Here is a 115,343-nt window from a genome sequence, read left to right as displayed (position 1 = left end):
ACAATTGTTCGTCATAAAATACATCTGTAAAAGCATCATCTCCGTATTCAAAAATATAATCATCAGCAAAGTTTAAAGAGGCTCTAATTGATAGTTTAGAACTTTCATAGGCCAACGATCCGTTAAACATGTTTTTAACAGCACCAGCCAAAGGTAACCCATCTTCTCTGTCAGCAATACCATCTGTTTTAGAGTCTGTATAGGTATAGTTACCATACACTGTTAAGTTTCTTAAGAAACCGGGTAAGAAGTTTAACTTACGTTGTAAAGCCACTTCAAAACCATAAATTTCAGCAGTACCTCCGTTAAAAGGTCGTGTAACATCATAGGTTTCTGTAACCCCCCCAACGGTAATTGGTTCTTCAGTAACTGAATTGTAAATAAATTTATCTAAATCTTTGTAAAAAACTCCGGCAGATATAATTCCGACATTGCTAAAATAGTGTTCAAACATTAAATCAAAGTTCATCGCTTCAGTAGGATCTAAATTAGGGTTTCCATACTCAGCTTCAATATCATCACTATTAATGTTTCTATAAGGTACTAAATCGTAATAGTTAGGTCTAGCAATTGTATTTGTCCAAGCAGCTCTAACAATAGTATTTTTATCAATATTGTATTTTGCTTGTAAATTAGGTAACCAGTTGGTATAGTTTCGAGTTCCTGATGTTTTAGTTACATCACTTAAATCATCAGCTGTTTCAACATCAATAGCAAAACCATTATAATCTATTGTTGTTTTTTCAACTCTTACCCCAGCAATAAAAGAAAAGTTGTTACCTAAGTTTTGTTGTAACATTCCGTATGCTGCATAAATGTTTTCATTAGCATCGTAGTTTTCAGGAACAAACTCATCAAGCACAAGTTCACCACCTGTTAGGTTTAAATTTCCTAAAAATTCTTTTGAAACGAAAAGCCCTGATTTATAATCGTTACCTGCTAAATAACCATTAATAGTATAGTCATTAGTAGTGGTAGTGTTCATGGTTGGAAATTGATCTTCTAAATCATACTCATAAAAGCTATTGTCTCTTACTTTTTCTTTGTACTTGTACTTAAAACCAAATTTTAAAGAGTTTTTGTAAGCTCCTGTAGCATTGATAGGAGCCAAAACATCAAAATTAGAACTGATTTTACGTTCTTGTGTAAATCCTTGTTGTTGGGTTACTTCTTTGTAATCAAAAGTTGAAGGATCATTAAAGTCATTGTTTGTTGGTCGTAATACAGGGAAGTTTGTTCGCGAGAAGTCTTGCATAACTTCAATGTCATCATTCTCAAAACTAATATAACGTTCGTCTGGACGTTCTTCTTTGGCTTTGGCAGTTCCTGTTTTCCAGTTTAGTTTAATGTTTCCGAAAATAATGTGTTCTCCACCTACAGATATATTATAAGTGCTTTGGCGCTCTAAACGTGTGTTGTCATTCGTATCATTGTTGATACCTCCTTTAGTTTGACGACGTACTTCAGCTTTTGATAATCCTGTAGCATCTGGTTCGTCTATTTTTCTAAAACGCACTCTATAACGGTTTTCATAGTCGTTTCTCTGATTGTACATTGACTTAAAGAAAAGCGTATTGTTGTTGTCAGGTGTCCAGTCTAAGTTGGCGGAAACACTCATTCTATTTCTTTTTACATCGTAACGTCTAATATCGTGTTCACCAATGTATGTTTTGTTATTTTCTTTTTCCCATTCAAACTCAACATTATCTGAACCATAATCGTTAGAGTTATATGAAGCATTGATTACATAGCCTAGTTTGTCTTTAAAAGCTCTGTTAGCAACTAATGCAGAAACATTATAGTTAGGCGTATTTCTTACAGGATTTTGTCCGTAAGAACCAGCAACAAAAGCTCTAAAAGTAGTAGGAGCAGAGCGTGTAACTAAATTAACAGAGCCACCAATAGCGTCTCCTTCCATATCAGGAGTTACTGCTTTGTTAACCTCAATGGTTTGAATCATGTCTGAAGGAATTAAGTCCATTTGAACTCTACGGTTATCTCCTTCAGCAGATGGAATTCTGTCACCGTTTAAGGTTACAGAGTTTAATTGAGGGGCTAACCCACGGATAACAATATCTCTAGCTTCTCCTTGGTCGTTTTGCATAGAAATACCAGGAACACGTTTTAAAGCATCACCAATATTGGCATCAGGAAACTTTCCTACTTGATCAGCAGAAATAATATTAGTTATATTCTCTTTGTTTTTTTGTTGATTTAAGGCTTTAGCTTGCCCTTTTCCAATACTTCCTTTAATAACAACTTCGTCTAATCTATCTATTTTAGGTGTTAGAGAAAAGTTTTTAGATTTAATGTTGTTTGTTAGCGTAATGGTTTCTGTTAAGGTTTGATAACCTAAGAATGATATTTGAACCTCGTAATTTCCTACAGGAATGTTTAAAAGTTCGTAGTTTCCATTAAAGTCGGTAGAAAATCCAACTTGTAAAGAAGGAATGCTAATCGTAGCTCCAGGTAAAGGTTGATTAGTTTCGTCTAAAACCCTCCCTTTTAAACCAGATTTGCTTTGTGAGTATCCTAAAACACTTACCAAGCATAAGGTAATTAAAATTAATTTTTTCATTTTGAAATCTTTAGTGAATTATCCACGGCGAAATTATTTATGATAACTAGCAACCAGATTTCAATTTTGTTAGTAAAAAATTATTAAAACTTATACATAAGGTTGATTATATGTTAATTAGTTGAGGTTTTTATAATGTTTAAGTATTCTTTATTTAATACAAAAGTTACTTTATAAAAACATTTGATATTTAACTTTAGAAGTTTTCAAACAAAAAAGCCTCCAAATTAATTTGGAGGCTTTTGTTATAATATGTAGTCTAACGTTTTTTAGAATTGGTAACGGATACCTAAACCAAAGTCAGAGTTAAATCCATCGTATGTGTCGCCGAAGCCAATTTCTGGTCTATAATCTAAAGATAAGATTAAAGGGATATCAAAGTTATATTCAATACCAACAACACCAGCAGCAAAGATAAAAGTATCAGAACCTGCATTATCGATGTTCCAGTGACCTAAACCTCCACCAGCACCTGCATACCAGTTAAAGCGGTTTTCTAATTGCCATACCCATTGGTATAAAGCAGTAGCCTTAAATCCATCATAATTTTTACCATTTCTTAAACCTAAGTCAATTTCTAAACGGTTGTTGTCACTTAACCTGCGTTGGTAAGAAATTTCACCACCAAAACCATCATTGTCTCCTAAACGAAGACCAATAGCGTTGTCAGAAATTTCTTGGGCATTTGCTGTAAAAAACGAAAGGGTTAAAAATCCGATAAATAAAAAGATTTTTTTCATAATTTTTAATTTAATGTTATGTATTGCTAAGATAGTTATTTTATTTAATTAGTAATCTTTTTCCTTTTGAATGGCTAGTAAACTCAGGGGCATACATACTTTGAATAGTTGTGATTCCGTTACTAAAGTTACCTGCATTATTTACACGTACATCATACTCAAATACATATACTCCTTTAGGTAAACGATCGAAAAAGAAATTTGTTGCAGCATCTTTTGTACTTTCATAATACCCTAAACCATCTTGCCATTTGTATTGTGATAATACGTTAATAGGTTCAACTCCACTTGCTCTCATGTCTTTCATGTGCACAAATTCTATATCTCTATCAGAGCGAAGTTCAATTCTAACAGTCATTAAATCTCCTACATTTAATTGCGTATTTTCTGTAATTTCTTGAAGTTGTTTACCTGTATTAGTATTTACTTTTTTAAATAGTTTTTTATTTAATTGTAAAGGAGTTTTAGCAGAAGTAATTTTATCTAGGTCTTCAAAATACTGCCAATACAATCCACCCCAAGCAATACCTTTTCCTTTTTTAGAAATACTAACGGTACTCATATTAGGAGTGATTTCAGAACCATTCCAAGAGGTTTTAAAATAACCGGTACCCGCCTCAACTTTTGTGTCTTCTAATTTAGAAGGATTGATTGTTTTCTCTCCAACTTTTACATCCACCATATCAGTTACCGAAATCCAATCACTACCTCGTAATAATAATGCATATACAGCTTCAGTAGTTGCTTTGGTAGTTTTCCAACGATTGGTTTGCTTATTTTTTAGTAACCATATTTTTAGGTTATCAATAGTCTCAGTATCATTTTCAATTTCTGAAAAGGCTTCAATTAACAATGATTGGGTTTCAATAGGGGCTTGGTGCCAGTACCAACTCGGTTGGTTTTCTTTCCAATACATTCCTACTTTATCAGAAGTAATACTGTTCTCTCTTAAAGATTTTAAAATTTTATTAGTAATTGATGTATTACCATTTCTAAACTGTATTAGGGCAATTTGTCCTTTTCCGTATAAACTAAACTCTTTCCAGTAAGTTGCTGTTTGATTTTTATAATATTCAAAAGCGGTTTTTGTCGTATCGTTAATTTCAATATTGGTATAAAAAGAACGCATGTATAAATATTGAATAATGAAATAGTTTAGATGGTTTTTCTTTAAGTACTCGGTATATTTTTTTTGACCTTTTTCAGCTTTAATGCGTTCAGCATTTTCTAATAACTTCTTGTAGGTATGTTCAATTTCAGCATCTAAAAAGTGGATAGCGTCCACAAGCATTTTCTGTAAAGAATTATCTTTATTATCAATACCTAATTTTTGTAAATGTCCAAAACCAGTAGCAATATGATTCGTTATATAAACATTAGGTTTATCATTCCCTTTAAACCAAGTGAATCCTCCATTGCTTAACTGCATTTGCAGTAGTTTATTAATAGCGTTTTGTTGTTCGTTTTTCATTTTGTTTAAATCAAATAACAAAGCAATACGCTTCTTTTGTTCTGTCTCTGATTGAGCATCACGTAACCAAGGAGTTTCCTGTATAATTAACGATTTTAACTCTTGATTCTTTTCTAAGTTACTCAATAAAGCATCTGAAGATTTCCAAGTATTGAACACCTCTTGTATTCTTGGATTTGAATTTGCAATATGACTAGCGAGTGTGTTCGCATAATAACGAGCAAAGGTTTGTTCACTACACTCGTACGGATATTCCATTAAATAGGGTAAAGCCTGTACAGCATACCATGCAGGGTTTGAGGTAACTTCTAACGTTAATTTATGGTGACTTAGCGTAGTCGAAGTTTGATTTTTAAGCTTATCTAATGTGAATGTTTTGGTTTGATTTGAACGAACCCACATAGGTAGCGTTTCTGTAACTAACATTCTGTTTGATAAAACAGGCAATACATTTTGTTCTCCATCAGAAAAATCTCCTGCCTTGGCAATTACTTTATATTGAATTGCTTGATAAGTATCAGGAATTGATAAGTTCCAAAATACATTCGTGTTTCCGTTAGAATCAACACTGAAAGACTGATTTTTAGAAGAATTGTTTAACAGGTTGATTTCTTTTCCGGTAATAGCATCGGTTAATATAAGTTGTGCTGTACCTTCTAAGTTTTTATCAGAAATATTAGCAATTTTAGAGCTGAATATAATTTGATCTCCCTCTCTTAAGAATCTAGGAGCATTAGGCATTACCATTAACTCTTTTTGAGTAACAGTAGTTAATGTCTTGGTAGCAGATTGCAATTCTTTTGTATGTGCTAGTAGCTGCAATTTCCATCGTGTTAAAGCTTCTGGAGTGGTGAAGCTAAACGTGATATTCCCTTCTTTATCGGTTTGTAAATGAGGATAGAAAAAGGCAGTTTCTTGAAGGTTTTTACGAATTTGAACTCCATTTAAAGAAACTTTTTCTTGTTTAGATTCTTTTTTAGGAGGTGGACTATAAGAAGCATCTTTAGAAGAAAAAGGAACACTACTATCTTCCATTTCAGCTTCCTCCATAATAGCTTCTGGTTTCGAAATTTCATTTTTTAACCTCCTAGAAGCCCCTCTTAAAAGAATATCTTTATTCCTTCCGAAGTAAAACCCAAACCAATTCAATTGGTCATATCGTTGAATTTTAAAAGATGATGGATAAGTATTGTTAAAAACTCTGAAACGTTCATTACCAAAACTTTGATATGCATTAGCGTTACCGCTATAAGAGTAATATGTAGAAGTAGAGATAGGTGAAAACTCCCAGTTATGAGGTTTAAATTCATCTAAAGAAGCATCGTACATACTTGCAAGCATCTCTGCTGCTACTTTGTTGTTTTTATCGTTTTTAATGGTAAAACTCCACGTTTCTTGAGTTCCAGGTTGTAATTTATCTCTAAACGTATTGGTTTCTATAGTAATGTTATCTTGTTCATTTGGAACAGAAATAGGAATTATTCCACTTACAAAACTATTGTAATTCACAAAGTAATATTTGATAACAAACCCGCCAACATCTTGTCTAGTAACAGGAACTTCAATTGTTTTGATTTTGTTATTTAAATGAATAAGCTCTGTGTTTACGATGGTATGATTCTTTTCTATTTGAACTATAACCGTAACATCTTTTGAAGCAGAACCAATTTGTAACTCAGCAATGTCATTTGGTTTGTAAGTCGTTTTATTTGTGTTATACGTGAACAACTGATTGTCGGTTACACTTTTTTCTTTGTTATCAATTATTGTAAAGAGAACTTTGTCTGTAACATCTTGTCCAAACTTATCTTTAGAACTTAATACGGTTATGTATTTACCAGAAGCCCATTTTTTATAGTTATTAAGTGTAATTTCTTTAGATTCTTCTGTATTGAAATTTTGCTCAAATACTAATTTTTCTTTTTTCCAATTTTGAGGGTTTTGTTCTTCCGAAGTGTAAGCTTCATGAGGAAATAAGTTTCTAAACTCACTTTCTGAAATATCTTGATAATCTGGAGTATCCCAAGGTCTTTTACGTAACGGATTTTTAGGAGCTTGTAATTTGTATATTTTAATGCTTCCTTTAGCAGGTGCAAATTCCCCGTTTAAATTTTTACTTGATATTTCAATTGTTGTTTCCTTGTCCGATTTATGTATTGTAGAAGGAATTTGTAAAGTAGCAAGTAATGCATGATACCCAACTTTTACAATAGAGGTTGCTGAGCGAGTTTCTCCATTAACATCAGTTACATCTGCAGTAACTTCATATTCAAAAACAGGTAAGTTTTCTTTGTTCACACTTTCATCGGGTAAAGCTTTGAAAGTAATTGAAAAGTTACCTTGTGCATCAGTTGTTAATTCACCGTGTGTAATTTCTTGTGCTTCTGAAGTAAACTGAGGTTTACGCCAGTACCACCAAACAGGATATTGTACTTTACGATGCACACGATATACTACTTTAGCATCTGTGATAGTTGAACCAGCAAAAGCTTTTGCAAATCCGTTTACTGTAATGCTGTCATGTAACTTATAAGTTTTTGTTACAGGTTTAAATTCTGTTTTAAACTTAGGACGTTTATATTCTTCAACTGAAATATGAGTGATATAATCTTCTCTCTCAAAATCAAAATCTATAGTCTTATAAAACCTGCTTTCTTGTTTTTCACTTTTATCAATAGAAAACCAATATTCACCAGTTAACCCTGTATTTGGTAGTATAATTTCACCAGAAGCTGACCCATATTCGTTTAGCTTTAGGTCTAGTATTTTTACTGCTTCACCGTTAACATTATTTAATGTTACTTGTACAAACTCATTGGTGAAAGGCGTTGATTTGTCTTCTGTTTCTTGAATGAAAATAGTTTTGAAGTATACAGTTTGTCCTGGTCGATAAATGCTTCTATCAGTAAAAATAAAAGGCTTAATATTTATATGATTATCATTTGTAGTTGGAGAGGCTTGTTTTTGATGTTTATTCAGGTAATAGTTACCAAAAACTGCTGAATCGTTTTTGTGAGTTACAGTAACATACACATTACCATAACTAGCATCACTTTTAAAAGAAGCAAATCCGTTTTTATCAGTTGTTATTTTTTTGTGAATCGATTTTCCATACCTATGTTGCTTGTTTTGTAATAATAATTCAGCGTCTTTAACAGGCTTTCCAGTATTTCTATCAACAACTTGGTAGGTTTTTACACCATCATTATTGTTTTCAACCAAAACTAAATTGGTTGCTTCTAAATGAGCAGTAGCATATAAGTCTTCAGAGTTAAAAGTATCATTCTGGTGTGCTATGATTAAATAGTTTCCTTGAGTTAATTCGGGAACTACAACCTCAGTTGTATGTGATAAATAATCTTTTTCATTTCGTAAGTTACTATTCCATGAAGTAGCTTTTGTAAGCTTTTTTATAAAGTTAAAGCGTTCTTCTTCTTTGTGAATTTTTTGAAGCTCTTCTAATTGTTTATGATCAATTTTATAAGCAGAGAAGTACAGCTTGTCAATATTATTGTAAGTAACTAGTAACCTAGAGTGAGATAGGATTGGTACAAATTTTTCAGAAAGAATACTGAGTGATGTAGCTGTGATTTGTTGTTGTAAAGCTTCACATTTTTCAGCAGCTAAACTCTTAGAAAATTGTTTAATAACCTTTTTACAGATAGCAAGTGCTTCTTTGTTTTTAAAACGAAAGTCTTCGTTTTTTTTAGTTTTATAAGATCCAGCTTGCTGATTATAAATTCTAGCTATTTCATAACTATATAATCCAGAAACTTCATTGTTCTTGTAATTATTAACTGATGTTTTTAGTGTTTGTAACAATAACTCTTGTTTGTTATTTAAAGTTATATGCTGCTTAACAAACTGTAATCGTTGAATGTCAGCATCCACAAGGGCATTAAGATTCTTGTTTTTTAAATGAAAGTTAATGAGTTTTTGATAGATTTTTAAGGCATTAAACTGCAATGATAAATCATCTTTTGTAGTGAGGTTTAATGCAGAAAACTTATTAGCTTCACTTAAGTATAAAGTGTTATCAATTTTAAATTGATAAGTAGGTTTTGTAATATTAGTTTCTGTGGTTTTATAAAACTCTAAGGCATTGTGCGCTAAAAAATCAAATAGAGTAGGGCGGTATTTTTTAGAGTCTTTTTCCGCTTGAATAATATCTTTAAAAGTATAAATGTCTGTTTTTTGTAATGCAGATTCATTCTCTAAAGAATTTTGATAGTGACAATGAATTTCTGCAAACAGCGTATTTAAGTCCCATGTTCTAAAATCATTTCCATCTACTTTTTCTTGTGTTTGGGGACGATTGTAAAATTTCCATTTATTTTGATTAAAATATTGCCAGTATAAGTTAGCCAATACATTTTCTAGCACATTTTTTGTCGGAAAATTATGTTGATTAATTTGTTTTTTAAACTCATCAATAATTTTTAATTGTGCATTTTCTTCTAAAGTTAGAGCGTATTTACTTTTATAAAACAACGATTTTATAATTTGAGGAGCATTGTTGCTTTTTTCAGCCTTATCGTAAATAGTGTTTACTATTTTTAAAGCAGATTTAGGTAGGTTTTCAGCTTCAAACTTGTGCACCTTTTCCCAAAGGTTGGTATAGTTTTCTTGGGCGTGTGCTAAGGTTGAAAATAAAATCATTAGTAAAATAGGGATTATTCTTTTCATTTATCTATATTTTTTGATGCTAATCGTAAATTTATATGAACAAAAACACTTAAAAATAGCAGTTTTTTACAAGTTGAAGTTTGTAAAGATACTATTTGAGTGAGTGAACATAGCTATTTAAAGAGTTTCGATTTAAAGATACTTAAAATTCTCGCTTGGTTTTGTATTTTTGATGCCTATATCACAGATAACAACACTATGAAAATTCACTTTATAGCTATCGGAGGTAGCGCAATGCATAACCTAGCAATCGCATTACAACAAAAAGGATACCAAATAACAGGTAGTGATGATACGATTCATGATCCTTCAAAAACTCGTTTAGCAAATAAAGGTTTATTACCGAATGAGTTTGGTTGGTTTCCAGAAAAAATAACTACCGATTTAGATGCAGTAATTTTAGGAATGCATGCAAAAAAGGATAACCCAGAGTTGTTAAAGGCGCAAGAACTTGGAGTGAAAATTTATTCATATCCAGAGTTTTTATATGAGCAATCTAAAGATAAAACTCGTGTGGTTATAGGTGGTTCTCATGGAAAAACAACAATTACTTCTATGGTTTTACATGTGTTGAATTATCATGATAAAGAAGTGGATTACATGGTAGGAGCTCAGCTAGATGGTTTTGATACAATGGTACATTTAACCGAAGAAAATGAATTTATTGTTTTGGAAGGTGATGAGTATTTAAGTTCTCCTATAGATATGCGACCGAAGTTTCATTTGTACAAACCGAACATTGCATTGTTAAGTGGAATTGCTTGGGATCATATTAATGTATTCCCAACTTTTGAAAACTATGTTGAACAGTTTTCAATTTTTACAGATTCTTTGACGAATGGAGGAATTATGGTGTATAATGAGGAAGATGCCATTTTAAAGGAGGTTATTGAAAATTCTAATCACCCGATAAAAAAGTATCCTTATAAAACCCCAGATTATTTTATTGATAACGGAATTACCTATTTGGAAACGGAAGAAGGAGATTTACCATTGGAAATTTTTGGAGAACATAACTTACAAAACTTGGCAGGAGCGAAGTGGATATGTCAGCACATGGGAATTGATGAAGATGAGTTTTACGAAGCGATAGCAAGTTTTAAAGGTGCAAGTAAACGTTTAGAAAAGATTGCTGAAAATTCATCAACAGTTGTGTTTAAAGATTTTGCACATTCACCATCTAAAGTAGCAGCTACGACAGCAGCGGTTAAAGATCAATATTCGAATAGAACTTTGTTAGCATGTTTAGAGCTTCATACTTATTCAAGCCTAAACGCTGAGTTTTTATCAGAGTACAAAGGAGCTCTAGATAAGGCTGATAAAGCAGTAGTGTTTTATTCTCCCCACGCAGTAAAAATTAAACAGCTGGAAGAAGTTTCTGAAGAACAAATAGCGAAGGCTTTTGAACGAGATGATTTGATTATATATACGAATCCGGAAGAATTTAAAGAATTCCTATTTAGTAAAAACCTTGAAAATGCTGCTTTGTTGTTGATGAGCTCAGGTAATTATGGAGGTTTAGACTTTGATGAGGTTAAAGGTCTGGTGTAAAGCCTAATTTCCTTTTTAACCAGCTAATATCAGTTATTTTAGAAAAGACAAACTTAAAGTATGATTTTTTAAATAAGGCTTTACATAAAATATGAAGCCTTGTTGATGTTTTTAAGTAGTATTTTAATACCAGTTTCTTTATTTTGTAATATCGATTTGGAGACAAACTCTGTAAACAACCAGATACATATTGTTGACTTTTTTTATCAGAAGTATATTGAAGGTTTTTAGGCTTTGACAGAAGTTTACTATATAATTCTAAACCAGCATTTAATTGTTTAGATAGGTTATTATCATATATTTTGGTTTGTACTTTTAACTTATTTCCTAGTAAAAAAACGTCATAGGCACCTCGAAGATTAATGTTCTTTAAAAAGTAATTGTAGTCATTTACTAGTTTAGAAAAAACGGTTAATTTGATTTGGTTTTTGAGAGACAGTACAGTGACATCATTTACATTCAATAGAGAATCTTTGATACTATTGTAATTAAAAAATGTTGTCTTGTCTTTTCTTAATATATCTTTATGAATTTCTACAGCGGCAGTCTTATTTGGATGTGTAATTCTAGGTAGATGTCTATGATCCTCAAAAAGCTCAGAAATTTTATTGGTATACCCGTTAGTTTGTAGAAGCTTATAGGTCGTTTGGATATGTTTTTTCTCTACTAAAAAATCAATATCTCCCACCATACGTTCAGCAATATCTTCATATAAACCTTCAAGCAAATTACCAGTTCCTTTTAAAAAAATAGGAGTGATGTTATTTGAGAGCAAAATCTGGTTGATTTCTTTAGCTTCAGTTATAATATGTTTATTTCGCTCTCTGTTTAGGTCAGTAATGTGTTGCATGTACTCTACTAAAACAGTTGGTAAATAGTGTAAGAAGTCAGCTCGTTTTAAATTACAATATAATGCTGGGAAAACATAGTGGGTTGTACTTACTTTAACTACAGCGTCCCAGTCAACCAATCCTGATTTAATTTTTTCTCCAACTAACTTATAATTATGCTTATCGTGGGTGATTGTTAAACATTTTCCAATAAATAACAAGGTGTCTTTATAATTCATTAGCAAATACTTTTTTTACAGTTTCAATCATTTTTTCATTATCAGAATAGGTTAATTGATAGCAAGGTAATTTTTCAAACCAATCTAAAAAAAGTTTAGCATTCTGAGGAATTGGAGATAACCACGAATCTGGAACTAATTGTTCAAAAGCTGTAATGTTCGAAATTTTGTTAAAAATCAAATCACTATCTTTTTTATATTTAATAAAAATTAAAGCTTTACAAGGAAGTTTTAGTGAGTAATCGTGATTGTTTGTAGGTAGGTAGCGAACAATTTTATTTAATTTTTTAAAATGAAATTGAGCAGATGTTTTTAATTCAGGGTAGATTGGAAGTAGTGTTTCTAAACTGTTTTTTTTGATAGATATAGCAGAAGGAAAACTATGTACATTTAAAGAGTTGTCAACAGGCACAAAATCATCAGCTAAACAAGTGAATCCACTGGCTTGTAATAATGCCAATGACGTGCTTTTTCCATTTCCAGAGTCTCCTAAAAATAAAATAGAATTGTTGTGATTGCTAACTGCTGAAGCATGAAAAACACCTATCCATTCATCTTCTTTTTTTTTATGGATTTTTTGCACTAGTTCCATTGAAAATTTCCCTTGAAAGTAATGCACTTCTTTTAAGCTCCAAGTACCAATAAGGGCATCGTCAACAGAAAAAGAAATAGATTTGGTGTCATTGTATACCTCAAAATGATGATCTGTTTGAGCTATTTTGTCAATTTCTAAATGAGCAAATTTTGGATGTATTAAGAAAGCTTCGGTATCAGAAGCATAACTTACTTTAAATAGCAAACTATTTACACTGTAGTATTTTATAACCTCAAAAGTTTTAGGCCTAGTTACTGGTGGTAACTTTTTATTGTTTTTTTCTTCTGAAGAAATAAGTAAAGTCTCGATATCTGCAACAAGGTCAATTGCTTGTTGAGAAGGAATGTTGACTTGCTTAGTTATTTGAGAAACAATTTCTTTTTTGCTGATTTTTTTGTCTAGAAGAGACAACGTTTCTGCAATTAGAGGTTCTACAACAAGATATTCATTATTATCTTGAAACCAAACAACCTGTTTATTTTCGAGTTTCTTTGTGGTCATATACTTGTCAAAATACAAAAACCCCGAAAACTCTTCGGGGTTCTTTTGAATGAAAATGTTTTTTAAAACCCATCTCCTGGTCTCTCAGGGCTTGCAGCTTGCGCTTTTTGCGGATTTAAGATCATATAAGTCCCTAAAGCAGTTAAGGCGGCATACTTACCATAACTTCCTATTTTTTTTAGGGCTTCTTTACGAGTAATATCTTTAGAATTTTGATTTGTATTTTTTATGTTTTTTTTCATGATTATCAGACTTTAATAGTTCGATTATTTCAAAATTATTTTTTTAGAAATTTCTCCTAAATCAGAGTTTAACTTAACAATGTATATTCCAGTAGATATTTTAGGAAGAGTTATATTACTAACTCCATTAGAGGTAATGTTTTTATTTAAAACCTCTTTACCTAAAACAGAATAAACTGATACATTGGCTTTAGCTTGAAGTCCTACAATTGTAATTTCGTTGTTAGAAGAGTTGTAAATACTAACGTTGTCTAAAGAAGGAATTATAGTAGGAGCTTCTAGGTTCTTAGAACTAGTATGTAAATAGAACTGTCCAATACTGTTTGAATCTTTGTTAAGAGTAATAGTGTAGTTTTCTTCAGATAAATTAGTAAAAACATTATTTATTCTATCTTCTAAATATACTTTAATACTTGTTGGTATATTTTTAGTATTGATTGAAAAAGTTACCTCTTCACCACTCAATGCTCTTAAACCAACAGGAACTACCATATTTTCATAATCATTATCAGGTAACGTTTGAATAGCTAATTTTTTCCCTTGATTATTAGTGAGTAGTTCTGTAAAAATAGCTAAGCCAGAAGTGTCTTCTCCAAACATTTTTGAATCATAACTTCTATCATATCCCGTAGTTTTTCCTGAAACATAAAAGACTTGTGTAGACCTCTTGATATCGTTATTGTTAACAAATAATTCAATTAAAGGAATAGGTTCCTGCCTCATGAATGTATCTGAATTTTGATGACTTTGGTTTGAAAAAGCAAAGATAATATTGTTGCTTGCTGCAGCTTCTACAAAGAATCCTTGACCAGGAGCAATTTCAATTGGATTAACTGCATTTCGGGTAGTATATTGTGTACCGTTCCATAACCAAATGGTTTCACTAGTAAGTATAGATGAGTTTGCAGCTGTAAAACTAGCAGAATTAATGTATGATGTATACGGATTCCCTACAAGGTTGTAGTTAGTTCTACTACCTGTAGAAATAGCTTTAGCAATATTAGAAGTATTAGCTGTTCCACTGATTGAAACTTCTCCGGGAGTAGCTAACTTAATAGAAACACCTGTTCCATTAGTTACTGTTCCTGTATTGCCACTTTGAACATATAACCATGCAGGCCCAGTAATATTGCTATAAGGAGCAAGTCCTAAATTACCACCAGTTCCAGAAGCCAAGGTATGGTTAGCAATAATATCTTCTAAAGTTTCACCAGCAACAGGAGGTGATACTAAGTACCAGTTTGTAGTTGGTAAATTTCTTTTATAAGTTATAGTACCAGTAACAGTACTTTGTGGTATAAAAGAGGCTCCATTATTAATTGTTAAAGAGTTAAAAGTAACAGCTGATGAAGCCGTTGGGTAGTTTGTTAATCCAGAAGGAATAACAATATCTGCGCTTGTAGACGGAACACTATTAAGATCCCAGTTTGAAGCTGTATGCCAATCATTATTGGTAGCTCCAGTCCAAGTAAAGTTTTGTGAACCTACTAAAACAGCAGTAGTAGAACCAACGCTATTTAATGTGAGGTTAGCATCGTTAGTAGCAGTGTCTTTTAACGTACCACCATTTAGGGCTAATGTACCAACTACGATACCATCAGTATCTAAGTCTCCTGATTGCACTGTATATCTAAAAACTAAGGCACTCGTGCCGCTTCCACTTAAATAAACTGCTTGACGTGTAGTAGTCCCAATGGTTATAGCTATTTGTGGAGTTCCACCGGTAGTATTTACGTTTGTATTTTCATTAAAATTAACAGTAAAATCTAAATTTTGACCAGTAGTATAAGTAGCATCAGAAGGAACAGAAACATTGGAAACTGAAGGAGAATTCGCATCGATAGCGTCTGCATTTTGACTAATAGCAGTAGTAAAAGCAGAAGAGTTATTACCAGCAGCGTCTGTTAAAATAAAATTTACAGGAATATCGTCTCCAGCAGCTCTATCAGTATTTCCTTCTACTACGGTATAAGTAGCGGTATAGTTTCCGCCACCGTTATCGGTAAGTCCAGATACAGTTGTTCCGTTAATAAGTCCAGTGTTTAAAAGGAGTCCGGCTTCATTAGCAGTAATAGTAACGGTAATAGCATCACCTACTTTGGTAGCATTGTTAGGTATTGAAACATTAGTGATTGAAGGAGAATTCGCATCGATAGCGTCTGCATTTTGACTAATAGCAGTAGTAAAAGCAGAAGAGTTATTACCAGCAGCGTCTGTTAAAATAAAATTTACAGGAATATCGTCTCCAGCAGCTCTATCAGTATTTCCTTCTACTACGGTATAAGTAGCGGTATAGTTTCCGCCACCGTTATCGGTAAGTCCAGATACTGTTGTTCCGTTAATAAGTCCAGTGTTTAAAAGGAGTCCAGCTTCATTAGCAGTAATAGTTACGGTAATAGCATCACCTACTTTGGCAGCATTGTTAGGTATTGAAACACTGGATATGGTAGGGGCAACAGCATCTACTAAAACAGCTGAAGTATTTGCTATATTATTTAGAGTAGTGTTAGCATCATTATTAACAGCATCTTTTAGTGTACCACCATTAGCAGTTAGAGTTGTAACAGCTATTCCGTCTGTGTCCAAATCACCAGTTTGTACTGTGTATTTAAAAAGTAAAGTACTTGTTCCACTACCACTAACATAGACAGCTTGACGAGTGTCACTACCTATAGAGATAGCTATTTGAGGTGTACCACCAGTAGTATTTACAGTTATATTTTCATTATAAAAAACAAAAAAGTTTAAATCTTGCCCAGCAATATAAGTTCCACCTGAAGGGGTTGCTACACTTGTTACAGTTGGGGCAGCTGCATCTACTAAAACAGATGAAGTATCTGCTATGTTATTTAGGGTAGTGTTAGCATCATTATTGGCAGCATCTTTTAGTGTACCACCATTAGCAGTTAGAGTTGTGACAGCTATTCCATCTGTGTCCAAATCACCAGTCTGTATTGTGTATCTAAAAAATAAAGTATTTGTTCCACTACCACTAACATAGGCAGCTTGACGAGTATCACTACCTATAGAGATAGCTATTTGAGGTATACCACCAGTAGTATTTACAGTTATATTTTCACTATAAAAAACAAAAAAGTTTAAATCTTGTCCAGCAACATAAGTTCCACCTGAAGGGGTCGCTACACTTGTTACGGTTGGAGCAACAGCATCTACTAAAACTCCCGTAGTAGATCCAATGTTGTTTAAAGTTAGATTTGCATCTTTTCCTCCAGAATCTTTTAAAGTACTACCATTAGTAGCTAAAGAACCAACAGCAATACCGTCAGTATCTAGATCGCCTGAAAGAACCGTATGTCTAAAAACTAAAGCATTTGTTCCACTACCGCTAATGTAGGTTGCTTGGCGTATGGTAGCTCCAATGGTAATAGCTATTTGAGGTATACCACCAGTAGTATTTACAGTTACTTCCTCGTCAAAGCTTATGGTAAAATCTAAATTTTGTCCTGTTACGTAAGTAGCATTGGTAGGTACACTCACACTTGAAACAGCAGGTGCAACGGCGCTTGAAATTACAGTTGTTGTGTTGTCCGTATCATCAACAGTACCATCATTAACAACTACTGTAAAAGTGGTGGTTTCTGTTGTTGATGTTCTATTGTCTGTTGGGTTAAACGATAAAGCTCTTAGTTTTGTTTGTAAGTCTGCGGGAGTAGTACTTGCAATTGTATAAGGACCAGTACCAGAAAGTCCCGTACCTGTTAATATTCCTTTTGCATTATTATCTAATGTGATGGTTGCTGATAAGTTATCTCCATCAGTATCTGTGGTTGTAATACTAGAAAAAGGAGAAATTGTACTATTATCATTCACACTTTGACCAGCGGTTGTTCCTCCAATTACTGGAGCTGTGTTTGAAACAGCAGATGTAACTATCATTTCATCTATAGAGAATCCTCCAAAAATCTCAGTAGCAGGTGTGATAACTATTTCATCAATATCTGAAAAGGAACCAGTTGTTGGGGAGGTGAGGTCTATACTAATAGCTGAATTATGAGTAGGGGCTACTAAGACAAGTGTACCTACTGTTGCACCATCTTTTTTTCCAGTGAATGTAAAGTTAAGAGTACTGGCACCTACAGCTTGCTGGTAAGCAAATTGCATAGATGTTATACCAATTTCTCCTCCACTATCTGTTGATAGCGCTCCAGAACCAACAGAGGCAGTACCATTCCCAGCCCATGCTAATACTGCATCAGAGGCTCCGCCAATAGCATCAGTACCCACTCCGTTTCCACTTGTAGCAAAAGCAAGAATGATATTCCCACTAGATGAAGCACCTGAAGTACTAGACATATCAAAATTATTCAAAAGAGAATTAACAGATTGATCTGCACTAGGATTTGTACCAGTTGCTAAAACCACAGTTGATGAACCAAATTCCATAGTACTAGGGGTCTGAGCGTTCAATTGCTTATTAGAAAAAATAAGCACAGAATAAACAAGTATATTCAATAAGAGTTTGAAGTAATAATGTTTCATTTTTATTTAGTATATGATTGGTTAAATAATTAAAGCTATTTTATAGATAAAACTCTAATGATTTTCACTAGAGTTTTATTTTATCAAATGAATTATAGCAAATAAGTTAATTTCTAGAAGGAAAAACACCTACCAAAGCAATAATATAATTAATAGCTAAATAAGGTTGTATATTAGTATGTGGTAGGTTTCCACCTGTATTAAGTATATTCAAACCAGCATTAGCACTAATAGTTTGTCCATTAACAGTATTGCTAGCTGGTCCATAAGCATTTACAGGTGTGGCACTAATACCAGATCCAAAACTTGCTCCAGCAGGAACATCTCCTGCCTGAGGAGTACTACGAATACCAGCATCAGTACTTAATTGAATATGTTGGTCAGCAGCTGTATTGTTTTGAGTTGCATGATTATGACTTGGCATTTGAGTAATGTTTAAGGTAACCGTTTCTACCCCTCCTCTTTGACCTAATCTATAATCACTTAAGCCAGGTCCATTTCTAGGTCCTATTGGTGCTCTACCTCTTAAATCAGGTAAAGCAAAAGTAGTTCTTCCGTCACCACCGTAAGTGGTGCCTAAAATTGAAAATAAAGCTGTGTTTTGAGAGATTGCCAATAATTGACCATCGCAAAACGCCCAACCTCTTGGAGCAAAATTTCCTCCAAACATGACGATTTCTCCGATAAATGGTTCCATAAATAAAAAGTTTAGTAGTTAATGTTTAGAACAACAATTTAGTAAAAAAAACAATATGCTTTGTGTAACTTATTAATTATTTGTTGGTTACAGTTTTTGTTACAAGTGTGTAAAATTGCTAAATGTTGAATATTTGTTTTCTATAACCAAATTTAAAAACAAACTGAACTAAACTTCAATTCTATTGTTTAAGCGTACTCGATTAATATGCAAACGTATATTTTTAAGGTATATACGTTTAAGCAGAAGTGTTATTTATTGGTAAGTGTATTGTCTAAGTTAGTTTTTTCTCCAGAAAAATGGAGTTAATAAAATTAACACAGTAAATAGCTCCAGACGGCCAATTAACATTAGAAAAGAGCAAAACCATTTAGCACCTGCTGATAAATGATTAAAACTGTCTACAGGACTAACACTACCTATTGCAGGTCCGATATTACCTAATGAAGAAGCGCATGCTCCTAAAGCAGACTTTATATCTAAACCTAAAAGGGCTAGAACAACAGTACCGATTATGAAAATCAACATGTAGAGTACAAAAAATGAAAGTATGTTGAATATAATTGTTTGATTAACTGCTTTGCCATCATAGCGAACAGGTATTATGGCATTTGGGTGTAATGATTTTTTAAATTCAAGAAAGCTATTCTTCAACATAATAATGTGACGAACAATTTTCACTCCTCCAGATGTTGACCCTGCAGATCCTCCTAAGAAAAATAAAGAGAAAAATATTGCGGTAACAAAAAAGCTCCACATTGTAAAATCGGCAGTAACAAAACCAGTTGTAGTTACTACAGATATAACAGAGAATAAAGAATGTCTTATAGCACTTTCTACTTTCCCCCATACCCTAGGGTGTTCTATACTAGTTTGTAGATTAGGATCTTGAAAAAAGATAATCATTAAAGTTACAATGGTAGCTATTCCAAGAATACCAAAAAAGTAGTATTTAAATTCTTCACTTTGTATAACTTTTCTAACTTTTCCTTTTAAGGCAAAATAGGTGAGTACAAAATTAGTACCAGCAATAAACATGAAAAAGATGATAATGTACTGAATTAATGGAGCACCATTCCAATGAGCTACACTAGCATTTTTAGTAGAAAAACCACCAGTACTTACGGTTGCCATAGCGTGATTAATAGCATCAAACCAAGTCATTCCAGCTGCTTTTAATAATATAAACTCAATAGCAGTTAGTAATACATAAATTAGCCATAAACGTTTTGCTGTATCAGTAATTCTTGGATGTAATTTATCAGCAGAAGGTCCAGGAGCTTCTGCCATAAAAAGTTGCATACCTCCAATACCTAATAAAGGTAGAATAGCAATAGTAAGTACAATAATTCCCATGCCTCCAATCCAGTGTGTACAACTTCGCCAAAATAAAATACCCTTAGGCATAGATTCTATATCGGTTAAAATAGATGAACCTGTGGTTGAGTAACCAGAAATTGTTTCAAAAAAAGCATTAGTTACGTTCGGTATACTTTCTGTGAGTAAGTAAGGAAGCATTCCTGTGAACGATAAGGTAAGCCATCCTAAAGTAACGATAAGGTATCCTTCTTTTTTATGAATGTTTTTATTATCGGGTTTATTGAAAAAAAACAATAAAGAGCCAATGGCTATAGTAATAATTCCTGCGTTTAAAATCCCTAATTTAGCGGATTCATCATAGTAAAAACTTAGAGGAAGAGCAAGCCACATAAACAATCCATTAAGGATTGCTGTAACTCCTAAAAAACGATAGACTAATTTAAGATTAAGGCTCTCCATTACTTGAATAGGTCTTCTACAATATTTATGGCCTCGGGTAAACAAAAAACAATGGCTTTATCACCGCTTTGCATTTGAAAATCACCAAAAGACATTAATGCTTCTCCATTTCTAATTACACCTCCAATAATGGCTTCTCTAGGAAAGCGTAATTCTCTAATTATTTTTTGAGTTACTTTAGCACCTGGATGTACTTCAAATTCAAAAACTTCAGCATCAACATTATGCAGATTAGCTAAGGCTACAATTTCTCCTTTTCTAATATGACGGAAAATATTACTTGCAGCAATTAATTTTTTATTAATTAACGTATCAATACCAATAGTTTGAGAAATGTTAATATAATCCATATTCTCCACTAAAGCTACTGTTTTCTTAACACCTTTAGATTTAGCTACTAAACAAGACATGATGTTGGTTTCAGAGTCTCCAGTAACAGCCACAAAAGCATCCATTTCTCTAATACTTTCTTCTTCTAATAATTCTAAATCTCTACCATCACCGTAAATAACTAATGTATTACGTAAATCTTCTGCAAGTTGTAAGGCTTTGTCTTTATCTTTTTCAATTAGCTTTACTTTAAAGTTATCTTTGCAGAGTTTTCTCGCTGTTTTTCTTCCAACACGGCTTCCTCCCAAGATCATCACATTTTTAATATCTATGTATTCTTTTCCTATGATGGGGTATAGTTTATCAATACTATATTTTGGTACAGAGAAATATACTTGGTCGTTTATTTTATACTCAGTATCACCACGAGGAATAATTGTTTGAGAAGTCCCTTCACGTTTTATAGCAATGGTAATGAAGTCTACTAAACAAAATTTCTCTTTAGTTTCTTTAACAGTAAGGTCTAAAATAGGAGATTTATATCCAAGTGTTGTTCCCATGATATTAAAAACTCCATTTTCAAAGGCTACAGTATCATTAAACGAAGACTGATTTAGTAGAGATTTAATTTCTTCCGCAGCTAATTCTTCTGGAGAAATCATAAAATCTACACCATAATCTTTAAAATTAATACAAGGGTTGTTTAAAAATTCAGGATTACTAATTCGAGCAATTGTTTTTTTAACACCTAATGCTTTACCTATTACAGAAATCGTAAAGTTTGTATTAGGACTTTCAGTAACTGCTAATAATAAATCGGCAGAGCTTACACCTATTTCTTTCAATAATTTTATAGAGGTAGCGTCTCCTTTTTTGGTGATAACATCTAAATGATTGTTTAGATATTCTAATTTTTCACCATCAAAATCGACTACATATGTGTCTTGTGCTTCGTAAGAAAGGAGTTTAGCCAAATGAAAACCAACGTCTCCAGCCCCGGCTATAATAATCTTCATATTAAAAATTAAAAAAGATAGAGTGCAAAGATACTGTGCTTCTTTTGGTTGTGCAAAAAATGAATTATATTTATAAATCTATAAGAAAAAGTAATTAAATAATTATAGCTAAGTGATAGAATTAATACATTGAGCTATGAAAAAAAGAAAAACATATGGAAAAGATTTCTATTAAATCGTGGGCATTAGATGATAGGCCAAGGGAAAAGTTAATGTCTAAAGGAAAAACAGTATTGTCAGATGCCGAATTAGTTGCTATTTTGATTGGTTCTGGAAATAGAGATGAAAGCGCGGTTGCTTTAGCAAAAAGAATATTGTTATCAGTAAACAATGACTTAAATGCTTTAGCAAAACTATCCGTAGAAGAGTTAATGAAATTTAAAGGAATAGGGGAGGCGAAAGCAATATCTGTGGTAACAGCTTTAGAGTTTGGGAAAAGAAGACAATTTGAAGAAAGAGCAGGTGTACCTAAAATAAAAAGCTCTACTGATGTAGCAAAAATTATGCAACCGCTTATAGGTGATTTACAATATGAAGAGTTTTGGGTATTATATCTTAATAATTCAAATAAAGTATTAGCAAAACACCAATTAAGTAAAGGAGGGTTTACAGCTACTTTAGTAGATGTAAGATTGCTGTACAAAAGAGCCTTAGAACTTTCAGCGGTTGGAATAATTGTTTGTCATAATCATCCTTCAGAAAAATTATCACCAAGTAAATCAGATATTGAGATTACTAAAAAGATTAAACAAGCAGGTGTTACTTTAGATATTAAATTACTAGATCACTTAATAGTTACCGAAAAAGCTTATTTTAGCTTTGCAGATGAAGGAATTTTATAGTCGTTTTACGATTACTAGTTACTATTTATGATACTTATTTATACCCATAAAGTTACTCCTAGAGTACGTTATATTTTTAAACATATATTTACTCGTATTTTACAAGTTCAGATTGATTTTACAGGTAAAGTAGAGGAGTTTGTAGCTTACAATGGACCTAAGTTTTCATATACAAATGTATCTTTGGGAAAAGAATTTTTTGTTCAAAGTAATGAGTTGTTATTTCAACAAGGTATAAAGGATGTAGAAATAATTATTCAAAAATGGGATGAAGTTCCTTGTTTCTTTCCAACAGTTGAAGCTTCTGAAATTCCGTTTGACATTTTTGCTGCTAGCTTCTTCTTAATTTCGAGGTATGAAGAGTATCTACCACATATAAAAGACAAACATGGGCGGTTTACAGCAAGTGAAAGTATAGCTTATCAAAATGGATTTTTAGAAAAACCTTTAGTTGATGTTTGGGCATATAAGTTTTTAGAGACATTGAAGCAAAAATTTCCTGACTTTGAACACACAACAAGGAAATTTGAATATCTTTCTACTATAGATGTCGATAATGCTTATGCATATAAGTATAAAAGTTTTATAAGAACTCTTGGTGGTTTTTTAAAAGATGCTTCTCAGTTTAAGGTTTTTACCATTTGGGATCGATTTGCTGTACTTTTTAATATTAAAAAAGATCCTTTTGATACTTTTCAAAAAATTATAGAGTTGAAGAAAACTTATGGTGTGAAAACTATTTTTTTCTTTCTCATAGGTGATTACACAACATTTGATACTAATGTATCTTCTTCAAAAAGAAAGTTTAAATTACTAATAAAAGATATGGTTGATTATGCTCGTGTAGGATTACATCCGTCATATTACACGATGAATAATCCTGTAATGTTAAAAAAAGAAAAAGAACGACTAGAAGCAATAACAAACATGCCTATTAAGCGTTCACGACAACATTACTTAAGAGTATCTTTACCAGAAACGTATCAACAGTTAATAGATTTAGAAATAGAAGAGGATTACTCAATGGGATATGCAACTCATGTAGGATTTCGTGCAAGTACTTGTACACCGTTTTATTTTTATGATTTAGATTTTGAAATTCAAACACCTTTAAAAATATTTCCTTTCGCACTAATGGATGCAACGTTAAATGATTACATGAAGTTGACACCAAAACAGTCTTTAGGGAAAATTAGAGATTTAAAAAATGAAGTAAAAGCTGTAAATGGTACTTTTATTACAGTGTTTCATAATGAAAGTTTGAGCAACTATTTAAGATGGAGAGGCTGGAGTAGATTATACAATTCAATGCTTAAAATAGTCGGAAATGTTTAGAGAAGAAGTAGAAATAAAACATTTATTTTTTGATTTAGATCATACATTGTGGGATTTTGATAGAAATTCTAAGCTTACATTTCAAAGAATTTTTGAAGAGCAACAAATTACCATTCCAATAGATGAATTTTTAGAAGCTTATATTCCAGTAAATTTAAAATATTGGAGGTTGTACAGGGAAGATAAGATAGAAAAAACATCATTAAGGTATTATAGATTAAAAGAAACGTTTGATAGTTTAAAGTATATAGCCTCTGATAATTTAATCAATTTAATATCGGAAGACTATATCCGTTATTTACCAAATTTCAACTATTTGTTTGACGATGCTATTGAGGTTTTACAATATTTAGAAAATAAGTACCACTTACATATTATTACAAATGGATTTGAAGAAGTGCAGAATTTAAAACTAGAAAAATCAGGAATTCATAAGTTTTTCAAACATATAATCACATCTGAATGTGTAGGAGTTAAAAAACCAAACCCTAAAGTTTTTGAATTTGCTTTAGGTAAAGCAGGAGCAAAAGCACATCAATCGGTTATGATTGGAGATAGTTATGAAGCAGATATAATGGGAGCAATAAGCTCAGGAATGAAAGCTATTCATTTTTCTCAAGAGGATAAAAAAAATGAAGTACAACGGATAACTACCTTGATGGAGTTAAAAAAATATTTATAGGTTTAAACGAAACAATTATATAGAACAAAAACAATAAAAGATGAAAAAAATATTTTTAATAGCGTTATTTATAACATCAGCAAGTTTTGCACAAAAATCTATTAATAACTATAAATATGTTGTAGTACCTACTAAGTTTGATTTTGTAAAAGGCAAAGACAAATATCAAACAAGCTCATTAACAAAATTTCTATTTAATAAGCACGGTTTTACTGCTTTTTTAGAAGGTGAAAAGTTGCCTGAAGAGGCTGCAAACAATAGGTGTTTAGTTTTAACAGGAGATGTTAGGGATGATTCAAGTTTGTTAACAACAAAAAGTATTGTAGAGTTAAGGGATTGTTATAACAAGGTTGTGTTTACTTCACAAGCAGGAAGAAGTAAAGAAAAAGATTATAAAAAAGCTTATCATGAAGCTATTCGTAATGCTTTCAAATCAGTACAAACATTAAAATATAAGTATACACCATCAAAAGAAGTAACTGTTGTAAAAGAAGGAGTAGTTACTCCTGTAGTTTCAGCTGTTGAGGTAGTAAAAAATAAAACTGAGAAAGCTAATGAAGAGAACACAACAAAGAATGTATTATACGCACAATCAATAAATAACGGATTCCAACTAGTAAACACAAAACCTGAAGTTGTTTTCCAAGCATTAAAAACCAGTGTAAAAAATGTTTTTGTAATTAAAGATAAAAATGGAATTTTATACAAAAACGGAGATTCTTGGTTTGCTGAGTATTATGATAATAATATGAAGGTAATTGAGAAATATCAAATAAAATTTTAGTAAAAAATAAAGAGAGCTTACTTAGCTCTCTTTTTAATAATTATACTTTTCTTTCCAACGTTGTTTAAGCAATTCTCTAAATTGATTTTCACGAGCATTGTTACCTGGTTCATACAATTTTGTGTTTTTTATCTCATCGGGTAAAAATTCTTGATTGACAAAATTACCCGCATAGTTATGAGAGTATTGATACTCCTTGCCATAATTCAAGTCTTTCATTAGTTTGGTAGGAGCATTTCTTAAATGTAAAGGAACAGATAAATCTCCAGTAGTTTTTACTAAGTTTTGCGCTTCACCAATAGCCATATAGGAAGCATTACTTTTGGCAGAATTAGCTAAATATACTGCGCATTGACTTAGAATGATTCTAGATTCTGGATAACCAATTACAGAAACAGCTTGAAATGTATTGTTTGCTAAAATTAAAGCCGTAGGGTTTGCGTTGCCAATATCTTCAGAAGCGGCAATGAGCATTCTTCGCGCGATAAATTTTACATCTTCACCACCTTCAATCATACGAGCTAACCAATACACAGTTGCATTGGGATCACTTCCTCTGATAGATTTTATAAAAGCAGAAACAATATCGTAATGTTGTTCACCTGTTTTATCATAACGAACCGTATTTTTTTGAATTTTTGATAAAACAAGTTCATTAGTAACCTCTATTTCATCATCAGCGGTAACTAATAATTCAAAAATATTTAAGAGTTTACGTGCATCACCTCCAGAAACTTGCAGTAGTGCGTCTGTTTCTTTCAAATTAATTTTTTTTTGAGAAATGATTTCATCTTTCTCCATAGCTCTATGTAAGAGAGCAATTAAATCATTTTTATCAAAAGAGTTTAAAATATAGACTTGACAGCGAGAGAGTAGGGCAGGTATAACCTCAAAGCTTGGGTTTTCTGTTGTAGCACCAACCAAAGTGACCCAACCTTTTTCTACAGCACCTAATAAAGAATCTTGTTGTGATTTACTAAAACGGTGAATTTCATCAATAAATAAAATAGGATTTTTCTGAGTGAATAAACCGCCACTTTTTTTAGCTTTTTCTATAACTTCACGGACATCTTTTACACCTGAGCTAATAGCACTTAAGGTATAAAATGGACGTCCAGATTCGTTGGCGATAATATTAGCTAAAGTTGTTTTACCAATTCCTGGAGGTCCCCATAATATTAGAGAAGGAATAATTCCCTGTTTAATATGATTAGTTAAAATACCATTTTCACCCACCAAATGTTGTTGACTAATATAGTCACCCAAATTCTGTGGACGTATTCTTTCTGCCAAAGGTTGATTCATAATGTAAAAATAGCAAAGATTTATGACAGAACTTCAGAAATAGTACTTTGGATTTATTTTTGTTATTTTCATCACTATGAATACTGATGAGCAACTAAAATTTTCTAGAACTGTTTTTACCATTCCTCTCCTTTTTGTTTTTACAATATGGTTTGTTTATTGGTTGGAAATTAAATTTGGATGGAATTTTAATAAATTTGGAGTATTCCCGAGAAGTTTTAGTGGTTTAAAAGGGGTTTTGTGCTCTCCTTTTATTCATAGCGATACAAATCACCTTTTTAATAATTCGGTTCCTTTATTCGTGCTTTCTGCATGTCTTTTTTACTTTTATAAAGAAGTAGCTGTTAAAGTTTTGATATATGGAGGTATTGTAACTGGGTTGTTAACTTGGATAATTGCTCGTGAATCTTATCATATTGGAGCGAGTGGAGTAGTATATTTACTTTTTAGCTTTGTGCTTTTTAGCGGAATAATTAAGAAGAACTATCGGTTAGTAGCAGTTTCTTTTATTACTATTTTTTTATATGGAAGTATGGTCTGGTATGTGTTGCCAATAAAAGAAGGAATGTCTTGGGAAGGACATTTATCTGGATTGGTAACTGGGTTTGTTCTTTCTCTACTGTATAGAAAAAGAGGAATAGTAAAAGAAAAGTTTGAGTTTTCTAAAACGGAATTTGATGATATGTTTGATGAAGATGGAAATTATGCTCCGCCTGTTTTTGAAGAAGAAATGGAGTTAGAGGAGTTAGAAGAGATAAAATACCGATATATTTATAAAGAAGAAGAATAAAAAATCCTGCATTATGCAGGATTTTAAATTTTATAAACGTTGTCTTACAGCTTCGTATAAAAATGCACCACAAGCAACTGAAACATTTAAAGATTCAATTTCTCCTAGAAGTGGCAACTTAGCCTTGTAGTCTACCATCTTTAAGACTGAGTTACTTACTCCTTTGTGCTCAGAACCCATTATGATAGCTATTGGCTGATTAAAATCAACATCATAAACCGAATCTTCTGTTTTTTCAGTTGCAGCAGTTAATTTAATGTCAGCAGCTTTTAGTTGAAAAATAGCGTCTTTAATATGATCTACTTTACAAATAGGTACTTTAAAAGCAGCACCCGCAGAAGTTTTGATAGTCTCAGCATTAACAGGTGCACTACCACTTTTCTGAATGATAATTCCGTTTACACCAGTACACTCAGCAGTTCTAATGATAGCTCCAAAATTTCTTACGTCTGATACTTGGTCAAGTAATAGAAATAAAGGAATATTGTTTGATTCTAATGTTTCTTCAATTAAGCTTTCTAAATCATGAAAATCAATAGGAGAAATTTTAGCAACAGCACCTTGATGGTTGTTGTGTTTTGATAAGCGGTCTAGCTTCTCAGTAGGAACTACACTGGTTGAAATTTTATTTTTTTTCAAGAGCTTATCTAATTGAAAAAATAGCTCTCCTCGTAAACCTTTTTGAAGATATACTTTGTTAATTGAAGCACCACTTTCTATAGCTTCAATAATGGCTCTAATACCAAAAATGTTTGTGTTTTGTTCCATGCAGCAAATGTAGTTGATTTTATGGTATAAAAAAACCACCTCGAAAAAGAGGTGGCTTTAGTTTTATTCAAAAGCTAATTATTGATTAGGGTTAGGTTGCATATTCGGGTTCGCATCTAACTCAACCTGTGGTATAGGTAAAACAAATGAATCTTTATTAGATGAATAAGGTAAAGAACATTGAACAGAACAATCAGTAGTTCTATTTATATCTTTTCCGTTTCTAATTAAATCAAATAACCTATGCCCTTCAAAAGCTAGTTCCTTTTGACGCTCTAATAAAATATTATCTAAGTTAATAGCTCCATAAGTGTTAGCATTTCTAGCATTAGCTACAGCATTTAAATCTATTAAAGCTTGAGCAGGATTAGTAGTCATTGTAGCTTCAGCTCTGATTAAATACATTTCAGGTAATCTAATAATAGGATAGTTATCATCATTAGGAGAAGTTGCACCTCCTAAGGTAAATTTTGTAATGATTTGTGTATCTATTTCACCACCAGTACGATCACCTTTTAAGTACCAATCACTTTTCCTAGTATCATTATCGTCATATAAATTAAATAATGACTCTCTAGCTAAACCATCACCATAACCTCTCTGGTCGATAAAGTATGCGAAAGAGTTAACTCCTTCATTATCAATATCAGTGTTTCTGATTTCTAAAAGAATATCATTCTTCCAGTTTGAAGATAGACTTCCCTTGGTAGAAATAACTTTAGAAGCATAATCGGCTGCATTTACCTTATCCCCAGAGTATAAGTAAACTTTAGCTAATAAAGCTTGAACAGCAGTTTTAGTAAATCTACCACTATTATTACTGTCATCTAAGATGCTTTCAGCTTCAATTAAGTCATTTATAACTTGTTGATAAACTTGCTCTACAGAACTTCTTGATGGTAACTCCGTAGGGTCTGTATTAGTCTTAAGTGCTATACCTAAATCACTAGATTCAGGATATTGCAAAGCGAAGAAATTAACTAAGTTAAAATGTGATAAAGCTCTAACAGCATAAGCTTCACCCTTTGCATTACGACCAGCTGTTGTTAAATCAGTGATGTTAGCAGCGATAATTTCATTAGCAGCATTGATTGACTCATAAGCTTCCTTCCATAATTCTCTTCCCCACTGAGTTCTTGAATTGAAAGTGTAATTTTGCATTTCTGAATATCGACCTGCATTATTAGAACTGATAAACATTTCATCTGACATAACTGCAGGTAAAACAAACATACTTCTACCGTAATAATCTTCATCTTGCATCAGATCATACATACCTCTAGCAGCTGTAACTAAATCAGATGAGCTTGAAAGAGCAACATTATTAGATAAGTTTTGTTGAGGTTCAATATCTAAAATATCCGAACATGATGGCATTAGAGTAATAGCTCCTAATGATAATGCCATTATGATTTTATATGATTTTATTTTCTTCATAATTAAATAGATTAAAAAGTTAAATTAACTCCTAAAGAATAGGTCTTTAAATTAGCTTGTCTTAAGTCTGACTGACCCGTAATACCAACTTCTGGGTCAAAGTTTAACTTGTCATCAAAAGTATAAGTTAGTAAGTTTGTTCCTGTTAAGTATAACCTCAATCCAGAAATACCAGCTTTACTTAAATATTCTTCAGGTACTGAATAACCAAATTGAATATTTCTTAACCTAATGTGGTCTCCGTCATATAAGAATCTCGTAGAACTACTTGTTGCATCTCTACCATTACCCCAAACAGGTTTTGGAGTGTCTGTTATATCTCCTGGTTGTTGCCAATAATCTAAAACGTTTGAGTTTTTATTAAAAGATAAAAATTCACCAGCATTATAAGTATAAAAAGCCCACCCGTCATATACTTGGTAGTTACCAGAATAATTCAACTGGAATGATAAATCAAAATTATTATATTTAAAAGTATTAGTCATAGATGCAATTATTTCAGGAACAGATTGGCCTTGAATAGCTCTTTCAGCTTCATTATAATCAGAAGTAACAGCTCCATCTTTACCATTTATATACCATTGTGGTTCACCATTATCAGGATTAACACCAGCCCATTTTCTGATATACCATGATCTTGCGTGTTCACCAACCCTTCTTATTTGTGTTCCATTTAAAATATCTTTACCTTCATCTAACTTAGTGATCTCGTTTTTGTTAGTACTGAAGTTAAAGTTAGTATCCCAAGAAAAATTGTCAGTTTGAATATTACTAGTGTTAAGGTTTACTTCAATACCACTATTTTCCATTTCTCCTATATTTTCAGTAATGACTGTAAAACCAGAAGTTGTAGATAAAGGTTTGTCTAATAATAAATCAGAAGTTGTTCTTTTGTAGTATTCAAGAGTACCTGTTATTCTACTGTTGAACATTCCGAAGTCTAAACCAACATTGAAAGGTTTGTTTAACTCCCATCTTAAGTCTGGATTAGCAACTTGGTTAGGGAAACTTGTTCCTTGACCATTGTAGTCTCCAAAACCATATAAGCCTAGACCATCAAAGTTACCAATACCTGCAGAATTACCATTAACACCATAACTTGTTCTAAGTTTCAATGAGTTTATGAAGTTATCTCCAAAAAATGCCTCATCAGAAATAGACCAAGCGAAACCAGCTGCCCAAAAATTACCATATCTGTTATTAGAACCAAACTTTGAAGAACCATCTCTTCTAAAACTAAAATCAAAGAAATATTTATTTTTAAAATTATAATCAATTCTAGAAAACACAGAAAGGAAAGAGTTTCTTGTACCAAAAGAACTTGCCTCAGTTGGTTTAGATGTCAATTGTAAGTTCGTTAGCTTATCAGTAGCATAGTTTTCACCTGATGCGTTAATTTGATACCTGTCATCTTGCTGAATTTCATAACCCAACTTAAGTTTAAAGTTATTATCATCATTTATATCAAATGAGTAATTTAATTGGTTAATCCAGTTGTAATTATATCTTCTAGTGTAATAGGCACTAGCTGAACCGTTTACGTTTCTACCTGCCCCAAAATCAGGATTATAGTACTGTTCTTCTTCAAGAGCTATATATTCAGCTCCAAAAGATGAATTAAACTCTAAATTATCTATAATTTCATATGTAATATCTGTCTTTCCAAATACTTTAGTAGTTTTTAAAGTAGTAAAATTTCTTTCAAATAAAGCTACAGGGTTATATGTTGAAAAAAACGATAAATTATATGTGCCATCTTCATTATAAACAGGATAGTTAGGAAGTAAAAAATATGAAGCTAACTCAGGGTTCGCAAAAGATCCTCCATCGTCTGGACCATTTAACTTAGAATGTGAAGCATTAATATTAAATCTGATGCTTAGTTTATCAGTAGCCTTATGTTTTAGGTTTAAAGCAGTTGAAACTCTAGTCAAATCAGAAGTCTTTATTAGACCTTCTTGTTCAAAGTAGCCTAAAGAACTATAAAAAGTTGTTTTTTCATTACCTCCATTAGCAGAAAAATTAATTTTTTGACTAGTGGTTTTGTCTCTATGAGTTTCCTTATACCAGTTGGTGTCAGTCACTCCGTCCCATGCCCATGGTAAACCAGTGTTATATATTCCTTCACCAGATCCAGCTCCAAAAGCATTGTCTAATGCAGCAATAGTATATTGTTTTAATTGAGCAGAAGTCATTGCATTATCATCATACAATGTTTCATCTCCAATTCCATATTCTGAACTAACAGTAAATTTTGTTTTTCCTGCCTTTCCAGCTTTTGTCGTTATAAGTATAACACCATTAGCAGCTCTTGATCCATATAAAGAAGCAGAAGAGGCGTCTTTCAATACACTAATAGATTCGATATCGTTAGTGTTAATACTAGAAAGGATGTTAGATGTAGTTTGTAATCTAGACAAATCACCAGTTAAAATTGGAACACCGTCAACTACATATAAAGGAGCTGAACTAGCATTAATAGATCCAATACCTCTAATACGTACGTTTGTAGCTGCACCTGGTTGACCACTTGTAGCTGAAACTTGAATACCAGGAGCAGATCCTTGTAAAGCTTGATCTAAAGAGGCAACATTTGTTTTTTCTAGAACTTCAGACTTTACTGTAGTAACAGAACCCGTGATAGATTTTTTGCTCTGGGTACCATAAGCTACAACAACAACTTCATCTAATACATTATCCCCTTCTAAAACAACCGAAATTTGATTAGAAGTTCCAATAGTTCTCTCAGCAGATTTCATACCAACAAAACTAAAAACTAAAACGTCTCCTGTTTTTGCTTGGATAGAATAGTTTCCATCAAAATCTGTTTCCGTACCTTGAGTGGTACCTTTTTTTAAGATAGTAACCCCCGGTAATGGACCAGATTCATCTGAAACAGTACCAGAAATTGTTCTTTCTTGTGCAAAGGATATTTGCACAATTAACGCTAGGAGTAGCGTTAAAATTCCATTAAACTTTGTTCTCATTATGTAATTATTTGAATTAATTAAGCGCTAAAATCATAAATATATCTTAAATAAACAATTTTTTAACACAAAAGAAGTTTATTTTTAGACTAGACATAGGTATTACTTGCGTTAATTAAAGAAGTGTTACTAAAAAATGTTTATAAAATATTTAACATTAGAAAAGCTAAAGAATGACCAATAGTAAGTCGTCTGTTGTTGTAAGGTCTTGTAATTTAAGATTTTATAAGGTTGATAAGATCTTCTTCTTTGTCAGTTTTTAGGTTTTTATGTTTCTTTTTATCATATTTTTTATTAAGTAATTTTAGTATTTTCTTTTTAGATTTTGGTAATTCAATAAGTTCACCATCTTTCAGTATAAATTTTTTAGATTTTTTTTCAACTTTATTAACATACAGTCCTAAGCTTGATGAAGAAGGAATACTTTTTTTCTTTAGATTATACAGTTCTATAAGTTTGAAAGTATTGCTGAATTTATAGATTAATCGATAGTAATTATTTTCATGGTTTAATATCGAAGGCACAAATTTCATTTTATTAATAAAGACAGAAGATACTTGATCTTTTTTTAAAAAGAAGGTTGTGTTGTCTATAATATATTCAAACCTTTTGTCATATATGTTGTAGTTACAAGTATTGAAAACGTAGTCTTTATTGTCTTTGGTAACTACTCGACATTTTTTCCAATCTTTACTGAGGTAATATTGGCCAGTTGCATTTTTGTAATAGTCGGTGCTATTTTTGTCTGAAACCTTTGCCATGGCAAAATATTCCATGTTATTATTAAAAACACCATTTTTAAAATTTAGGTTTCTTGGGTTAGTGCCAGCAGATGTGTTCCAATTTTTTGTTTGAGAAAACAAAGAGAATTGAGATATTATTAAAACTAGAATAGCAATTACTTTTTTCATACATGATTATTTAATAGTTAAGTTTTTTGTTTTTGTGAGTTAATCAGTCTTTTCATTTAAAATGAAATAAAACTGTTTTGGTTAGTTTAGTATGGCAGGTCTTTTATAAGAGCATTTAGGTTCAGGATAAAACAGGGATTAATTACAAAGTCAATTTTTAAAAACTAAAGATAAAAAAAAAGCTGTTAGTGTGCAAACTAACAGCTTAATTTTTAGTGGGTTATTTTTTTTAGTTTAAATCCCAGAATAACTTTGTTGTTTTGAAATTACCACCAATAGCGGCTCCAGCGGCAGCGTTGTTTTCGTTGTTAAGCTGTGCTTGAACTACAGGGTAGGTAAATCTTGTAGGAATGTCGCTAAGGCTCATTCCTGTAGGAGCATTTAAAGTTGGAGCATCAAATATTCTCCAAGTTGTCCATCCTTCAAAACCGTTGTTATACATTGCAATCCATTTTTGAGTAGCAATTTTTTGTTTCCAGTCTCCGGCAGCTGTTGGATAAGCTACACTTGCCTGAGCTAAATATGTTGTAGCATCAGTTGCTGAACCTTGCCACTCTAAGATAGATTGTGTAATTCCTTCATTGTAGTAACCTTCAGTAGTATTAGAAACTGTATACCCTCTGGCTGCAGCTTCTGCTAATAAAAAGTTTACTTCAGCAGCAGTTATGATGTTACCTGGTAAGTCTGGAGTTTTCATTAAGTCAGAAATAGCTGAACCTCCAGTTGGAGAGTTAGCACTACCGTAAGTACCACCCACATAAACACCACCTAATTGCTCGAAATAAGATCCTAATCTAGGGTCGTTTAATGGGTTCATTGCGTCAACAAGAGTGTTTGCAGCAATATAATCAGTACGTCCACTTTGTACTAAGTCTACCCATAGTGGGTTAGTGTTAGGGGCAGCTTCTAAGTACTTAATACCAAAGTTATCAGCATTAGCTAAGATAAGGCTTGCAGACGCAGCTTCTTCAGCTTTTTGCTGTGATAATGTAGGATTGCTATCAGCTAAACGCATTGCTAATCTTAACTTTAAAGATACAGCTGCTTTTAGCCATTTAGACATGTCTCCTTGGTAAATAGGGTCTTGTGTAGCTTCAAATCCATTACCAGTATTTATGTTGCTTATTACATTGTCAAGTCTAGTTAATAAGTCGGTATAAATAGTAGCGGCATCATCGTATACAGGTGTTGGGTTGTTTGTGTCTAAAGCTTCGGTATAAGGCACGTTACCAAATGTATCAACCAATACAGAGTATGCGTACACTTGAATAAAATCAATTTGAGCAAGTTTTGCTGGTAAATGTTGTGAAGCTACTGGATCGCCTTCAGCTTCTTTTGCAGCTAGTTCTTTAGCACCTTTTAAATCTTGTAAAACATCTCTGTACATAGTATTCCAAATGCTTCCTCCAATATCCCTTGTTACTTGGTTGTATTGACTTTCATCCGGGTATGTTGTTTGAGCAAAGTATTGAGCGTACAGTCTAAAAACATTATTATTTACACTCGTTGAGTTCATTAAGTCAAACATGTTTCTAGTACCATTGGTAAATAAACCGCTAGCAGGAACTGTTGTAGGGTTTTTTGTATCTATATTTAAGCCTTCATCTACCTCACATGAAGTAAAAACAAGGAATAAACTGATAGCTGATATTATATATTTTTTCATTCTATTTTATTTTAAAATTCAAAGTTTAAGTTTAAACCTATTGTTCTTAAAGTAGGGAAAGAACCAGATAAATAACCTTGAGCATTACCTGCACCTAAACCTGATTCTGGATCAGCAAAAGGAACGTTTTTATGAATAATCCATAAGTTTCTACCGATTAAAGATAGGTTCGCATTGCTTATAGCTCCATTAAATAAATTATCTACAGGTAGTTTATAGGTAAGAGCTAATTCACGTAACTTTACATAAGAAGCATCATAAATAGTTAAAGCAGCAGGGTTTCTGTCGGCATTACCCCAGTAGTATGCTCCTCCATAAAAATCTGCTCTTGCTCTAGTTGTGTTTGGTGTACCGTCTTCATAAACGCCTTCGTTTAGAATACCACCTCCAGCTGAAACAGGATCTCTTTTAGGGTTCCCTAACTCGTTTAAGCCTGCAGTGTAGTAAGGTAAACCAGTACCTTGTCCATAGTGAGTGTCTAGAGAGTAAACATCACCACCTTTTTGAATATCAATCAAGAAGTTTAAAGACAAATCTTTGTAGGTAAACGTGTTCGTGATACCTCCAGTCCAATCTGGGTTGATGTTACCAATAACTTGGTCTGCTACAGCTTTGTAATACCCATTAGAATCTACAATCTTCTGACCGTTGTCGTGGTATTTAAATCCTGTACCTCTAATTGTTCCGTATGGTTGACCAATAGTAGCATTGATAGAAATACCTCCTTGGAACGAGTTTAATACTAAGTTTGTTTGATCTCCGTATAGTTCAATAACCGAGTTATCATTTTTAGCCCAGTTTACACCGATATCCCATTTAAAGTTATCAGTAGAAACAGGGGTTGCTTTTAGTCCAAGCTCAAATCCTTTGTTTTGCATAGTACCAGCGTTAACCCATCTTTGAGAGAAACCTGTTGCTGTTGTTGTAGATACAGGCATTAACTGATCTTCAGTTCTTTTTCTATACCATGTGAAGTCAAATCCTAATCTACTGTTGAAAAGTCTTGTTTCTAAACCAAACTCTATTTCATTAGTTCTTTCAGGAACTAAGTCAGCGTTTTGTTTTGTTCCTGGGAAAGAGAATAAAGCTGAGCTACCAAAGTTATTTAAAACTGTGTATGTGTCAAAAATATTATTAGCAGGTAAATCGTTACCAACTTCTGCATAACCTCCTCTAATCTTACCAAAGCTAAGCCAAGTAGCATCTTTTAAAAATTCAGAAAAGATGAAACTAGAACTTACTGCGAAATAGTTGTATCCATTGTTTTTAGCAGGTAAAGCAGAAGATATATCATAACGATCTGTAAAGTCTAAGAAAAGCATGTCTTTGTAGCCTAAGTTAGCTTGTACATAATAACCGTTTACGGCCTTTTTAGATAAAGTTTCAACAGGTTTTGGATTTGGATTAGCAGAGTTGCTTAAAGAATATAATCCAGGAATAGTTAAACCACCAGCAGTTGATTGGTGTAAGTAGTCATAGCTATCTCTTCTTATGTTCATACCTAGTACACCCGTTAATGTAAGGTCTTCAGTTAAATCTTTATTAAAGTTAAGCATGAAATCGTAGTTGTATTCAGAAAAACGTATGTCGATTCTGTCATATCCAGAAGCTTCATCATCTCCTAAAATACCAAATGGAGTTGCTACCGAGCCATTAGCTCTTCTTTCTTCTCTTAATTCAGAATAAGTATCTACAGATGCTTTTACTGTTGCATCTAACCAATCAGTTATAGAGTAGGTAGCGTTAACGTTTCCTACGAAACGGTTTCTTCTGTCTGTTTGGAAGTTTTTATAACGTGTCCAATATGGGTTGTCCCAATAGTGTGGTTGTAATGCAGACCCACCAGAAACACCGCTAGTAGGTAAACCAGCTTCACTGTTCCAAGAGTAATTTTTACCAGTTTGATTAAAGATGTCTCTTTGTTCATCTATGTCAACATTAACTTGCCACCATTGTCTAAATTGAGACATTAAGTTGTCGCTATAACCAGTAGAGTTTCTTCCTCTTGTTCTTTGCGCAATAAAGGTAGCATTAGAACCAACATTGAATTTATCTGATATTTTTAATGTACCATTAACATTAAAAGTGTTTTTGTTGATTTTTGAATTAGGCAACATACCTGTTGCATCGTAATTAGTATATCCTAATCTATACGTACTTCTTTCATTACCTCCTGTAAAAGAAACAGAATTATTGTATTGAAAAGCAGTTTCAAAAAATTCAGCAGGAGTTGCTTTACCAGCTACATAAGGAGTTGCTTTTTGGTAATTTCTGTGTTCAGGAACAAAAGCATCCCATTGATACACTAGTCTACCGTCTAATGGAGCGCCATAAGAAGCATCGTCATATGTTGGAACAACTAAATCAGCTACCCCATCACCGTTGGCATCAATGTCTTCAAAGTATCCAGTACTTCCGTAGTACGGTCCGTAACCAGCACCATATTCATCTTGGTACTCTAAGAAGGTACTCTTGTCTATAGTTCCTATTGTTGTACTTGAACTAATAGAGATTTTAGACCTCCCTTGTTTTCCTTTTTTAGTTGTAATGATTACTACACCGTTAGCACCACGTGAACCATAAATAGCAGATGCAGCAGCACCTTTTAAAATGTTGATAGATTCAACGTCGTCAGGGTTGATATCTGAAGCTGCGTTACCATAGTCATAACCTTTACTACCTCCAGCTTGTCTTGCAGAGTTATTAATTCTGTTAGACATTGGAATACCATCAATAACAAATAAAGGTTGGTTGTTGCCAGTGAATGAGCTTACACCACGAATTAAGAAGTTGGCAGATCCACCAAAGTTATTGTTTGCTTTAATTTGAACACCGCTTACTTTACCACTTAAAGAGTTAACAACGTTGTTAAGCTTAACAGTAGATACTTCTTTACCACCTACTTCTTGTGATGCGTAACCAAGTGATTTTTTTTCTCTTTTTATACCTAAAGAGGTTACTACAACTTCATCTAGAACATTGTCACTGGTCATAGAAATGTTGAAAGAGTTAGAGGTTCCAACTGTTTTTTCAACAGTTTTCATTCCTACGAAACTAAAAACCAGAATATCTCCAGTTTTTGCTTTGATAGAAAATTTCCCATCAAAGTCTGTTTCTACTCCAGAGGTAGTTCCTTTTATTAATACATTAACTCCAGGTAGAGGACCTGTTCCGTCAGAAACAGTACCTGAAATCATTTTTTCTTGCGCAAAGGATACTTGCACAATTAACGCTAAGAGTAGCGTTAATATTCCATTAAACTTTGTTTTCATTATGTAATTATTTGAATTAATTGAGCCAAAAATCATAAATAAAACTTAAAAAAACAAGGTATTTGTTAAATAATTCTAAAAACAAGTGGTTGTTTTGGTGTAAAGCCTGATTTTTTTGTTTGTTTTTTGGTGAATGTTTATGTTTTTAACGTATTAACTGTGTTTTTGTTTTGGGGTAATGATGTTGGATGTGGTTTGAGGTTGGTGCTTTTGATGAGTTTTTTTGAGGTTTGTTAAAAATAACTCCTTGATATTTGAATAAATAGAAAATTATCGTACATTTGCACACTCTTAAAATTAGAGTAATTTAAGTACAAATTAAAAACAAGTAATAATTTAGTATGCCAACTATTCAACAATTAGTTCGTAAAGGAAGAGCCAAAATAACTAAGAAGAGTAAATCGGCTGCTTTACAAGCATGTCCACAAAGACGTGGAGTTTGTACGCGTGTGTATACCACTACACCTAAGAAACCTAACTCAGCGATGCGTAAGGTTGCAAGGGTGCGTTTAACAAATGGTAATGAAATCAACGCGTATATTCCAGGTGAGGGGCACAACTTGCAAGAGCACTCGATAGTATTAGTTAGAGGTGGAAGGGTAAAAGATTTACCAGGTGTTAAATATCACGTGGTACGTGGAGCATTAGATACTGCAGGAGTTGAGGGTAGAACCCAACGTAGATCTAAGTACGGTGCAAAACGCCCAAAAGACAAAAAGTAAAAATTAATTAGTAACTTTTTTAATGTAAAGACATGAGGAAAAGAAGAGCTAAAAAAAGAGTTTTGTTACCGGATCCAAGATTCAACGATCAATTAGTTACACGTTTTGTGAATAACTTAATGTGGGACGGTAAAAAATCTGTAGCGTTCAAAGTGTTTTACGATGCAATGGATATCGTAAACGAAAAGAAAACTGACGAAGAAAAGTCGGCTTTAGAAGTGTGGAAAGATGGTTTATCTAACGTGATGCCTCACGTAGAAGTTCGTTCTCGCCGTGTTGGTGGTGCAACTTTCCAAATTCCAATGCAAATTCGTCCAGACCGTAAGGTTTCTATGGCGATTAAATGGATGATTTCTTATGCGCGTAAGCGTAATGAAAAAACAATGGCACAACGTTTAGCTGCTGAGATTTTAGCTGCTGCTAAAGAAGAAGGAGCTGCTGTTAAGAAAAGAGTTGACACTCATAAGATGGCTGAAGCAAACAAAGCATTCTCACACTTTAGATTTTAATAAGAAATGGCAAGAGATTTAAAATATACAAGAAATATCGGTATTGCTGCTCATATTGATGCTGGTAAAACAACAACAACTGAGCGTATCCTTTTCTATACAGGGGTGTCTCACAAAATTGGAGAGGTTCACGATGGTGCTTCTACAATGGACTGGATGGAGCAAGAAGCTGAAAGAGGTATTACAATTACTTCTGCAGCAACTACTTGTACATGGCAATTCCCAACAGAAAATGGAAAACCAACTGCTGATGCTAAAGGATACCATTTTAATATTATTGATACTCCAGGTCACGTTGACTTTACCGTAGAGGTAAACCGCTCATTACGTGTATTAGATGGGTTAGTGTTCTTATTCTCTGCAGTAGACGGAGTTGAGCCACAATCTGAAACTAACTGGCGTTTAGCTGATAACTATAAAGTACCTCGTATCGGTTTCGTTAACAAAATGGACCGTCAAGGAGCGAACTTCTTAGCAGTTTGTCAGCAAGTAAAAGACATGTTAAAGTCTAATGCAGTGCCAATCGTATTAAACATTGGTGATGAAGCAGATTTTAAAGGAATTGTTGATTTAGTTAAAAACCGTGCTATTGTATGGCATGATGATAACTACGGATCAACTTTCGATGTTGTAGAAATTCCAGAAGAATTAAAAGAAGAAGCTCGTGAGTTACGTGGTAAGTTAATCGAAGAGGTTGCTGCTTATGACGAAAACTTATTAGAGAAGTACATGGAAGATGAAGATTCAATTACAGAAGAAGAAGTGCACGCTGCATTAAGAGCTGCTGTAATGGATATGTCTATCATTCCAATGGTATGTGGTTCTTCATTCAAAAATAAAGGTGTTCAGTTTTTATTAGATGCTGTATGTCGTTATTTACCTTCTCCAGTAGATAGAGATAATATCGTAGGAACTAATCCTGATACTGGTGAGGAGGAAACACGTAAGCCAGATGCAAAAGCACCATTTTCAGCTTTAGCATTTAAAATTGCTACAGATCCTTTCGTAGGACGTTTAGCATTCTTCCGTGCTTATTCTGGTCGTTTAGATGCAGGTTCTTATGTGTTGAACAACCGTTCAGGTAAAAAAGAACGTATTTCACGTATTTACCAAATGCACTCTAACAAGCAAAATGCTATCGACTTTATTGAAGCTGGAGATATTGGAGCTGCTGTAGGATTTAAAGATATTAAAACAGGAGATACCTTATCTGATGAAAAGAATCCAATTGTTTTAGAATCAATGGATTTTCCAGATCCAGTAATCGGTATTGCTGTTGAACCAAAAACTAAGGCTGACGTTGATAAGTTAGGTATGGCTTTAGGTAAATTAGCAGAGGAAGATCCAACATTTACTGTAAAAACAGATGATGCTTCAGGTCAAACTGTAATTTCAGGAATGGGTGAGTTACACTTAGATATTATTGTTGACCGTTTAAAGCGTGAGTTTAAGGTTGAAGTAAATCAAGGACAACCACAAGTAGAGTACAAAGAAGCTTTAACAGCTACTGCAGATCACAGAGAGGTTTATAAGAAACAATCTGGTGGACGTGGTAAGTTTGCTGATATTGTATTTACTATGGAGCCTGCTGATGAAGGTGTTACAGGATTACAATTTGAGTCTATTATTAAAGGTGGTAACGTTCCTAAGGAATTTGTGCCTTCTGTAGAGAAAGGATTCAAAGAGGCAATGAAGAATGGTCCTTTAGCTGGTTACGAAATGGATTCGATGAAGATTACTTTAAAGGATGGGTCTTTCCACCCTGTAGATTCTGATCAATTATCATTCGAATTAGCTGCTAAGTTAGGTTATAAAGCTGCTGCAAAAGCTGCAAGAGCTGTAATCATGGAGCCAATGATGAAATTAGAAGTGTTAACACCAGAGGAGAACATGGGAGATATCGTTGGGGACTTAAACAGAAGAAGAGGACAAGTAAACGATATGAGCGATCGTGCTGGATCTAAAGTAGTAAAAGCAATCGTTCCTTTATCAGAAATGTTTGGATATGTTACTTCTTTAAGAACATTATCTTCAGGTAGAGCAACTTCTACTATGGAATTCTCTCACTATGCAGAAACTCCAAGTAACATTTCAGAAGAAGTAATCGCAAACGCTAAAGGTTAATTAAGATGAGTCAAAAAATTAGAATAAAGTTAAAATCTTACGATTATAATTTAGTAGACAAGTCTGCTGAGAAAATCGTAAAGACAGTAAAGAGTACTGGTGCTGTAGTAAACGGACCAATTCCTTTACCAACAAATAAAAAGATTTTTACAGTTTTACGTTCACCACACGTAAACAAAAAATCAAGAGAGCAATTTCAATTATCTGCTTACAAAAGATTATTAGATATTTATAGTTCTTCTTCAAAAACTATTGATGCGCTAATGAAACTTGAGTTACCAAGTGGAGTTGAAGTTGAGATCAAAGTATAAGTAAATCAATAACTTTCGGTTTAATTTTGTTAAGCCGAAAGTTTTTTATACTTTTGCACACCGAAATTTTAGTTTTCGGAGTGTGGAAATTTCTGAAAAGTATTCAGAAATGACATGTCCTGAGGGTTTCGCGAAGGAAAAACGGTAAAACAAATTCAAAGGGTGAAGATGTTTTTCGCTCTTTTTTTTGAGAAATTCGAAGGAAAACAAGAAACATTTGTTTCAAAAAATTATTTTATTAATAGACGCGCTGGATAAATTAAAATCTATCGTCTGAAAATTAACAAATATGTCTGGGTTAATAGGAAGAAAAGTAGGAATGACCAGCTTATTCGATGAAAACGGGAAAAATATTCCTTGTACTGTAATCGAAGCAGGTCCTTGCGTTGTTACCCAAGTCAGAACCGAAGAGGTTGACGGCTATAACGCGTTACAACTTGGTTTCGATGACAAAAAAGCAAAAAGCTCTAACAAGGCTTTAGATGGTCACTTTAAAAAAGCTGGTACATCTGCTAAAAGAAAGGTCGTTGAGTTCCAAGGATTCGAAGGTGAGTACAAATTAGGTGACTCAATTACTGTTGAATACTTTGCTGAAGGGGAATTCGTTGATGTATCAGGAGTTTCTAAAGGTAAAGGTTTTCAAGGTGTTGTTAAACGTCATGGTTTTGGCGGGGTTGGACAAGCAACTCACGGTCAACATAACCGTTTAAGAGCTCCAGGTTCAATTGGTGCAGCATCATACCCTGCAAGAGTATTCAAAGGAATGCGTATGGCAGGTCGTATGGGTGGAGACAAAGTAAAAGTTCAAAATTTAAGAGTTTTAAAAGTGGTTGCAGATAAGAATCTTATCGTTGTAAAAGGAGCAATTCCTGGTCACAAAAACTCTTATGTAACTATCGAGAAATAATGAAAGTAGCAGTATTAGATATTACAGGAAAAGATACTGGTAGAAAAGTTGAACTTTCTAACGAAGTATTCGGAATTGAGCCAAATGATCATGCGATTTATTTAGATGTAAAGCAGTATTTGGCTAATCAAAGACAAGGTACTCATAAATCGAAAGAAAGAGCTGAGATTGCTGGTAGTACAAGAAAGATAAAAAAACAAAAAGGAACTGGTACAGCTCGTGCGGGTAGTATCAAGTCTGGTGTTTTTAGAGGTGGTGGACGTATGTTTGGTCCAAGACCTAGAAACTATTCTTTTAAGTTAAATAAAAACTTAAAGCGTTTAGCACGTAAGTCAGCTTTAAGTATTCAAGCAAAAGAAAACAATTTAGTGGTTGTTGAAGACTTCAATTTTGAAGCTCCAAAAACTAAAGAGTTTATCAATGTATTAAAAGCTTTAGAATTAGACGCTAAAAAGTCTTTATTCGTATTAGGTGAAGAAAGTAAGAATGTTTACTTATCATCTCGTAACTTAAAAGGTTCTAAAGTAGTAGATGCTTCAGGTATTAACACGTATAGCGTTTTAAATGCTAATAAAGTGGTTATTTCAGAAAGCTCTCTAGAAGGAATTGAGTCTAATTTAAGTAAATAGGGAACAAGATGAGTATTTTAATAAAACCTATTATTACAGAAAAAGCTACAAATGATAGCGAGTTAAACAACCGTTATACATTTGTTGTAAATAAAAAAGCTAACAAATTAGAAATCAAAGGAGCTGTAGAAGCTGCTTATGGTGTAGCGATTGAGTCTGTAAAAACAATGAATTATCCAGCACAAAGAAAAACTAAATACACTAAAAAAGGTTTAGTTACTGGATTAACAGGTGGATACAAAAAGGCAATCGTTCAGTTAGCTGAAGGAGAAACTATTGATTTTTATAACAATCTTTAAGAAAAGACAGAATGTCAGTTAGAAAATTAAAACCAATAACACCAGGTCAGCGTTTTAGAGTTGTAAATGGGTTCGACACCATTACTACTGATAAGCCGGAGAAATCTTTATTAGCTCCGAAAAAACGATCTGGAGGTCGAAACAACCAGGGTAGAATGACTACACGTAACATCGGTGGAGGTCATAAACAAAAATACCGTATTATCGATTTTAAAAGAGATAAGCAAGGTATTCCTGCAACAGTAAAAACTATCGAGTACGATCCAAACCGTACTGCATTTATTGCATTAGTTAGTTATGCTGATGGTGAAAAACGTTATGTGATTGCACAAAACGGATTAAAAGTAGGTCAAACAATCATTTCAGGAAAGGAAGTAGCTCCAGAAGTAGGGAACGCTATGTATTTAAGTGAAATTCCTTTAGGAACTACAATTTCTTGTATTGAGTTACACCCAGGTCAAGGAGCTGTTATGGCTCGTTCTGCTGGAGCTTTTGCTCAGTTAGTTGCAAAAGAAGGTAAGTATGCAACTGTTAAATTACCTTCTGGAGAAACAAGATTTATCTTATTAACTTGTATGGCTACAATTGGAGTAGTGTCTAACTCAGACCACCAATTATTAGTTTCAGGTAAAGCAGGTAGAAGTAGATGGTTAGGAAGAAGACCAAGAACAAATGCAGTAAGAATGAACCCAGTTGATCACCCAATGGGAGGTGGTGAAGGACGTTCTTCTGGAGGGCATCCAAGATCTAGAAACGGTATTCCTGCTAAAGGATTTAAGACTAGATCAAAGACCAAAGCTAGTAATAAGTATATCGTAGAACGTAGAAAGAAATAATAAACCATGGCAAGATCATTAAAAAAAGGACCTTACGTTCACTATAAGTTAGAGAAAAAAGTGTTAGCTAACGTAGAAGCAGGTAGTAAGTCAGTTATCAAAACTTGGTCTAGAGCAAGTATGATTACTCCTGATTTCGTAGGGCAAACAATTGCAGTTCACAACGGACGTCAGTTTGTACCAGTTTACGTTACTGAAAACATGGTAGGTCATAAATTAGGCGAATTTTCACCAACACGCTCATTTAGAGGACATGCTGGTGCAAAAAATAAAGGTAAAAAATAGTAGGAAATTATGGGAAGTCGTAAACATAACATGGCAACACAGTTAAAAGAAGCTAGAAAGTCTAGAGCTTTCGCTAAATTAACTAATTGTCCTACATCACCAAGAAAAATGCGCTTGGTAGCAGATTTAGTAAGAGGAGTAGAAGTTGAAAAAGCTTTACAAATCTTAAAGTTCAGTCCAAAAGAAGCATCACGTAACTTAGAAAAGTTATTATTATCAGCTATTGCTAACTGGCAAGCTAAAAATGAAGATGCAAGCATTGAAGATGCTGGATTATACGTAAAATCAATTTGTGTTGATAGCGCAGGTATGTTAAAAAGGTTAAGACCAGCTCCACAAGGTCGTGCACACAGAATTCGTAAGCGTTCTAATCACGTAACTTTAGAGTTAGGAACTAAAAATAACAGTAATTAATCAAAGTAGAAATGGGACAAAAGACAAATCCAATAGGAAATCGTTTAGGAATTATCAGAGGATGGGAATCTAACTGGTATGGTGGAAATGACTACGGAGATAAGATTGCTGAAGATGATAAGATAAGAAAGTATTTATATGCTAGATTATCTAAGGCAAGTGTATCAAGAGTTATTATTGAGCGTACTTTAAAACTTGTAACCGTTACTATCACTACTGCACGTCCAGGTATCATTATTGGTAAAGGAGGTCAAGAGGTAGACAAGTTAAAAGAAGAGCTTAAGAAAATTACTGGTAAAGAAGTTCAAATTAATATTTTCGAAATCAAGCGTCCAGAATTAGATGCAAAATTAGTTGCTGCTAGTATCGCACGTCAAATTGAAAATAGAATTTCTTACAAGCGAGCTACTAAAATGGCAATTGCTGCTGCAATGAGAATGAATGCTGAAGGAATTAAAGTTCAATTATCAGGTCGTTTAAACGGAGCTGAAATGGCACGTTCTGAGCATTACAAAGAAGGAAGAATTCCTCTTTCTACCTTCAGAGCAGACATCGATTATGCACTTGTTGAATCACATACTACATACGGAAGAATCGGTGTGAAAGTATGGATTATGAAAGGTGAGGTTTATGGAAAACGTGAATTATCTCCATTAGTTGGACTATCTAAGCAAAAAGGTAGTGGAAACAAAGGTGGTGGTAAACGTCAACCTCGCAGAAGAAAATAATTTTTAAAAGAAATTAACAATGTTACAGCCAAAAAGAGTAAAATACCGTAAGGTACAGAAGGCGAAAGGAAATATGAAAGGTAACTCTGGTAGAGGTACTCAACTTTCTAACGGAATGTTTGGTATCAAATCATTAGACCAGAACTTACTTACCTCTCGTCAAATTGAGGCAGCTCGTATTGCGGCAACTCGTTATATGAAAAGAGAGGGGCAACTTTGGATTAAAATTTTCCCAGACAAACCAATAACAAAGAAACCGTTAGAGGTACGTATGGGTAAAGGTAAAGGTGCACCAGATCACTTTGTAGCAGTTGTAAAACCAGGTAGAATTTTGTTCGAAATTGGTGGAGTACCAATGGAAGTAGCAAAAGAAGCTTTACGTTTAGCAGCGCAAAAACTTCCTGTAAAAACGAAGTTTGTAATAGCAAGAGATTTTGATTATAACGCTTAATTCTATTAGATCATGAAACAATCAGAAATTAAAGAATTATCAACAGCTGACTTACAAGAAAAGCTAGGGGCGTTGAAGAAAAATTATACTGATCTTAAGATGGCTCACGCCATAACTCCATTGGAAAACCCATTAGAGTTACGTAGCTTAAGAAAAACTGTAGCAAGAATTGCTACAGAGTTAACTAAAAGAGAATTACAATAATTCTAGTCAGTTTTAAAGATGGAAAAAAGAAATCTTAGAAAAGAGAGAATCGGTGTAGTATCTAGCAACAAAATGGAGAAATCTATCGTAGTTAGCGAGGTAAAAAGAGTAAAGCACCCAATGTACGGAAAGTTCGTATTGAAGACTAAGAAGTACGTTGCACATGACGAGAATAACGATTGCAACGAAGGTGATACTGTAAGGATCATGGAAACACGTCCTATGAGTAAATCTAAGCGTTGGAGATTAGTAGAAATCCTAGAAAGAGCTAAATAATATGTTACAGACAGAATCAAGATTAAAAGTCGCAGATAACACTGGAGCAAAAGAAGTTTTAGTGATTAGAGTTTTAGGAGGAACAAAAAAGCGTTACGCTAGTGTTGGAGATAAAATTGTAGTTTCAGTAAAATCTGCAACTCCAAACGGAACTGTAAAGAAAGGTCAAGTATCTCGTGCAGTTGTTGTTCGTACTAAGAAAGAAGTTAGACGTAAAGACGGATCATATATCAGATTTGATGATAATGCTTGTGTACTTTTAAATCCTTCAGAGGAAATGAGAGGTACTCGTGTATTCGGACCTGTGGCTCGTGAATTACGTGAGAAACAATTTATGAAAATAGTATCATTAGCACCTGAGGTGTTATAAAATCAGATTTTAAAATGAAAAAATTTAAAATTAAATCAGGAGATACTGTTAAAGTTATAGCAGGAGATCACAAAGGATCTGAAGGAAAAGTTTTACAAATTCTTAAAGATAAGGATAGAGTAGTAGTAGAAGGTGTAAACATGGTGTCTAAACACACTAAGCCAAGTGCCGCTAATCCTCAAGGTGGAATTGTAAAAAAAGAAGCTCCATTACACATATCAAACGTAGCTTTAACTGAAAATGGTGAAGCTGTAAGAGTTGGATATAAAGTAGAAGGAGATAAGAAAGTAAGAGTGTCAAAAAAATCAGATAAAGCAATATAACAATGAGTTACGTACCAAGATTAAGAGAAGAGTACAAGAGCAGAGTTATCAAAGCTCTTACTGATGAATTTGGTTATAGCAATGTAATGCAAGTGCCTAAATTACAAAAAATCGTTGTAAGTAAAGGTGTTGGAGCTGCTATAGCAGATAAGAAATTAATAGAATACGCTATTGATGAGTTAACTACTATTACTGGTCAAAAAGCAGTACCTACAATTTCTAAGAAAGACGTTGCAAACTTCAAATTACGTAAAGGAATGCCTATTGGAGCAAAAGTTACGTTAAGAGGAGACAAAATGTACGAATTTTTAGATAGATTAGTTACAGCTTCTTTACCACGTGTAAGAGACTTTAACGGTATCAAAGCAAATGGTTTTGATGGTAGAGGTAACTACAATTTAGGGATTACTGAACAAATCATCTACCCAGAGATTAATATTGATCAAGTGAAAAAAATTAGTGGTATGGATATTACTTTTGTAACATCTGCAAACACTGATAAGGAAGCTAAATCATTATTAGGAGAATTAGGATTACCATTTAAAAAGAATTAATAAGATGGCTAAAGAATCAATGAAAGCGCGTGAGCGCAAAAGAGCTAAAATGGTTGCTAAGTATGCTGAAAAGAGAAAAGCTTTAAAAGAAGCTGGAGACTATGAAGCTTTACAAAAGTTACCAAAAAACGCATCACCAATTAGAATGCACAATCGTTGTAAACTAACTGGACGTCCAAAAGGATATATGCGTCAGTTCGGAATTTCACGTGTTACTTTCCGTGAAATGGCTAACCAAGGATTAATTCCAGGAGTAAAGAAAGCAAGCTGGTAAAATAGCTCTTTAAATACAAAATAAAGGTGTATAACTAAACAAAGTTGTACGCCTTTTTGTGCTTAATAAAAAGTTGTAATTAACACATACTTAAGCTTCATTTTTAAATTAAAATATACTTACAAAGACGTAATATTTTGATACTAAAAATGATAATCATCAAAAAGGTTTGATTTTCAAAAAGTTTATGTATATTTGCACTCTGTTTTTATAGGGTAAATTATGCCTTGTAAGTAAATACTAATAAAATGGTATAATGCCTACGAGATTTTACTCAAAAAACAATTAAATAAGTATTAACTGGTTTCAGGTTTAGTATTTACGTTGATAAGATAATAATGCTAAAAACCAAAACCGAAAATTAATTAACTATGTATACAGATCCAATCGCGGATTTTCTTACTCGAGTGAGAAATGCTATTGCAGCAAATCACAGAGTAGTTGAAGTTCCTGCTTCAAAGTTGAAGAAGGAAATGACGAAGATTTTGTTCGATCAAGGTTACATTTTAAGTTATCAGTTCAATGACGATAAGGTTCAAGGAACAATCAAGATAGCTTTGAAATACGATCGTGATACGAAAGAATCAGTAATCAGAAAGATTCAAAGAATTTCAACACCAGGTTTACGTAGATACGTTGGCGCTAAAGAAATGCCAAGAGTATTGAACGGATTAGGTATTGCTATTGTTTCTACATCAAAAGGTGTAATGACAAACAAAAAAGCAAGACAAGAGAACGTTGGTGGTGAAGTATTATGTTACGTTTACTAAAAAACATTTTGTAAGATGAGTAGAATAGGAAAGAATCCAATCGCATTGCCACAAGGTGTTGAAGTAAAAGTAGACGGAAATGTGGTTACAGTAAAAGGAAAATTAGGAGAATTAACTCAAGAAATTAAGTCTGATATTACTGTAAAAGTTGAAGATGGTACCATTACTTTAGAAAGACCATCAGAAAGTAAAGATCATAGAGCAGCACATGGTTTATACCGTGCTTTAATCAATAACATGGTTGAAGGTGTTAGCAAAGGATTTACTAAAGAGTTAGAGTTAGTAGGTGTTGGTTATAGAGCATCTAACCAAGGACAAAAATTAGACTTAGCCTTAGGTTTCTCTCACAATATTGTAATAGATTTAGCTCCAGAAGTTAAGGTTGAAACAGTATCTGAAAAAGGTAAGAACCCAATCGTAAAATTAACTTCACATGACAAGCAATTAGTTGGTCAAGTTGCAGCAAAAATTCGTTCATTCCGTAAGCCAGAACCTTACAAAGGAAAAGGAATTAAGTTTGTAGGAGAAGTATTAAGAAGAAAAGCAGGTAAATCTGCATAATAAATAAGAGAAATTATTATGGCATTATCAAAGCTTGAAAGAAGACAACGAATTAAGCATAGAATTAGAAAGATTGTTACAGGTACAGCTGAAAAACCAAGGTTATCAGTTTTTAGAAGTAACAAAGAAATCTATGCTCAGTTAATCGATGACGTTGCTGGTGTTACATTAGCATCTGCATCATCAAGGGATAAAGAAATTACATCTAGTTCTAAAGCAGAAGCGGCTACAGCTGTAGGTAAAGCTATTGCTGAAAAAGCTGTAAAGGCTGGTGTTGATACTGTTGCTTTTGACCGTAACGGATATTTATACCACGGAAGAGTTAAAGTATTAGCAGACGCTGCAAGAGAAGCTGGTTTAAAATTTTAAGAAATTATATTATGTTAGGATATAAAAACGTAGAAAGAGTAAAACCAAGCGGATTAGAGCTTGTAGATAAATTAGTAGGTGTACAACGTGTTACCAAAGTAACTAAAGGAGGTAGAGCATTTGGTTTCTCTGCAATCGTAGTAGTTGGAGATGGTAATGGAGTTGTAGGTCACGGATTAGGGAAATCTAAAGATGTTTCTTCTGCAATTGCAAAAGCAGTAGAAGATGCAAAGAAAAATTTAGTACGCATTCCTATTTTAGACGGAACATTACCACACGAACAAAAAGGTAAATTTGGTGGGGCAAAAGTATTCATCAAGCCTGCTTCACACGGTACCGGGGTTATTGCCGGGGGTGCTGTACGTTTAGTATTAGAAGCTGTAGGTATTAAAGACGTATTATCAAAGTCTCAAGGATCATCAAACCCTCATAACGTAGTAAAAGCAACTTTTGACGCTTTATTACAATTACGTAGTGCTGCTACTATTGCTAAGCAAAGAGGTATATCTTTAGAGAAAGTTTTTAACGGTTAAAATTTAAGACGATGAGTAAAATAAGAGTTACACAAGTAAAAAGTCAAATCGGTCGCCTTAAAAATCAAAAAAGAACGTTAGAGGCGTTAGGTTTACGTAAAATGAACCAAACTGTAGAACATGAAGCATCAGCTACAATTTTGGGTATGGTAAGTAAAGTTTCACACTTAGTTTCTGTTGAAGAAATTAAATAAGACAATATAAAGATGAGTTTACACAACTTAAAACCAGCAGCAGGGTCTACAAAAAGCGGTAAAAGAATCGCTCGTGGAGAAGGTTCTGGTCACGGAGGTACCTCTACAAGAGGACATAAAGGAGCTAAATCTCGTTCTGGTTATTCTCGTAAAATAGGATTTGAAGGAGGACAAATGCCACTTCAAAGACGTGTGCCTAAATTTGGTTTCACTAACATTAATCGTAAAGAATATGTTGGTGTAAATTTAGACAAGTTACAATCATTAGTAGATAACGGAAAGATAACAGATACAGTTAATTTAGATGTTTTAGTAGAAAACAGATTGGCTCGTAAAAACGACTTAGTTAAAATATTAGGTGGTGGAGAGTTAAAAGCTAAATTAAATATAACTGTACATAAATTTACAGCATCAGCTAAAGCGGCTATTGAAGCAGCAGGAGGTGAAGCAGTAACATTATAAGAATTGTAAATGATGAATTTTATAAATACTTTAAAAGACATTTGGAAGATTGAAGAGTTAAAAGAAAAATTACTTTTAACCTTAGGTTTAATCGCTGTTTACCGTTTTATGGCAGCAGTTCCATTACCAGGAATTGATCCTACTCAGTTATCAGCATTAAAAGACAGTACTGACAGTGGACTTTTAGGTTTATTAAACGCATTTACAGGTGGGGCATTTGCTAGAGCGTCAGTAATGGCACTTGGTATAATGCCTTATATTTCTGCATCAATTGTGGTTCAGTTAATGGGTATTGCGGTACCATATTTACAGAAATTACAAAAAGATGGAGAAAGTGGACGTAAGAAGATTACGCAAATAACAAGATGGCTTACGATTGCTATTACGTTGTTTCAAGCACCAACCTATATTGGAGTAATCCAAAATCAAATGGGATTACCGCAAGAAGCATTCTTAGTAACAGGAGCAACATTTTGGATATCATCTATCATTCTTTTAAGTGCAGGAACAATTTTTGCAATGTGGTTAGGAGAGCGTATTACTGATAAAGGAGTTGGTAATGGAATTTCATTATTAATTACCGTTGGTATTATCGCAAACTTCCCAGCAGCATTTATTCAAGAATTAGTTTCTAAGCAAACTGCAGGTGCTGGAGGAATTATGATGATTTTAATCGAATTAATAGTTTGGTTTGTAGTAATCTTGTTAACCGTATTATTAGTTACAGCAGTACGTAAAGTAGCCGTTCAATACGCACGTCGTACAGCAGTTACAAACATTAAAGATGTTGATGGCGCAAGACAGTACATTCCTTTAAAATTGAATGCAGCTGGAGTAATGCCAATTATTTTTGCACAGGCTATTATGTTTTTACCAATAGCATTGGGGCAAAAATATCCAGCATTAAACAGTTTAACTGATATTAACGGCTTATGGTATAACGTTATATTTGCTTTATTAATTATTGTCTTTAGTTACTTTTATACAGCTATTACTATTCCAACGAATAAAATGGCAGAAGACTTAAAGAGAAGTAATGGTTTTGTTCCAGGTTATAAACCAGGTGAAGAAACAGCTAATTTCTTAGATTCAGTATTGTCGAAAATTACATTACCAGGATCTATCTTCTTAGCAGCTTTATCTATTTTACCAGCAATCATTGTAAAGTTTGGAGTTACTCAAAACTGGGCAATGTTTTATGGAGGAACATCATTAATCATTATGGTAGGAGTTGCAATAGACACTATTCAGCAAATAAACTCGTATTTATTAAACAGTCGTTATGATGGTTTAATGAAAACAGGTAACAGTAACAGAAAATCATTAAAATAATATGGCTAAACAACCAGCAATTCAACAAGACGGAACCATTACAGAAGCATTATCAAATGCAATGTTTCGAGTAGAATTAGAGAACGGACATATTGTTACGGCTCACATTTCAGGAAAAATGCGTATGCATTATATTAAACTATTACCAGGAGATAAGGTAAAGTTAGAAATGAGCCCGTATGATTTATCAAAGGCAAGAATTACTTACAGATATTAAAAACACACACTGATGAAAGTAAGAGCATCATTAAAGAAAAGAAGTGCCGACTGCAAAATTGTACGCAGAAAAGGCAGATTATATGTAATTAACAAAAAGAATCCTAGATTTAAACAAAGACAAGGGTAGTTATGGCAAGAATCGCAGGTATAGATATTCCAAAGAATAAAAGAGGTGTTATCGCTTTAACTTACATCTTTGGTATAGGAAGAAGTAGAGCTAAAGAGATTTTAGCTGCTGCTAATATAGATGAAAGTATCAAAGTTCAAGATTGGACTGATGATCAAATTGCAGCAATTCGTGAGCAAGTTGGAACTTACACTATTGAAGGTGAGTTACGTTCTGAAGTTCAATTAAGCATTAAACGTTTAATGGACATCGGATGTCAAAGAGGTATTCGTCACAGACTTGGTTTACCATTACGTGGACAAAGAACAAAGAATAACTCTCGTACAAGAAAAGGTAAGAGAAAAACTGTAGCTAACAAGAAAAAATAATCATTGATTATTTTTTACTAATAGTAAAGAATTATGGCAAAGTCTAAAGTAACAAAAAAACGTAAAGTTGTAATAGAGTCAGTTGGTGAAGCACACGTAACTGCATCTTTCAACAATATTATTATTTCTTTAACAAACAAAAAAGGTGACGTTATTTCTTGGTCATCTGCAGGGAAAATGGGCTTCAGAGGTTCTAAAAAGAACACTCCTTACGCAGCTCAGTTAGCAGCAGAAGATTGTGCAAATGTTGCTAAAGAAGCAGGTTTACGTAAAGTAAAAGTGTACGTTAAAGGACCAGGTAACGGTAGAGAGTCTGCAATCAGATCTATCCACAATTCAGGTATCGAGGTAACAGAAATCATTGATGTTACTCCAATTCCTCACAACGGATGTCGTCCACCTAAAAGAAGAAGAGTATAAGTTGAATTAATTCAACTTATACTTTATTTAGCGTACTTTTGTGCGCAGAAAATTAAGTATTTTAACACAGTAGGATTTAAAGATTATCGAAGGAGTACGCCTTAATTCATAATCCCTACTAATTTTTATTAGAAATGGCAAGATATACAGGACCAAAAACTAAGATTGCTCGTAAATTTGGCGAGGCAATTTTCGGAGACGATAAGAACTTCGAAAAAAGAAATTACCCTCCAGGACAACATGGAGTTGGTAAAAGAAGAGGTAAAAAATCTGAATATGCAATCCAGTTAATGGAAAAGCAAAAAGCTAAATATACTTATGGTATTTTAGAGCGTCAGTTCCGTAACCTTTTCAAAAAAGCATCAGCTTCTCAAGGAGTAACAGGTGAAATTTTATTACAATTATGTGAATCTCGTTTAGATAACGTAGTATACCGTTTAGGTGTTGCAAATTCACGCAGAGCTGCACGTCAGTTAGTATCTCACCGTCATATTACTGTAAATGGTGATATCGTTAACATTCCATCATTTAGATTAAAAGCAGGAGATGTAGTAGCTGTTAGAGAAAAGTCTAAATCATTAGAAGCTATTGAAAATGCTTTAGCGGCAAATAGCAATGTTTACGAGTGGTTAACTTGGAATGCAGATCAAAAATCAGGAACATTTGTAAAAGCTCCAGAAAGATTACAAATCCCTGAAAACATTAAAGAGCAATTAATCGTAGAATTATACTCTAAGTAATAAATTAATCATATTGGTATTTGGCCAAAGGGTTTATTCGTATTTCTTCACACTTATAAACCGCGCAACTAAATAACAATTAAAACGAAGAAAAATAATATGGCAATTTTAAATTTTCAAAAGCCTGATAAAGTAATAATGATTGAATCTACTGATTTTTCAGGAAGATTCGAATTCAGACCTCTTGAACCAGGTTTTGGATTAACAGTTGGTAATGCATTACGAAGAGTATTATTATCATCTCTTGAAGGATTCGCTATTACATCATTACGTATCGATGGAGTTGATCATGAGTTTTCAACTATTCAAGGTGTTGTAGAAGATGTAACAGAAATTATCTTAAACTTAAAGCAAGTACGTTTTAAGAAGCAGATTGAAGAATCAGACAGAGAAACAGTTTCTATTGCAATATCAGGACAAGAGCAATTAACAGCTGGTGACTTACAAAAGTTCATTTCAGGTTTTCAAGTACTAAATCCAGATTTAGTAATTTGTAACATGGATAAATCGGTAACGTTAAATGCTGAAATTACCATTGAAAAAGGTAGAGGTTTTGTACCAGCAGAAGAAAACAAAAGAGCTGGTGCACCTTTAGGAACAATTTTTACAGATTCTATTTACACTCCAATAAAGAATGTAAAATATGCTGTTGAAAATTTCCGTGTAGAGCAAAAGACCGATTACGAAAAATTAGTTTTCGATATCGATACTGATGGATCTATCAATCCTAAAGATGCCTTAACTGAAGCAGCTAAGATTTTAATCCACCACTTTATGTTATTCTCTGATGAGCGTATCACTTTAGAGGCAGATGAAATCGCACAAACTGAAACTTATGATGAAGAATCATTACATATGCGTCAGTTATTAAAGACGAAATTAGTTGATATGGATTTATCTGTTCGTGCTTTAAACTGTTTGAAAGCTGCAGAAGTAGATACTTTAGGAGACTTAGTATCATTCAACAAAAGCGATTTAATGAAGTTCAGAAACTTTGGTAAAAAATCATTAACTGAATTAGATGAGTTAGTGGCTAACAAAGGTCTAAGTTTCGGAATGGATTTAAGCAAATACAAATTAGATAAAGATTAACCTTTCATATTTTGCTCCTCTAAATTAGAGTAGTAGCAAGATGAGAGCTAAAACCAAATGTCATGAGACACGGAAAGAAATTTAATCATTTAGGAAGAAAAACAGCGCACAGAAAAGCGATGTTATCTAACATGGCTTGTTCTTTGATCGAGCACAAGCGAATCAATACTACAGAAGCTAAAGCGAAAGCTTTACGTAAGTTTGTAGAGCCTTTAATTACAAAATCTAAAGACGATACAACTCACAACCGTCGTGTAGTATTTAGTTACTTGCGTAGCAAAGAAGCTGTTACAGAATTATTCAAAGAAATTTCTGTAAAAGTAGCAGACAGACCAGGAGGGTATGTTCGTATCATCAAGTTAGGAAACCGTCAAGGAGATAACGCTCCAATGGCAATGGTTGAATTAGTTGACTACAACGAGTTATACAATCCAAAAGGAAACAAAGCTAAAAAGAGTACTCGTCGTAGCCGTCGTGGTGGAGCGAAGAAAACTGAAGCTGCAGCTGTTGAAACTCAAACTTCACAAGAAGAAGAATAAAAATGAGAATTTTTATAAATTATATCAAAGGGATAAACATTTAATGTTTGTCCCTTTTTTTATATATTTTTGCAAACAAATTACACAACACCACTAAATGAAATATCAAACACGTAAAAAAGCATTAGTTCTATTAGCAGACGGAACTATTTTCTACGGAAAATCTATTGGGATAGAAGGAACCGCAACAGGAGAGATTTGTTTTAACACAGGTATGACAGGATATCAAGAAATTTTTACAGATCCTTCTTACTTCGGACAATTAATGGTAGCTACCAATGCTCATATTGGTAACTATGGAGTTAACAATGAAGAAGTAGAATCAGAAGGAATTAAAATTTCAGGATTAATTTGTCGTAACTTTAGTTTTACACACTCTCGTGTAGATTCAGATGGAAATTTATTTGACTGGTTCGAGAAACACAATTTAGTAGCTATATCAGATGTAGATACACGTGCGTTAGTATCTTATATTAGAGAAAATGGAGCTATGAATGCTATTATTTCAACTGAAGTAGATAAAATAGACGAATTAAAGAAGCAATTAGCTGAGATTCCTAATATGGAAGGATTAGAATTAGCTTCTAAGGTATCAACTAAAGAACCTTATTTTGTAGGTGATGAAAATGCTCCAATAAAAATATCAGCTTTAGATATAGGTATCAAGAAAAATATTTTAAGAAACTTAGCAAAAAGAGGAGCTTATATTAAAGTATATCCTTACAATGCGAGTTTCGAACAAATGAGTGATTTTAACCCTGATGGATATTTTATTTCTAACGGACCTGGAGACCCAGAGCCTCTAGAAGAAGCTCAAAAAACAGCAAAACAAATCATCGAAAAAGATTTACCGTTATTCGGTATTTGTTTAGGACATCAGGTAATAGCACTAGCGAACGGAATTTCTACTTATAAAATGCACAATGGTCACAGAGGAATTAATCATCCTGTGAAGAACTTACTAACGGGTAAGGGAGAAATTACTTCTCAAAACCATGGTTTCGCTATCAATAGAGAAGAAGCAGAAGCGCATCCAGATGTGGAAATAACTCATGTACACTTAAATGATCATACCGTAGCAGGTATTAGAATGAAGTCTAAAAATGTATTCTCTGTTCAGTACCATCCAGAAGCGAGCCCTGGACCGCACGACGCAGAATATTTATTTGACCAGTTTATCGAGAACATCAAAAAAGTAAAAGCATAAATTTCAAAAAAGTATCATAAATAAATTCCCGTGATTGTTACTTCACGGGAATCTATATTAAAAATAAAGAACTATGAGTATTATAATAAACATTCATGCACGTCAAATTTTTGATTCAAGAGGAAATCCAACAGTGGAAGTAGATGTAACTACAGAAAATGGAATTGTAGGTAGAGCAGCAGTACCATCTGGTGCTTCTACAGGAGAACACGAAGCTGTTGAATTACGTGATGGAGGTGATAATTATATGGGTAAAGGTGTGTTAAAAGCGGTTGAAAATGTTAACACAGTTATTGCCCAAGAGTTATTAGGAGTATCTGTATTTGAGCAAAATATGATCGATCAATTGATGATTGATTTAGATGGAACTCCGAACAAATCAGTTTTAGGAGCGAATGCTATTTTAGGTGTTTCTTTAGCAGCAGCAAAAGCAGCAGCCAATGAATTAGGATTACCATTATATCGTTATGTAGGCGGAGTTTCAGCAAATACTTTACCTGTTCCCATGATGAATATTATCAACGGAGGTTCGCATTCAGATGCACCAATTGCATTCCAAGAGTTTATGGTTATGCCAGTAAAAGCTCAAAACTTTACAGAAGCAATGCAAGTAGGGTCTGAAATTTTTCACAACTTAAAGAAAGTATTGCATGATCGTAATTTATCTACAGCAGTAGGTGATGAAGGTGGATTTGCTCCAACGCTTGAAGGAACTGAAGATGCTATTGAAACAATTGCTTTAGCAACTAAAAATGCTGGATATAAATTTGGAGAGGAAGTGATGATTGCATTAGATTGTGCTTCTGCCGAATTTTATGTAGATGGAAAATATGATTACACAAAGTTTGAAGGAGATAAAGGAGCTGTAAGAACTTCAGAAGAGCAAGCTGCTTATTTAGCAGAGTTATGTGAAAAATACCCTATCATTTCTATTGAAGATGGAATGGATGAGAACGATTGGGATGGATGGAAGATGTTAACAGAAAAAGTAGGAGATAGAGTTCAGTTAGTTGGAGATGATTTATTTGTAACAAACGTTGAGCGTTTATCAAAAGGAATTGAGAATGGAATTGCAAATTCAATTTTAATTAAAGTAAATCAAATAGGTACATTAACAGAAACAATTGCAGCGGTAAACATGGCGCATAATGCAGGATATACTTCTGTAATGAGTCATCGTTCTGGAGAAACTGAAGATAATACCATTGCGGATTTAGCTGTAGCATTAAACTGCGGACAAATCAAAACAGGTTCTGCTTCACGTTCTGATCGTATGGCAAAATACAATCAATTATTACGTATTGAAGAAGAATTAGCTGATGTAGCTTATTATCCACAAGAAAAAGCATTTAAAGTAAAATAAAACTCTTTAATATAATATTTAAAGCTCGTACAGAAGTACGGGCTTTTTTTAATTATAAAAAGGTGTTTTTTTGATGAAAAGAAAGGAAAGTACAAAGTGTTTGGAAAGTTAACTTTTGTACTCTAGATAAGAATACGAAATACCAAAAGGTACTCTTTATTTTGAAAATTAAACAGAACGAGTAATCTATATTTTTATAGGGCTATTAATAATTTTAATGTCCATCAAAAAAAATAGTACCTTTTACTAAAGGTACTAATAAATTTAGGGCTTGATTTATAAATAAAAAAACAAAGGCTGTCTTAACATATAAGGACAGCCTTTGAAATCAAATTCAATTCGTTTGTTTAGTTGTTTATATTTTAATTTAAGTTTAAGAATTCTTCTTCAGAAATTTCACCTGTATAAATTTTATGTAATTCCTCTAAATGAGCTACAATATTTTCATGCTGACTTTGCTCTATAGAAGCAGGCTTTTTTAATTCTGATTTTAATCTACCACCTACAACATAATAGTCATAATAGTAAAAGAAGTTTCTATCAAAATTTCTGTTAGAATAAGTTCCGTTATCTCCTAATAAATACCCTAATCTAAAAGCAGATCTTCTTTGAGATGCAGTACCGTGAGAGCTTCCGTTAGGTCCAGCTAATGTTTGTGAAAAATTATAAGCACTAGCAGCAGTATTCCAGTTACTAGTATAAGTTCTTCGGATAAAATAACCTCCAAACCCATCAGCTTCTAATTCAGTAGCACTAACGTGATTACCACTAGGTATAGTATTATCTCTAAATTGTACTTGATGTCCCATCTCATGTGCAGCAACGTATGCAATGGCTGCATTACCATAGCTTAAAGCACTTGCTAACAATTCCTCTCCCCATACAATATAACCGTTTGAAAAAGAAAGAGCATTGAAAGTTCCATCTCCACCTGCCAAGTATAAAGGTACATTACCCATTCCAAAAAAACTTGCAGCTTCGTTATGTTCAGTCTTTAAAAAGTTAGTAGTAGACTGGTTAACGATATATTCCGCCCAATAAGAGTTTGGCCCAAAGCCATCAACTGTGTAGTGGTCAGCGTTGTTAACATCTAACATACTTGGAGAACTAATACCCGTAGGAGCATTGTCATTTGTAAGATTATTTTCTTCTTGGGTACATTGTACAGTAAGAAGGGATATGCATAATAATGCAATAATAAATTTAAATTTTTTCATTGTGAAAGGATTTTATGAATTGAATTTATTTTTTTGAAAAATATACACTTACTGATGATTGATGAAATAATAACGAAAAATTAACACTTTATTTTATAATGTTATTTTTTTTGTAAAAAAAAATAGAATAATACTTTTATTTATTTACTCAGTTTAGAAGTCTGTGTGTTAGTGTGAGTCTTATTGAGGTGTGGTACTATTTTTGCTATTTAGAAAATGAAAAATTAGATATCTATAGCTATGAAAAGAACAACAACTCTATTTATTACATTAGTTTTTACAGTTTTCCTTTCGAATGCTCAAATAAGTATTTTTGATGCGGTACAAACTGGTAAAGAAATTTCTAAAGGGGAAAAGACCCTAAATGAGTTACCCCCTAAGCTTATTCAAACCGTTGAGTTTGGATCTTCTCTTCCAAGTGAAATCAAATATTATTTTAGTACAGAGGAATATTTTTCAGCTCAAGAATTTACAAGACGTTTATCTTTCGAATTATTTTATAATATAAATTACCCTATTATAAGAAAATTAACTTTAGGGGCTGTAGTAGGTATACAACATCAATCACAACAAAGTATTACAGGGTTAAAGCTAGGAGCAACTTTACGATATTATTTTAGAAACTACGAAGGCGTTAATATGTATGTCATGACTGCAAGAAGCATAGGAATTTCTGACAATATAAAAAATGAAGCAGGAGAAGGAAATATAAGGTTTGGATTACAATTCCCTATTATAGAATTAGAAGATTTTGATGATTTTAGAGTTACTTTTAATGTTTTTTGGGACAATGATTCTTATGCTATTAAAAAGCCTCTTTTAGGAAATGAGACACCAGATAATATGGTTTTTCGATCAGCCTATGGTTTAGCAATAGGTTTGCAGTTTTAATTGTTTTTTATGTAAATAAAGTAGCATGTTTTTAAAAGGATTTTAAATAAGAAATTATTATTTTTTTATATTAAAAATCTATCTATTTGCTCTTTTAAAATAATCCAAAAAATGGTATCTTCGCAACTCACTTCAATCATAAAAAATTATAGTTAAAAAATGTCAGATATAGCAAAATTACAAATTGGCGAAAATACGTATGAGTTTCCTTTAGTAAAAGGAACAGAAAATGAAACTGCAATTGATATTAAAGCCTTAAGAGGAGCCACGGGTGGAGTTATAACGATTGACCCAGGATATAAGAATACAGGTTCATGCCAAAGTGCTATAACGTTTTTAAATGGTGAAGAAGGTATTTTAAGATACCGTGGTTATTCAATTGAAGAGTTAGCAGAAAAAGCAGACTTTTTAGAAGTTGCTTATGCTTTAATCTTTGGTGAATTACCAACCAAAGAACAATTAGATAAATTTTATGGTGATATCTTAGATGAAGCAATCGTTGATGATGACATCAAAAAAATAATTGATGCATTTCCAAAGAATGCACACCCAATGGGAGTGTTATCATCATTAACATCTGCATTAACAGCTTTTAATCCATCTTCTGTAAATGTAGATTCAGAAGAAGATATGTATAAAGCAATTGTGAAGATAATGGGGAAATTCCCAGTATTAGTAGCGTGGACGTTACGTAAAAAACAAGGTTTACCATTGCATTACGGATCTCGTAAACTAGGATATGTAGAAAACATCTTAACAATGATGTTTCAAAAGCCAAATGATGAGTATGAGTTAAACCCGATTATGATTAATGCTTTAGATAAGTTATTAATCTTACATGCAGACCACGAACAAAACTGTTCTACGTCTACAGTACGTATTGTTGGTTCTTCTCATGCAGGATTATTCGCGTCATTGTCTGCAGGTATTTCAGCTTTATGGGGACCTTTACATGGAGGTGCAAACCAAGCAGTACTTGAAATGTTAGAAGCAATTAAAGAAGATGGTGGTGACACTAAAAAATACATGGCAAAGGCTAAGGATAAAAACGATCCTTTCCGTTTAATGGGGTTCGGACACCGTGTATATAAAAACTTCGACCCAAGAGCAAGAATCATTAAAAAAGCTGCTGATGAAGTGTTAAACGACTTAGGAGTTGAAGATCCAATCTTAGATATCGCAAAAGGATTAGAGCAAGAAGCACTAAATGATCCATATTTTGTTGAAAGAAAATTATATCCAAACGTAGATTTCTATTCAGGAATTATTTATAGAGCTATGGGGATTCCTGTAGAAATGTTTACAGTAATGTTTGCTTTAGGACGTTTACCAGGATGGATAGCACAATGGAGAGAAATGCGTTTAAACAAAGAACCAATTGGTCGTCCACGTCAAGTTTACGTTGGAGAAAACTTAAGGGAGTTCGTAGAATTAGACAAGAGATAAACTATTTAAAAAGTGTCATTTAAAATAATTAAATGACATTTTTTTTATGTAAAATAACTGATGATGAAAGAAATTAAAATTATCAAAAACAGATCAGATATTGGAGCAGGAACTCGTGGATCTGATATGGGGGTAGATGCAATTGAAATTGCAGCGATAAATAAAAAAAGTAATTATTTCGATTCTTTTGATTTTGAAGATGTAATTACAGAAAATGAATCGATTTACAACAAGGTAAATAATTCGTTTGCAAAACGAATTGACAGTGTTTTTAACCAATGTAAACGATTGAGTAATCACGTAAAAGTAAATTTACAAGAAGGGAAATTTCCAATAGTTCTATCTGGAGATCATTCTTCGGCGTTAGGAACTATTAGTGGAGTAAAGGCAGCAAATCCAACTAAAAGAGTTGGTGTTGTTTGGATTGATGCACATGGAGATTTACATTCTCCTTATACATCACCATCAGGAAATATTCACGGAATGCCTTTGTCTGCTGCTATTTCAGATGATAATTTAGACTGCCAAATTAATGATGTAGATAGAGAAACATCAGAATTATGGGAGCGAATGAAGAATATAGGCACGCCAGGACAAAAAGTTTTACCTGAAGATATTGTATTCTTTGGAGTTCGTGATACAGAAGAGCCAGAAAACAAACAAATGGAGAAATATGGTATTAAAAACTATATGGTTGCAGAAGTTCGTTATCGTGGATTAGATGTTTGTGTAAATGAAGCTTTAGATAAACTGTCTAATTGCGATGTTATTTATGTGTCATTTGATGTAGATGCAATGGATTGTGATATGATTTCTTATGGAACAGGAACACCTGTACCAAAAGGATTTGATCAACATGAAATCATTGATATAATTAACGGATTGTTGGCAAGTAATAAAGTAGCTTGTGTGGAGTTTGTTGAAGTAAATCCGTTATTAGATTTCAAAGGAAACAAAATGGCTGAAACTGCGTTTGAAGTTCTTGAAGAAGTAACTAAAAAGGTTAAAAGTCTATAGTGCTAGTAAAGATATTTTTTAAAAAGCGAACTTACATAAGTTCGCTTTTTTGTTTTTGTAGAGGTTATTTAGAAAAATAAACGTTTATATTTGTTGCAGTAAACTTTAGGAGTAGCTAGTTCACTAGTTTGAGAAAGATCCTTTGAACCTGATATGGTTAACACCAGCGTAGGGAAAAGTTGTAAAATCATGTTTAGAATCGTTTTATGGAACGATGCTAAACTTCTTCTACAGTTTACTTTAAATATATGTTAGTATGATAACGATAAAAGTAAACAATAATCAACAAGAGTTTTTAAGCCCATTAGCATTGCAAGAATTAGTAGATAAACTGCAAATTCAAACCAATGGAATTGCTATTGCTGTTAACAGTAGTGTGGTAAAAAAAACAGATTGGTCCTCAAAATTGCTCCAAAACAATGATGAAGTTTTAATCATTAAATCTACACAAGGAGGATAATATTTTCAGAAAACAAAATTCAAAGTATAAACAAACAACCTTAAAATGAAGAAAAAAGATACAGTTCCAAAACAAGATGGTGTAACAAGACAACCATTTCCGAATTCAAAAAAAATATATGTTCAAGGAAAAATTCACCCACAGATAAAAGTAGCAATGCGCGAAATCGAGTTGAGTGATACTGTAGATTCGATGACAAAAAAAAGAACTCCTAATGAGCCTGTAACGGTATATGATACTTCAGGACCTTATACAGACCCCAATAAAGAAATTAATATTCATAACGGGTTAGAACGTATTCGAGAGCAATGGATTTTAGGAAGAGGTGATGTAGAAGAACTCAATGAGTTCACCTCACAATATTGTAATGAGCGATTAAATGATAAGAGTTTAGATCATTTACGATTTAACTTAAAGCATAAACCTAAGAGGGCTAAAAAAGGGCAAAACGTAACACAGTTACACTATGCAAAAAAAGGAATTATTACTCCAGAGATGGAATACATTGCTATTCGTGAAAATCAACGAATTGATGAAATGACACGTTTGTCTAAACAACATTCAGGGCAAGATTTTGGAGCGAGTATTCCAGCAAAAATAACTCCTGAATTTGTTCGAGAAGAAGTAGCTAGAGGACGCGCAGTTATTCCTTCAAATATCAATCATCCAGAAGCAGAGCCTATGATTTTAGGGCGTAACTTCTTGGTAAAAATCAATGCGAATATTGGAAACTCAGCTACTACCTCATCCATAGAAGAAGAAGTAGAAAAAGCAGTTTGGGCATGTCGTTGGGGAGCAGATAATATTATGGATTTATCTACAGGTAAAAACATCCATGAAACTCGTGAGTGGATTATCCGTAATTCACCAGTACCTGTAGGAACCGTACCTATTTATCAAGCTTTAGAGAAAGTAAATGGGATTGCTGAAGACTTAACTTGGGAAATTTTTAGAGATACTTTAATTGAACAAGCTGAGCAAGGTGTAGATTACTTTACGATTCACGCAGGAGTTCGTTTACGTTATGTACCTATGACAGCAAAGCGTATTACAGGGATTGTATCAAGAGGAGGTTCTATTATGGCAAAATGGTGTTTAGCACACCATAAAGAGAGCTTTTTATATACCCATTTCGAAGAGATTTGTGAAATTATGAAGGCTTATGATGTTGCTTTTTCGTTAGGAGATGGTTTACGCCCAGGTTGTATTGCCGATGCGAATGATGAGGCTCAATTTGCTGAATTAGAAACGTTAGGGGAGCTAACAAAAATAGCACGTAAGCATGAAGTACAATGTTTTATTGAAGGTCCAGGTCACGTGCCAATGCACATGATTAAAGCGAATATGGATAAGCAGTTAGAAGCGTGTGATGAAGCTCCGTTTTATACTTTAGGACCTTTAACTACGGATATTGCTCCAGGATATGATCATATTACTTCAGGAATTGGAGCAGCTATGATTGGTTGGTATGGTTGCGCAATGTTATGTTATGTAACGCCAAAAGAACATTTAGGCTTACCAAATAAGGAAGATGTTCGTACAGGGGTGGTTACTTATAAATTGGCAGCCCACGCAGCTGATTTAGCAAAAGGACATCCAGGGGCACAACACAGAGATGATGCTTTGAGTAAAGCACGTTTTGAGTTCCGTTGGGAAGACCAGTTTAACTTAGGTTTAGACCCTGAATTAGCTAGAGAATATCACGATGAGACCTTACCTGCAGAAGGAGCTAAAATTGCACACTTTTGTTCTATGTGTGGTCCAAAATTCTGTTCTATGAAAATATCGCAGGAAGTACGTGACTTTGCAGCCGAGAATGAAGTAGAAGGAGATGAAGTCTTTGCAAAAGGAATGGAAGAAAAATCAAAAGAATTTAAAGACAAAGGTTCAGAAGTATATCTATAAAATATGAATTTAGAATTATGAATTACGAGTTGACAATTTCTAAATTCGTAATTCATAATTTAAAATTGACTACATGATTGTTTTAATAGCTCCAGAAAAAGATATTCCCAATGAGATTGAAATCCTTCAACAATTATTTGAAGAAGGATTGGAATATTATCATTTCAGAAAACCTGATAAGAATTACGAAGAGCATGTGGTTTATTTGAATCAGATAGATGAAAAGTATCATCATAGAATAGTTACTCATTATTTTCATGAACTCATTAATGAATTCAACCTAAAAGGAATTCATTTTCAAGAGCAAAAAAGAATTGATGCTTTAGAGAATGGAAGCGAATATTTTATAGGATTAAACATGATAGGAAAAACGATGAGTAGTTCTTTTCACGAGCCTTCAGCCTTAGTGAATTGCGATATCGAATTTGATTACCATTTATTAAGTCCTGTTTTTTCTTCTATTTCAAAGAAAGGATACGAAGGAAGAGGCTTTAATGTAAACCATATTGAGAAAACCATTATAGGTATGGGCGGAATCAATACAGATACCATTCAAAAAACTTTAGAGTTAGGTTTTCAAGGAATTGGTGTTTTAGGAGGAGTTTGGAATACAGAAAACCCAGTTGAAAGCTTTAAAAATATCAAGCGTCATTACGAGAAGAATATGAAGAAGTAATTTTTTTGTTAAAGAAAGTATATCAATAAAAAATGAAACAACAAGCTTACATACTAACGATTGCAGGATTTGATCCGTCAAGTGGAGCAGGATTGACTTCGGATATTAAAACTTTTGAAGCACATGGATTATATGGATTATCGGTATGTACAGCAGTTACAATTCAAAATGATATCGATTTTAAAGACTGTGTTTGGATTGATAAAGAAACCATCATCAATCAAATTGAAACCTTATTTGAACGCTTTGAAATATCAGTAGCAAAAATAGGAATCATCCAATCTTGGAATGTGTTATTGGAGGTTCTTCAAACGCTAAAAAAATGCAATTCATCCATAAAAATAGTTTTGGATCCTATTTTAAAAGCCAGCGCTGGATTTGATTTTCATTCCGAAGAGAATATAAAGGTGTTTGAAGAAGTATTGCAACACTGTGATTTTATCACTCCAAATTATGATGAAATCAAAGCTTTGTTTTCTAATAAATCGATTGAAGAAACCATTGAGTTCATTTCAGAGAAGACCAATGTTTATTTAAAAGGCGGGCATAGAGAAGCTAAAAAAGGATGGGATGAAGTATATCACAGTAAGATAGTACAATTAAATATTCCACCGAAAGCTACATCCGTTTTTGAAAAGCATGGAAGCGGTTGTGTGTTGTCTTCAGCTTTAGCTTCAAACATAGCCAAACAACTACCTTTAGAAGATGTATGTACAAATGCCAAATGGTATACGGAACAATTTTTAAACTCTAATAAAACGTTCTTAGGAGAGCACAACTATACATGATAAGTAAATTACACTATATAACCCAAGGGAAAACTCCAGAAGGGCATTTAGAAAATGTTCAAAGAGCTTGTGCTTCTGGAGCAGAGTGGGTACAACTTCGATTAAAGAATCTGGATCCGAAAACTATTTTAGAAACAGCTCAAAAAGCGAGAGAAATTACGAGTCATTTTCAAACGCGTTTAATCATAAACGATTACTACAGAGTAGCTAAAGAAGTTAAAGCAGATGGAGTTCATTTAGGAAAAACAGATACGTGTCCATTAAAAGCAAAAAAGTATTTAGGTGATTTATATATCGTAGGAGGAACAGCGAACACTTTGGAGGATTGTGAAAAACTCTTAGAAAAAGGAGTAGATTATATTGGTTTAGGTCCTTATCAGTTTACTGAAACTAAAAAGAATTTGAGTCCAGTTTTAGGAACTACTGGATATCAAGTGCTACTAGAAGAGTTAAAAACAACCACTCCAATAATAGCTATCGGTGGAATTACCACAGAAAATATACCTGAAATTATTGACACAGGAGTATACGGAGTCGCTGTTTCAGGAGCAATTACACAAAATTTCAACTCGATTCCTGCATTTCATAAAATTTTAAAAGCACCTAGTACTAAGGAACAAGTGTACAAAATAGGAGCACAATAAATTAGCAATAATGAATACCAACTTAACAATAGCCGATAAAACATTTACCTCACGATTATTTACAGGAACAGGGAAATTCAGTTCTTCGCAATTAATGAAAGAAGCTTTATTAGCTTCAGAAAGTGAACTGATAACAGTTGCTTTAAAAAGAGTAGATGTTCAAAACGAAGAAGATGATATTTTATCACATTTAAATCATTCTCGAATTAATTTATTACCAAATACTTCAGGAGTTCGTACAGCAAAAGAAGCTGTTTTTGCTTCAGAATTGTCTAGAGAAGCTTTGGAAACAAATTGGGTGAAATTAGAAATACATCCAGATCCAAGGTATTTATTGCCAGATCCTATCGAAACCTTAAAAGCTGCTGAAGAATTAGTAAAAAAAGGATTTGTAGTGATGCCTTATATTCATGCAGATCCAGTTTTATGTAAGCGATTAGAAGAAGTAGGAACGCAATGTGTAATGCCTTTAGGAGCTCCTATTGGAAGTAATAAAGGATTGAAAACGTTGGAGTTTTTAGAAATCATTATTGAACAATCTAATGTTCCAGTTGTTGTAGATGCTGGTATTGGAGCACCCTCCCATGCGGCATATGCTATGGAATTAGGAGCTGATGCTGTTTTAGTAAACACGGCGATTGCTGTATCACAAAATCCAGTAGCGATGGCGCAAGCTTTTAAGATGGCAGTTGAAGCAGGAAGAATGGCATATGAAGCAAAATTAGCTCCTGTTAGAAAACAAGCAGAAGCAAGTAGTCCGTTGACAAGTTTTTTAAATTAAAGCTGTTGGCATTTAGCCTTTAGCTTATTTAAAATTAATACGATGTTAGTAAACAAAACAGAAAGTAGTAGCCAAGAGCTAACAACCAAAAGCTTTAAAACTATATTCAACCAATACAATTGGGATGAAACCTTACAAAGCATTTTTAATAAAACATCCGTTGATGTTGAAAGTGCTTTATCTAAGGATAAACTCGGTTTGGAAGATTTTAAAGCGTTGATATCTCCTGCTGCAAAACCTTTTTTAGAGCAAATGGCACAAAGAAGTCGTATGCTGACAAAAAAACGATTTGGAAATACCATTCAAATGTACGCTCCAATGTATTTGAGTAATGAGTGTCAGAATATATGTACGTATTGCGGATTCAGTTTTACAAACAAAATTCCGAGGAGAACCTTAACCGATGCTGAAATATTGAAAGAAGTTGCTTTTTTAAAAGCGAAAGGATACGATCATATTTTGTTAGTAACTGGAGAAGCTAATAGAACAGTGGGGGTGGATTATATTAAAAATGCAATTCAGTTGATTCGTTCACAATTTTCAAATATTACGATTGAAGTACAACCTTTAGATCAAGATGAATATGAATTGTTAATTGAAAGCGGATTATACGCAGTACTGGTATATCAAGAAACCTATCATCAACAAGAGTATAAAAAGCATCATCCGAAGGGGAAAAAATCAAATTTTGAGTATCGTTTGGAAACTCCCGATAGATTGGGGAAAGCAGGTGTTCATAAAATAGGGTTAGGAGCTTTATTTGGACTGGAAGATTGGCGAGCTGATAGCTTTTTTACAGCATTGCACTTAAAATACTTACAAAAAACCTACTGGAAAACGAAGTATTCTATTTCATTTCCACGTTTAAGACCACATTCAGGAGGATTAGAACCCAAAGTAGAAATGACGGATGCTGATTTGGTACAATTAATCTGTGCGTTTAGAATGTTAGATGAAGATGTAGAACTGTCAATGTCTACCCGAGAAAGTGAAGTTTTTAGGAATAATATTGTTAATTTAGGGGCAACCTCAATAAGTGCAGAGTCTAAAACAAACCCAGGAGGGTATAGTGTTGAACCACAATCGCTAGAGCAATTTGAAATTTCGGACGAACGAAGCACTGAAGAAATTGTACAGATGCTAAAAGGACAGGAATTAGAAGTAGTTTGGAAAGATTGGGAGCATTTTAGAAATTAGACCGTTAGGCTATTAGAATCAAGAATGAAAATTTTAAGAGTTAATGAGGTGAATTTATTCTATAATTAAACATGAACTTAAGTAAAGAAGAACAAAAACAATACAATCGCCATCTTATTCTAGATAAAGTAGGAGAAAAAGGACAACTAAAACTAAAACAAGCCAAGGTATTAGTGATAGGGGCTGGAGGATTGGGATGTCCTGTACTACAATATTTAACAGCAGCAGGTGTTGGGACGATTGGAATTATTGATGATGATGTAGTAGATCAAAGTAATTTACAGCGCCAAGTTTTATATACAATAGATGATATAGGAAAGTCTAAAGCAGAAACAGCAGCAAATCGTTTGTCAAAATTGAATCCTTTTGTTCAGTTTCATGTGTATAAAGAAAAATTAACTAATCAGAACGCTATTTCATTATTTCAACAATACGATGTAGTTGTAGATGGTAGCGATAATTTTGCCACTCGTTATTTAACCAACGATGCAGCGGTATTAACACAAAAGCCATTGGTGTATGGGGCTATTTTTAAGTTTGAAGGACAAGTAAGTGTGTTTAATTATCAAGGAAGTGCTACGTATCGATGTTTATATCCAACACCACCCAAACCAGAAGAATCACCCAATTGTTCTGAAATTGGTGTAATAGGTGTATTACCTGGAATTATAGGAAGTTTACAAGCCAATGAAGCTATTAAAATTATTTGTGGAATAGGAGAGGTGTTAGCTAATAAATTATTGATGTATGATACATTAAGCATGCGTCAAATGATATTAAAGTTTGAAAAGACAGACAAAGATGAGGTTGCTGAGTTAAACAACGATTATGAATTCTTCTGCGGAATAAAAACAGCTACTCACGAAATAACTTTAAGAGAGTTACAAAGTAAGTTGTCAAATTATAACCTGCTTGATGTTCGTGAGGATTGGGAACGAGAGCAGCACCATATTGGAGGGCAACATATTCCGTTAGGAGAGCTTGCGCAACGATATGATGAAATAAACATCGAAAAACCTGTGGTTGTTTATTGTAAATCAGGAGTACGTAGCCAACGAGCAATTGATTTTTTAGAGCAACAATTTGACACCGTTACTTTTCTAAATTTAAAGGGAGGACTTGGTTCATAAGTCCTTATGAGGAAGAGTTATTTAAAATAGTATTAAAGGGTGGAACTCCACCCTTTCTCTTTTAATTTTCTTCAGTTTCTATTAAAACTACCTCTTCAGGTACAGATAAAAACAAAACACATCCATGTTGGGTTTTTACACTATGTTTTCCTTGAGGAGGAGTGTATAAATAATCTCCTTGTTCTAAAACTTCTCCAAAGATTTCACAACTTCCTTTTAAAACAAATACTTCTTCTCCTGCTGGATGAGAGTGGTAAGGATAGGAAGCTCCTTCTTCAAATTTTAATAAAATAGCTTTAGAGCGCTGAGTAGCTTTATCAAAATACAAGGATTTTACAAAAACACCTTGATAATGCACACCATTTTCAATAAGTGGATTCCAAGTAATTTGTTCACTTTTGGTGATATAGTCTTTAATATTCATAATTAATTAAGTTTACAATTTTATATAAATTTTGATGAGACAAAGTTGATACTTAACTGAAACCTAAGAAATGGAGAATTTTAAGTTTTTGATGTAAGATTTATAAAATCAGTGTGCTTTGAAACTCCGTTGGAGACATTGCAGTGTGATTTTTAAAGAATTTTGAAAAATAGTAAGGGTCTTTGAAGGCTAGTTTGTAAGCGACTTCTTTTACACTTTTATTTTCGTACTGAAGAATACGCTGTGCTTCAGAAATTATTAAACCGTAGATAACATTTTGAGCTGTTTTACCTGCATGTTTTTTTGCCAGCTCATTGAGTTTTAATTCAGAGGTTTTAAGTTGTTCTGCGATGTTTTTTAAAGAATAATTGTGCTCAAAATTATTTCTAACAAACTCTAAAAACTGTAAGAAAAGAGCTTCTGGTTTCCATATTTCACCTCCGTTAGCAATTTTTGACCGATTTATTTCGAATAATAGTAACTCAATACGTGCATGGATAGAATCTAAATGTTGAAATGGTTTTTCTCTTAATTCTCTTTCTATTTTATGGATTTCGGTTTCAATTTCTTCAGGAGAGTTTATTGAGATTACTTCATTGTAATCAAAATGGCAAAATAGACTGTTCTGAAAAATTAATTCAATATCTTTCTCTGTTTTGCATATATAGTTGAGTGTAAAATCAAGTACATATCCTTTTCCTTCATTAACATTTTCAAAGTAATGGTATTGCCCAGAAGTTATTGTAAGAATTTGGTTCTTGCAGAGAGTTAGACGCTTATTGTCAACCACCATAGAAACTTGTCCCTCATTGCACCATATAAGAAGATACTTTTTTATCCTCTTAGGTTTGAAGTCCGAAATAGCTTCAATTTTCTGAAGGTTTATCATTTGTAATTGATTATAGAATGAAAAACTGCTATAGCCTAAATAAACTCTTACGCAATCTTCGTCCCGTTTTTAACAGTACGTTCAGTAGTTAACAAAGTAACTTCTTTATCATCACCTAAACCACCTAATACCAAGCATTCGCTCATCATGTTAGCAATTTGTTTTTTCGGAAAGTTTACCACAGCAACTACTTGTTTTCCTATTAAATCTTCAGGTTGATACAATTTAGTGATTTGCGCTGAGGTTTTTTTAATTCCGTAATCACCAAAATCAACCTGCATTTTATAGGCAGGGTTTTTAACCTCTTTAAAAATTTCCGCTGAAATAATAGTACCAATACGCATTTCTACTTTTGTAAAATCGTTCCAAGTGAGGGTGTTCTCTTCCATATGTCTGTAAATTATACCAGTTAGGTATTTATTAGTTGTTTAAAAATAAAATTTTATTAAGTGCCCATTATGGGCTCCATAGTTTAGTTATTTTCTAGCAATCGTTTGGCAGCAGTAAATGGAGTAGTTTTCCCATTTTCTAGCTTTGCAATTTCCTGTTTTAAAAGTTCTTTAATTTTTGGGTTGTTGTAAAAATTACTTTTTAATTGCTGATTGATGGTTTCTAATAACCAATAATTATTCTGTTCGTTTCTTTTTTGTTGAAAGTAGCCTGATTTTTTTACTAAGTTCATGTACTCTTCAATCATTACGTAGATAGCATCAATTCCCTGATGATGCAATGCACTTGCCAATAAAACTTTAGGTTGCCAATCACTTTCCTTAGCAGGGTATAAGTGTAAAGCTCTGTTAAATTCTACTTTTGCCAGTTTAGCATTTTTTTCATTACCGCTATCTGCTTTGTTAATCACAATCGCATCTGCCATTTCAATAATTCCACGTTTAATACCTTGTAATTCATCACCAGCACCCGCTAATTTCAATAATAAAAAGAAGTCGGTCATAGAATGTACAGCCGTTTCCGACTGTCCAACACCTACCGTTTCAATAATGATTGTATCAAAACCAGCTGCTTCACATAAAATAATACTTTCACGTGTTTTTTGAGCAACGCCACCTAACGAAGTTCCAGAAGGAGAAGGACGGATAAAAGCATTTTCATCGGTTACTAATTCCTCCATACGTGTTTTATCACCTAAAATACTTCCTTTATTAACAGAACTACTCGGATCCACCGCCAAAACAGCTACTTTCTTACCTAATGAAGTTAAATGTTTACCAAAAGCCTCAATAAATGTACTTTTTCCTACACCTGGAACACCCGTAATTCCAATTCTAACCGATTTATTGGCATACGGTAAACAAGCTTCTAAAATTTCATTAGCTTGTTGTTGGTGTTTTGGGTTTGTACTTTCCACTAACGTAATAGCTCTACTTAAAAAAGGAATATTACCAGCAACTATTTGAGTAACAAATTCTTCAGTTGAGGTAGTTTTTCTTCTGTTACGTTTTATTTTTTCTGCAGATGATTTACTGGTGGTTTCAGGCTGAGAAACCCCGTCTTTTTCAGAGAGTGCAGATGTGTCTTTGTCGGTCATTATGTAGGTAAAACAAAATAATAACGTAAATTTAGAAATAAAAATGCAGGAAAATGCAACGCGGCGGAAAAAGTCTCGTATTTAGGGTAAGAAATCAAGAATGAAATCAACTAAACAGTTACATCAATCGGTAATAGATGCCTGTAAAAACAATGATGCAAAAGCGCAAATGCAATTGTATGATTTGTATTGTGATGCCATGTATACAGTGGCGTTACGGTATGTAAAAGATTCGTTCACAGCGGAAGATGTAATGCAAGAAGCATTTATAAAAGCATTTAAAAATATTGATTCATATAAAGATGAAGTAGCGTTTGGTGCTTGGTTAAAAAGAATCGTTATTAACCAAAGTATTGATTATTTAAAGAAGAGAAAATTAGAACTGGTTTCTATTAACGAAGAAATTACCACAGTAGCAGATGATGATAATTGGAATGTAGCCGCTACTATATCGTATCAAGATATTGTAAACTGCATTCAACAATTAAAAGAAAAGTATAGAGTTGTGTTAACCCTATTTTTATTAGAAGGGTATGATCACGGAGAAATCTCACAAATATTAGGAATTTCAGAAGTGAGTTCGAGAACACATTTATTAAGAGGAAAAAGACAAGTGCAAGAACAATTAAAAGCAGTACATCATGTCTAAAGATATTAGAGAAATACTAAAAAACAATGTTGAAAACACAGAGAGGTTATCAACAAATCACAGACAGCGTTTTCAACAAAAGTTAATGGATGAATTGCATTCAACACCATCAACAAAAAAATCATATCAGTGGTTGTATATAGCAGCATCTATTGTGTTGTTGGTGAGTTTGGGAATTCAGTTTTACCCAACTAATACTGTAGATCCAATAATAACTGAGCTTCCAAAAGAAACTCAAAATCAAATTAGTTTAGGAACTATTTCACCTGAGTTAAAAACGGTGGAAGACTACTATGTAAATACAATTAATTACGAATTAAGTCAGTTAGAATTAACTGACGATAATAAAGAACTTTTTGATGGTTATTTAACCAAGTTAGGTGAATTAACCAAAGAATATAAATCGTTAACCAAAGAGCTCAATACAAAAGGAGTTAACGACGATACTATCAATGCATTGATTGGAAACCTGCAATTACGTTTACAGCTGTTAAAACGTATGCAAAAACAATTACAAGAATTTAAAAATCCAACTCAAAATGACATTCAAACAATTTAAAATCAGTGTTTTTTTACTGTTAGTAACTGGCGTTGTATCTGCACAGAAATACAACAAAAAGTTTAGTGAAAATTTTAAGACAAATAAAGATGTAGTAGTTAATATCAATGCATCTAATGCAGATGTTGATGTAACTACATGGAACAAAAATGAAGTTTCAGTAGAAGCTGTTGTCGAAGTTGAAGGGCTAGATAAAAAAGAGGCTCAAAAATATTTAGACAATTGGAAATTTGAAGCTTTAGGGAATAAAAGTAAGGTGCAAATTAATGCCAATAGAAATAGCTTTAGAATAGGAGGAGACAATATTGTATTCTTCAATTCATCAGACAATAACTACCCAAAGGTATTTCAATTTGATGGTGATGATGAAGTTGTGGTGGTTCCAGAAGTGAGAATTCCAGAGATACCAGAAATACCTGAACTTCCAGAAATAAAAATACCAGAAATCAACTTTGAAGAAATCGTTACCGGTTTAGAAGACATCGAATTTGACTTTGATAAGTATGCAAAAGATGGAGGAAATTACTTCTTTCAATGGAAAGATGGTGTAAACGATATTACCATTAAGTCGAAAAAGGAATGGGAAGAATTCAAGAAAACTGATAAATATAAAGAGTTTAAAAAGCATCAAGAAGAAAGAAAAAGAGATATTAAAAAAGAATTAGAAAAAGCTAAGAAAGAGCGAATCAATCAAAAAGAGCTAAGAAGAGAAATGGCTAAAGCAAGAGCTGAAATTAGAAAAATAAATAGAGAAGAAATCAGAAAAGAACTTGCAAAAGCAAGAAAGGAAATGCACAAGGCAAGAAAAGAGATGCAAAAAGTTCGTATGAATTATTCTTACTCTTCTGAGAGCAATAACCTTATGATTAATGGAAAAAAAGTAAAAATTACAAAGAAGATTACGATAAAAGTTCCAAAATCGGCAACGTTTGACTTGAATACACGTCACTGTAAAGTAAAACTACCAAAAACCAAAGCTTCAGGAAAGGTTAGTTATGGAACCTTTAAAGCTGACGCACTTGACGGTGGAAAATTAAATATTTCATTTTCACCAGTAAATATAAATTCATTAAACGCTTGTACGTTGTTCTTAAATAATGTAACCGATGCTCAATTAGCATCGGTTACTAATACAACTGTAAACTCTAATTCATCAGGACTTGTAGTAAACAATGTTTATAGTAATGTTGAAGTAAATAATAAGTTTGGAAACTTAACCATTACCAAAGTTCATCCTAGCCATGATAATTTAAAAGTACTTTTAAGCTATTCAGATGCGGGAGTTGATTTAGCAGGGATAAACAAAAAATTCGATATTCAGAGTAATAAGGTTAAGAAACTAAAAGATGGAAGTGTAGAATATAATGGAGAGTTTATTTTAATATCAAACGATAAGAAAATTGAAATAGACGGTAAATACAGTCAATTAAAAGTTAAAAATCAATAAGAAATACAAACAAAATTACTTTTTATTTCTACAAAATTGCTGCCAAATTCTTTTTCTATATTCTTTATAAAGTGCCTATATTAGCGATTGCAAATAGTCATTTTTACTATGGAATTATACAAAGAAAATCAACTTAAAATATATAACTCTTTAACCAAATCAAAAGAGCTTTTTAAACCAGTAACCGAAGGACGCGTAGGTATGTATGTATGTGGTCCTACAGTATATAGCAACGCCCATTTAGGAAACGTACGAACTTTTATGTTTTTTGATGTGGTGTATCGTTATTTATTACACCTTGGATACAAGGTGCGTTATGTACGTAACATTACGGATGCTGGTCACTTAGAAAACGATGCAGATGAAGGAGAAGATAGAATTGCAAAAAAAGCACGACTGGAGGAAATCGAACCGATGGAAGTGGTGCAACGTTATACAGTTGATTTCCATAATGTATTAAACAACTACAACTTTTTACCGCCAAGTATAGAGCCTACCGCTACAGGTCATATTGTAGAGCAGATTGAAATGATTAAAGAAATCATGGATAAAGGTTTTGCTTATGAAGTAAACGGTTCAGTATATTTTGATGTGTTAAAATATAACGAAACAGGTAATTACGGTATTCTTTCTGGTAGAAAATTTGAAGATGCTATTCATAACACAAGAGCGTTAGACGGACAGTCAGATAAAAGAAACCCGCAAGACTTTGCGCTTTGGAAAAAAGCCGACGATCGTCATATCATGCGTTGGCCTTCACCTTGGAGTGATGGTTTTCCAGGGTGGCATTTAGAATGTTCAGTAATGAGTACAAAGTACTTAGGTGAACAATTCGATATTCATGGTGGAGGAATGGATTTAAAATTCCCACATCACGAGTGTGAAATTGCACAATCACAAACTTGTAGTGGTGTAAAGCCAGTAAACTACTGGATGCATACTAACATGCTATTGTTGAACAGTCAAAAAATGGCAAAATCAACAGGGAACTTTATTTTACCAAATGAAATTTTAACGGGAGAAAATAACATCTTAGGAAAACCGTTTTCTGCAAGTGTAGTTCGTTTTTTCAATATGCAAGCTAACTATAGAAGCATTTTAGATTTTTCAGGAGAAGCGTTAGAAGCTGCTGAAAAAGGACATGCGAAGTTAATGGAAGCTGTAGATTTCTTAGACAAAATTGAAGCAGGTACTACTTCCACATTTGATGTGCAAAAATGGAGACAAGACTGCTACGATGCTATGAATGATGATTTTAATACACCAATATTAATATCACATTTATTTGAAGCAGTAAAAGTTATCAATCAAATAAAAGAAGGAAAAGCGAGTTTAACTATCGAAGATTTAGAAGTGTTTAAAAATACAATCAATGCGTTTGTTTTTGATGTATTAGGACTAATGAATGAAACTTCAGAAGGAAATAATTCAGACAAACTAAGTGGCGTAGTTGAAATGTTAATTAGCATGCGTAAAGAAGCACGTGAAAATAAAGATTGGGCATTATCTGATGAAATTCGTGATAGATTACTGGAATTAGGTATTCAATTAAAAGACGGTAGAGAAGGAACAACGTTTACAGTTAACTAATTGAAAAAAATACTAACATATCCGTTTATATTACTAGTTCGATTTTATCAAACAGCCATATCTCCGTTTACACCAGCAACATGTAGATATTCACCAACGTGTTCAAGCTACACAATTGAAGCGTTACAAAAACACGGATTGTTTTACGGTGGTTGGTTGGCATTGAAAAGAATTTTCAGTTGTCACCCTTGGGGAGGAAGCGGTTACGATCCTGTTCCAGAGAAAAAAGAAAAATAATAATTGTCATTGAGGAGTTTATTAAGAAGTAATCTTAAGATTATTTCATTTTAACTTGCCTTAATTGACAGCCGAAAGGTTCACAATGAAACAAAAACTAAATTAAAGTAGATGAATTTTTTATCCATAGTGTGGGATTGGAACCCAGAAATAATAAATTTAGGAGGTTTTGGTATTCGTTGGTACAGTTTAATGTTTGTAGCAGCGTTTATTTTAGGACTTCGATTAATGAAAAAGATTTACATTAACGATAACATTGCTGTTGAAAAACTAGATCCGTTATTTATGTACGTATTCGTTTCTATGTTAATAGGAATGCGTTTAGGAGATGTATTCTTTTACAGTTGGGATTATTACCAAAATCATTTACTAGAAATCATATTACCATTTAAAAAACAAGAAGGAGCTTCGGCTTTATTCGGATTGTTAGATGGATGGAAATTTACAGGATTTACAGGGTTTGCAAGTCATGGAGCAGCAATAGCAATTCCAATAGCCATGTACTTTTACGCAAAGAAACACTTACAAAAACCATGGTTGTTTATCTTAGATAGATTAGGAATTATGGTAGCCTTAGCAGGATTTTTTATCCGTTTCGGAAACTTCTTTAATTCTGAAATTTACGGAAAACCAACAGGAAGCAGCTTTGGTGTCATCTTTAAAAGAGCAGGAGAGACGGTACCACGTCACCCAACCCAATTATACGAAGCATTTAGTTATTTAGTACTATTCTTTGCTTTGTGGTATTTCTATTGGAAAACAGACAAGAAAAATCAAACAGGCTTTTTATTCGGACTGTTTATGGTGGTATTATGGTCGTTACGTTTTGTAATAGAATTCTTAAAAGAAGCACAAGTAGAAGGAAGAGAAGATTGGGTGTTCAATACATTGAACACAGGTCAGGTGTTAAGTATTCCGCTAGTGTTGATCGGTTTTTGGTTAATGTTTAGAAAACCTAAAGCAACTGCATAAAAACAATAAAAAAACTCCAAGGATACCCTTGGAGTTTTTTATTATTCAAAAGTTACCGTTTTACTCTTTAGAAAACTTTTCAGCTAGCAAATCCCACAGTTGAGAATAGCCATTGTCATAACCCAGTGCCCAAATACCGACACCGCTTATTTTATTGCGTTTTATCCAGTCGTATTTTATTGAAAGCGACTGCACATCTTCAAAAAATAGCTGTCTATATTCATGGTTGCTGTCTTTGATAATTAGATAGCTAGAAGCACTTTTAGGATCAAACTTAACGGGAATTTGTAAAGAATCAATATATATATATCGTATGGTATAATAACGAGGATGCGATTTGAACTTCGTTACTTTAGCGCCCATTTCAGGTTTTTTAGTGTACCATTCAGCACCGTAATAAGGAAGTCCCGCAATTAATTTATCTAGAGACACTCCCTTGTTTTTATAATAAGTAACGGAGGCTTCTAAACCATTCCCGAATTTTTTACTGTATTTAAAAGGAGTTACAGGACCAGTAGTTTTACTAAAACTTCCGTAGTAATCGTACCCCATTAGCGTGTAAAAATCGATATGCGGATTGATAGCAGGAATATCAAATACATTATTCCAGTCAATAGCATACAAACACAAAGAGACACTATAATTAGGATTCTTTTCTTTTAGCTTTTTTGAAACCTGAATGATAAACTGTGTAAGTTGATTTCTATCTTCTTTAGCAACCCCTTCAAAATCGATATTAATTCCATCAGCATTTCTTAAGGCAAGTAACTCAGCTAGATTTTCTATAAGTCTTGTTTGCGCTTTTGAATTATTTAAAAACACAGCATTGTTTTCGCTTCCAAAGTTTGTAACAGACAAAAAGACTTTACAACCTTTTGTTTGAGCACTGTCGATTAACGAAGTAGTTTTCCATTGGTGTATACTTTTGTAATTACCTGTTTTGGGATCAAGAGCATAAGAAAAGTATGAAATTCCCCAAAGCATAGAAAAATTATAACTTTTATAAGAAGAACCGTTGGAATATACATGCCAGCCAAATGTACGGTAATTAGGATGTACGTTTCCTTTTTTATGAGTTATAGGTTTGTAAGAAATGTTGTTTAAACTGTCCCATTGCTGTTCGGTAGTAAAATTTAAACCGCCATAGGTTTTTTCATGTAAGTGACGCTGACTTATAAACTGTTTGCCATCTGCAATGCTTATGGAGTCTTTGTGCTCTACAGGTTTTGGGTTGTTAGTTTGTGTTTCCTTGTTTTTAGAGTTTGAACACGAAGTAATGAAGGCGATTAAAAATAAATGAGTAAGGAGTAACCAAGTTTGCTTATTCGGGGGGTGTTTCATGTTAATAAAAAGATAGGTTAGTAAATAATCATAGCTTCTAAAATTCTAAGAATTACTAAAATACAATAAGTTTTGTAAAACAGTTTCTTGGTAGAAAGCTACATCTATAGAAAACAAAAAACTCCAAGCGAAAAGCTCGGAGTTTTTATTGTATGAAGTCAGGAATTTTATCCTTTTATTTTTGCTAACTCTTGCTTTTTAGCATCAATTTCATTTTCAATTTTTAATAAGCGATTTTCAATTTTGTTGATAATAGCTTGTTTTCTTTCTATACTCTCTTTAGAAGTAGAAGCATCTTTCTTAGCCTCTTCTAATTTAGATTTCATTTTAGCTAAACCTTCTTTACCACTAATTAAAATTTCTTCGTTAATGCTAATATCATCTTCAAGATCACTTATTAAGGTGTTTTTCTCTTTACTAATGTTTTGTTCCTTAGCCTTAATTTGGTTGCTTAATTGTTTTAGTTTTTCTTCCTCTAAACGTAAAGCCTCTTGTTCTTTTAAATAAGCAAGCTCTCTAGCTTTTCTTTCTTCGTCTAACTTCTTACGAGCCTCTTCAAGCTTTTGTTTTTGTAAAAGAACCTCTTTCTGCTCATCACTTATATTATCTTCATATACCACAAGACCAGTGCTTGCAGTAGTCACTTTAGCTTCCTCTTTTACCTCTGCTTCCTTAGTTTCTTCTTTTTTAAGTTTTCTAGCTAATTTTCTTTCAAGAGACGCCAAATCTTTCTTGTGTAAATCAATTTGACTGTTTAGTTTGCTTAGTCTTTGTTGCATGTTAGCAACAATTTTTTCTTTTCTTTCTACCTCTTGTTTTGTAGCTTTTTTACTTGTTTTAAAACGCTCTAAATTTCCTTTTACACGTTTTAAAGCACCAACTCCACTCACTAAAATTTCTTCATTAGCGCTAATTTGATCTTTCTTGTTTTTTACCTGAGCTTTTAAAGCTTTAATGTCATCTTGAGCATTTACTTGTTGGCAAGTAAACGTTATGAAAAAAGTTAAAGTGACTAAGAATCTTAGTGTTTTCATTGTAATTTTATGGTATTAAGTTTTTGTTTTTTTGGGGCGCAAAAGTATGGCTAAATGCGAAAAAAAAATAACTTTTTAACATGTTTTTTACTGTGTTTTTCAGTAAGCAAAAAACATAATGCTTTGACTCACATAAAACTTGATGTGAATAAATAATGTTACAATACTTATTCGTGATGATAAGGCTCGTTACGAAGAATAGTAAACCCACGATACACTTGCTCTACAATAAATAAACGAATCATTTGGTGAGAAAATGTCATTTTAGAGAGCGATAACTTTCCTTGTGCTTTACTATATACGGTTTCAGAAAAACCATAAGGACCGCCAATAACCAACACCAATTGTTTAATACCTGAGTTCATTTTCTTTTGTAGATATTGAGAAAACTCCATGGAAGTATGTTGCTTTCCTTTATCGTCTAATAAAACTAGTTGGTCGGTAGGTTGTAATTTTGACAGAATTAACTCGCCTTCTTTTTCTTTTTGTTGTGCCTCGCTTAGGTTTTTAACGTTTTTAATATCTGGAATAATCTCCAACTCAAACTTTACGTAATGTTTTAAGCGGTTTTGGTATTCGTCAATTAATTGCTGTAACTGCTTATTATCAGTTTTGCCTATGGCGAGTAGTTTTATTTTCATGTGGCAAAATTACGAATGTTTTATAAACTCTTAAAGTTGGTAACCACATGCTAGAGGGGCTTGTTACCAAGATAGTGTAGGTTCGATTCCTGTTACGTGCAAAAAAATAAGTCATTAATTACTTTTAGTCATTGTTTTGTACAGTTTTATTAACGCATTCCATATGAAATGCGTTCTTCTTTAAAATCACAATTATTAGATTCTTCTACTGTTACCCTTTATATGAAAAAAAGTCAATTCTAATTTATTTTTTTTGCTTTATCAAAAAAGCGATATGTTATTTTTTCTAAACTATCTGTATTTATTTTTTCACTAAAAAGGTTTGAATGATTTAATGATGAAATTATCATTTCATGTATAGCTTCTTCTCTTGACTTCCCTTTCAATAAGGCATTAAATTCGTTATCAGGAAGCCCTCCATAAAAACTTTCTATTTTGTGTGGTTCTTTGTTTATTTCATCTTTCATTGTTTGATTAGTATAATCAAATTTGATGATATGATGTCCATTATCTCTGTAATAAATCATAAATAAAATGAAGCCTTTTTCATTAAAATCTGTTATAGTCATAGTTTGTTTTTATTTATTGTTAATGTTTTTCGAAGGTTTAGTATAATATCTTAATTAAAATTAGGTGAACAATTCAAATTTTTCCTATGCGGATGTATATATTTCCAGAATGCTTTTCCTGCGCTATTTAAGTAGTTTAATGAATAATTTAATTTAGTGTTTGAACTTACTTGATAAATATATTCATTGCACCCATAAGAATATTTTTTTTTGAAACAAACAATTGCAAAATATAGAGTTTTGTAATTTTCAGAAACAGAATAGAATGTTACTTTCGAAATTGCGTCACTATCATAACTTGTATAGGAGGTACCATAACTTTTAGATTTTACAAATTCCATTATTTTCTCACAAGATTGAGAATTTACAATAGAGCATTGAATTAAAAGTAACATTATAAATAGTTTTCTTTTCATAGTTTTTTTTGGTTTATAAAAAATACAGATTCTTAAGTAAATATGGGAACACCTTATGTTTTTACGCATTGTTGGTAGTTGGGTTAACTCTTTCAAATATCTTTTTAACATTCTCATATTCTGATTTAAGCATTAATTTTTCTTTGGTAAGAGTTATTATTTTAGCTTTTTTTCTGAATTGTTCTAAATGTTCGTTTTCCATTGCACATAATAATATTTGCGTTTTTCTGGATGTTTTATTTGTTAGTAGGTTTACAATTTTTTCATAATTAGTATCTGATTGTTCTTGTTGATTAGGAGTGTCAATAACTAAAGCAGATTTAACTTCATTTCCATACGTTTCAACCATTGTAAAGATACTTAAATAGTATGCTAAAATAGCCCTAGAACCTTCTGCAGCTCCACCTTCCTTGATAACTTTGTTGTAATCTAAGGGAGATCTGATATCTGATATATTTACAGCTTCAGCATCCAGTAGTTCTATATAATCTGAGAAAATAGAACTAAAAGAATTATTTATTTCTTCAACATCTTCATTGGTGATTAATTTTTTTTGTCTTTTACGAATATCTCTAATATCTTTTTTTAATGTACCAACAGAGTTAACTTTATCAGCTTTGTCTTTTAAAACATTTTTTTTAATTGAATTACCAGCAATGTTTTCAATTATGTCATTAAAATTGATATTTATATTTTTAACATTATTTGCTAAATCTTGAGAGTTTGAAGTTTCTTCAGTTATAGTATACTTTTTGTTGATTTGATTAATGTTTTCTCTAGCTTTAGATAAGCTACTGTTCGCTTTGGTTAGCTTTATGTTTACTTTGTTAAGTTCTGCTAAAATTGATTCTAATTGATTTTCAGCTTGACTTTTATCAGTCATTATTGATGTTCTATTGATTATGGAGTTTTCGTGGACTACTCCACATAATGGACACTCAACTTCATCGTCTTCTATATTCTCAATAGTAAATTTATAATCTTTATCTAGTTCAGATATGATTTTTTCTGTAATTACTTGTTGTTGTTCAAGGTATACTCTCTCTCCATTCAATATGGTTAATTTATTTAGTATTTTTTCTTGCTCTTCTTGTAATTTTCTTAAATCAATTTTGATTTCTTCTGTTAATACTTCAAACTCTTTCGTTTCAGTTATAGTATTTGCTATTTCAGGAATATAATCTTTAACTATTTCTATAGTTGTTTCAATTTTTTCAATTTGGTTTTCTATAGTTTTTTTTGAATCTTTTTTTAGTGCTTTATCGTTTTCAAGTTCAAAATGTTTTGAAGTAAGTAAGCCAACGTGGTATTTTACAATCGTACTTCGCCAGTTAGAGAACTGTTCTAACTTTTCAAAGTTATCCCAAGCTTTAGACCAACTTCTTTTTTGGTCAATATAGAATGGTAAAAAGTAAAATGCAGGTGGAGGAATTTCCATTAAACCTGAATTTCTGTTCGGAAGAAGTGCTTTAAATTTTAAAATTCCAGCTAACTTCTTAGAATACTCTCCTGTAATTTTATCATAATTAATAAATGCATTATTATCAGTTTTTAGGGATATGTTATTTTTATACCGTTTGACAATGTAAAGTGTTGTATCAACAGTAAATTCTACAATAGTTTTGCTATCTGTAGTTCTCCAGCTTGTATCTAAAGTAGGTTCACAGCCTATTCCCCAAAACAATAATTTTACTAGTGTTGATTTTCCTACACTATTATCAATTGCCGTTATTAGATTCAATGTTTCGCTGAATTCGAATTGATTTGCTGTTTTTGTTGAATTTGATAGAATCAGCAGACGTTTGAATTTTAAGTTTGGCATTCTTTACAGTTCTTAAGTTTCTTATTAGTATTTTAAAATTTTCTTTACTCATTTAAGACATCATTATATATTCACAAATTATTGCACTTTTTATTTCAGTTTCGTTATTAAATTGTCTTAAGAGTTTTTTAGGGATATGGTTTTTTACATTTTCAATTAATGTTTCTAAAACATCAATTTCTTTATCTAAGTTGATTTGAATTTGTTGAGTAATAAAATTAGTAGTATCAATTTGAAGAGTACTACTATTACTTATTCTTTTAGTTCGGTATCTGTTGAATGAACGTTTTAGTAATTTTGATTTTATGGAATTAAGTCCTAATTCAGAACAGATTGAGTAAAATTCGATTTCAACTTTGTTTTCGTCCTTAATACTTGTAAAAGCATTAATTACCTCTGTTACAGTTATAGATGTTAAAGCTTTTTTAGATAGTAAATCATCCCATTTGGTATAGTCGTAGGTTACTTTACCTTTTCTGTTAACTTCGTCAATTAATAATCGATATATTTCCACAGGACTAGAATGAGAATTAGGAAATAAATTAGAAACAAGTTTAGCAATTGAAGCTATCACGTCATTTTGAAAATTCCTTTCAGATAATTCAGGAACGATAAATTGAATATTAGAAGGCAATGCTGAAATATCCATTTCTCTTTTTATAGCGTTTTCTAATTCTTTAAATTGAGTATTAGATAAGTCGTCTAACGTTATTTTATTAAGTTTTAATCCTTTTTTTTTAAGGTCAAGAGAGAAGTCATTGAGAGCCACTAAATTTAATTCAGATATTTTATCTTTAAAAGGCTTTTCAAAACCACTACTTATTAGTTTTCCTAATACACATTTGTTATTTTTTTTCTTATGAACTAGTTGATATGTGGTTAATTTTCCTTTTGTTGTTTTGACTTGATTAAATTCAAATTTAGCTTTTGAAGAATCTAAAGAGTCACTTATAACAACATCTTCGTGAAGTTCAATAAATACAGCATATTCATCAGTTTTAATATGATTATTTAAAACCCGATATAATGCCCAATGATATTGATAAGAGTATTTTTCAAAAGTTTCAGAACCCGCTTTTTCTCTTTGTGTAGCTAGTAGTGGGTTTTTCTTTTTTGTACTCATATTGATTTTTTGTTTCGTATTGCATACAACTCATAATACCCAAACTTCAATTCATTTACCTCAACAAAAGCAAGTGAAATCATTAAGTCCTTAAAACGAGTTACTGTTATTTGTTAATTAATAATATAAATCCCTGCGAACCCAATAGAAAGAGTACATACATTCTTACGGAATTCCATAAGTTCAACTATTTAGGTAATAAAACCTGTTTTATTTTTATCAGCTAATTTGACGTAAGATTTCCATTTTTATCTTTTCACTAATATTTGGATTGTTAAGTAATTCTATTTTCTTGTCATTAATTTTTCTTTCACGATGTCTATCCCATAGATTCGCGAAAATTATAATTACAAAAACAATTATCATCAAAATAGAAATCAATATTTCATCAGAACCTGATGAGACTTCAAATTGATTCCTTTCAAAATCATATTTAATAAACCAGTCTAAACTTAGGCCTCCAATTAATATTGGAAATAATGCTAATTTAATTTTCCCTAAACTGGGTTGTCTAATGAAAAATGCAAAAATACTATCCAACATAATGTTTATACAGAAAATAGTTTAACATATTAATTAATTCAGTTTTTTCAGTTCTATTTAGTTTTAGACTATTCAATTTTTTTAATATTATTTCTATTTGTTTTTTTGGATTCTCTTCAAAATGTTTTTCTTTAGAAGAATACTCTCTGAGAAGCTTTTCAAACATCTTATTAAAATATATTTCTCTATCTTTATTTTTAATATTAATTTTTTTAATCATATTTATAGCCTCTAATTGTCTATATTTCTCTGTCGAAATCATTTTAAAACCAATACACAAGAAAGAAATTTGAATAGCTATTGTGAAAAACAAAAATTGATAACTAAAATGGAAGGATAGAAGCCAAAGGAGACAACTCAACATAATCATTATTATACCTAATTCATTACTTAAAAAAATAGACTTTTTTTTCTCTCTTAAAAAAAAGAACAACGCATCTTTAGAATTTCTAAATTCCATTTTTTTGTCTAATTAATACAACTCATTATACCCCAAACTTCAAATCATTTACCCCAACAAAAGCAAGGAGTATTATAAAGTTCTTAAAACGAGTTACTGTTATTTGTTAATTAATAATATAAATTTCTGCGAACCTAACACAAAGTATGCATACATTCTTACGGAATCCCATAAGCTCAATTATTTAAGTAATAAAAGTAGTGTTACGTGTCATTAACGACTTTAGGTGTAGTTGTCAAGGTCGCTAATATCACGGCGTGCTCCGTTGACACCACGGCACGGGTCGCTAATATCACGGCATGCTCCGCAGACACCACGGCACAGACCTTTTTATCAAAGGCAACTGCCGTAACACCATAAGAACTTTATATAGAAATAAATCACGAACTCTTAACAACTAATAACTAAAAACTAAAAACTAAAAACTAATCACTATCTATACGGAGGTCCCGCAACCCAACCCACAATAGACTTACGAACCCCTTTGGTAATAGGAGTAACACGATGCATCATAAAAGAAGGAAAAACAATGATGGTACCTTTCTCTCTGGGAGCACTTACAATTTTTTGATTCAGCATAAACTGTAAATCACCACCCTCATACTCATCAGGGTCAGATAACTGCATGGAAATACTCAGTTTTCTATCAGAAATTTCACCTGCACCAAAATCCAAATGCCAATCAAAAAAATCACCCTCAGTATAGCTAGCCAATTGCAAATTGTTATGAAAACCCAATAAATCAAACCAATATCGTTCATTATTACACTGAATAGCCAACCCCGCTAGTCGGTTGTAAATCCATTCAGTTTCAGGCGTATTTTCAATAAACATCACATCGCTTTTTCTAAGCTCATCATCATAAGTGTCAGATCCGCTAAGCGTAGCCTTAATTTTTTGATTCTCACTCCATAAATTTAAAATTCTATCCGTTTCATGTGGAAGAAATAATCCGTTGTAGTGTACAAATTCAGCAAAATTATGTTTTAACGGAAGACCAAAAGGATAGTTTATAGCCATGATATAAGAGTAGTTATAAGTTGAAAGAAAATTTCTTAATCTTTACAACACGTAAGTTTTAAAATTCGGTTAGTATTTAGATAGCAAAATATAAAAAACAAACAAGAAGGAGTAAAAAACAGTCGTAAAAGCAAGAAAATAAATCAAGAGTGTCAAACCAGTTGATGCCTTTAGAGACAAGAATATAAGAGACTGTCAGTTCGAGTGATTTTGAGGTACGAAAAATAGTATCGAAAACTAATTTAAACGCAATAACTCTTTTTCTCAAGAATAATGCAGTCAAAGCTTTGAAATTCAGTTGTTTTTTTAATGAAAAAAACAACGCAAAGTTTGACAAATGGTTTTCAGTGAAAACTGAAAAATTCCTAAGAAAAAGTGTCTTTTCTTTTGATTCTTTTCTTTGGATAAGCAAAGAAAACGAATAGATTAAACCAGTTGATGCCTTTAGAGACAAGAATATAGGAAACTGTCAGTTCGAGTGATTTTGAGGTACGAAAAATAATATCGAGAACTAATCTAAACACTATAACTCTTATTCTCGATACAAATTTTACTCATTTCAATCATAAAACTCACTCGAATTGACAGAGTTTTTTCAAAATGTACGATGTAAAAAGTGTAAGATAATACGCTAAAAATAAACCAAACACATACCATACACACAAAGTAGTAGAAAATGAAAAACAACCTGTTACAGGTTTAGAATTTTGTTAGTAAAGAAACGGTAAAAATTACACAACAATAAGCAGTAAACTCAAAACAGAGAACTAAAAATAATTGTATTTTTACCTCAACAATTCAATACTATGATTTCACAAGAACAATTTAATAAAGAGTTAGATTTAATTATAGCAAATGCTATTAGAGAAGATATAGGAGATGGAGACCATACATCATTATCATGCATCCCTGCCGATGCAACAGGAAAAGCAAAATTATTAGTAAAAGACGAAGGTATAATAGCTGGAGTAGAATTTGCTAAAATGGTGTTTAACTATGTAGATGCCGATTTAAAAGTTGAAACGTTGATTAATGATGGATCACCTGTAAAGTACGGAGATATTGTTTTTTATGTATCAGGAAAATCACAGTCTATTTTAATGGCAGAACGTTTGGTACTAAACGCAATGCAACGTATGAGTGCTATTGCAACCAAAACTAAGTTTTTTGCCAATTTGTTAGAAGGAACCAAAACTAAGGTGTTAGATACTCGTAAAACCACACCAGGAATTCGTGCTTTAGAAAAATGGGCGGTAAAAATAGGAGGCGGTGAAAATCACCGATTTGCTTTATACGATATGGTAATGATTAAAGACAATCATATTGATTTTGCTGGCGGAATTACACAAGCAATTACCAAAACCAAAAAGTACCTAGCAGAAAAAGGATTGGATATTAAAATTATTGTAGAAGCACGTAGCCTAGAAGAAATTGAAGAGATTTTACAAAACGAAGGTGTGTACAGAATTTTGATAGACAACTTTAATTATGAAGATACCCGTAAGGCGGTAGCTATGATAGGAGAGCAATGTTTAACAGAATCTTCTGGAGGAATCAATGAAAAGACCATTAGAGAATATGCAGAGTGTGGGGTTGATTTTATTTCGTCTGGAGCCTTAACACATTCAGTATACAATATGGATTTAAGCTTAAAAGCTGTTGATTAATTAAGAATCGTCATTACGAGTGAAACGAAGTAATCTTAACAGGTAATTACGTTCACTTTATTTGAATAATAAAGGCCAAAACTTATGAAAAAACAACTATTACTCATAGCAACGCTAGTAGTAGCTATGTCGTGTAAAACAGAGCAAACTAAAAAAGAAACCACTTCAAACATGGTAGAAAATCCATTATTAGTAAAAAGTTCTTTAGACTTTGGAGCACCAGATTTTACTAAAATAAAGAACGAACACTTTATGCCTGCAATTTTAAAAGGTATGGAAGTTCAAAATGAAGAAATAGCTAAAATTATAGCAAATACAGAAGCACCAACATTTGAAAACACAATTATCGCTTTTGAAGAAAGTAGTAAAATGTTAGACAATGCCACGGCTGTTTTTTACGCTTTAGCAGGAGCACATACAAACGATACAATTAAAGACAATCAAAAAGAATTAGCACCAAAGTTTTCTAAACACAACGATGAAATCTTGCTAAATACGCAACTATTTGAAAGAATTAAATTCATATATTTCAATTTAGAACGTCTAGAGTTAGATGCGGAATCTAAGCACTTGGTTAAAGAACAGTATAAAAAGTTTGTAAAAGCAGGAGCTAACTTATCTGAAGAAAAGAAAAACGAGTTAAAAGAAATCAATGCAGAATTAGCAAGTTTATCTAACGACTTCGGAAAAAAGTTATTAGACGCGAGTAAAAAAGGAGGGTTAACTGTTACCGGTAAAGAACAGTTAAAAGGACTTTCAGAAGAAACAATTAAAGGTTTAGAGAAAGACGGTAAGTATGAAATCCAACTGATTAATACTACACAACAACCTTTATTACAAACTTTAGAGAATAGAGAAGTTCGTAAAGAATTGTTTGAAAAATCAATTCACAGAACTGATGCAGGTGAGTATAACACAAGCGACTTAGTAAAAAAGATGGCTTTGTTACGTGCTAAGAAAGCGCAAATCTTAGGTTTTGACAACTTTGCAAGCTGGAGTTTACAAGGAACAATGGCATCTACACCAGATAAAGTATTTGAAATGTTCAACGGATTAATTCCTGGGTCGTTATCAAAAGTAGCTGCTGAAACGAAAGAAATTCAAGCAGAAATCAATAAAGAAGGAAACGATTTTACTTTAGCACCATACGATTGGAATCATTTTGCTGAAAAAGTACGTAAGTCTAAATACAACTTAAATGAAGACGAGGTAAAACCATACTTTGAGTTAACCAACGTATTAGAAAAAGGTGTGTTTTATGCGGCTACAAAATTATACGGAATCACCTTTAAAAAGCGTACCGATATTCCTACTTATCACCCAGATGTAGTAGTGTATGAAATCTTTGAAGAAGACGGAAGCAAGTTAGGATTGTTCTACGGAGACTTCTTTGCAAGAGACAGTAAGCGCGGTGGTGCGTGGATGGGAGCTTTTGTAAAGCAATCGAAATTAAGAGGACAAAAACCAGTAATTTACAACGTTTGTAACTACCCAAAACCAGCAGAAGGAGAACCAGCATTAATCAGCTTTGATAATGTAGAAACTACCTTCCATGAGTTCGGACATGCATTACACGGTTTATTCGGAAATCAAAAATATGCATCAATTTCAGGAACAAGTACGGCAAGAGACTTTGTAGAATTTCCATCGCAGTTCAATGAAAACTGGTCAACACATCCAGAGGTGTTAAATAACTATGCTTTACATTATAAAACAGGAGAAGTGATTCCAGATGCCTTATTACAAAAAATTAAGAATGCAGGAACGTTCAATCAAGGATATTCAATTATAGAAAACTTAGCATCTTCTAATTTAGATATGCAATGGCACACCATATCAGCAGATACGAACATTGATGATGTAGCTAAATTTGAAGAAGAAGCATTAGCTAAAATGAAGTTAAAGATTGATGAGGTACCACCAAGATACCGTTCAACATATTTCGCACATATTTTTAGCGGAGGATACGCTGCAGGGTACTACTCGTATTTATGGACAGAAATGTTAAGTCACGATGCCTACGATTGGTTTAAAAACAACGGATTGTTAACCAGAGAAAACGGTCAGAAGTTTAGAGAACAAATCTTATCGAAAGGAAACACGATGGACTATGCAGAAATGTATAGAGTTTTTGCAGGAAGAGACCCGCAAGCTGAACCAATGTTAAAAGCGAGAGGACTACAATAAATGAATGATTTCTTTGACAACGAAACATTTACAAAAGTTGATTTTACACTAACAAAAATCAACAAAGGAGAATATGACAGCTGTACGTTTGAGAATTGCAATTTCGAGAACGTACATGCTTCTAATATTGAATTTTTAGAGTGTGAGTTTATCAACTGTAATTTTAGTAATACAGTGGTAAACCACACTTTTTTTAAAGATTGCACTTTTGAAAACTGTAAAATGGTTGGGGTAAAGTTTAATGAATGCAACAACTTTTTGCTAGAAATGAGCTTTCATAACTGCCAATTAAACTTATCTTCTTTTTACCAATTAAAAATTCCTACTACAAAATTTATAAGTTGTAATTTGCAAGAAGTAGATTTTGTTGAAGCTGACCTAAGTAGAGGTCTCTTTAAAGATTGTGATTTAAAGGGAGCAATTTTTGAGCAGACGAATTTAGAAAAAGCAGACCTTACAACTGCCACTAATTTTGCAATCGATCCTGAAAATAATAGCATTAAAAAAGCAAAATTTTCTAATGAGAATATTGTAGGATTGTTATATAAATATGATATTGTGGTGGAGTAATGTGGTTGGGGTTATTGAAGTAGCAAAGATGCTGAGGAATGAAGTTAGAAGGTAGCAGAGAAGTAAAGTTAGAAAGAGGCAAAGTTTCTAAGAGTTATAGAAGCAAAGTGAAAAAGAAAAGTATAAAATGAAAGAGAAAACACGTATAAAAACATTCAGAGATTTGTTGGTTTGGCAAAAATCGATGGGTTTTGTAACAGAGGTTTATAAAATATCTAATAATTTTCCTAAGGAAGAAGTTTTTGGACTAACTTCACAAATGAGAAGAAGCGCAGTTTCAGTACCAAGTAATATTTCTGAAGGGTTTGGAAGACAAAGTTTAGGAGATTTTATTCGCTTTTTAAATATTGGAATAGCTTCGCTGTTTGAATTACAAACGCAACTTGAAATTTCTTCAAACTTAGAGTATATTTCAAAGGAATCTTTTGACAGACTTTATGAGGAATCAAGAGAGATTGAAAGAATGCTATCAAGTTTAATAAGAAAGCTAAAGGAAAAACGATAAAAACTATGCCACTAAAAAAACTTTGCATCTTAGAATCTTTGAAACTAGAAACACTTTGCAACCAAAAAGACTTTGTAACTTAAAATCTCTGAAACTAGAAACACTTTGCAACTAAAAAGAAAATGACTAAACAGATAGAAGAAAGCCTTGAGAAGATTCCAGTAATTAACTGGCTCGTAGCCTTTGGAAAGAAAATTAAAATTCCAGGGTTAGAAGGAATGTCTTTGTATGATGTACTCGAAATGTATGTTATCGGTATTGTAAAAGGAGCATTAACAACAAGGGCAGGAGGTATTGCTTTTAGTTTCTTTATGGCAATCTTTCCATTCTTATTATTCATTTTAACACTCATCCCATACATTCCAATTGATGGGTTCCAAGACGGACTACTCTCTTTAATGCAAGAAGCGTTACCACCAAAAACCTTTGAAGCGGTAGATTTTGTGATAAAAGATATTATTAACAATCAGTACGGAGGATTGTTATCATTCGGTTTTTTAGCCTCTATTTTTTTAATGACAAATGGTGTAAACGCGATATTTGGTGGATTCGAATATTCTTACCATGTAACAGAAATGAGAAGCGTTTTTAGAGCTTATTTTGTTTCCTTAGCGGTATCATTACTCATGTCTTTCTTCTTAATTGTAACGGTAACATTGATTATTTTTTATCAAATAGCGCTAACAAGAATCCATAAAATAGGATGGCTAAATACAGGAGATTTAGATTTGTTTTACTACGGAAGAGGTTTCTTGTTTTTAGTAATGATTTTTACCATTGTATCGCTACTTTTTAGATACGGAACCAAACAAGGGAAAGAAGTAAAATTCTTTTCACCAGGTGCTATTTTAACTACCGTAGTATCTATGTTTACTTTTTACTTATTTGGAATTTATGTAGTAAAGTTTGCGCAATACAACCAACTATACGGTTCAATTGGTACCCTGTTAATTTTAATGCTTTTTGTGTGGTTAAACGCAATTATTCTTCTCCTAGGCTTTGAGTTAAATGCTACAATTTATCGTTTAAAACGTAAAAATAAAGCGAGAGTTAAATAACATTTTTCTTCATATTTTTTCGGATATTTGCAGGCTAAATAGAACAATAAACAATTGTCAATTAACAACAATCATAAACTGATTACTGGTAATTGATAAATGATAATTAAAAGAATATGAAACCAGGAATCCCAAAAGGAACAAGAGATTTTTCATCAACGGAAGTAGCAAAGAGAAACTATATTTTTAATACGATTAAACATTCGTTTGAAAATTTCGGATTTCAACCTATTGAAACGCCAAGTTTTGAAAACTCTTCTACATTAATGGGAAAATATGGAGAAGAAGGGGATCGATTGATTTTTAAAATCTTGAATTCTGGTGATTATTTAAAGAAAGTAGATGAAAACTTATTGGCAGATAAAAACAGTCAAAAAGTTACGTCGAAAATTTCTGAAAAAGCATTGCGCTACGACTTAACAGTACCGTTTGCACGTTACGTAGTACAACACCAAAACGAAATTACATTTCCATTTAAACGTTACCAAATTCAACCAGTTTGGAGAGCTGATAGACCTCAAAAAGGACGTTTCCGTGAGTTTTATCAATGTGATGCTGATGTAGTAGGAAGTACTTCACTATGGCAAGAAGTTGAATTCGTTCAATTATATGATACCGTTTTTAGTAAGTTAGGATTAAATGGTACGACTATCAAAATCAATAACCGAAAAATCTTGTCTGGAATAGCTGAGGTAATTGGAGCATCAGACAAATTGATTGATTTTACAGTGGCTTTAGATAAGTTAGATAAAATAGGAAAAGACGGTGTGGTTAAGGAGATGTTGGAGAAAGGAATTTCTGCTGAAGCCATTGAAAAAGTGGATCCGTTATTTAACTTTTCAGGAAGTAATCAAGATAAGTTAGCTTCTTTAGAGGCTATGTTACAAGGGTCGGAAGAAGGATTGCAAGGAGTGGCCGATTTAAGAACTGTGGTTGATAATGTAGAAAGTATTGGGCTAGATTCAGCAAGCTTAGAATTAGATGTAACCTTAGCTAGAGGATTAAACTATTACACAGGTGCTATTTATGAAGTAGCAGCACCTGAAGGTGTAAAAATGGGTTCTATTGGTGGTGGAGGTCGTTATGACGACTTGACAGGTATTTTCGGTTTAAAAGATGTTTCTGGAGTAGGAATATCTTTCGGATTGGATAGAATTTACTTGGTGATGGAAGAATTAGGACTGTTTGAAGCAGTAGAATTGCCAAAACCAAAAGTATTGTTCTTAAACTTTGACGAAAACGAGAGTTTAGATAAAATAAAAGCCATAAAAGCATTAAGACAAAACAATATTAAGTCAGAAATGTATCCAGATGTGGCAAGCAGTAACAACCAGCAAAAAAAGCAATGGAAGTATGCTACAAATAGAGAAATAGAGTTTGTAGTTACAACTGTTGAAAACGGTACGCTTGTTGTTAAAAATATGTCTACAGGAGAGCAAACTACTTGTTCTTTAGACGAATTGATAAATAAAGTGCAGTAAATTACCAACAATGTTGTAAATTTGCGCCCTACTAATTTTAGATAGAAATGTTTGAAGTGAACAACAACAAAATGAATGACGATAGAATTGACGAAATAGGAGAGAACCACATTGCTACGTCGGCTAAAACACCTTTACGTGCAGATGCTTTCGATATTTCTGACGACGAAAAAATAGAAAGAATTCAAGAAAGTGTTAAAGAAATTCTTGAAACTCTAGGAATGGACTTAACAGACGATAGCATGCAAGGTACTCCTAAAAGAGTTGCAAAAGCTTTCGTAAATGAGTTGTTTATGGGGTTAAACCCAAAAAACAAACCAAAGGCATCAACATTTGACAATACATACAAGTATGGTGAAATGTTAGTTGAAAAAAACATTATTGTATATTCAACATGTGAGCACCACTTATTACCAATTATTGGTAGAGCTCACGTTGCGTATATTTCAAATGGTAAAGTAATCGGTTTATCTAAGATGAATCGTATTGTAGAGTATTATGCTAAGCGTCCGCAAGTACAAGAGCGTTTAACAATGCAAGTAGTACAAGCAATGCAAGAAGCATTAGGAACACAAGATGTTGCCTGTGTTATAGATGCGAAACATTTATGCGTTAACTCACGAGGAATTAAAGATATTGAAAGTAGTACAGTAACTGCTGAGTTTGGTGGAGCATTTAAAAACAAAGAAACCAAACGTGAATTCTTAGATTACATAAAATTAAACACTGACTTTCAATAGAAAATAAGTTGTAAATAAATTTAAAAGCGCTTTCGAAAGAATGCGCTTTTTTTACTTCTAGTAAAAAAGTATAACAAGAGAACTCTCAACTAAGGTTGAGCGTTTTTTGTTTGTATCCATACCTAAATTAGTTCTCAACTGGTTGAAAAACAGTATTGTTTACGTTTAGTTAAAACTAAAACCTTTGGTGTTAACAATTCTGTTACGCTATAATAGCAATTCGTAAAAGTTTTCTTAATGTTTAAAAGTTTACAAATAGTAAAATAATTTAGTGATTTGCAATATTAATTTTAATAATTGTAAATAATAAACCAATGAATAATTTTAAACTTTTACTAAGTTCACTATTTGTTCTTTTTACATGTAGTGCAGCTTTAGGTCAGGGGGCTACTATTGTTGGAATAGTAAATGATGGAAATTATCCTTTGCCTGGTGCTAGTGTTATGTTGTCAGGAACAACAAAAGGTGTTAACACAGATTTTGATGGGAATTTTGTGTTGTCTAATGTTAAAAAAGGGGAAGTAACCTTGGAGATATCATACATAGGCTTTGAAACAAAAAGAGTTTCAATTAACACGAATGTTAAAAAAAATGTAGGCGTAATTACGTTAGTATCATCTAACCAAAATTTAGAAGAAGTAATTATTACCTCTTCAGGAAGAAGAAACAGTGAAGCAAGAGCATTGAGTATTCAAAAGAAATCAATGAGTATAATGAATGTAATTGCAGCAGATGGAATAGGAAAGTTACCAGACAGAAATGCAGCGGAAACGGTACAACGTATTCAAGGATTATCTATTGAAAGAGATCAAGGAGAAGGACGTTTTGTATCAGTTCGTGGATTGCCACCATTCTGGGCTTCTACAACAATTAACGGAAATCGTATTCCTACCGCAGAAGAAGAAACGACTTCAAGAGCAACGGCTTTCGATTTCTTTCCTTCCGATTTAATTTCTTATGTACAAGCAGCAAAAGCATACACACCAGATATGGAAGCTGATGGTATTGGAGGAGGAGTAAACTTTATTACACAGACAGCACCAGCAAAAAGAGTTTTAAACGTAAATGTTGGTGGAGGATATAACGAGAAATCTGGAGCTCCTATTTACAATGCTTCATTAACGTATGGAAACAGAAGTAAAGATGGAAAGTTTGGATTTATTGTAAATGGTTCATATTGGAATAGAAACTGGGGAACGGACAATTTTGAAGCGAGAAGAAAAGGTGATGAAGGGGTATTTAGAATGGAGTTAAGAGATTACAACGGTGTAAGAATAACCAAAGGGTTAAACGGAGCGATGGAGTATAATTTTACACCAGAGCATAAAATGCACTTTAGAGGAGTGTACGGAACATTGTCAGATACCGAAACACATTATAAGCACAGAGTACGTTTTGATAAGTTTGATTCAGGAACAAACACAGCAAGAGTTGAGTTACAAAACATCTACAATGAACTAATTACTGAAATGATTGGTGGTGAAATAGGAGGTAGACATATTACAGGTAATGGAAAGTTTGATTGGAGTATAGCTAATTATAATAATGAGTTTAGATACGGAGGAATTCCAACAGAGCAAGACAAGAGCTACTATGTAGTGAAGTTTAAGCAAGATGGCGTAGGAATGAAACCTGAATATATACAGAATAGACCAGAAGCAGCTGGTGGAGCAGGAGACGATAGAGCTTACTGGAAAGCAGATGGTGGATTGTTAGACTATAACGATACAGATGCTTTATTTGGTTTCTTTAGTGATCCTTCATTTAAAATGGATGCATCTCAAATGTCATTTGCAGATTTAGAGTTGTATAAAATATCAATTATAGAGCGTGACAATATTGTAGCGTCTTTAAACTATGAGCATACTTTTAATAACAACTTTAAAATAAAAGTAGGTACTAAGTTTAGAGATAAAGATCGTAGAGCTAAGTTTGAGGACGTGTATTATGGTTGGGATGAAGCAAACGCAGGAACAACACCTAACTTGTCAGATTACTCTAAAAATATTATAGAACAACCAGGGAGAACTGATTTTTTAAACGAAATGGGGTCTAATATTCAGTCTACTTTCGGACCAGTATTATCAGAACAAGGAATGGTAAACTTCTGGAAAAACAATAAAAACAACTTAAGTGTTTTAGAAGGAGATTCAGAAATTTTACAGAACGGTGGAGGTTTAGGAAGAAACTTTAATGTAGATGAAACTCATTTATCATTCTATGGAATGGGAATCTTAAAATTATCAGATCAATTCACGGTATTGGGAGGTTTACGAGCTACCAAAACAGAAACAGAGGTAAATGGATATGTTTGGGATGCTGATCAAAGCCAATTAAATGCTGTAAGAAATGTAAAAGACTATTGGGCAGTATTACCAATGTTACATGTAAAATACTCTCCAAAAACTGACTTAAACATTCGTTTTGCAGCAACAAGAAGTTTTTCAAGGCCAAACTTTGGAGATATTGCTCCAGGAGGTACCTTCATCTCATTTGATAACGAGTTTAAAGGAGGGAATCCAAACTTAAATCCTACATTCTCATGGAACTTTGACTTATTAGGAGAGTACTACTTTAAAAATGTAGGAGTAATAAATGCAGGTATTTTCTATAAATCAATTACCGATCCTGTATTCAACGATACGTACCAGGGTACTTACAACGGAAATACAGGAGTAGAGTTTAGTACACCTGTAAATGGAGCAGACGCTTGGATTGGTGGTATAGAATTAGGAATTAACAAACGATTTGATTTCTTACCTGGGTTCTTACAATACTTCGGAACTCAGTTAAATGCAACGTTTATGGATTCTGAAATGACAAAACCAAGTGGAAGAAAAGTATCTATTGCATACCAAGCTAACACTTTATTTAATGCACAGTTATTCTTTGAAAAAGGAGGGTTTAACACACGATTAGCCTATAACCATAAAGGAAGCTATGCAATTGGGTTTGGAGAAAGAGATATCGATGACATTTACTATGGAAAATATAACACACTAGATTTTTCAGCCTCATATCAAATAGGTAAAAACTGGACCATTTTTACAGATGTAAATAACCTATTAAACAATCCCTTAATCTATCATTATGGAAAAACTGAAGACCGTCCTAAGCAAGTAGAGTTCTACGGGATAAAAGGAAGCATCGGTGTAAAGTATAACCTGTAATAAACTTGTTTTCTGTTTATAAATGCAATGTGGGCTCTCATTTTTATGAGGGCTTGCATTATTAAAAAAGTTAGTATGAATATAAGATTTATAGCAAGAGCCTCTATAGCAGCTTTCGGTACGTACTTTTGTATGTACGCTTTTCGAAAGCCATTTACAGTAGCCACTTTTGCCGATGAAAGTTTTTGGGGAATTGATTATAAAATTCTCTTGATAATAGCCCAAGTAGTGGGGTATACATTATCAAAGTTTATAGGAATTAAAGTCATTTCTGAAATGAAATCAGGTAAAAGGATGCTAGCTTTAGTTAGCTTTATTCTATTTGCAGAAGTAAGCTTATTAGGTTTTGCTATAACTCCCGCACCCTACAATATCTTATTCCTGTTTTTAAACGGGTTGCCTTTAGGTATGGTTTGGGGAATTGTGTTTTCTTATTTAGAAGGAAGAAAAGCCACAGAACTATTAGGAGTAATCTTGTCCTCAAGTTTTATAGTTTCTTCAGGAGCTGTAAAATCAGTTGGAAAAATAGTGTTGGATAGCTTTGGATTTAACGAATATTGGATGCCTTTTATAACGGGACTGTTTTTTATAATTCCTTTAATATTTTTTGCTTGGTTACTAGAGAAGTTACCCAAACCAACAGAAGAAGATACACGACTTAAAGTAGTACGTAAACCATTAGATTCAGCAGGAAGAAAAAAGTTATTCAAAGAATTTTCAGGACCTTTAATACTTATCGTTTTCTTTTTTATGCTACTCACAGCATTAAGAGATTTTAGAGACAACTTTGCCCGAGAAATCTGGGACTCTTTAGGGTACAAAGATGCTTCAATTTATAGTATTTCAGAAATTCCTATAGCCATTATTGTACTCATTATTTTAGGAGTAATAGGAAGTATTAGCAAAAACTACAAAGCATTTGTTTACTATCATTATGTGTTGTTTGTATCGTGTTTGGCAGTGATTATTAGTACTTATTTATTTCAATACAACGAAATTTCAGCATTAACGTGGATGATTATTTCTGGTTTAGGATTGTATAGTTGCTATGTGCCTTTTAACGGAATATTTTTCGACCGCATGATAGCTACTTTTAAAATAAACGGAAATGTAGGATTCTTAATCTATATAGCTGATGCTTTTGGTTACTTAGGAAGTATATTAATTCTTTTATATAAAAACTTCGGAAAAGGAGATATTTCATGGCTAAGCTTTTTTACATACGCACTTTACATTTTAGCATTTATAGGAATACTTATAACACTATATAGCTTTTACTTTTTTAAAGCTAAAAAAAACAAAGAACAAAAAATTAATCAATTGGTATATGAATCATAAATATGACCTTATTGTTGTTGGAGGCGGAGTTCTAGGAACTTTTCATGCCTATCATGCTGCAAAGAAAGGGCTGTCAGTAGCTATTTTAGAAAAAGATAACAAGCCACAAGGAGCTACCGTTCGTAATTTCGGACAAGTAGTACCTTCAGGGATGAATCAAAAATGGCAAAACTATGGAAGAGAAAGTTTAGCTATTTATAAAGAAATTCAAGAACAGTTTGATGTTTCCATACGTCAAAACGGAACTGTATATATCGCATCAAACGAAGAAGAAGTTCAGTTAATAGAAGAATTGCATCAAATTAATAAGAATAATAGCTATACTTCACAACTATTAACCAAAGAACAATGTTTAGATAAATATGCTGGCTTGCGTAGTGATTATTGTAAAGCAGGGTTGTTTTTTCCTGAAGAAGTAACTGTGGAGCCTAGAGTTATGATTCTTCGTTTACATGAGTTCATGAAAAAAGAATTGAATGTAACAATACACTATAATACTTACGTGATTGCTACAAATAATGTTAACGGGGGAGTATCTGTATTGACTTCAAATTCCGAAGAATTATTGGCGTCAAAAGTAATCGTCTGCAACGGAAGTGATTTTAAGACATTGTATCCGTCAATATATAATGAAAGTGATTTAATAGTATCGAAGTTACAAATGATGCAAACAAAACCACAGAAGAATTATCAACTAGACGGGTCTATTTTAACAGGGTTAACAATTAGAAGGTACGAAGCTTTTGAAGAATGTGCTTCGTGGAATACAATAAAAGCTAAAGAAGACCCGAATTCGTTTGAGAAAAAATACGGAGTACACATTTTATTTAAGCAAGCAACGGACGGTTCTGTTATTTTGGGTGATTCACACGAATATGCAACGGCAAAAAATATAGATGATCTTGGATTTGACTTGAATGAAGACATAGATAACTTCATGATTCAAGAAGCTAAAAAAATTATCGATTTACCAACGTACGAAATCCAACATCGTTGGGCAGGATTTTATAGCCAATGTAAAACCAAAGACCTTTTCGAACATTCGGTAGGAGAAAATATATACATTGTAACAGGAATTGGAGGAAAAGGAATGACAGGTAGCGCAGGCTTTTCAAAAGAAAGTATTAATAAATTATTTTAAGTAAATAGATGTTAGAAAATATTAAAATGGTTGTTTTTGATATGGCAGGAACAACAGTAGATGAGCAAAATGTAGTGTATAAAACCTTACATAAAGCATTAAATGCACACGGAGTAGCAGTTGATTTAAATACCGTTTTAAGAATAGGAGCAGGAAAAGAAAAACATCAAGCAATAAAAGATGTTTTAGTTGAATTCAAGTCAAATAAACTAGGGGAGTCTGAAGCAATATTTGAAGAGTTCAAAAGAATGCTGGATGAAGCTTATGAAAACTTAGAAGTAAAGCCTATAAAAGGCGTAGAGAATGTATTGCTTAATTTAAGACAAAAAGGAATAATAGTAGTTTTAAATACGGGCTATAATAGACAAGTAGCAGAAAAGCTGTTAGAAAAATTAGCATGGGATAAGAATATACATTACGATATGTTATTAACAGCCTCTGACGTAGAAAAAGGACGTCCTCATCCAGAAATGATACATAAAGCAATGGAAGCATTTAATATAACTAATGCTAGGTTTGTTTTAAAAGCAGGAGATTCAGCCATTGATATAGAGGAAGGTAAAAATGCAAATTGTGGTGTAACTATCGGTGTTTTATCAGGAGCGCAAACAAAAGAACAGTTAGAAGCTCAGAAACCAGATTATATTTTGTTGTCTTTAAGTGAGTTAGTTTAATAAAATGTAAATGATATGTTTGCTAAATATATATTTAATGTTAGCTAATTTATCTTTGTATTAAGACTCGAAAACAACAAGTTAAAAGTTTACTAATAGTGTATTTTTGATTAATAAATTAACTATTAGTAAACTTTTTTAAAATGAAAACCAATTATTTAGTAAAGCTAAGCGCTTTAATTTTATTGTTCGCATTGTCGAGCTGTCAAGAGAACAACTTGGATGAGGTATCCAAAAAACAAGGAAAACTAGAACGACAAACAAAGTCTTCTTTAAAGAAAAAGGTACTTGTTGTAGGCTTTGATGGAATCCAATTTGAGAAAATTGCAGGAACTTCCACTCCAAATTTAGATAAGCTGAAAATTGTAAAAGGGTATGCAGGAGGAATCGATAATACTTCTTCTGAACAAAAAACAAGTAGCGGACCGGGGTGGTCAACTATTTTAACGGGTGTTTGGGTAAACAAACACGGAGTTACAGACAACAATACTTCTCATATTTCGAAAGCGAAAAGTGTTTTTCAATTAATTAAAGAATCAAATTCAGGACTAAAAACAGCTAGTGTTGTTACTTGGGGGCCTATTCATGATTTTTTTAGATAGCAACTGAACTATATTGATTACCACTCAAAAAGTGGAGGAGATGAAAATACAGTCACAGGAGCCATTCATGCAATTAATAATGAAAATTCAGACGTGGTTTTTGTGCATCTTGATGATGTAGATGGTGTAGGGCATTCGTTAGGTTTTGGTAGTGCTTATAATAATGCTATTACCAAAGCAGACGAACAGTTCGGTAGAATTGTAGCTGAGGTAGAAAAAAGAACGAACGAAGATTGGTTAATATTAGTAGTAACAGATCACGGAAGAGGTTTTGGTGGATTTAATCATGGAGGACAAACAACGCAAGAAAAAACAATTTTTGTAGGAATGAACAAAGAAGGAAACGATGAATTTAATTCATATGTTTCAAATGTGCCAAATCAAGATTTTGGAGGAATTTACGGTCATGTTGCACAAACAGCAATCGTTCCCTCTATCTTAACTCACTTAAATATCCCGATTCAAAAAGAATGGCAATTAAATAGTACTTCTTTAGTAGGGAATGTAGGTGCTAGGAAGGTAATGATGCAAAATACCAATACAGTTTATTGGAGTTCTAATGCGTCTAATAATGTTGATGTTTATAAAAACAATGCATACGTAGCAACGGTACCTGCTTCACAAGGGTATTTTACCGATGCTAACAATTCTGATGGAAGTATTAATTACACCTTATTACTTGATGGGCAAACAGGTTCTGTAGCTTATAATAATTCTCAAATAATAGCAGGATTAGATTGGAATGATTTTGCAGACAATAGAGCTTATTTTTTTAGAAGTGACAATAGTTACATACGTTATGACAAACTGTTAGATAAGTCTGATGATGGTTACCCAAAAGAAGTAAACAATAGTACTTGGCCAGGGTTAGGGGCGTATAAAGATTTAATTAGTGCAGCTTTTAAATGGCATAATCATAAAGGATATTTTTTCTTAAAAGATGGAAGGTATTTGCGTTACGATATGAATAATGATTCTGTAGATTTGGGATATCCAGCAAACATAACAAATGGAAATTGGCCTGGGTTGGAACCATACAAGGATAAAATTGTGGCAGCTTTTAAAAGAAATAATAGTAAAGCTTATTTCTTTTTAAATGATGGAACTTATATAAGATATAGTATAACAAATGACTCTGTAGATTCTGGGTATCCTGCAGCTATTACTAATGGAAGCTGGCCAGGGTTAGGAGATTACGCAACAAAGATTACAGCAGCTGTAGATTGGGGTGTAACTTATTGTTATTTCTTCCTTGATGATAATACATACATTAAGTATAACAAATCAACAGATAGTGCAGTGTCAGGTTATCCTAAAGAGGTTAACAATAGCACTTGGCCTGGATTAAAAAACTAAAAGGGTAAAATAAGTAGGGTGTATGAGCACCCTACTTAATTATTTTCTGAATAAAAATATAGGACCAACATGGTACAAGGTGTTTGAGTTCGATTAACAGGTACATGAGGAAGCCTTCCGTCAAAATACAAAGAGTCACCTTCTTTAACTGTAACTTCAACATTATCGATAAGATAGGTGCATTCACCACTCATAATGTATTTAAACTCCCAGGCATCAGTAATTACCTTTTCTCTTTTAGAGTTGGGAGATACAGTTAATAAAACAGCTTCAAAACCAACGGCATTTAAACTTTTACCAAAAATTTGATAATACGTAAACCCTTCAGCTTCTACTTCTTTTTCTATTAATTGCTGCTCTTCTTTTTTTATATGAATATATTTTGAACCGGTTTTTTTCTCAACCCCTTCAAAAAAAGTACTGGCATCTATTTCTAAAGCACTTATAATTTCTAATAAAACAGGTAAAGATGGAATGGTTCTTCCGTTTTCTATTCTTGAAATTAGACCATTACTTACTTGTGCATTGGTTGCTAAAGTATTGATAGTAATATGTTGCTTTTTTCTAATTTCTTTAATTCGTTTTCCTATTCCAATTAAAAAATTATCCATAAATACTTACTGGTTTTTTCTTAGTTTTTTAACGCCATCCACTATAAACCAAGAAGCAAATAATACTCTAACGAGTAAAAAAATATATTGGTTTTCGGTAGTAAAGCTGAATAAAAGTCTGTACACCTCTCTTTTTTGAAAAAAGATAGAAAATGTACTAATTAAAATAAATATACCTATGAATAAATATACAAAAGGAAGTACTTTTTTCACTATTTAACGGGGATTTTAATTTCGTATAATTTTCCACTACGGTTGTTTAATTTGTTTTCTCTTAGCCAAGAGTTATGTAGTTTAAGCTCTTTGTAGGTAGTTCCGAATTTTTTAGCAAATAAGGCGATATTACTAATAGCAGTATCTACTTTAACGGTATAGGTTTCTGGTAGGGTATATAAATCTTCTTGGTCAAAAACAAAACCGTATTCCTTAGGGTTTGAAATAATTTCTTTCAAGGCTAAAATTCTAAACACATAACGTTCAGTTTCATCTGGTAGTAAAGCGTCATAATAACTAGTTACCCCTTGCGTATCCAAGCGTTTAGAAATACCATAATTACCTGCATTGTAAGCAGCAGCAGCAAGTGTCCAAGAACCGAAACGTTCTTTTGATTTTTTTAAATACTCTGCAGCTACTTTGGTAGATTTTTCTATATGATAACGTTCATCAACATTACTATTAATTTCTAATCCATATTCTCTTCCTGTTTGTTTCATAAAGTGCCACATACCAGCAGCTCCTACATGTGAAGTTTCATCAATAAACCCACTTTCAGCCAAGGCTAAAAACTTAAAATCGTCAGGTAAGCCATATTTTTCTAGTAGAGGTTCTAAAATAGGAAAGTATTTATTAGCACGTTTTATTAGTAACAATCCATTAGATTGCCAATAGGTGTTTACTAAAAGCTCGCGATCCATTCGTTCTCTAATGTCTGGTTTTTCAATAGGAACTCGTTCTCCAGCTAAATTTAAATCGTTAGGTAGTTTTAAAGCTTTAACCTCATAGCTTTCTGCCACATTTTTAATGGTAGGTTCGTTTGATTTACTTATAGTATTGGTAAATAAAATTCCAACAAATACTATAGTTAAGATAGATAAGAAACGGATTGATTTGTTCATTTGTTCTTTTAGTTTTTGTCAAGTTGTGTAATGGTATTAATCCATCAAAAAACATTCCTTTTTTAATATTTCAGAAATAGTTTTTGACTTGGTCAGTATCATCACATGTGTACCATTTTCAACTTCAATTGCGTTTTTGATATACTTTATAGGAAAAACCTCGTCTTTTTTTCCATGAATATGTATTATCCCAGGAATCGATTTTTCTTGTTCCCAATGTAATACGTTGTATATAGCCCATTGCAAATACTTTTTATCTCTTATGGATAAATATATTTTGTATAACTCAGCTCGTTTTTTTAAATAATCATTAAAAAAGTAGCGTTCATAACTTTCAATATTTGAAATAACTTTTGAAGGGAAAAGTTTATAGGCTTTTGTTACTTGTACTAATTTAAAACGTTTGGGAAACTCTTTATTGTTTTTAACGCTAGAAATTATAATTATTTTTTTACAATCAATAATTTTACTCATCTCTTGTACGATAATTCCTCCAAAAGAGACCCCAATTAAGATAGGGTTTTTATGTTGAATTTTAGCACATAGTCTTTGCGCATAGTCTTGAATACTTTCATCGATAGATGTTGGAAACATCCAATCTAAAAAGTGTAATTCAAAATGTTCCTCTGGTAAAGAAATACGCTCAAATATTTTGGTATTGGCAGCTAAACCAGGAACAAAATATAAGTGAGTTTTAGGCATTATTCAATAAACTTTTTATCTAATAAAATACCATCTATATATTCATGTATATCAATAAGTTCATCAGGAATATCTTTCCATAAACGAATTAAAATTTGTTTTCCATCATGAACTATATAGGTACTAGATAAATCAGGTATTCTAGGATTGTTATAAGCGTCTTTAAAACTTTTAAAATCCTTTTTAGTAAGTTTTTTGTTTAACTCTTGTAGTTGTTTTTCAGAAAGCGTAAATTTCTGAATACCTTTTACAAGTACATATTCTACTCCGTTGTAAACAACGTTTCCTTCTTTATCAATAGAAACAGTATATACTGGGCAGTCACCAAAACATTGAGTTTTAGTAATTCTTAAAAGATTGTTTTTTTCTTCGGAAATAATGTTAGTTAATTTTTCCTCTGTGTTAGCATCAATTAACCTGAATTCACCACTTTCTTGTAGTTTATCAATCCAAAAATCACGTTTCCCTTCCGGGACTTCAACAATACCTATTTTTGAAGCATCTGTTTCATAAGCCATTTTACTCCAAGTTAAACCGCTGTTTTTTATAAGTGATTTTACATCATCAATACTTTTAGCGTTTTTAAGAACAACAATTAATTCATTTTGAGAAGCTATAGGTTTAGTAACTTCTTCTTTAATAATTGTTTCTTTTTCAGTTGGCTCTGTTAATTTGGTTTCAGAACTTTTTTTAGGAATACCACAAGAGATTCCTAAGGCTAAAAAAGAATATAGTAAGTATTTCATAGGTGAGTTTTTTTGATTGAGTGAAAATTCATTTAGACTATAAAAATACACTATTATTTATCTTCAAAAATATTTAGACTGAATATTTTGTCAAGAACCCAAAAAGGCACCCATATAAATAACATAAAACTATTTAGGATAATTTTATAAAGAGGATTATCGTATCTAGAGGAAAGAAACAATAGTAAATATTTTCTTAGGTTAGTATTTTCATAGTAGCCAAAAAAATACTTAAGGTTTTTAGGTTTGATACTTCTTATAATTTCTATTCTGTCTTTAATTAAGATATATAGGAAAAATAAAGCACCTAGTATTAGAAAGATTGATAGTATATAAGCAGATTGTTGTATAGACATTAAGCAATAACTTCAGTATCCGCAAAATCAAAACGAACTAAACCATCTTCATCAATTTTTGTTAACATAACTGTATGTAATGTATTTACTAATTCAGGATTCCAAGGAGCTTTAACCTTAACATAGTTTTCTGTAAACCCGTGGATATACCCTTCTTTGTTCTCACTTTCAAATAAAACAGTTAACGTGTTACCTAACTGACTTTCATAAAAAGCTCTACGTTTTTTAACAGATAATCCGCGTAGCATTTTACTTCGTTTTGCACGTGTTTTCTTTGGAACAACCCCGTCCATTTCGTTAGCTTCAGTATTTGGTCTTTCAGAATACGTGAAAACGTGTAAGTAAGAAATATCTAAGTCTGCTAAATAGTTGTAGGTTTCTAAAAATAATTCATCTGTTTCACCAGGGAAACCAACAATAACATCTACACCAATACAAGCGTTAGGCATTACTTCCTTAATTTTTGCAACTCTATCGGTGTATACTTTTCGCAAGTAACGACGCTTCATTTTCTTTAATAATTCATCACTACCAGATTGTAGTGGAATGTGAAAATGAGGAACAAACGTATTTGAGTTGGAAACAAAATCAATCGTTTCATCTTTTAATAAGTTAGGCTCAATTGAAGAGATTCGTAAACGATTAATTCCTTTAACTTTATCAAGAGCTTGTACCAACTCTAAAAAGGTATGTTCGTGCTTTTTGTTACCGAATTCACCCTTTCCGTAGTCACCAATATTTACTCCTGTTAAAACGATTTCTTTAATTCCTTTTTCAGAAATTTCTTTGGCATTTTTCAATACGTTTTCTAACGTATCACTACGTGAAATTCCACGTGCTAGCGGTATCGTACAGTAAGTACATTTGTAGTCACAACCATCTTGCACTTTTAAAAAAGCACGAGTACGATCTCCAATAGAATAAGAACCTACATAAAAATCAGCATCTTCAATTTCACAAGAATGTACTTCACCAATATCATTTTTGGTTAAATCGTTAATATAGCTAGTTACATTAAACTTTTCAGTAGCACCCAAGACTAAATCTACACCATCAACTGCAGCTAATTCTTCTGGCTTTAATTGTGCATAGCATCCTACACCAATAACAAAAGCTTCTTCATTTTTCTTCAAAGCAGATTTTACAATACTTTTAAAACGTTTATCAGCATTGTCTGTTACCGAACAAGTATTTATAACATATATATCTGCTTTTTCTTCAAACTCAACACGCTCAAATCCTTCATTAACAAAGTTTCTGGCAATGGTTGAGGTTTCTGAAAAATTTAATTTACAACCTAAGGTGTAAAAAGCTACTTTCTTATCTACATTCATCTTTTCTCTATCCTAAATAAAAAACAAAAGCCTTGTACAAGTCTTTAATTTTTTAGAAGTTCGTATAGTTTATTTAATCTACTACTGCTTAAAGCAGTTTTGGGTTTGCAAAAGTACGATAATATTCATGATTTTTGAAACGAAAAGATTACTTATTCGAAAGCTTCAAGTTGTTGATATAGAACCTTTTTATGAGCTAGAAAGCAATCCGAAAGTATTGCAATATGCAACAGGGGAACCTAAAAATTTAGAAGAAAGCAAAGAGGATTTAGAACAACTTATAGCACGATATACTAATAAAGAAAATGATTTTTGGATTTATGCCATAGAACGTAAGTCAGACAATGAATTTGTAGGTACGGTTGCCTTAGTGAAAGATGAAGAAGGAAATGATGAAATAGGATATCGGTTTATAGAACGATACTGGGGAAATGGTTTTGCAACTGAACTTTGTGAAGGATTAATACAGTACTGTAAATCCATAGGAATGAAAAAGCTTATTGGTTGTGTAGTGGATGAAAATGTAGCTTCCGCTAAAATATTAGAACGATTCAACTTTGTTGCTATAGAGAAATTTATAAGTGACGATATTGGCTTACCAGAAACAAAATATGAACTAATTTTATGATAGTAGATAATTTAAAACCTCCGTATTACGCAGTAATTTTTACCACAACTCTTTCAGATGATACAGAAGGATATTATGAAATGGCTGAAAAAATGGACAATTTAGCTAAAGAACAAGATGGGTATTTAGGTGTTGAATCGACAAGAAGCAATGTAGGGATTACGGTTTCTTATTGGGAAAGTTTGGATGCTATTGTTAGATGGAAAAATAATGTAGAGCATATTGAAGCTAGAAACATAGGAAGAGAAAAGTGGTATAAAAAATATCAACTACGTATATGTAAAGTGGAACGAGAGTATGGGTTTGAAAAAGGATAGACATGTACGCAACAATTTCTATTTTTTTAAAGAGGTTTTTTAAACAAAGTACTATTTTTAAGTACGGATTCAATATTTCTCCTATGTATAGAAGATCTACTGGGAAAATAAATTATGTTTCTGAAGATTTGTTAAAGGCGCAAGTAAAAATTCCTATTACTTACAAGAATAAGAATTACGTAGGATCTATTTTTGGAGGGAGCTTATTTTCTGCGACAGATCCTGTTTTTATGATTCAGTTGATAAACATTCTTGGAGATACATACGTAGTTTGGGATAAAGAAGCGAGTATAAAATTTAAAAGACCTGTAAAGCAAGACGCTTATGTAGATTTTATTTTTTCTGAAGATGAAATAAAACAAATAAAAAAGCAGGTTAAAAATGAACAGGAAATCAATTTAATAAAAGATATTAAAATAACAAACCAAGATAAAACTGTTGTTTTTGCAGAAGTTTCTAAAACGATATACATTGCAGATAAAACCTACTATAAAAATAAACGTAAAAAGAAATAAAGTAGTTGTATTAATAGCCTTATTGTTTCTTTTTTCTTGTACTAAAAAGAAATCAAAATATACAAACAATCAGGTTTTTCGTTATAACGAGCACTCAAATATTACCTCATTAGATCCTGCTTTTGCAAAAGATCAACGAAATATTTGGGCGGTAAATCAATTGTATAATGGATTGGTAGAATTGGATGATAGTTTACAAGTACAACCTTCGATAGCTAAGAATTGGACAATTTCTGAAGATGGAAAGACGTATCAGTTTGAGTTAAGAAATGACGTGTTATTTCATAAGCATGAGTTATTTGGAAAAGATTCTACGAGAAATGTAATAGCCCAAGACTTTGAATATTCTTTTAATAGATTACTTGATATGAATGTAGCGTCTCCAGGAGGATGGGTGTTACAAAATGTTGCTGATTTTAAAGCAGAAAGCGATTCTGTTTTTACAATTAATTTAAAGCAACCTTTTCCACCTTTTTTAGGGCTGCTGGCTATGAAATATTGCTCGGTTGTACCAAAAGAAGCTATTGATTATTTTGGGAATGAGTTTAGAGCAAATCCGATTGGAACAGGACCTTTTCATTTTAAACTTTGGGTTGAAAATACCAAGTTGGTATTGAGGAAAAATCCACTCTATTTTGAAAAGGATGAAAATGGAAAACAACTTCCGTATTTAGAGTCGGTTGCTGTTACTTTTTTACCAGACAAACAAAGTGAGTTTTTACAGTTTATCCAAGGAAATATTGACTTTATGAAGAGTTTGGACGCTTCGTATAAAGATGATATTTTAAACACTGATGGAACTTTAAAAGAGAAATATGCTTCTACAATCAATATGCAAACAGGAGCGTATTTAAACACAGAATATTTAGGAATTTACTTAGATGGAGAAGAGGAACATCCAACAAAATCAAAATTGATACGACAAGCCATCAATTATGGTTTTGATAGGGAGAAGATGATTAAGTTCTTAAGAAATGGAATCGGGAGTCCTGCTACAAGTGGATTTATTCCGAAAGGATTGCCTTCATTCAATAATCAACAAGGATATTCATACAAACCCGAAGAAGCGAAGAAGTTAGTAGCTCAATATAAACGAGAAACAGGAAATGAGAATCCACAAATAGCCATTACAACGAACAGCAATTATCTAGACTTGTGCGAGTTTATTCAACGTGAATTACAAAAAATAGGAATAGCTACCAAAGTAGATGTAATTCCGCCTTCAACGTTGCGTCAAGGAAAAGCAAATGGAAAGTTGCCTATTTTTAGAGCAAGTTGGATTGCTGATTACCCAGATGCGGAAAACTATGTGTCGCTATTTTACAGCAAAAATTTTACCCCTAATGGGCCTAACTATACGCATTTTAAAAATGATTTTTTTGATACTTTGTATGAACAATCTATCAAAGAAGTAGATGTGAAAAAGCGTTATAAGCTATACCAAAAAATGGATAGCATTATTATTGCAGAAGCACCAATTGTACCGTTATATTACGATGAGGTAATTCGCTTTACACAAAAGAATGTTACCGGTTTAGGAATTAATCCGATTGATTTGTTAAGCCTAAAAAGAGTACAGAAAAACTAAGTGCTACTTTTTGTTTCGTTCCAGTAATAGCTGTCAGGATATATTCGTTCTCCAAAAATCGCTGTTCCAACACGTACAATAGTAGCGCCTTCTTCAATAGCAATTTCTAAATCACCACTCATTCCCATAGAGAGTTCATTCATTTCTACATTAGGAATTTGTAGTGCTTTGATTTCTTCTTGAAGTTGCTTTAAAAGTTGGAAACATTTTCGAACTTCATCTGATTCCGAGCTTAGCAAACCAATGGTCATTAATCCTTTGATATGGATGTTTGTAAACTTTGAAATTTCTTTTATAAGCTCAATGGTTTCCTCTGGATTAGCACCAAATTTGCTTTCTTCAAAAGAGGTGTTTACTTGTATGTATACATCAATTTCTTTTTCCTCAAAAGTTAAGCGTTGATGCAATTTTTGAGCGACAGATAAGCGATCGATAGATTCTATACAACTAGCCCATTTTATAACTTCTTTAATCTTGTTACTTTGTAAATGACCTATAAAATGAACTTCAGGTTGCAGGTGTTTTATTGCATTACATTTTTGTTTTAATTCTTGTACTTTGTTTTCACCGATTAGGTTTTCTCCTTGTTCTAAAGCAAAGTTTATTTTATCTGTATCTACCGTTTTAGTAGCTAACAATAAACGAACATCTTTTGAGTTTCTATTTGCTTTTTTACATGCAAATTGTATTCTTTGGTGAATAATGTTGAGGTTATTTTGAATATTATCCATTTACTAATTGACTATTTAGTTCTTCTTTTTCAATAATTTTATTTTTTACAGCTCGAAGAGTAATGTCTTTAGCTTCTGCATACGATATTTCATAGATACGATTCACTTCTCTAAATTCTTCGGGAAATTGTTGTAGTAAAGTTTCATAATAACTATCTAAATCAGTTTCACTAGGTGCTTCGAATTTAAGTTTTAGTTGAAAGCGTCTTAAAAGTGCAGTATCAATAACACTAGAGTGATTCGTGGCAGCGATTAATAAAACATCATTTGGAAGTTGATCTACAAGTTGAATTACAGTATTTACCAATCGTTTCATCTCACTAGAATCTTTATTATCATAATCTCTAGCTTTACCGATGTAATCAAACTCATCTAAAAATAAAACAGCACTTTCTCGAGTTGCTTTTTTAAAAACTTCGGAAATATTTTTAGCTGTTTCTCCTAGTTTTGAAGAAACAATGCTACCCAAATTAAGTATGATAATTTTTTTATCAAGCTTTTTGGCAATAGCCTTAGCGGTGGTAGTTTTACCACAACCAGTATGACCAAATAATAAGACTTTATTATCAACAGGCAGTTTGTATCTATCTAAAACAGCAACGTGTTTAAATTCTTTTAATAGTTGATGTAGCGTATTTTTGTTTTCATCGCTAAGATGAATTTTATCTAGTTCTATAGTTGTTTCTTTCGATTGAAGAATCAAGTTATGTATAGCCATTTGTGTTTTTTTGTCAAAAATAAAAGGTTGTATGTAATAAAATTAATTTTTTAGTATACCCAAAAAAATAAAGTTAATGCTTTAAATTATTAACTCTTAAATTCGTGTTCAGGGCAATCAATTCTTAACTCTTTAGAAGCTAGTTTAGATTGTAAAAGATTACAAAAATGTTCATTGTTTTCATGTTGGTAATAAGAGCAAGTATAGCACATTCTTTGAATAGTTATAACTCCTGCTTTATTAAGCTGGTATATTACTTTTAAGAGTCCTGTTAGTATGTCTTTTTTTTGATCTTCAGGTAATGAACTCAAAGGTTTCTCAATATTGAAAGTAAAGTTAGCTGATTTCTGAGCTATTTGTTTTCCTTGCTCAGTTAGACCAATAATATAACTTCTAGTATCGTTAGGGTTATGAAACTTTTGAACTAATTCTTTTTTTAATAAAACCCTAATACTATCACTAACAGTAGCTTTAGTCATGTTAAACTCTTCAGCTAAATAACTCACTTTACATTTTTCTTCAGAGTGAAATAGTAAAAAAATTAGGATTTGAATTTGGATAGGGCTTAAAGAATTCTCCTTGCTTTCGCTCCAAAGAAGTACTCTAAAAGCTTCAGAAATTCGTTCTAAAGCTACAACTATTTTACTTTCAATTTTAGTGTTTTGCTGGTTTAAGTCAAAAGGAGATTTCATTAATTACAGTTTTCCATTTCGTATATAAAATACCCTTTTTTATGTATAGCATCTTCACATTCGGGTTTGAGTATTTCAATATGGCAAAATACACATTCTTTTGAAGATATTTCAAGGTTTTCTAGACCTTTGGTTCTTAAATATTCTTTACCATAATTAAAAATTATGTTAGTGTCTTTATTGTTAGAAGGTACAATAATATCAAAATGCATTGTTTTACCATCTTTTTTAGTTACATAAGTATCCCAAACAGCTACTTCCATTTTTATATAATTTAAAATATTAAAAAGCTCTACAAAATTAGGAATCCTAACTTTGTAG

The 115,343-nt window shown here is 32.6% G+C and carries 114 protein-coding genes and 1 riboswitch (1 of these 115 only partly in view); of the genes, 74 read left to right on the top strand and 40 right to left on the bottom strand.

Annotated elements, in window-relative coordinates:
• The 3 genes from D6T69_RS13990 to D6T69_RS13980 form a co-directional block, all read right to left on the bottom strand.
• A protein-coding gene (locus D6T69_RS13990; protein ID WP_125068462.1) for a TonB-dependent receptor crosses the window boundary here: on the bottom strand, positions 1-2,578 show its 5' portion. The gene continues 170 nt to the left of window position 1, outside the view; the window shows 2,578 of its 2,748 coding nt (coding positions 1-2,578); its start codon is at positions 2,576-2,578; its stop codon lies beyond the left edge, outside the window.
• 269 nt (positions 2,579-2,847) lie between these two features.
• Positions 2,848-3,318: a hypothetical protein gene (locus D6T69_RS13985; protein WP_125068460.1), complete on the bottom strand. Its 471-nt coding sequence runs from the start codon at positions 3,316-3,318 to the stop codon at positions 2,848-2,850.
• A gap of 40 nt (positions 3,319-3,358) precedes the next feature.
• Positions 3,359-9,475, bottom strand: a complete 6,117-nt coding sequence (locus D6T69_RS13980) for an alpha-2-macroglobulin family protein (RefSeq protein ID WP_125068458.1) — start codon at positions 9,473-9,475, stop codon at positions 3,359-3,361.
• A 198-nt stretch (positions 9,476-9,673) separates the two neighbouring features.
• Between D6T69_RS13980 and D6T69_RS13975 the strand changes: the two genes are divergently transcribed.
• Positions 9,674-11,026, top strand: a complete 1,353-nt coding sequence (locus tag D6T69_RS13975) for a UDP-N-acetylmuramate--L-alanine ligase (RefSeq protein WP_125068456.1) — start codon at positions 9,674-9,676, stop codon at positions 11,024-11,026.
• On the opposite strand, the gene D6T69_RS13970 is transcribed toward D6T69_RS13975, so the two are convergent.
• From D6T69_RS13970 to trkA, 7 genes are all read right to left on the bottom strand, one after another.
• The gene (locus D6T69_RS13970; protein ID WP_125068454.1) at positions 11,010-12,095 is read right to left on the bottom strand and encodes a nucleotidyltransferase family protein; all 1,086 of its coding nucleotides are present in this window, start codon (positions 12,093-12,095) and stop codon (positions 11,010-11,012) included. The genes D6T69_RS13975 and D6T69_RS13970 overlap by 17 nt on opposite strands.
• On the bottom strand, positions 12,085-13,191 hold the full coding sequence (locus D6T69_RS13965; RefSeq protein ID WP_125068452.1) for a hypothetical protein: 1,107 nt from the start codon (positions 13,189-13,191) through the stop codon (positions 12,085-12,087). Before D6T69_RS13965 ends, D6T69_RS13970 begins: the two co-directional genes overlap by 11 nt.
• Before the next feature lie 62 nt (positions 13,192-13,253).
• A complete protein-coding gene (locus D6T69_RS13960; RefSeq protein WP_125068450.1) occupies positions 13,254-13,433 on the bottom strand; it encodes a hypothetical protein in 180 nt (59 codons plus the stop codon).
• A 24-nt stretch (positions 13,434-13,457) separates the two neighbouring features.
• On the bottom strand, positions 13,458-17,837 hold the full coding sequence (locus D6T69_RS13955) for a T9SS type A sorting domain-containing protein (protein WP_164506731.1): 4,380 nt from the start codon (positions 17,835-17,837) through the stop codon (positions 13,458-13,460).
• 202 nt (positions 17,838-18,039) lie between these two features.
• A complete protein-coding gene (locus D6T69_RS13950; RefSeq protein WP_125068446.1) occupies positions 18,040-18,630 on the bottom strand; it encodes a phage tail protein in 591 nt (196 codons plus the stop codon).
• A 279-nt stretch (positions 18,631-18,909) separates the two neighbouring features.
• Positions 18,910-20,409, bottom strand: a complete 1,500-nt coding sequence (locus D6T69_RS13945) for a TrkH family potassium uptake protein (RefSeq protein ID WP_125068444.1) — start codon at positions 20,407-20,409, stop codon at positions 18,910-18,912.
• A complete protein-coding gene (trkA, locus tag D6T69_RS13940) occupies positions 20,409-21,755 on the bottom strand; it encodes a Trk system potassium transporter TrkA (protein WP_125068441.1) in 1,347 nt (448 codons plus the stop codon). The genes D6T69_RS13945 and trkA overlap by 1 nt, the downstream gene beginning before the upstream one ends.
• A gap of 155 nt (positions 21,756-21,910) precedes the next feature.
• Here trkA and radC point away from each other — a divergent pair, with 155 nt between their 5' ends.
• Genes radC through D6T69_RS13920 form a run of 4 tightly spaced genes read left to right on the top strand, consistent with a single transcriptional unit; the run spans position 21,911 to position 25,398 of the window.
• The gene (gene radC, locus D6T69_RS13935; protein ID WP_125068439.1) at positions 21,911-22,597 is read left to right on the top strand and encodes a RadC family protein; all 687 of its coding nucleotides are present in this window, start codon (positions 21,911-21,913) and stop codon (positions 22,595-22,597) included.
• Positions 22,598-22,624: 27 nt separating this feature from the next.
• On the top strand, positions 22,625-23,932 hold the full coding sequence (locus D6T69_RS13930) for a polysaccharide deacetylase family protein (protein WP_125068437.1): 1,308 nt from the start codon (positions 22,625-22,627) through the stop codon (positions 23,930-23,932).
• Positions 23,925-24,614: a YjjG family noncanonical pyrimidine nucleotidase gene (locus tag D6T69_RS13925; protein WP_125068435.1), complete on the top strand. Its 690-nt coding sequence runs from the start codon at positions 23,925-23,927 to the stop codon at positions 24,612-24,614. Before D6T69_RS13930 ends, D6T69_RS13925 begins: the two co-directional genes overlap by 8 nt.
• Before the next feature lie 40 nt (positions 24,615-24,654).
• The gene (locus D6T69_RS13920) at positions 24,655-25,398 is read left to right on the top strand and encodes a hypothetical protein (protein WP_125068433.1); all 744 of its coding nucleotides are present in this window, start codon (positions 24,655-24,657) and stop codon (positions 25,396-25,398) included.
• A gap of 33 nt (positions 25,399-25,431) precedes the next feature.
• Here D6T69_RS13920 and D6T69_RS13915 read toward each other — a convergent pair whose 3' ends face one another.
• Positions 25,432-26,703 carry a replication-associated recombination protein A gene (locus tag D6T69_RS13915; protein WP_125068431.1) on the bottom strand — a complete coding sequence of 424 codons (1,272 nt, stop codon included), beginning with the start codon at positions 26,701-26,703 and terminating at the stop codon, positions 25,432-25,434.
• 76 nt (positions 26,704-26,779) lie between these two features.
• Here D6T69_RS13915 and D6T69_RS13910 point away from each other — a divergent pair, with 76 nt between their 5' ends.
• A complete protein-coding gene (locus D6T69_RS13910; RefSeq protein ID WP_125068429.1) occupies positions 26,780-27,493 on the top strand; it encodes a rhomboid family intramembrane serine protease in 714 nt (237 codons plus the stop codon).
• 30 nt (positions 27,494-27,523) lie between these two features.
• On the opposite strand, the gene rlmB is transcribed toward D6T69_RS13910, so the two are convergent.
• The 6 genes from rlmB to D6T69_RS13880 form a co-directional block, all read right to left on the bottom strand.
• Positions 27,524-28,261: a 23S rRNA (guanosine(2251)-2'-O)-methyltransferase RlmB gene (gene rlmB / locus D6T69_RS13905; protein WP_125068427.1), complete on the bottom strand. Its 738-nt coding sequence runs from the start codon at positions 28,259-28,261 to the stop codon at positions 27,524-27,526.
• 78 nt (positions 28,262-28,339) lie between these two features.
• The gene (locus D6T69_RS13900) at positions 28,340-29,698 is read right to left on the bottom strand and encodes a RagB/SusD family nutrient uptake outer membrane protein (protein WP_125068425.1); all 1,359 of its coding nucleotides are present in this window, start codon (positions 29,696-29,698) and stop codon (positions 28,340-28,342) included.
• An 11-nt stretch (positions 29,699-29,709) separates the two neighbouring features.
• Positions 29,710-32,685 (bottom strand): SusC/RagA family TonB-linked outer membrane protein, encoded by a 2,976-nt coding sequence (locus D6T69_RS13895; protein WP_125068423.1) that lies wholly within the window; start codon positions 32,683-32,685, stop codon positions 29,710-29,712.
• A gap of 215 nt (positions 32,686-32,900) precedes the next feature.
• Positions 32,901-33,596, bottom strand: coding sequence for a hypothetical protein (locus D6T69_RS13890; protein WP_125068422.1), 696 nt, complete (start codon positions 33,594-33,596; stop codon positions 32,901-32,903).
• A 229-nt stretch (positions 33,597-33,825) separates the two neighbouring features.
• Positions 33,826-35,262, bottom strand: coding sequence for a SusD/RagB family nutrient-binding outer membrane lipoprotein (locus tag D6T69_RS13885; protein WP_125068419.1), 1,437 nt, complete (start codon positions 35,260-35,262; stop codon positions 33,826-33,828).
• A gap of 11 nt (positions 35,263-35,273) precedes the next feature.
• Positions 35,274-38,534 carry a SusC/RagA family TonB-linked outer membrane protein gene (locus D6T69_RS13880; protein WP_125068418.1) on the bottom strand — a complete coding sequence of 1,087 codons (3,261 nt, stop codon included), beginning with the start codon at positions 38,532-38,534 and terminating at the stop codon, positions 35,274-35,276.
• A gap of 341 nt (positions 38,535-38,875) precedes the next feature.
• Between D6T69_RS13880 and rpsL the strand changes: the two genes are divergently transcribed.
• From rpsL to eno, 34 genes are all read left to right on the top strand, one after another.
• Entirely contained in the window at positions 38,876-39,256 is a 381-nt protein-coding gene (gene rpsL / locus D6T69_RS13875) for a 30S ribosomal protein S12 (protein ID WP_028890722.1), read from the top strand.
• 32 nt (positions 39,257-39,288) lie between these two features.
• Positions 39,289-39,765 carry a 30S ribosomal protein S7 gene (gene rpsG, locus D6T69_RS13870; RefSeq protein ID WP_028890723.1) on the top strand — a complete coding sequence of 159 codons (477 nt, stop codon included), beginning with the start codon at positions 39,289-39,291 and terminating at the stop codon, positions 39,763-39,765.
• A gap of 6 nt (positions 39,766-39,771) precedes the next feature.
• Positions 39,772-41,889 carry an elongation factor G gene (gene fusA, locus D6T69_RS13865; RefSeq protein ID WP_125068416.1) on the top strand — a complete coding sequence of 706 codons (2,118 nt, stop codon included), beginning with the start codon at positions 39,772-39,774 and terminating at the stop codon, positions 41,887-41,889.
• A gap of 5 nt (positions 41,890-41,894) precedes the next feature.
• Positions 41,895-42,200 carry a 30S ribosomal protein S10 gene (gene rpsJ, locus D6T69_RS13860; RefSeq protein WP_024740605.1) on the top strand — a complete coding sequence of 102 codons (306 nt, stop codon included), beginning with the start codon at positions 41,895-41,897 and terminating at the stop codon, positions 42,198-42,200.
• Positions 42,201-42,489: 289 nt separating this feature from the next.
• Positions 42,490-43,107 (top strand): 50S ribosomal protein L3, encoded by a 618-nt coding sequence (rplC, locus tag D6T69_RS13855; protein WP_125068414.1) that lies wholly within the window; start codon positions 42,490-42,492, stop codon positions 43,105-43,107.
• On the top strand, positions 43,107-43,736 hold the full coding sequence (rplD, locus tag D6T69_RS13850) for a 50S ribosomal protein L4 (RefSeq protein ID WP_047789834.1): 630 nt from the start codon (positions 43,107-43,109) through the stop codon (positions 43,734-43,736). Before rplC ends, rplD begins: the two co-directional genes overlap by 1 nt.
• 8 nt (positions 43,737-43,744) lie before the next feature.
• A complete protein-coding gene (gene rplW, locus D6T69_RS13845) occupies positions 43,745-44,035 on the top strand; it encodes a 50S ribosomal protein L23 (protein WP_047789833.1) in 291 nt (96 codons plus the stop codon).
• Between the two features lie 11 nt (positions 44,036-44,046).
• Positions 44,047-44,871 carry a 50S ribosomal protein L2 gene (gene rplB, locus D6T69_RS13840; RefSeq protein WP_047789832.1) on the top strand — a complete coding sequence of 275 codons (825 nt, stop codon included), beginning with the start codon at positions 44,047-44,049 and terminating at the stop codon, positions 44,869-44,871.
• Between the two features lie 6 nt (positions 44,872-44,877).
• Positions 44,878-45,156, top strand: a complete 279-nt coding sequence (rpsS, locus tag D6T69_RS13835) for a 30S ribosomal protein S19 (protein WP_028890729.1) — start codon at positions 44,878-44,880, stop codon at positions 45,154-45,156.
• Positions 45,157-45,165: 9 nt separating this feature from the next.
• Positions 45,166-45,570, top strand: coding sequence for a 50S ribosomal protein L22 (gene rplV, locus D6T69_RS13830; RefSeq protein WP_028890730.1), 405 nt, complete (start codon positions 45,166-45,168; stop codon positions 45,568-45,570).
• Positions 45,571-45,581: 11 nt separating this feature from the next.
• A complete protein-coding gene (rpsC, locus tag D6T69_RS13825; protein ID WP_125068412.1) occupies positions 45,582-46,298 on the top strand; it encodes a 30S ribosomal protein S3 in 717 nt (238 codons plus the stop codon).
• Positions 46,299-46,317: 19 nt separating this feature from the next.
• Positions 46,318-46,749 (top strand): 50S ribosomal protein L16, encoded by a 432-nt coding sequence (rplP, locus tag D6T69_RS13820; protein ID WP_047789830.1) that lies wholly within the window; start codon positions 46,318-46,320, stop codon positions 46,747-46,749.
• Between the two features lie 12 nt (positions 46,750-46,761).
• Entirely contained in the window at positions 46,762-46,953 is a 192-nt protein-coding gene (gene rpmC, locus D6T69_RS13815; protein WP_028890733.1) for a 50S ribosomal protein L29, read from the top strand.
• Between the two features lie 18 nt (positions 46,954-46,971).
• Entirely contained in the window at positions 46,972-47,229 is a 258-nt protein-coding gene (gene rpsQ, locus D6T69_RS13810; RefSeq protein WP_028890734.1) for a 30S ribosomal protein S17, read from the top strand.
• 1 nt (position 47,230) lies between these two features.
• Positions 47,231-47,599, top strand: a complete 369-nt coding sequence (rplN, locus tag D6T69_RS13805) for a 50S ribosomal protein L14 (RefSeq protein WP_047789829.1) — start codon at positions 47,231-47,233, stop codon at positions 47,597-47,599.
• A 14-nt stretch (positions 47,600-47,613) separates the two neighbouring features.
• Positions 47,614-47,922, top strand: a complete 309-nt coding sequence (gene rplX, locus D6T69_RS13800; RefSeq protein WP_125068409.1) for a 50S ribosomal protein L24 — start codon at positions 47,614-47,616, stop codon at positions 47,920-47,922.
• A gap of 2 nt (positions 47,923-47,924) precedes the next feature.
• Complete coding sequence (rplE, locus tag D6T69_RS13795) at positions 47,925-48,476, top strand: 50S ribosomal protein L5 (RefSeq protein WP_125068407.1); 552 nt, start codon at positions 47,925-47,927, stop codon at positions 48,474-48,476.
• Positions 48,477-48,480: 4 nt separating this feature from the next.
• A complete protein-coding gene (rpsN, locus tag D6T69_RS13790; RefSeq protein ID WP_028890738.1) occupies positions 48,481-48,750 on the top strand; it encodes a 30S ribosomal protein S14 in 270 nt (89 codons plus the stop codon).
• A gap of 371 nt (positions 48,751-49,121) precedes the next feature.
• Positions 49,122-49,520 carry a 30S ribosomal protein S8 gene (rpsH, locus tag D6T69_RS13785; RefSeq protein WP_047789826.1) on the top strand — a complete coding sequence of 133 codons (399 nt, stop codon included), beginning with the start codon at positions 49,122-49,124 and terminating at the stop codon, positions 49,518-49,520.
• Positions 49,521-49,535: 15 nt separating this feature from the next.
• Positions 49,536-50,081 carry a 50S ribosomal protein L6 gene (gene rplF, locus D6T69_RS13780; protein WP_047789825.1) on the top strand — a complete coding sequence of 182 codons (546 nt, stop codon included), beginning with the start codon at positions 49,536-49,538 and terminating at the stop codon, positions 50,079-50,081.
• A gap of 18 nt (positions 50,082-50,099) precedes the next feature.
• Positions 50,100-50,450 carry a 50S ribosomal protein L18 gene (gene rplR / locus D6T69_RS13775; protein WP_047789824.1) on the top strand — a complete coding sequence of 117 codons (351 nt, stop codon included), beginning with the start codon at positions 50,100-50,102 and terminating at the stop codon, positions 50,448-50,450.
• Between the two features lie 8 nt (positions 50,451-50,458).
• The gene (gene rpsE / locus D6T69_RS13770) at positions 50,459-50,983 is read left to right on the top strand and encodes a 30S ribosomal protein S5 (RefSeq protein WP_125064354.1); all 525 of its coding nucleotides are present in this window, start codon (positions 50,459-50,461) and stop codon (positions 50,981-50,983) included.
• Positions 50,984-50,994: 11 nt separating this feature from the next.
• Complete coding sequence (gene rpmD / locus D6T69_RS13765) at positions 50,995-51,177, top strand: 50S ribosomal protein L30 (RefSeq protein ID WP_047789822.1); 183 nt, start codon at positions 50,995-50,997, stop codon at positions 51,175-51,177.
• Positions 51,178-51,189: 12 nt separating this feature from the next.
• A complete protein-coding gene (rplO, locus tag D6T69_RS13760) occupies positions 51,190-51,639 on the top strand; it encodes a 50S ribosomal protein L15 (protein WP_047789821.1) in 450 nt (149 codons plus the stop codon).
• A 12-nt stretch (positions 51,640-51,651) separates the two neighbouring features.
• Entirely contained in the window at positions 51,652-52,971 is a 1,320-nt protein-coding gene (gene secY, locus D6T69_RS13755) for a preprotein translocase subunit SecY (protein WP_125069317.1), read from the top strand.
• A gap of 1 nt (position 52,972) precedes the next feature.
• Positions 52,973-53,188, top strand: a complete 216-nt coding sequence (infA, locus tag D6T69_RS13750; protein WP_024740627.1) for a translation initiation factor IF-1 — start codon at positions 52,973-52,975, stop codon at positions 53,186-53,188.
• Positions 53,189-53,200: 12 nt separating this feature from the next.
• Positions 53,201-53,317, top strand: coding sequence for a type B 50S ribosomal protein L36 (gene ykgO / locus D6T69_RS13745; protein WP_010181906.1), 117 nt, complete (start codon positions 53,201-53,203; stop codon positions 53,315-53,317).
• A 2-nt stretch (positions 53,318-53,319) separates the two neighbouring features.
• Positions 53,320-53,685 (top strand): 30S ribosomal protein S13, encoded by a 366-nt coding sequence (rpsM, locus tag D6T69_RS13740; RefSeq protein WP_125068405.1) that lies wholly within the window; start codon positions 53,320-53,322, stop codon positions 53,683-53,685.
• A gap of 33 nt (positions 53,686-53,718) precedes the next feature.
• Entirely contained in the window at positions 53,719-54,105 is a 387-nt protein-coding gene (gene rpsK / locus D6T69_RS13735; protein ID WP_047789818.1) for a 30S ribosomal protein S11, read from the top strand.
• A gap of 134 nt (positions 54,106-54,239) precedes the next feature.
• The gene (gene rpsD / locus D6T69_RS13730) at positions 54,240-54,845 is read left to right on the top strand and encodes a 30S ribosomal protein S4 (protein ID WP_125068403.1); all 606 of its coding nucleotides are present in this window, start codon (positions 54,240-54,242) and stop codon (positions 54,843-54,845) included.
• Between the two features lie 99 nt (positions 54,846-54,944).
• Entirely contained in the window at positions 54,945-55,937 is a 993-nt protein-coding gene (locus D6T69_RS13725) for a DNA-directed RNA polymerase subunit alpha (RefSeq protein WP_099215313.1), read from the top strand.
• Positions 55,938-55,999: 62 nt separating this feature from the next.
• Entirely contained in the window at positions 56,000-56,476 is a 477-nt protein-coding gene (rplQ, locus tag D6T69_RS13720) for a 50S ribosomal protein L17 (RefSeq protein WP_047789815.1), read from the top strand.
• 97 nt (positions 56,477-56,573) lie between these two features.
• On the top strand, positions 56,574-57,683 hold the full coding sequence (carA, locus tag D6T69_RS13715) for a glutamine-hydrolyzing carbamoyl-phosphate synthase small subunit (protein WP_125068401.1): 1,110 nt from the start codon (positions 56,574-56,576) through the stop codon (positions 57,681-57,683).
• A 73-nt stretch (positions 57,684-57,756) separates the two neighbouring features.
• Positions 57,757-59,046, top strand: a complete 1,290-nt coding sequence (gene eno / locus D6T69_RS13710) for a phosphopyruvate hydratase (protein WP_125068399.1) — start codon at positions 57,757-57,759, stop codon at positions 59,044-59,046.
• Between the two features lie 362 nt (positions 59,047-59,408).
• On the opposite strand, the gene D6T69_RS13705 is transcribed toward eno, so the two are convergent.
• Complete coding sequence (locus D6T69_RS13705; RefSeq protein WP_125068397.1) at positions 59,409-60,263, bottom strand: neutral zinc metallopeptidase; 855 nt, start codon at positions 60,261-60,263, stop codon at positions 59,409-59,411.
• A 240-nt stretch (positions 60,264-60,503) separates the two neighbouring features.
• Here D6T69_RS13705 and D6T69_RS13700 point away from each other — a divergent pair, with 240 nt between their 5' ends.
• From D6T69_RS13700 to moeB, 11 genes are all read left to right on the top strand, one after another.
• Positions 60,504-61,154: a hypothetical protein gene (locus D6T69_RS13700; RefSeq protein WP_125068395.1), complete on the top strand. Its 651-nt coding sequence runs from the start codon at positions 60,504-60,506 to the stop codon at positions 61,152-61,154.
• A gap of 159 nt (positions 61,155-61,313) precedes the next feature.
• Positions 61,314-62,600, top strand: a complete 1,287-nt coding sequence (locus tag D6T69_RS13695; RefSeq protein WP_125068393.1) for a citrate synthase — start codon at positions 61,314-61,316, stop codon at positions 62,598-62,600.
• Between the two features lie 63 nt (positions 62,601-62,663).
• Positions 62,664-63,617, top strand: coding sequence for an arginase (locus tag D6T69_RS13690; protein WP_240628322.1), 954 nt, complete (start codon positions 62,664-62,666; stop codon positions 63,615-63,617).
• A gap of 97 nt (positions 63,618-63,714) precedes the next feature.
• A riboswitch (TPP riboswitch) is annotated at positions 63,715-63,809 on the top strand.
• 64 nt (positions 63,810-63,873) lie between these two features.
• Positions 63,874-64,077: a sulfur carrier protein ThiS gene (gene thiS / locus D6T69_RS13685; protein ID WP_125068389.1), complete on the top strand. Its 204-nt coding sequence runs from the start codon at positions 63,874-63,876 to the stop codon at positions 64,075-64,077.
• A gap of 45 nt (positions 64,078-64,122) precedes the next feature.
• Positions 64,123-65,982, top strand: a complete 1,860-nt coding sequence (gene thiC, locus D6T69_RS13680) for a phosphomethylpyrimidine synthase ThiC (RefSeq protein WP_125068388.1) — start codon at positions 64,123-64,125, stop codon at positions 65,980-65,982.
• Between the two features lie 73 nt (positions 65,983-66,055).
• Entirely contained in the window at positions 66,056-66,658 is a 603-nt protein-coding gene (locus D6T69_RS13675) for a thiamine phosphate synthase (protein WP_125068386.1), read from the top strand.
• A 32-nt stretch (positions 66,659-66,690) separates the two neighbouring features.
• Positions 66,691-67,446 (top strand): hydroxymethylpyrimidine/phosphomethylpyrimidine kinase, encoded by a 756-nt coding sequence (locus D6T69_RS13670; protein WP_125068384.1) that lies wholly within the window; start codon positions 66,691-66,693, stop codon positions 67,444-67,446.
• Entirely contained in the window at positions 67,443-68,090 is a 648-nt protein-coding gene (thiE, locus tag D6T69_RS13665; protein WP_125068382.1) for a thiamine phosphate synthase, read from the top strand. Before D6T69_RS13670 ends, thiE begins: the two co-directional genes overlap by 4 nt.
• A gap of 10 nt (positions 68,091-68,100) precedes the next feature.
• Positions 68,101-68,871, top strand: coding sequence for a thiazole synthase (locus D6T69_RS13660; RefSeq protein ID WP_125068380.1), 771 nt, complete (start codon positions 68,101-68,103; stop codon positions 68,869-68,871).
• 42 nt (positions 68,872-68,913) lie between these two features.
• Positions 68,914-70,068, top strand: a complete 1,155-nt coding sequence (gene thiH / locus D6T69_RS13655; RefSeq protein ID WP_125068378.1) for a 2-iminoacetate synthase ThiH — start codon at positions 68,914-68,916, stop codon at positions 70,066-70,068.
• A 71-nt stretch (positions 70,069-70,139) separates the two neighbouring features.
• Positions 70,140-71,198 (top strand): molybdopterin-synthase adenylyltransferase MoeB, encoded by a 1,059-nt coding sequence (gene moeB / locus D6T69_RS13650; protein ID WP_125068376.1) that lies wholly within the window; start codon positions 70,140-70,142, stop codon positions 71,196-71,198.
• Between the two features lie 61 nt (positions 71,199-71,259).
• Here the strand turns inward: moeB and D6T69_RS13645 are convergent, their stop codons facing one another.
• The 4 genes from D6T69_RS13645 to meaB all read right to left on the bottom strand — a co-directional run bounded on the left by D6T69_RS13645 (position 71,260) and on the right by meaB (position 74,057).
• Positions 71,260-71,622 carry a cupin domain-containing protein gene (locus D6T69_RS13645; RefSeq protein ID WP_125068374.1) on the bottom strand — a complete coding sequence of 121 codons (363 nt, stop codon included), beginning with the start codon at positions 71,620-71,622 and terminating at the stop codon, positions 71,260-71,262.
• 100 nt (positions 71,623-71,722) lie between these two features.
• On the bottom strand, positions 71,723-72,511 hold the full coding sequence (locus D6T69_RS13640; protein ID WP_125068372.1) for a helix-turn-helix domain-containing protein: 789 nt from the start codon (positions 72,509-72,511) through the stop codon (positions 71,723-71,725).
• Between the two features lie 47 nt (positions 72,512-72,558).
• Positions 72,559-72,900 (bottom strand): tRNA-binding protein, encoded by a 342-nt coding sequence (locus D6T69_RS13635; protein WP_125068370.1) that lies wholly within the window; start codon positions 72,898-72,900, stop codon positions 72,559-72,561.
• A gap of 83 nt (positions 72,901-72,983) precedes the next feature.
• Complete coding sequence (gene meaB, locus D6T69_RS13630) at positions 72,984-74,057, bottom strand: methylmalonyl Co-A mutase-associated GTPase MeaB (protein ID WP_125068368.1); 1,074 nt, start codon at positions 74,055-74,057, stop codon at positions 72,984-72,986.
• A gap of 100 nt (positions 74,058-74,157) precedes the next feature.
• On the opposite strand from meaB, the gene D6T69_RS13625 reads away from it, so the two are divergent.
• The 6 genes from D6T69_RS13625 (at position 74,158) to lgt (ending at position 79,511) form a co-directional block, all read left to right on the top strand.
• The gene (locus D6T69_RS13625; RefSeq protein WP_125068366.1) at positions 74,158-74,706 is read left to right on the top strand and encodes an RNA polymerase sigma factor; all 549 of its coding nucleotides are present in this window, start codon (positions 74,158-74,160) and stop codon (positions 74,704-74,706) included.
• Entirely contained in the window at positions 74,699-75,265 is a 567-nt protein-coding gene (locus tag D6T69_RS13620) for a hypothetical protein (RefSeq protein ID WP_125068364.1), read from the top strand. The genes D6T69_RS13625 and D6T69_RS13620 overlap by 8 nt, the downstream gene beginning before the upstream one ends.
• A complete protein-coding gene (locus D6T69_RS13610; RefSeq protein ID WP_164506730.1) occupies positions 75,246-76,712 on the top strand; it encodes a hypothetical protein in 1,467 nt (488 codons plus the stop codon). The genes D6T69_RS13620 and D6T69_RS13610 overlap by 20 nt, the downstream gene beginning before the upstream one ends.
• 108 nt (positions 76,713-76,820) lie before the next feature.
• Positions 76,821-78,302, top strand: coding sequence for a cysteine--tRNA ligase (cysS, locus tag D6T69_RS13605; RefSeq protein ID WP_125068358.1), 1,482 nt, complete (start codon positions 76,821-76,823; stop codon positions 78,300-78,302).
• Positions 78,303-78,539 (top strand): membrane protein insertion efficiency factor YidD, encoded by a 237-nt coding sequence (yidD, locus tag D6T69_RS13600; RefSeq protein ID WP_073181389.1) that lies wholly within the window; start codon positions 78,303-78,305, stop codon positions 78,537-78,539.
• A 111-nt stretch (positions 78,540-78,650) separates the two neighbouring features.
• Positions 78,651-79,511: a prolipoprotein diacylglyceryl transferase gene (lgt, locus tag D6T69_RS13595; RefSeq protein WP_125068356.1), complete on the top strand. Its 861-nt coding sequence runs from the start codon at positions 78,651-78,653 to the stop codon at positions 79,509-79,511.
• Positions 79,512-79,571: 60 nt separating this feature from the next.
• On the opposite strand, the gene D6T69_RS13590 is transcribed toward lgt, so the two are convergent.
• The 9 genes from D6T69_RS13590 to D6T69_RS13550 all read right to left on the bottom strand — a co-directional run bounded on the left by D6T69_RS13590 (position 79,572) and on the right by D6T69_RS13550 (position 88,480).
• Positions 79,572-80,852, bottom strand: coding sequence for a glycosyl hydrolase family 18 protein (locus D6T69_RS13590; RefSeq protein ID WP_125068354.1), 1,281 nt, complete (start codon positions 80,850-80,852; stop codon positions 79,572-79,574).
• Between the two features lie 167 nt (positions 80,853-81,019).
• A complete protein-coding gene (locus tag D6T69_RS13585; RefSeq protein WP_125068352.1) occupies positions 81,020-81,886 on the bottom strand; it encodes a coiled-coil domain-containing protein in 867 nt (288 codons plus the stop codon).
• Positions 81,887-82,053: 167 nt separating this feature from the next.
• Positions 82,054-82,527 (bottom strand): 23S rRNA (pseudouridine(1915)-N(3))-methyltransferase RlmH, encoded by a 474-nt coding sequence (gene rlmH, locus D6T69_RS13580; RefSeq protein ID WP_125068350.1) that lies wholly within the window; start codon positions 82,525-82,527, stop codon positions 82,054-82,056.
• A 239-nt stretch (positions 82,528-82,766) separates the two neighbouring features.
• Complete coding sequence (locus D6T69_RS13575) at positions 82,767-83,096, bottom strand: hypothetical protein (protein WP_125068348.1); 330 nt, start codon at positions 83,094-83,096, stop codon at positions 82,767-82,769.
• Between the two features lie 50 nt (positions 83,097-83,146).
• Positions 83,147-83,512, bottom strand: a complete 366-nt coding sequence (locus tag D6T69_RS13570; protein WP_125068346.1) for a hypothetical protein — start codon at positions 83,510-83,512, stop codon at positions 83,147-83,149.
• A gap of 61 nt (positions 83,513-83,573) precedes the next feature.
• Complete coding sequence (locus D6T69_RS13565) at positions 83,574-85,334, bottom strand: hypothetical protein (RefSeq protein ID WP_125068344.1); 1,761 nt, start codon at positions 85,332-85,334, stop codon at positions 83,574-83,576.
• 52 nt (positions 85,335-85,386) lie between these two features.
• The gene (locus D6T69_RS13560) at positions 85,387-86,457 is read right to left on the bottom strand and encodes a DUF4297 domain-containing protein (protein ID WP_125068342.1); all 1,071 of its coding nucleotides are present in this window, start codon (positions 86,455-86,457) and stop codon (positions 85,387-85,389) included.
• Between the two features lie 532 nt (positions 86,458-86,989).
• Positions 86,990-87,460, bottom strand: coding sequence for a hypothetical protein (locus D6T69_RS13555; RefSeq protein WP_125068340.1), 471 nt, complete (start codon positions 87,458-87,460; stop codon positions 86,990-86,992).
• A gap of 432 nt (positions 87,461-87,892) precedes the next feature.
• Positions 87,893-88,480 (bottom strand): 2OG-Fe(II) oxygenase, encoded by a 588-nt coding sequence (locus D6T69_RS13550; protein WP_047790489.1) that lies wholly within the window; start codon positions 88,478-88,480, stop codon positions 87,893-87,895.
• Between the two features lie 806 nt (positions 88,481-89,286).
• On the opposite strand from D6T69_RS13550, the gene nadC reads away from it, so the two are divergent.
• The 13 genes from nadC to D6T69_RS13485 all read left to right on the top strand — a co-directional run bounded on the left by nadC (position 89,287) and on the right by D6T69_RS13485 (position 104,969).
• Positions 89,287-90,147 (top strand): carboxylating nicotinate-nucleotide diphosphorylase, encoded by an 861-nt coding sequence (gene nadC, locus D6T69_RS13545; protein ID WP_073184794.1) that lies wholly within the window; start codon positions 89,287-89,289, stop codon positions 90,145-90,147.
• Between the two features lie 84 nt (positions 90,148-90,231).
• Positions 90,232-92,334 carry a M3 family metallopeptidase gene (locus D6T69_RS13540; protein WP_125068338.1) on the top strand — a complete coding sequence of 701 codons (2,103 nt, stop codon included), beginning with the start codon at positions 90,232-90,234 and terminating at the stop codon, positions 92,332-92,334.
• Positions 92,335-92,904, top strand: coding sequence for a pentapeptide repeat-containing protein (locus D6T69_RS13535; protein ID WP_125068337.1), 570 nt, complete (start codon positions 92,335-92,337; stop codon positions 92,902-92,904).
• Between the two features lie 127 nt (positions 92,905-93,031).
• Positions 93,032-93,409 carry a four helix bundle protein gene (locus D6T69_RS13530; protein WP_073184801.1) on the top strand — a complete coding sequence of 126 codons (378 nt, stop codon included), beginning with the start codon at positions 93,032-93,034 and terminating at the stop codon, positions 93,407-93,409.
• A 122-nt stretch (positions 93,410-93,531) separates the two neighbouring features.
• Positions 93,532-94,467 carry a YihY/virulence factor BrkB family protein gene (locus D6T69_RS13525; RefSeq protein ID WP_125068335.1) on the top strand — a complete coding sequence of 312 codons (936 nt, stop codon included), beginning with the start codon at positions 93,532-93,534 and terminating at the stop codon, positions 94,465-94,467.
• 116 nt (positions 94,468-94,583) lie between these two features.
• Complete coding sequence (gene hisS / locus D6T69_RS13520; RefSeq protein WP_125068333.1) at positions 94,584-95,948, top strand: histidine--tRNA ligase; 1,365 nt, start codon at positions 94,584-94,586, stop codon at positions 95,946-95,948.
• Positions 95,949-95,995: 47 nt separating this feature from the next.
• The gene (gene folE / locus D6T69_RS13515; protein ID WP_047790480.1) at positions 95,996-96,688 is read left to right on the top strand and encodes a GTP cyclohydrolase I FolE; all 693 of its coding nucleotides are present in this window, start codon (positions 95,996-95,998) and stop codon (positions 96,686-96,688) included.
• Positions 96,689-97,002: 314 nt separating this feature from the next.
• Complete coding sequence (locus D6T69_RS13510; RefSeq protein WP_125068331.1) at positions 97,003-99,858, top strand: TonB-dependent receptor; 2,856 nt, start codon at positions 97,003-97,005, stop codon at positions 99,856-99,858.
• 75 nt (positions 99,859-99,933) lie between these two features.
• A complete protein-coding gene (locus D6T69_RS13505) occupies positions 99,934-101,196 on the top strand; it encodes a DUF5690 family protein (protein WP_125068329.1) in 1,263 nt (420 codons plus the stop codon).
• A complete protein-coding gene (locus tag D6T69_RS13500; RefSeq protein ID WP_125068327.1) occupies positions 101,186-102,337 on the top strand; it encodes a TIGR03364 family FAD-dependent oxidoreductase in 1,152 nt (383 codons plus the stop codon). Before D6T69_RS13505 ends, D6T69_RS13500 begins: the two co-directional genes overlap by 11 nt.
• Before the next feature lie 8 nt (positions 102,338-102,345).
• On the top strand, positions 102,346-103,011 hold the full coding sequence (locus tag D6T69_RS13495; RefSeq protein WP_125068325.1) for a phosphonatase-like hydrolase: 666 nt from the start codon (positions 102,346-102,348) through the stop codon (positions 103,009-103,011).
• Between the two features lie 143 nt (positions 103,012-103,154).
• Complete coding sequence (locus D6T69_RS13490; RefSeq protein WP_125068323.1) at positions 103,155-103,613, top strand: alkaline phosphatase family protein; 459 nt, start codon at positions 103,155-103,157, stop codon at positions 103,611-103,613.
• Positions 103,614-103,616: 3 nt separating this feature from the next.
• Positions 103,617-104,969, top strand: a complete 1,353-nt coding sequence (locus D6T69_RS13485) for a hemopexin repeat-containing protein (RefSeq protein WP_317125312.1) — start codon at positions 103,617-103,619, stop codon at positions 104,967-104,969.
• Between the two features lie 35 nt (positions 104,970-105,004).
• Here the strand turns inward: D6T69_RS13485 and D6T69_RS13480 are convergent, their stop codons facing one another.
• The 5 genes from D6T69_RS13480 to mtaB form a co-directional block, all read right to left on the bottom strand.
• On the bottom strand, positions 105,005-105,580 hold the full coding sequence (locus tag D6T69_RS13480) for a helix-turn-helix domain-containing protein (protein WP_047790475.1): 576 nt from the start codon (positions 105,578-105,580) through the stop codon (positions 105,005-105,007).
• A gap of 212 nt (positions 105,581-105,792) precedes the next feature.
• Positions 105,793-106,695, bottom strand: coding sequence for a lytic transglycosylase domain-containing protein (locus tag D6T69_RS13475; RefSeq protein WP_125068319.1), 903 nt, complete (start codon positions 106,693-106,695; stop codon positions 105,793-105,795).
• 36 nt (positions 106,696-106,731) lie between these two features.
• Positions 106,732-107,397, bottom strand: coding sequence for an alpha/beta hydrolase (locus D6T69_RS13470; RefSeq protein WP_125068317.1), 666 nt, complete (start codon positions 107,395-107,397; stop codon positions 106,732-106,734).
• Entirely contained in the window at positions 107,397-108,143 is a 747-nt protein-coding gene (locus tag D6T69_RS13465) for a DUF6438 domain-containing protein (RefSeq protein WP_125068315.1), read from the bottom strand. The genes D6T69_RS13470 and D6T69_RS13465 overlap by 1 nt, the downstream gene beginning before the upstream one ends.
• Before the next feature lie 355 nt (positions 108,144-108,498).
• A complete protein-coding gene (mtaB, locus tag D6T69_RS13460; RefSeq protein ID WP_125068313.1) occupies positions 108,499-109,833 on the bottom strand; it encodes a tRNA (N(6)-L-threonylcarbamoyladenosine(37)-C(2))-methylthiotransferase MtaB in 1,335 nt (444 codons plus the stop codon).
• A gap of 127 nt (positions 109,834-109,960) precedes the next feature.
• On the opposite strand from mtaB, the gene D6T69_RS13455 reads away from it, so the two are divergent.
• Genes D6T69_RS13455 through D6T69_RS13440 form a run of 4 tightly spaced genes read left to right on the top strand, consistent with a single transcriptional unit; the run spans position 109,961 to position 112,881 of the window.
• Positions 109,961-110,461, top strand: coding sequence for a GNAT family N-acetyltransferase (locus tag D6T69_RS13455; protein ID WP_125068311.1), 501 nt, complete (start codon positions 109,961-109,963; stop codon positions 110,459-110,461).
• On the top strand, positions 110,458-110,778 hold the full coding sequence (locus D6T69_RS13450) for an antibiotic biosynthesis monooxygenase family protein (RefSeq protein ID WP_125068309.1): 321 nt from the start codon (positions 110,458-110,460) through the stop codon (positions 110,776-110,778). Before D6T69_RS13455 ends, D6T69_RS13450 begins: the two co-directional genes overlap by 4 nt.
• Positions 110,779-110,780: 2 nt before the next feature.
• Positions 110,781-111,293: a DUF4442 domain-containing protein gene (locus tag D6T69_RS13445; RefSeq protein WP_125068307.1), complete on the top strand. Its 513-nt coding sequence runs from the start codon at positions 110,781-110,783 to the stop codon at positions 111,291-111,293.
• On the top strand, positions 111,250-112,881 hold the full coding sequence (locus tag D6T69_RS13440) for an ABC transporter substrate-binding protein (protein ID WP_369918610.1): 1,632 nt from the start codon (positions 111,250-111,252) through the stop codon (positions 112,879-112,881). Before D6T69_RS13445 ends, D6T69_RS13440 begins: the two co-directional genes overlap by 44 nt.
• On the opposite strand, the gene D6T69_RS13435 is transcribed toward D6T69_RS13440, so the two are convergent.
• The 4 genes from D6T69_RS13435 to D6T69_RS13420 form a co-directional block, all read right to left on the bottom strand.
• Positions 112,878-113,612 carry a YggS family pyridoxal phosphate-dependent enzyme gene (locus D6T69_RS13435; RefSeq protein ID WP_125068306.1) on the bottom strand — a complete coding sequence of 245 codons (735 nt, stop codon included), beginning with the start codon at positions 113,610-113,612 and terminating at the stop codon, positions 112,878-112,880. The two genes, D6T69_RS13440 and D6T69_RS13435, sit on opposite strands and share 4 nt — an antisense overlap.
• Positions 113,605-114,330: an AAA family ATPase gene (locus tag D6T69_RS13430; protein WP_125068304.1), complete on the bottom strand. Its 726-nt coding sequence runs from the start codon at positions 114,328-114,330 to the stop codon at positions 113,605-113,607. Before D6T69_RS13430 ends, D6T69_RS13435 begins: the two co-directional genes overlap by 8 nt.
• Positions 114,331-114,419: 89 nt before the next feature.
• On the bottom strand, positions 114,420-115,022 hold the full coding sequence (locus tag D6T69_RS13425; RefSeq protein WP_125068302.1) for a MarR family winged helix-turn-helix transcriptional regulator: 603 nt from the start codon (positions 115,020-115,022) through the stop codon (positions 114,420-114,422).
• The gene (locus D6T69_RS13420; protein WP_125068300.1) at positions 115,022-115,285 is read right to left on the bottom strand and encodes a DUF2024 family protein; all 264 of its coding nucleotides are present in this window, start codon (positions 115,283-115,285) and stop codon (positions 115,022-115,024) included. Before D6T69_RS13420 ends, D6T69_RS13425 begins: the two co-directional genes overlap by 1 nt.
• Positions 115,286-115,343 lie beyond the last annotated feature (58 nt).

It is taken from the genome of Tenacibaculum singaporense (assembly GCF_003867015.1).
GTDB classification, from domain to species: domain Bacteria; phylum Bacteroidota; class Bacteroidia; order Flavobacteriales; family Flavobacteriaceae; genus Polaribacter; species Polaribacter singaporensis.
This window is presented reverse-complemented; position numbering and strand designations above follow the sequence as displayed.

Excerpts from the sequence above, each read along its gene's own strand:
- D6T69_RS13985 (WP_125068460.1), bottom strand. The coding sequence starts at position 3,318 with ATGAAAAAAATCTTTTTATTTATCGGATTTTTAACCCTTTCGTTTTTT.
- D6T69_RS13980 (WP_125068458.1), bottom strand. The coding sequence starts at position 9,475 with ATGAAAAGAATAATCCCTATTTTACTAATGATTTTATTTTCAACCTTA.
- D6T69_RS13975 (WP_125068456.1), top strand. The coding sequence starts at position 9,674 with ATGAAAATTCACTTTATAGCTATCGGAGGTAGCGCAATGCATAACCTA.
- D6T69_RS13970 (WP_125068454.1), bottom strand. The coding sequence starts at position 12,095 with ATGAATTATAAAGACACCTTGTTATTTATTGGAAAATGTTTAACAATC.
- D6T69_RS13965 (WP_125068452.1), bottom strand. The coding sequence starts at position 13,191 with ATGACCACAAAGAAACTCGAAAATAAACAGGTTGTTTGGTTTCAAGAT.
- D6T69_RS13960 (WP_125068450.1), bottom strand. The coding sequence starts at position 13,433 with ATGAAAAAAAACATAAAAAATACAAATCAAAATTCTAAAGATATTACT.
- D6T69_RS13955 (WP_164506731.1), bottom strand. The coding sequence starts at position 17,837 with ATGGAATTTGGTTCATCAACTGTGGTTTTAGCAACTGGTACAAATCCT.
- D6T69_RS13950 (WP_125068446.1), bottom strand. The coding sequence starts at position 18,630 with ATGGAACCATTTATCGGAGAAATCGTCATGTTTGGAGGAAATTTTGCT.
- D6T69_RS13945 (WP_125068444.1), bottom strand. The coding sequence starts at position 20,409 with ATGGAGAGCCTTAATCTTAAATTAGTCTATCGTTTTTTAGGAGTTACA.
- trkA (WP_125068441.1), bottom strand. The coding sequence starts at position 21,755 with ATGAAGATTATTATAGCCGGGGCTGGAGACGTTGGTTTTCATTTGGCT.
- radC (WP_125068439.1), top strand. The coding sequence starts at position 21,911 with ATGGAAAAGATTTCTATTAAATCGTGGGCATTAGATGATAGGCCAAGG.
- D6T69_RS13930 (WP_125068437.1), top strand. The coding sequence starts at position 22,625 with ATGATACTTATTTATACCCATAAAGTTACTCCTAGAGTACGTTATATT.
- D6T69_RS13925 (WP_125068435.1), top strand. The coding sequence starts at position 23,925 with ATGTTTAGAGAAGAAGTAGAAATAAAACATTTATTTTTTGATTTAGAT.
- D6T69_RS13920 (WP_125068433.1), top strand. The coding sequence starts at position 24,655 with ATGAAAAAAATATTTTTAATAGCGTTATTTATAACATCAGCAAGTTTT.
- D6T69_RS13915 (WP_125068431.1), bottom strand. The coding sequence starts at position 26,703 with ATGAATCAACCTTTGGCAGAAAGAATACGTCCACAGAATTTGGGTGAC.
- D6T69_RS13910 (WP_125068429.1), top strand. The coding sequence starts at position 26,780 with ATGAATACTGATGAGCAACTAAAATTTTCTAGAACTGTTTTTACCATT.
- rlmB (WP_125068427.1), bottom strand. The coding sequence starts at position 28,261 with ATGGAACAAAACACAAACATTTTTGGTATTAGAGCCATTATTGAAGCT.
- D6T69_RS13900 (WP_125068425.1), bottom strand. The coding sequence starts at position 29,698 with ATGAAGAAAATAAAATCATATAAAATCATAATGGCATTATCATTAGGA.
- D6T69_RS13895 (WP_125068423.1), bottom strand. The coding sequence starts at position 32,685 with ATGAGAACAAAGTTTAATGGAATTTTAACGCTACTCCTAGCGTTAATT.
- D6T69_RS13890 (WP_125068422.1), bottom strand. The coding sequence starts at position 33,596 with ATGAAAAAAGTAATTGCTATTCTAGTTTTAATAATATCTCAATTCTCT.
- D6T69_RS13885 (WP_125068419.1), bottom strand. The coding sequence starts at position 35,262 with ATGAAAAAATATATAATATCAGCTATCAGTTTATTCCTTGTTTTTACT.
- D6T69_RS13880 (WP_125068418.1), bottom strand. The coding sequence starts at position 38,534 with ATGAAAACAAAGTTTAATGGAATATTAACGCTACTCTTAGCGTTAATT.
- rpsL (WP_028890722.1), top strand. The coding sequence starts at position 38,876 with ATGCCAACTATTCAACAATTAGTTCGTAAAGGAAGAGCCAAAATAACT.
- rpsG (WP_028890723.1), top strand. The coding sequence starts at position 39,289 with ATGAGGAAAAGAAGAGCTAAAAAAAGAGTTTTGTTACCGGATCCAAGA.
- fusA (WP_125068416.1), top strand. The coding sequence starts at position 39,772 with ATGGCAAGAGATTTAAAATATACAAGAAATATCGGTATTGCTGCTCAT.
- rpsJ (WP_024740605.1), top strand. The coding sequence starts at position 41,895 with ATGAGTCAAAAAATTAGAATAAAGTTAAAATCTTACGATTATAATTTA.
- rplC (WP_125068414.1), top strand. The coding sequence starts at position 42,490 with ATGTCTGGGTTAATAGGAAGAAAAGTAGGAATGACCAGCTTATTCGAT.
- rplD (WP_047789834.1), top strand. The coding sequence starts at position 43,107 with ATGAAAGTAGCAGTATTAGATATTACAGGAAAAGATACTGGTAGAAAA.
- rplW (WP_047789833.1), top strand. The coding sequence starts at position 43,745 with ATGAGTATTTTAATAAAACCTATTATTACAGAAAAAGCTACAAATGAT.
- rplB (WP_047789832.1), top strand. The coding sequence starts at position 44,047 with ATGTCAGTTAGAAAATTAAAACCAATAACACCAGGTCAGCGTTTTAGA.
- rpsS (WP_028890729.1), top strand. The coding sequence starts at position 44,878 with ATGGCAAGATCATTAAAAAAAGGACCTTACGTTCACTATAAGTTAGAG.
- rplV (WP_028890730.1), top strand. The coding sequence starts at position 45,166 with ATGGGAAGTCGTAAACATAACATGGCAACACAGTTAAAAGAAGCTAGA.
- rpsC (WP_125068412.1), top strand. The coding sequence starts at position 45,582 with ATGGGACAAAAGACAAATCCAATAGGAAATCGTTTAGGAATTATCAGA.
- rplP (WP_047789830.1), top strand. The coding sequence starts at position 46,318 with ATGTTACAGCCAAAAAGAGTAAAATACCGTAAGGTACAGAAGGCGAAA.
- rpmC (WP_028890733.1), top strand. The coding sequence starts at position 46,762 with ATGAAACAATCAGAAATTAAAGAATTATCAACAGCTGACTTACAAGAA.
- rpsQ (WP_028890734.1), top strand. The coding sequence starts at position 46,972 with ATGGAAAAAAGAAATCTTAGAAAAGAGAGAATCGGTGTAGTATCTAGC.
- rplN (WP_047789829.1), top strand. The coding sequence starts at position 47,231 with ATGTTACAGACAGAATCAAGATTAAAAGTCGCAGATAACACTGGAGCA.
- rplX (WP_125068409.1), top strand. The coding sequence starts at position 47,614 with ATGAAAAAATTTAAAATTAAATCAGGAGATACTGTTAAAGTTATAGCA.
- rplE (WP_125068407.1), top strand. The coding sequence starts at position 47,925 with ATGAGTTACGTACCAAGATTAAGAGAAGAGTACAAGAGCAGAGTTATC.
- rpsN (WP_028890738.1), top strand. The coding sequence starts at position 48,481 with ATGGCTAAAGAATCAATGAAAGCGCGTGAGCGCAAAAGAGCTAAAATG.
- rpsH (WP_047789826.1), top strand. The coding sequence starts at position 49,122 with ATGTATACAGATCCAATCGCGGATTTTCTTACTCGAGTGAGAAATGCT.
- rplF (WP_047789825.1), top strand. The coding sequence starts at position 49,536 with ATGAGTAGAATAGGAAAGAATCCAATCGCATTGCCACAAGGTGTTGAA.
- rplR (WP_047789824.1), top strand. The coding sequence starts at position 50,100 with ATGGCATTATCAAAGCTTGAAAGAAGACAACGAATTAAGCATAGAATT.
- rpmD (WP_047789822.1), top strand. The coding sequence starts at position 50,995 with ATGAGTAAAATAAGAGTTACACAAGTAAAAAGTCAAATCGGTCGCCTT.
- rplO (WP_047789821.1), top strand. The coding sequence starts at position 51,190 with ATGAGTTTACACAACTTAAAACCAGCAGCAGGGTCTACAAAAAGCGGT.
- secY (WP_125069317.1), top strand. The coding sequence starts at position 51,652 with ATGAATTTTATAAATACTTTAAAAGACATTTGGAAGATTGAAGAGTTA.
- infA (WP_024740627.1), top strand. The coding sequence starts at position 52,973 with ATGGCTAAACAACCAGCAATTCAACAAGACGGAACCATTACAGAAGCA.
- ykgO (WP_010181906.1), top strand. The coding sequence starts at position 53,201 with ATGAAAGTAAGAGCATCATTAAAGAAAAGAAGTGCCGACTGCAAAATT.
- rpsM (WP_125068405.1), top strand. The coding sequence starts at position 53,320 with ATGGCAAGAATCGCAGGTATAGATATTCCAAAGAATAAAAGAGGTGTT.
- rpsK (WP_047789818.1), top strand. The coding sequence starts at position 53,719 with ATGGCAAAGTCTAAAGTAACAAAAAAACGTAAAGTTGTAATAGAGTCA.
- rpsD (WP_125068403.1), top strand. The coding sequence starts at position 54,240 with ATGGCAAGATATACAGGACCAAAAACTAAGATTGCTCGTAAATTTGGC.
- D6T69_RS13725 (WP_099215313.1), top strand. The coding sequence starts at position 54,945 with ATGGCAATTTTAAATTTTCAAAAGCCTGATAAAGTAATAATGATTGAA.
- rplQ (WP_047789815.1), top strand. The coding sequence starts at position 56,000 with ATGAGACACGGAAAGAAATTTAATCATTTAGGAAGAAAAACAGCGCAC.
- carA (WP_125068401.1), top strand. The coding sequence starts at position 56,574 with ATGAAATATCAAACACGTAAAAAAGCATTAGTTCTATTAGCAGACGGA.
- eno (WP_125068399.1), top strand. The coding sequence starts at position 57,757 with ATGAGTATTATAATAAACATTCATGCACGTCAAATTTTTGATTCAAGA.
- D6T69_RS13705 (WP_125068397.1), bottom strand. The coding sequence starts at position 60,263 with ATGAAAAAATTTAAATTTATTATTGCATTATTATGCATATCCCTTCTT.
- D6T69_RS13700 (WP_125068395.1), top strand. The coding sequence starts at position 60,504 with ATGAAAAGAACAACAACTCTATTTATTACATTAGTTTTTACAGTTTTC.
- D6T69_RS13695 (WP_125068393.1), top strand. The coding sequence starts at position 61,314 with ATGTCAGATATAGCAAAATTACAAATTGGCGAAAATACGTATGAGTTT.
- D6T69_RS13690 (WP_240628322.1), top strand. The coding sequence starts at position 62,664 with ATGAAAGAAATTAAAATTATCAAAAACAGATCAGATATTGGAGCAGGA.
- thiS (WP_125068389.1), top strand. The coding sequence starts at position 63,874 with ATGATAACGATAAAAGTAAACAATAATCAACAAGAGTTTTTAAGCCCA.
- thiC (WP_125068388.1), top strand. The coding sequence starts at position 64,123 with ATGAAGAAAAAAGATACAGTTCCAAAACAAGATGGTGTAACAAGACAA.
- D6T69_RS13675 (WP_125068386.1), top strand. The coding sequence starts at position 66,056 with ATGATTGTTTTAATAGCTCCAGAAAAAGATATTCCCAATGAGATTGAA.
- D6T69_RS13670 (WP_125068384.1), top strand. The coding sequence starts at position 66,691 with ATGAAACAACAAGCTTACATACTAACGATTGCAGGATTTGATCCGTCA.
- thiE (WP_125068382.1), top strand. The coding sequence starts at position 67,443 with ATGATAAGTAAATTACACTATATAACCCAAGGGAAAACTCCAGAAGGG.
- D6T69_RS13660 (WP_125068380.1), top strand. The coding sequence starts at position 68,101 with ATGAATACCAACTTAACAATAGCCGATAAAACATTTACCTCACGATTA.
- thiH (WP_125068378.1), top strand. The coding sequence starts at position 68,914 with ATGTTAGTAAACAAAACAGAAAGTAGTAGCCAAGAGCTAACAACCAAA.
- moeB (WP_125068376.1), top strand. The coding sequence starts at position 70,140 with ATGAACTTAAGTAAAGAAGAACAAAAACAATACAATCGCCATCTTATT.
- D6T69_RS13645 (WP_125068374.1), bottom strand. The coding sequence starts at position 71,622 with ATGAATATTAAAGACTATATCACCAAAAGTGAACAAATTACTTGGAAT.
- D6T69_RS13640 (WP_125068372.1), bottom strand. The coding sequence starts at position 72,511 with ATGATAAACCTTCAGAAAATTGAAGCTATTTCGGACTTCAAACCTAAG.
- D6T69_RS13635 (WP_125068370.1), bottom strand. The coding sequence starts at position 72,900 with ATGGAAGAGAACACCCTCACTTGGAACGATTTTACAAAAGTAGAAATG.
- meaB (WP_125068368.1), bottom strand. The coding sequence starts at position 74,057 with ATGACCGACAAAGACACATCTGCACTCTCTGAAAAAGACGGGGTTTCT.
- D6T69_RS13625 (WP_125068366.1), top strand. The coding sequence starts at position 74,158 with ATGAAATCAACTAAACAGTTACATCAATCGGTAATAGATGCCTGTAAA.
- D6T69_RS13620 (WP_125068364.1), top strand. The coding sequence starts at position 74,699 with ATGTCTAAAGATATTAGAGAAATACTAAAAAACAATGTTGAAAACACA.
- D6T69_RS13610 (WP_164506730.1), top strand. The coding sequence starts at position 75,246 with ATGACATTCAAACAATTTAAAATCAGTGTTTTTTTACTGTTAGTAACT.
- cysS (WP_125068358.1), top strand. The coding sequence starts at position 76,821 with ATGGAATTATACAAAGAAAATCAACTTAAAATATATAACTCTTTAACC.
- lgt (WP_125068356.1), top strand. The coding sequence starts at position 78,651 with ATGAATTTTTTATCCATAGTGTGGGATTGGAACCCAGAAATAATAAAT.
- D6T69_RS13590 (WP_125068354.1), bottom strand. The coding sequence starts at position 80,852 with ATGAAACACCCCCCGAATAAGCAAACTTGGTTACTCCTTACTCATTTA.
- D6T69_RS13585 (WP_125068352.1), bottom strand. The coding sequence starts at position 81,886 with ATGAAAACACTAAGATTCTTAGTCACTTTAACTTTTTTCATAACGTTT.
- rlmH (WP_125068350.1), bottom strand. The coding sequence starts at position 82,527 with ATGAAAATAAAACTACTCGCCATAGGCAAAACTGATAATAAGCAGTTA.
- D6T69_RS13575 (WP_125068348.1), bottom strand. The coding sequence starts at position 83,096 with ATGACTATAACAGATTTTAATGAAAAAGGCTTCATTTTATTTATGATT.
- D6T69_RS13570 (WP_125068346.1), bottom strand. The coding sequence starts at position 83,512 with ATGAAAAGAAAACTATTTATAATGTTACTTTTAATTCAATGCTCTATT.
- D6T69_RS13565 (WP_125068344.1), bottom strand. The coding sequence starts at position 85,334 with ATGCCAAACTTAAAATTCAAACGTCTGCTGATTCTATCAAATTCAACA.
- D6T69_RS13560 (WP_125068342.1), bottom strand. The coding sequence starts at position 86,457 with ATGAGTACAAAAAAGAAAAACCCACTACTAGCTACACAAAGAGAAAAA.
- D6T69_RS13555 (WP_125068340.1), bottom strand. The coding sequence starts at position 87,460 with ATGGAATTTAGAAATTCTAAAGATGCGTTGTTCTTTTTTTTAAGAGAG.
- D6T69_RS13550 (WP_047790489.1), bottom strand. The coding sequence starts at position 88,480 with ATGGCTATAAACTATCCTTTTGGTCTTCCGTTAAAACATAATTTTGCT.
- nadC (WP_073184794.1), top strand. The coding sequence starts at position 89,287 with ATGATTTCACAAGAACAATTTAATAAAGAGTTAGATTTAATTATAGCA.
- D6T69_RS13540 (WP_125068338.1), top strand. The coding sequence starts at position 90,232 with ATGAAAAAACAACTATTACTCATAGCAACGCTAGTAGTAGCTATGTCG.
- D6T69_RS13535 (WP_125068337.1), top strand. The coding sequence starts at position 92,335 with ATGAATGATTTCTTTGACAACGAAACATTTACAAAAGTTGATTTTACA.
- D6T69_RS13530 (WP_073184801.1), top strand. The coding sequence starts at position 93,032 with ATGAAAGAGAAAACACGTATAAAAACATTCAGAGATTTGTTGGTTTGG.
- D6T69_RS13525 (WP_125068335.1), top strand. The coding sequence starts at position 93,532 with ATGACTAAACAGATAGAAGAAAGCCTTGAGAAGATTCCAGTAATTAAC.
- hisS (WP_125068333.1), top strand. The coding sequence starts at position 94,584 with ATGAAACCAGGAATCCCAAAAGGAACAAGAGATTTTTCATCAACGGAA.
- folE (WP_047790480.1), top strand. The coding sequence starts at position 95,996 with ATGTTTGAAGTGAACAACAACAAAATGAATGACGATAGAATTGACGAA.
- D6T69_RS13510 (WP_125068331.1), top strand. The coding sequence starts at position 97,003 with ATGAATAATTTTAAACTTTTACTAAGTTCACTATTTGTTCTTTTTACA.
- D6T69_RS13505 (WP_125068329.1), top strand. The coding sequence starts at position 99,934 with ATGAATATAAGATTTATAGCAAGAGCCTCTATAGCAGCTTTCGGTACG.
- D6T69_RS13500 (WP_125068327.1), top strand. The coding sequence starts at position 101,186 with ATGAATCATAAATATGACCTTATTGTTGTTGGAGGCGGAGTTCTAGGA.
- D6T69_RS13495 (WP_125068325.1), top strand. The coding sequence starts at position 102,346 with ATGTTAGAAAATATTAAAATGGTTGTTTTTGATATGGCAGGAACAACA.
- D6T69_RS13490 (WP_125068323.1), top strand. The coding sequence starts at position 103,155 with ATGAAAACCAATTATTTAGTAAAGCTAAGCGCTTTAATTTTATTGTTC.
- D6T69_RS13480 (WP_047790475.1), bottom strand. The coding sequence starts at position 105,580 with ATGGATAATTTTTTAATTGGAATAGGAAAACGAATTAAAGAAATTAGA.
- D6T69_RS13475 (WP_125068319.1), bottom strand. The coding sequence starts at position 106,695 with ATGAACAAATCAATCCGTTTCTTATCTATCTTAACTATAGTATTTGTT.
- D6T69_RS13470 (WP_125068317.1), bottom strand. The coding sequence starts at position 107,397 with ATGCCTAAAACTCACTTATATTTTGTTCCTGGTTTAGCTGCCAATACC.
- D6T69_RS13465 (WP_125068315.1), bottom strand. The coding sequence starts at position 108,143 with ATGAAATACTTACTATATTCTTTTTTAGCCTTAGGAATCTCTTGTGGT.
- mtaB (WP_125068313.1), bottom strand. The coding sequence starts at position 109,833 with ATGAATGTAGATAAGAAAGTAGCTTTTTACACCTTAGGTTGTAAATTA.
- D6T69_RS13455 (WP_125068311.1), top strand. The coding sequence starts at position 109,961 with ATGATTTTTGAAACGAAAAGATTACTTATTCGAAAGCTTCAAGTTGTT.
- D6T69_RS13450 (WP_125068309.1), top strand. The coding sequence starts at position 110,458 with ATGATAGTAGATAATTTAAAACCTCCGTATTACGCAGTAATTTTTACC.
- D6T69_RS13445 (WP_125068307.1), top strand. The coding sequence starts at position 110,781 with ATGTACGCAACAATTTCTATTTTTTTAAAGAGGTTTTTTAAACAAAGT.
- D6T69_RS13435 (WP_125068306.1), bottom strand. The coding sequence starts at position 113,612 with ATGGATAATATTCAAAATAACCTCAACATTATTCACCAAAGAATACAA.
- D6T69_RS13430 (WP_125068304.1), bottom strand. The coding sequence starts at position 114,330 with ATGGCTATACATAACTTGATTCTTCAATCGAAAGAAACAACTATAGAA.
- D6T69_RS13425 (WP_125068302.1), bottom strand. The coding sequence starts at position 115,022 with ATGAAATCTCCTTTTGACTTAAACCAGCAAAACACTAAAATTGAAAGT.
- D6T69_RS13420 (WP_125068300.1), bottom strand. The coding sequence starts at position 115,285 with ATGGAAGTAGCTGTTTGGGATACTTATGTAACTAAAAAAGATGGTAAA.